Here is a 111,536-nt window from a genome sequence, read left to right as displayed (position 1 = left end):
TGTTGGTGTCGGCGATCCCGGTGGTGCCGCCATAATCCTGGAACTCGACGAAGCGGGTGCCGGTGAGGTTGCGCCCCTCGAGCTTGAGTTCCCACTCGCCGCCGAGCACGTTGAAGCCCTGCCGCAGCACGAAATCGAGGCGGACGCCAGGCCGCTCGACGATCGGCGGCAAGCCCCCGCCCGAGAGCAAGCCGCGCGCGACGATGCGGTCGCTGGCATAATTGAACAGGAAGGTCAGCTGCGAGAGCTTGGTGGTGTCCTCGATGCCGAGCTGCAGGTTCACCAGATGGTCCGACTGGCCGACCAGCGGCTGGCCCGAGACGAATATCTGATTGGCCGGGCGCGTCACCGACCCCGGGTTGATCGGATCGCGGATCAGCTCGTTGCCCGCGAACACTTCCGAATGCGTGTAGGTGTAGTTGGCGATCAGCACGAGCCGGCGATTCGTGAACAGGTCGTTGTTGATGAAATCGAGCGGCACATATTTCTGCAGCTCGATCTCGCCGCCGTAAAGCTGCGCCTCGGGCGCATTTGCGAAGTTGATCTGGGTGCTGTTGCTGCCGGCGACCTGGAAGCTCACCGTCTCGATCGGATCTTCGATCTTCTTGAAGAAGCCCGCCGCGGTGATCCGCTGATCCTTGCCGAAGAACCACTCGTAGCGCGCCTCGATGTTGGTCAGCTTGCTGTCGACGAGGAACGGGTTGCCGTAGAAGACGCGGTCCGAATCATAATCGAGATATTGCTGCGGCGCGAGTTCGCGGAACTGGGGCCGGGCGATCGTCTTCGATGCGTTGAGGCGCCACTGCATATCGGGCGCGAAGTTCCACGTCAGCGTTGCCGCAGGCAGCCAGTAATCGTTGCTGAGCACGGTCGCGGGCAGATTGTCGGTCGGCACCACCGTCTGGTCGGCGGTCTCGTAGCGCACGCCGGCGGTCACTCGCATCCCGTCGGCGATCTCGCCTTCGATCTGGGCATAGCCGGCATGGGTGGTCAGTTCGGCATCATAAGCGCGTGCGCCCTGGCTGGTCGTCGACGGCCGCAGCACGATGCCGTTGGTCTGAAGCGTATAGTCCGACAGCAGGAAATCGGGGCGCATCTGCGAATAGGGATCCGGCAGCGCGCTGCCGCCCGGCATCACATAATCGAAGGTATAGCGGTAGGAGGAGCGATCGGTATCCTGATAGGCATAGCCCGCCTGCAGGCTGAATGGCCGCCCGAGGTTCAGGTCATAAGCGAAGTCGATGCCGCCGGCCCACAGATTCTCGTTCAGGTCGCTGAACGCCACAGTGGCGTAGGAGCCGCCGTTGAGAGTGTTGCGATAATCGCCGATCCCGGCGTCGTAGAGATAACGGAACGCGCGCTCATAAGGCGATTTGCGCTTGGTATTGGCATAGGCGCCGCGCACGTCGACATCGAGCGCGCCGAAATCGAACTCGCCGACGACCTGGCTGGTGAACAGCTGCCGCTCGAACCAGTTGGTGTTCTGCTCCATCACCGGCGCCTTGCCGTCGATCGGCGATTCGAAATTCTCGGCAGTGCCCGCGCCGAGGCGGCCCTGCTTGAGCGTGTCGTGGATATAGAGATTGGTGAAACGGATGCGGTGCTCGCCGAACTCGGCGCCGAAGCCGAGCAGGCCGTTCACCAGCGCGCGGTGATCGGTGGTGACCCGGCGGAAGGTCGTGCTGGGAATGCTGCGCACCCCGGAGACCGCGTCGCGAGTGCGCCAGGTGTTATTGATCCCGCCGCCCGCGATCACCCCGAGCCGGACGCCGCCCATATCGGTCGACGCGCCGAGGCTCATCTCGCCGGAGAAATTGGGCGGGATGTGATAGTTCTCGAAGAGGACGGTCGTCTCTGCGTTGGTCAGATTGACTGCCTGGCTGGTCGGGATCGTCGCGCGATCGGCACCGGCCTGGAGGACGAAGCCGGGCGTCTTGCGCGTTCCGCTGTCATAGCCCAGCCAGTCGTGCTTGCCGCCGTCATAGGTGTAGCCGAGCTCACTGGTCGTCTCGAGGTCGAAGCCGACCGAAGCGCCCATCGAGATGAACGACTTTTCCGGGATCGCCTTGGTGGTGAGATTGATCACGCCGCCGCCGAACTCGCCGGGATAATTGGTCGAGAAGGTCTTCTGGACCAGCGACGACCCGATCACGCTGGTCGGGAAGATGTCGAGCGGCACCACGCGACGCAGCGGCTCGGGGCTCGGCAGCGGCAGGCCGTTGAGCAGCGACAGCGAGTAACGGTCGCCGAGGCCGCGGACATAGACATAGCCGGCGCCGACGACGCTGAGCCCGGTGACGCGCTGGAGCGCGCCGGCGATATCGCCTTCACCGGTCCGCGCAATGTCTTCGGCGGAAAGCACCGACACCACCTGCGGCGTGCTGCGCACGACATTGGGAATGTTGCGGCCGATGACGACGATGTCGCCATATTCTTCGCCGCCGGCGCCCGGTGCGGAGATCTCGACTTCCCGCTCCGGCGCCTGCTCCGCATCCTGCGGGGTCTCGGAAGGCGCCTGTGCCGCCGGCGGCGGGCTGGCAGTCTGGGGCGAGCCGTCAGCCGCCTGCGCGAACGCGGCCGGCGCAACGAGGCAGGTCGTGATGGCCAAAAGGCTGGCGAAGGCGAGCTGGTTCTTCATCGGGGTATCCGCTGTTGGGGTATGGGCGTCGGAAAAGGCTTGGGGACGGCGGCCAAGCCGCCGCCCCCGCTGCCCGCGTTCCGGTGCTTAGAAGCCAGTGCAGGCGCCACTGGTCGTGCCGAAGCTCGCCCGGTTGGAATTGCAGGTCCAACCCTGGAACCACGTGTCCGTCGGGCCGCTGACCGCACCGATATAGGTGGTGGTGGTCAGGAAGGCCGAGCCCGACGAATTGAGCGATGCGGCGTTGAACGGCGCCACTGCCAGCGTCGTCGCTGTCGGGAAATAGCCGTTCTGCAGCGCGTTTGCCGCAGTGCCGTCGGTGGTGTTGCCCGAGCTCGGCGCCGTCGTGAAGAACGCTGCCTGCTCGGCGTTGGTGATCAACTGGCCGTTGACGGTGTTCTCGCGGGTAAGCGCGGTGCCGCAGGCGAAGTAGATCGAGTTGAAGCGTGGCGGCCCCTGATCCTGCAATGCAGGGTTGGCGGCGCGGACAGTGCCGCGATCGGCCGTGCCGGCCTCGGTGACGAGGCAGTTGCCCGGCGTGACGAGGATCGAGTTGACCAAGGTCAGATCGGCGCTGCCGCGCAGGCGGATCGCCGCCAGCGGGTTGCTCGTGCTGGTATTAGTCTGGATCAGCGTCGCATTGGCGACCCGACCCCAGGTGCGCGGAAGTGCGTCCTCGGGATTGGCGCCGGTCGCGGGGGCGAAGCTCGAGTCGATCTCCATCGAATAGGTGTCGGTGGTGGTCAGGCCCGGCTTCTGCGCAGTGATCAGGAACTGGACGAGACCGCGCCAGCCCACATCGAAGTCCAGGCCGTCGTCGTCGGCGCCGGTGATCACGAGGTGGCGCGCCTGCGACGTACCGCCGAAGATCTCGATGCCGTCGTCCGAGCTGTTGTGAACCTGAACGTGATCGATCGTGGTGCCCGAGCCGACGCCGGCGAGGGTGAGGCCCTGAAGCTCGTTGTTCGGGCTGATGACGGTGCCCGAATAGCGGATCTGGACGTATTGGAACACGCCCGAGGTGTCGCCTGCGGCGTTGCCGCCGTAGAGCGCGTTGCCGGTGCCCTCGACGACGTTCTCGCAGGTCGTGCTGCTGCCGGCGGCGTCGTTCGCACCGGCGATGCAATTGGCGACCGGCGCGCGGCCAGCGATGATGACGCCGCCCCACAGACCCTGGCTGTCGTCATTGGTGGTGCCGGCGAGGTTCTGCTGCGCAGTGAAGATGATCGGCGCGGCAGCAGTGCCCTGCGCATTGATCGTCGAACCGCGATTGACGATCAGGAAGTCGTTGTCGGCATTGGTGGTGTTGGCGAACAGCACCGCGCCCGCACCGATGGTGAACGAGCCGGCCTGGCCGATCAGGCCCTGCGAACCACGATCGACGCCGACGTCGACGCGGCCGTTGATCTCATAGGCGACGCCCGGCGCAGCGGCCTTGCTCGGCAGCGTCAGATTGGTGATCAGCGTCGGCAGGCGGCAAATGCGGAACGCGCCGATGGTGCCGACGTCGGTGAGCGCTTGGCCGGTGCCGGTCGGGCACGCAGCGGCCGGCGTACCCGGCGTGGGCGTCGGAGTCGGGCTGGGAGCCGGGGTCGGGGCGGGGGCGGCCGGCGGGAAAGCGCCTTCGCCGGGGGAAGCGACGCTGCTCGCTCCATCGCAGGCCGCGAGGCTGAGCGCGGCGCAGCTCGACAAAAGGATAAGGCTGAGGCGTTGGAAGCGGGCCATAAAGTCTCCGTTCCGGCGTATGCCGGTTTGCGCGTGGGCGAGAATGGACGGGATCGACTCGGTTCCCCCTGCCGATCACGAACGCTGCGCTAGGAGGCTTGCGTGACTCGTCCGCGAGAGTTCAGAGACTCTTGCGAGACATTTGCATGACAATCCGGTTACGCCGTTGCAGATCCGCAACAATCCGGTGCCGGCGCGATCACAACCCCGCGGTGAGCGCCACCCCGATCGTCACGATCAGTACGCCGAGCATCTGGCGAAGAGTGAGGCCCTCGCGGAACAAGCGGTGACCGGCGAGCGCGGCGATCGGCATCTCGATCACGCCCAGCGCGCGGACCGCCGCCGCCGGAGCGAGATTGAGCGCGAAAAACCAGCCAGAGGAAGCCAGCGCGCCGAACAGCCCCGCTCCCAGCGATTCGCGCCAGCCGGTGATCACCGCGACGAGTGCGGGACGATCGCGCCAGAGCAGATAGAGGATCAGCACGCCGGCCTGCACCGCCTGGACGATCGCGACGCTCGCCACTGCTGCGAAGAAGGGGTGGTGCGGCTCGAGCCGCAGCCCGGCGTGGCGAAACGCATTGAGCGCGAACCCGAACAGCAGCCCCGATGCGACCCCGAGCGCGACGCCCAGCACCGGCTTCTCCTCGCCCCCGGTCCGGCGCGGCCATACGAGGATCGCGAGCCCCAGCGTGGTGAGCGCCACTCCGGACCAGCCGAGCGGGGAGAGATTGTCGCTGAACACGAGCAGCCCCGCGATCGCGGCGAGCGGCACCGAACTCTGCTGCAGCGCCGTCCCGATCGCGAAGCCGGCATAATGCATCGCGAGAAGCAGAGCCGCGGTCGCCAGCACTTGCGCCAGCGCCCCGGTGAGCGCCGGCCACCAGAAGGCGGCGCCGAAGCGGGGCGCGACGTCCGGCGTGAAGGCGAAGGCGACCGCCACGAAGACCAACGAGAACGGCAGCCCGAACAGAAAGCGGACCAAGGTCGCGCCCCAGGGTCCGGTACGCGACATCATTCCGCGCTGGAGCGCGTTGCGGCCGACCTGAAACGCCGCCGCCGCGATCGTCGCGCCTGCCCAGAGCATGATGTGTCCCTCCCCGCCTTGCAACCGGCGGCTTAGTTGCGCTGCGCTGCAGCATCAACCCTGCGGGATCCACGGCAAACGAGCCATGAGCCAGGCTAATGGCTCTTCCCAGAAATGGTGGTTTGCGCCGCGGCGCCTGTCGAGACCACTTCCCGATGGTCAACAAGGAGTATCCGTCATGAAGCCAGGTCGCGTCGCGCTCGCCGCCACTCTGTTCGCATTGTCACCGGCAACGGCCCAGGAGGCCGACGACCCGCTGCTCCGCCCGATCGCCCCGGAAAGCGCGGCGAAATGGCTGGGGCCGCAGGCACCGATCCGCGTGTTCGGCAATTTCCATCTCGTCGGCTTCGAAGGCCTCAATGTCGGGCTGATCGATACCGGCGCGGGGCTGATCCTGATCGACGGCGCCGTCCCGCAAGGGGTGCGGGCGATCGAGGCGAATATCCGCAAGCTCGGCTTTCGCGTGGAGGATGTGAAGTACATCCTCAGCACCGAGCCGCATTATGATCACGCCGGCGGCATCGCCGCCCTCGCGCGCGACAGCGGCGCGACGGTGGTGGCGGGCGCGGCCGCGGCCGCGGTGTTGCGCGGCGGCACCGATCCCCTCGACGCGCAGGCGCGCTGGCTGACACCCTTCCCCGCCGTCTCGCGGCTGCGGACCGTGCGCGACGGCGAGCGGATCCGGCTGGGCGCGGTGACGGTCACTGCGCGCGCCACGCCGGGGCACACCCGCGGGAGCACGAGCTGGACCTGGCGAAGCTGCGAAGGGCGCCAATGCCGCACGATCGTCTTCGCCGCGAGCTTCAACCCAGCGGCGCCGCAGGACTATCGCTTTTCCGATCCTGGCCATGCGTGGCTGGTCGCGTCGTTTCGCCGGACCTTCGCCATCATGCGCCGCATGCCCTGCGACATCCTGATCAGCGCCCATCCGAGCCAGTCGGGCGGCGACGAAAAGCGCCGGCGCTTCGACCAAGGGGCCAAGCCCAATCCGTTCATCGATCCGGGCGCCTGCCGCACTTATGCGGGCGATTTCGCGGCGGCGCTCGACGAACGGCTGGAGCAAGAGCGCGCGCCGCTGGCGAAATGACGCAATGAAAAAGCCCGCCGATCGAGTGACCGGCGGGCTTCTCTACATGGTGGGCGCGGCTGGGATTGAACCAGCGACCCCTGCGGTGTGAACACAGTGCAGACACCGCAACCCATGCAGAAAACCCTAGAAATTGCGTGCTCTAGCTCGACACTCCCACTCGCATTTTGAGGACAAATTGTGTCAGATGCAATGCCGTGCTGTGGCGTCCGAGTGTCAACGCCACAGTAGCCAAACGCCCCACCCGACGGAGCCTAAAACGATCATAACGAGCACAACGGTGCCAGTAAGAGGCATCTTATCTCGCCAGAAACTGAACTTCTTTTGCTCTTCAATCCAGTCAATTTGATGTTGCCAAAAGAACTTATAGTGAGCATACCAGTCACTAAACATAATCTGTTTAGTTATGGATAGGCTATAGTATTCATTCTCTAGCCTATGCAATTCAGCCTCTTCATTGACAAAAGCGCCCGCATTGCCAGATTGAACGTCACGATACAATTTTCGTAACTCGTTATATATCTTAGTTAGCTTAACACCTACTTCGTTGTATTTTTCGCGAGAATGGTCGTAAAAGGCGATGTAGAGCGCCACCACTCCAAGTATAACCATCAAAGCTGACGGTAGCTTTTTTGATAACTCATCAAACACTAAGGCAAGTGTACCAACCGACAACGATAGGAAGCCAATAAGACCGGGAACCTTGCCAACAATATCATAAGTCGCGAAATGCTTCTTAGCGCCAAACCCGACATTATATCCCGTTTCGGCTAAGCACTTTAAAAGAGCAGACTTATCCATCGTCATCATCCGAATTTGAACTAATTGGAACATGAATTCTGTCAGTCGCGACAACGACTCCGTACTGCACCGCGTAGCATTCTACTACATGATCCCCCTTGAACGTGGTGTACTCAACAATTTCTCTGTGACCCTTATCCGCGACAATCTGTCCCCGGATCATGTCACGTTTCTCCGCCTCAGGCCCGCGATTGAGAACCTTCCAAAACAGCCCAAATTGCCCCGGCACGTCGGTTGTTGTTACGGAAAAATGCAGACGCTTCCTAGGCTGTAAGAATACTCCCCTTGTAAGCATATCCCGCAACGATGCCGGTCTAAAGCCGTCTTGCGTAATATCACAATCGATAGTTATGTTATACCTAACATCAACTCTCAAAGAATTTTCTACAAACTCTTCCGTGTGTCGGAACCTAGCCTCGGATAGTGCCGCCTTCGCAACTTTAACTTGAGACGGGAACGGTCGGCCGAAAACTGCCTTCCATTTATCATTTTGTTTATCGGTGCCCTCAGCCGCTATCGCCTTAAGGCATAGATCATATGCCTTTGCAGCCTTCTTGCGGAAGTTCGCTTTAACTTTGACGCGCTGCCCGCTACCTAGGGCCATGAAATACTCTTGCTTAGGAAGATTAGATAAATATTGGAAGAAGTCCCTACTCATCAAATCATAGTACAAGTAGCTCTTATCGTCATACTGCGCCGTCGATTGTATGAATTTATGTGCCAGTGTGTCGATCAACAACCCACCCATTCCGACTCCATGCTTGTTTTTCCAAGCCCTCGCCATCTTACAGAGTCGGCGTAGGTTTTTATTCTTCTGCTGATCGAATTCCGACATAGCAGCCATTTCTTCCAAAGGCTTGGTTATTTTCCAATGTCCGCCCCGGTAGGTATCTGGGTACTTGAAACTTCCGTCTTCCATTTGGAAGACTGGCTGAGCCTCGACGTGAAAGTTTGAGTAGCGCACCCGAACAATCAACCTGTCCACCCCAATGTCGGTTTTGGGATAACGTCCCTTGATCGCGGCGGCGGCGTCGGAAAGCAGCTTTGCTTGCCCCCCCTCCTTATCGTAAGTCGCCCACTGCCCCTTGGGCATAATGTAAAGCATATCCAAATCAGAAATGCCGTGAATCGCGGTCCAGCGTCCATACGATCCGACTTGCAGCGTATTAGCTGTTTTAGACTCGGTGTCGCGAAACGCCTTGTTGAGCGCAGAGGTAATTTCACCATATCGGTCGGAAATGGATTGCGCATTGTCGACCGCAAGGTTGCCGATGAATTCTTTGAAAACCTCGCCGATGCCCAATTTACCCTCCCCACCGTTTGAGTCAGCCTAGGGCCGGTCGTACGATACTGCCACAGAGCATCTGGCGGTTATCAACAGCTATGAGCACTCGTCTCTAAATCGGACGATTTAGATACAGCCATCACGAGCATGACAAAATATAGCCTTTGAAATTTCGATACACATGATAGTATCGATACACCGAATCGATACAGGGGATGAGCTTTCGTGGGTAGAACCTTCGCCTATTGCCGGGTCAGCACCGCCGACCAAACTACAGATAATCAGGTGCGCGAGATTGAGAGCGCGGGGTTCGCAGTCGATCCGAAGCGCATCGTGGCAGAAACGATATCAGGCTCCGTGGCTGCGATGGAGCGCAAGGGCTTCTCCAAGCTCGTTGATCGCCTTGAGGCGAATGATGTGCTGATCGTTACCAAGCTAGACCGCCTCGGGCGCAACGCAATGGACGTGCGAGCTACCGTTGAGCGCTTGGCCACAAATGGGGTGCGAGTTCATTGCCTAGCTCTTGGCGGGGTCGATCTAACCAGCGCGGCGGGCAAGATGACTATGGGCGTCATTGCCGCCGTGGCGGAGTTCGAACGTGACCTTCTCATCGAACGAACCCAAGCGGGGCTTAGCCGAGCTAAGGCGGAAGGTAAGGCGCTAGGCCGGCCGCAAGCGCTGACCAAGGAGCAGCAGCAAGCCGTTCTCGCAGCACGTTCCAACGGACTATCCCTAGGAAGCTTAGCGAAGCAGTACGGCGTCTCAAGAGCCGCAATACAACGCGTCGAGAAGAGGATGACCTAGGCAGCCCGCCTCGGAAATCTCTGCACCAGCCATTGCTGGTCGGCGAGGGCCTCAGTATAATCTATCCGCACCATTGTTCAAACATGCACGCATTCGGCGTGGCGAGTGAAAGGAGTGCTAAATACTAAGGATAACTTATTTCTACGTTACGAAAAGACTTCGACCAACATTGCAAAGACTGCATATACGATCCCGATTCATCCGGCGGATGGCTACAGCAGATAGCTGTTTGCCCGTCAGCTAACTGTGCCAAGCACGCCAAGCGCCCCATGCCACGGAACTGCCGAAAAGATGGCAAAGAGGACCCGGATGCCATTGCTGCTTTGAGCCTAGAATTGGATCGCCGAGACCGCGAGAGACCGCAGCGGTAAGTCCGACCGATTTTGACAGCGTTTCGCCGTTAATATCCGCGCCATAGGGGTGATCGAAGGGGCGGGCTACTTAGTTAGCTAACCGCCCCTTTCGCTGCCCAGGCGCGTCGTTCGACACCATTCCGCTGCCTACCGCGCCTCATGCGTATAGAGGCATCAAAGCGGCATGCGGACTCGCTTAACGCTGCCTAAAACCCGCCCTCCCCCATCGATCATCGAACGCCCACGGAATACACGGGCTGTGGTCCGCGCCTTGACGATGGCTGCCGGTTGACCGAGATGGTTGTAATTAAGATAGGGAGAGCTGAATGGTAGCGAAGTCTCTGATTGACGCGCTTACTAATTTCGATGCGAGTGCAGTCATAACGAAAGCGCTGGTCGCATCCGGTCCGAAGGTTGTTGCTATAGCGGCAACCCAAGCGCGGAAGACCCCAGAGCGCATCTCTTCCGCGCTGGGTCTAGGATTTTCCCATCATCTACAAACGACGTTCGACAAATGCTATAAGATAAAGACACTCATATATCGAGACGAGCCCGTAGAGTTGCTCAGTCAGTACGTTTCCATTAAGTTGGGGTTAAAAAAGGCAAAACTCACTGATAATTATATAATCGAGAACCTCGAAGAATATAAGAACGTAATTGTTCAAGGGGGTGGCGGGTCTGGCAAGACTATGTTCATGAAGTACCTAGCCCTATGTCGATTTGAGAATCCACGGGGACGTATACCGATTTTTATAGAATTACGCACCTTGGACTACACAAAAGGTAAGCCCATAGAGCAGCTTATATTCGAGGACTCCACGTCCAAGAAAAGTAAAATGACATTTGATAATTTTGAAAAAGCTCTAACGGGTGGGCTTTTTTTGATCGTGCTTGACGGATTAGATGAAGTTGATCCGGAGTATAGGGAATCGATACATAAGCAAATTATAAAGATTCCAGCCAAATACCCTGATAATATATTGATCATATCATCCCGAGAGGATGCTAGTCTGAGTGGATGGGCGCGATTCTATTGCTTTAGGGTGCTCCCCTTGGACAAGCGCCAAGTTACATCTGTAATAAAGAAGATCAATTTCGATAAAACTATAAAAGAAAAGTTTCTCAAGGACCTCGCTGCTCACTTATATAAAAAACACGAGAGCTTCTTAACTAATCCTCTACTAGCTACCATTATGTTACTCAGGTACGATCAATTCGCTAATGCTGGCGATAAAATACATATATTCTATGATCAAGCCTTTGAGACCCTTTTCTTTAAACACGATCTATCTAAGGGCGTTTACGAAAGAAAGCGATACACAAACATAAGTGTCGATGATTTTAAGAGGTTTTTCTCGGCGTTTTGTTTTTCGAGCTACGCAAAGAATAAATACGCTTTCAGCAGATCGGAGCTGATCGCCTTTATAGAAAAGTCGTTAAAGTATTGCGGCATTTCGGCTCAACCGGCGGCTGTATTGAGAGATTTATTTGAAAGTGTATGCATTATTCAGGAGGACGGCCTTCTGTACACATTCGTGCATCGCTCTTTTCAAGAATATTTTGCCGCTCTCTTTGTCGCGACATATCGCGGCGAGAAGGACGCAGAATACACGAATATAATTATGTCTCGGAATAATACTGAGAGCGCGGGCACCTTGCTTAGGGAAATGAGCCCGATCTTGGTTGATAAGCTGTGGGCCCTACCTTTGCTGGAAGATACGGCAACTCAATTTGAGCGTTTTGACCCCGCAGTCGACCCGGGCGGTATGTTGAAATTTTTATCCGATAGGTATTACGTCGGAAAGGACGGTGCAGTACAGGGATTTGGTATCGATGGGATCGGAGATCGGCTTTTGACTATCAATCGATACTATAGATTTGGTTTGTCAAGTTGGCTGGATACTCATCTTTTTATGCGACCGAAGGAATTAATCAGTAGCTTGCGGGATAGAGTTCCGGTTGGTGACAGAGATAGATTCCGAGCTAGATGGTCGGAACTTACCGACTCCAAGAGTCAATTTGAGGCTGGTGTTATTACGTCAGACGATAACTACTGGGTTGTCCACACTAATGCCGTGAACGTTCTGGGAAATCTTGCGGATAAAGTCGTTGTGGCTCGTAATCTGCTGCGGGAGCAAGTGGCCCAGTTCAATTCGGCTGACGATGGTTTGCTATAGCCGTTAGTGGCTACGGCTAGGGCGAGTGATCAAAAGGGTATACACTACTGGTCACACGCGTAGACCGCCTGGCCCGCTCTGTAGCCGACTTGGAGAAGATCGTTGCGGAGTTGAAGGCCAAAGGTGCCTTCCTTCGGGCAACGGAACAGCCGATTGATACCAGCACCCCTGCGGGGATTGCCTTCCTCCAAATGCTAGGGGTGTTCGCGCAATTCGAAACAGCGATCCGTCGCGATCGGCAGATGGAAGGGATCGCCAAAGCGAAAGCAGCGGGGTCTACAAGGGCCGCAAGCCTTCGGTGCCTGTCGATCAGGTGCGCCAGCTAAGGGCGGAAGGTGTCTCGCCTACCGATATCGCCCGTCAGCTTAAAATCGGGCGTGGCAGCGTTTATAGGGCTCTAGCGGACGCCGCCTAACCATCCGGTACGCCCGCTCCGTAAGGCGCTACCCTTCGTCAGCCCGTCTGGGCGGAAGGGGAACAGAAGCGATCAGCACATCCGGCTCTAAGCCTAGCGCCCGGACGAAGTCGGCGAACTCAACGAAGTCGAGTCGGCGTTCGCCAAGCTCCACTCTCGATACGAATTGCTTATGCAGCCCCAACCGTTCCGCTAGGCTTTGCTGGCTTATGCCCAACTGCTTCCGCCGTTCCAGAAGCGTGACGATAACGGCCCTATAGCGGTCGTCATTGAATCCGGGGCTGGTCGTTCGCCTTACGGGCATGAACGAGCCTGTCCACCATCTTGCAAAAGTCACAAAAACTGTGACAACGCGTCCCTGTCGTTGGTGGGGGGGAGATAAAATGATGTGGGTGCTACTTGGCGCTGTGCTGGTCATTCTCGCGGCGATCGGGACGATGCTCGCAAGCTCCCTGTCAAAGGGTGTCGAAGAGGCTAGGGCGAGTGAAGCTAAAAAAGTAGCAAGCCTATCTCTGATCGAAGGCTTCAAACCGGCAATCGTCTACGAAGGCGCACCGGCCAACTACGGCGTCGCTATCGATCCTGGCTCTAGCAGGTTTGCCATCGCCATCCCCGGCGCGAAACCCCGCCTGTACCACTTTAGCCAGTTGGTAGCTGCGGAAGTGGACCGTGACGGGGAGACGATCACCACGACCAAGGGCAAGATCGACACGCAAGGTGCCGCCTTTGGAACCCTTCTAGCTGGCCCGGTAGGCGGTCTGCTCGCCGGGGCTAAAACAAGCTCCACGTCTCATTCGACAACGATCATCACGAAGCTGTCGCTCAAGCTCTTCGTGAACGACCTCCACTCTCCATGCTTCGAAATCCTGTTCGGCGGCGGGATCGCGGGCAGTGAGCCGGTCAACGATGCCATTCGCAATCTTGATGATTGGTACGGCCGGTTCCGCTCGATCATCGCCGATCAGCAGCGCCAAGGGCCAGTTGGTCAGAAGGCGGATGTCGTTCAGCACGATGCGCCAGCCCCTAAGCCCGTTCAGCTTGGTTGGGCAGCACGAACGTTCGGCGGCTAAGCCAAGCCGAAGACTCAGATAATTGCGCCCAACGTCGCAGGATTGCGTTTACAGCCGACGCTAAAAATATCGAGAAACGTCGCACTTGCAACTAGTTATAGCGCTAGCGGCAACTGGTCCGCAGCGTCCGCTGGTGCCGGGTTCAGTTGCTCCACAATGGATCGGGCAAGCTCCTGCGCGGCACGTTCCCTCATCCGTTCGTCAGCTACGGTTATTCCGACGCGCGCCCAACCGGGCGCAGCCAGGATCGCGGACGCCATAACGGCTGGATTGGGGGCGAATCGTTCCATGCCCCTAAATAGAACATAAAAGGAACGCTAGGTAGGGAGAAGTTTTAGACCTGCAAACCATCGCCGGTTGCAAACCGCATCGTCGGGTTCCAGACGGTTCATGCGTTGCGGAGGACAACGAAGGCACATGGCACGGATAAAGATACCCTCAGACGTTCAGGCTGATATCCTGACTGACTGCCGGCGAAGGTGCTGCATCTGCTTTGGACTTAATCGAGACACTCGTTTGAAAAGTGGGCAGATAGCTCATCTAGATCACGACAACAGCAACAACGTTGAAACCAATCTAGCATTTTTATGCCTAGATCACCATGATCAGTACGATAGTGTAACATCACAGTCCAAGAAAATTACGATTGCAGAGGTAAAAGCTTTTAAACTAGAACTCAGTACTAGCCTTGCTTCCGCATTCGCCCAGCGCGTCCACTTCGGAGAAATCCAGACTCCGCCACGCGATCCCTATGCAGGTCAATACCTGCGTCTCGGCGCCGGCACCGATAGCGCGGACCTGAGTCTAATACCGCTTCCCGATAGTGTAGAGGGGTACCCTAGGTATTTCGTCACCGGGATGGCCATTCGAACAGTGGCTGGTGGGCCAAACATGGGATTTCTAGATTTTGAAGGCATCATGTATGACACCGGCGTTATTATCTTTGAACGAAAAAGCAGTGGCTTTACCGAAGCCAAACTAGCGCGGACCTGCCTAGAACTTGATGGTAAAGGCAAGTTAATTGTAGATGAGGATAATACCCTTGGGCTTTATGGGTTCAACGTAAGCTTTATTGGTCAATATGCAAAGGCGGGGAGCGATAGATAGATTACGGGACATGGTGTCGTCAAAGTGCGCTCTCCTTAGGGATAGTCATGCCTTTCGATCCGTTGCCCGCTCGACACTAGGCCTTTCGAGCTAAGATAGGCGACCAGCGCGGGCCGTTTAAGCTGCCTGTGGAGCTCTTGCGCGGTCATGCGGGCCGCTTCACTGACGTTCTTTTTTCGAACCTCTTTGACGCCCTCTAGGAACAGAGCTTCTAGCGCCGCGATCACCGCCTTTGCGTGCGCCGGCAGCGGCTTATCATCAGCCTTTCCCCAATCGCTGATCGTGGCGCTCGGAAAGGTGTCCCGCAGGAGCGTTCTGGCATCGATCCGAGTGCTCGCGACGATGTAGACATTGCACTCGCCGGCCACCCCATTGAGACTGTTGCGGGCGTTTCCGCGTAGGATCGCTTGTAGCATGTTGTGCTTAAACTCCCCGGCCCGGAGCGTCTTCATATCGGACGACGGAGCGTCCTCCGCTGGCAGGCCGGCGGCAGCCATTCCAAGAGCCTCATACGCTTCGTTTGGGTAGAAATAGGTTCCGATCACGACCACGTTCTTGATACGATTATAGGTGTTGGTGCCGTAGTGCCGCCCCCAATGGAGGTACTCGAAAGGCACGGTGCCGCCGGTTGCATCATCAAGGGCGGTACGCACGTCCAGCCCCGCATTCGCCTTATGGGAAATGATAAGCCAATGCTCTCGGCTTCCTTCCATTTGCTTTGCGATTTTGCGGTAGATGGCTCTGCTCGCAGTGGCGTCCTCAAGGACCTCCTTTCCGCAAGCTGTCTGCCACAGGTGAATGTGCAGATTGCGGTAGTCGGTAACGCTCGAAGGTAGGTGCACGACATTGCCACGATTCGCATGCAAGACGGTGTAAGTCTCTCTGACGCGACCAGAAGCATCGGTAATTATCGCGGGGGCAAAGTCCTCGGGGATTGGACGTGTCGATCCTACGAGCGCGCGGTCAAAACTCCCGCCAGTAGGCCGGATCAGAAGGTCCCGGCCGGCAGCGGCATGTAGCTTCTCGATGACGCCCATCTCCGCGGCAGGAACGCTGACGCTGCCTTCCTTGGTGAGGGTCATGATCTTCGCAAGGCCGCCCCCTAGCGAGGCGGGGACGCGGATTACACCCTTAGAGTCGGCGGTGCGGACTCCATCGATCATCATGGAAATGCGATGAGCCATATCGGCAAATCGACGATTCAAGAGCCCCGGCAGTCGTTGCAATGCGTAAAGCGTCACGGAGACTGGCTCGGCGAGCGTGAAGGACTCATCCCAAATCCGCAGAGCCCGAGGTTGACCGAGGAAATGGAAATCCCGAGCAGCGGTAAAAGACCGGTCATTCGTCCGGCTGATAATCATCTGCTGCGTCGTTAGGAGGACGGGAGCATTCTCGGCGTCGGGGCGGCCCAAGGCGTTAACGGCGTCGTCCCGCGTGAAACAGGCGAAGTCCTCGGGCCCGATGCCAAGGCGGCGAACGAGTCCCGCGATTTCATCCTTGGTCTTCAAGCCGATCAGGATACCGCCTGAGGGTTGGAAGCCTTTGGATTTCCATACCCTTACGAAGGAGGAAATGGCTTGGGTTTTTCCTGAGCCGGGAGGAAGAGAATTCAGATAGAATTTTGAAGGAAGATCACCGGAAAGGGCATCAAAGAACGTCTCTAGAAGAGCTCTTAGAGAAGCTCCCTCTTCATGAGAAACTTCATTTCCAAATGAAATAAGATCAGCAATCAAAAGATCGAATGATTCTTGAGCAAACGAACTCTTACCAAAGACATACATACATTCACCATGAGAAAGAGAAAATCCACTCCCATGTTGAAACGTAAAGTATGCATTCGTTTACTCTATCTATAGAACGGGTGCCTACTTTTTGATAGGCCAGCAATGCGCGCCATTTGGCGCACACCGCTGACACTGTCAATCCGGTTTTTGAGAAAAGTTAAGGTAAGTTTGGTGTATGTTTAGGCGTTACAGCAATTGGAAGCATTCTATAAACTTAGCGTTGTTAATTTGCTTCCTAATATCAACCTATTCCCGATCTAAATGTCACCAAATATCGCGGATTTTCTACGCGAGGCACTGGTTGGAAGGGATGATTGAAGTGTGTTCCTGTCTTTCGTCACGAACCTCACAGGCTTCCTACCTCTCGTTCCCATGATCGCCCTGCAAGCTTCCTAGCTAAGTCGGCCGGTCGAAGATGGGCGTAGCGGAAGAGCATCCGAGGGTCCCGGTGCCCGCTAATCACTGATAGCTCGACGGTGCTAAGGCCCATTTCGGCAAAGCGGCTGATGGCTTCATGGCGAAGGTCGTGAAAGTGCAGGTCCGGCATTCCCGCTCTTACGCGGAGGCGGTTCCAAGCGAGCTTCAACGACATTGGCGTCATAGGAAACACCTTAGCCCCTGCGCGCTGCATAGCTCGCAACAACGCCACTGCGGAGTCGGTGAGCGGTACAGTACGAGCATAACCCGTCTTTGTGTGCGGGATATGCGCCGTGCGCCTATCTAGATCGATATCGGCCCAAGCGAGGCTCAGCAGTTCGCCACGCCTAAGGCCTGTCTCTATCGCCAGCATGATAGCCGGACGCACCAATGCGTTTCGGGTCTTCGAAAGCGCGGCTACGAGCCTATCCAACTCGCCGGGTTGGAGCCGCCTATCCCGAGCATTCTTAACCGGCATCCGACGCACCTGAGCAACCACATTGGTCGGTAGCCCAACGCCCCACTCCCGCCGCGCTACATCGATTACGCTGTGTAGTAGGGAAAGCTCGCGGGCGATGGTCCCTGACCTTACTTCCTTCGCTCTGGCATCCTGTAGGCCGCTACAGGAGCGGACGTCAGGTCTGCCAAGGAAATATCGCAAAGAGCAGCCCGAAGCATCTTAGTGAGCCTGAGTCGTTCGGTGTCGGCGCTCAGCTTGGTGGGTGTCACTTCAACGAGGTATCGGCGAATCAGGTCGCCTAAAGTTTGGCTCCGCAATTCGCGATGGCTAACTGGTTGCCGCCCTTGATCGATGAGAGCTTCTCGTTCGCGAGCCCATCGTTCCGCCGCATCCTTAGACCGAAAGGTTTGGTATTCCGGCTCATACCCCTTGCGACGCACCTGCACGGACCATCGGCCAGCCCGTTTTCTGATAGTTGCCACTCTATTCTCCTGTGACAAGTTCGTGTCAGGAGCGGCGAGAAGCGGTTCTCTAGGTATTTGCGCCAAAGGCGAAAAAACCCCGGAAATCCTGAGATTTCCGAGGCTTCTCTACATGGTGGGCGCGGCTGGGATTGAACCAGCGACCCCTGCGGTGTGAACACAGTGCTCTACCACTGAGCTACGCGCCCATTGGCCCGGAGGCCAAAATGGAAGCGGGCCTTTAGGCGGTGCGGGGCGCGCTTGTCCAGCCCCAAGGCCCGGTTTCCGGTCAGATCAGTTGACCGAGTCCTTGAGGCCCTTGCCGGCCTTAAACTTGGGTTGGTTCGACGCCTTGATCGTCATCTCCTCGCCGGTGCGGGGGTTGCGGCCGGTCGACGCCTTGCGCTTGCTGACCGAGAAAGTGCCGAAGCCGACCAGACGAACCTCGTCGCCCTTTTTGAGCGCAGTCGAGATCGCATCGAACACTGCTTCGACTGCCTTGGTGGCGTCGCCCTTGCCGAGGCCGGAGGTGTCGGCGACCGTCCCGATCAGCTCTTGCTTGTTCATGCTGGTGGATTCCCCCTGAGTGAGTGCGTCTAAAAATGAGTCGGCGGCAGGCCGAGTATGCCAGTCAGCACGCGACCGCCACCGCTGTCAAACCCTCCACGGCGGATTTCGCCGCAAAAGTTACGCCTCCTCAATGATGAACGGCCTCGCCGATCCCCGGCACGTGCACCGGCGGCTGCGCCGCCAGCTCGTCGGCATCGGTCCAGTCAATCGCCGTGAGCGGCTCGGTGAGCGCCAGCCGCAGCACTTCATCGACATGGCTGACCGGGATGATCTCGAGCCCCTCGCGGATGTTGGCGGGGATCTCGGCGAGATCCTTCTCATTCTCCTGGGGGATCAGCACCATCTTGATGCCGCCGCGCAGTGCCGCGAGCAATTTCTCCTTCAACCCGCCGATCGGCAGCACCCTGCCCCTGAGCGTGACTTCGCCGGTCATCGCGATGTCGCGGCGAATGGGCACCCCGGTCATCGTCGAGACGATCGCAGTCACCAGCCCGACGCCTGCCGACGGTCCGTCCTTGGGGACGGCGCCCTCGGGCAAATGGACATGCACGTCCTTGCGCTGGAACAGGCTCGGCTTGATGCCATAGGTCGGCGCGCGCGCCTTGACGAAGCTGAACGCGGTCTCGACCGATTCCTTCATCACGTCGCCGAGCTTGCCGGTGGTCTTGATCGCGCCCTTGCCCTGTACGGTGACGCTCTCGATCGTCAGCAGCTCGCCGCCGACTTCGGTCCAGGCGAGCCCGGTGACCGCACCGATCTGGTTTTCCTCCTCGCCCAGCCCGTGGCGATATTTCTGCACCCCGGCATATTCGTGGAGGTTGTCCGGCGTGATCGTGACGCTGGTCTCCTTGCCCTCGAGGATCTTGCGCAGCGCCTTGCGCGCAAGCTTGGCGATCTCGCGTTCGAGCGTGCGGACGCCGGCTTCGCGCGTATATTTCTGGATCAGCGCGCGCAGGCCCTCGGTGGTGAGGGTGAACTCGCCTTCCTTGAGGCCGTGCGCCTCGATCTGCTTCTCGATCAGATGGCGTTCGGCGATCTCGAGCTTCTCGTCCTCGGTATAGCCTTCGAGCCGGATGATCTCCATGCGATCGAGCAAGGGCTGCGGCAGGTTTAGCGAGTTGGCCGTGCACACGAACATCACGTCCGAAAGATCGATGTCGATCTCCAGATAATGGTCGTTGAACTTGTTGTTCTGCTCGGGGTCGAGCACCTCGAGCAAAGCCGAGGCGGGATCGCCGCGGAAATCCTGGCCGAGCTTGTCGATCTCGTCGAGCAGGAACAGCGGGTTCGATGCACCCGCCTTGCGCAGATTGGTCACGATCTTGCCGGGCAGCGAGCCGATATAGGTACGGCGGTGGCCGCGAATTTCAGCTTCATCGCGCACACCGCCGAGCGATTGGCGGATGAATTCGCGGCCGGTCGCCTTGGCGATCGACTTGCCGAGGCTGGTCTTGCCGACGCCGGGAGGGCCGACGAGGCACAGGATCGGCCCCTTCAACTTGTTGGTGCGCGCCTGCACCGCGAGATATTCGACGATCCGGTCCTTGACCTTCTCGAGCGCATAATGGTCTTCATCGAGCACGCCCTGCGCCTCGGCGATGTCCTTCTTGAGCTTGGACCTTTTGCCCCAGGGCAGGCCGAGCAGCACATCGAGATAATTGCGCACCACCGTGGCTTCGGCCGACATCGGCGCCATCGTCTTGAGCTTCTTGAGCTCCGACGTCGCCTTGGTGCGCGCCTCCTTGGAGAGCTTGAGCGTCGCGATCTTCTGGGTCAGTTCGGCGACTTCGTCGCCATCGCCCTCGTCGCCTTCATTGCCCAGCTCGCGCTGGATCGCCTTCAACTGCTCGTTGAGGTAATATTCGCGCTGGGTCTTCTCCATCTGGCGCTTGACGCGGCTGCGGATCTTCTTCTCGACCTGCAGCACACCGAGCTCGCCCTCCATGAAGGCGAACACCATCTCGAGACGCTTGCGCGGGTCGTTCTCGACCAGCAGCGACTGCTTGTCGGAAACCTTGACCGCGATGTTCGCGGCGACCGCGTCGGCGAGGCGCGAGGCTTCCTCGAGCTCGGCCAGCTGGACCGCGGTTTCGGCGGGCAACTTGCGGTTGAGCTTGGCGTAATTCTCGAACTGATCGATCACCGAACGCATCAGCGCCTGGATCTCGGCGCCCTCGACTGCGGTCTCCTCGACAGGCTTGACCGTCGCGGTGAGGAAGGCGCCCGATTCGTCGACCGTATCGAGCGCTCCGCGCTCCTTGCCGGCGACGAGCACGCGCACCGTGCCATCGGGCAGCTTGAGCAGCTGGAGCACTTCGGCCGAGACGCCGGTGTCGTACAGATCCTCGCGGCCGGGATCGTCCTCGGCGGGATCGAGCTGGGCGACGAGGAAGATTTCCTTGTCGTCCGCCATCGCGGCTTCGAGCGCGGCGACCGACTTGTCGCGGCCGACGAACAGCGGCACGATCATGTGTGGGAAGACGACGATGTCGCGAAGCGGCAGGACGGGATAGGACTGCTTCATGAATACTCCTGGGCCCGAGCGGCCCCTGTTCTCCACTATATATGGTGCGCGCGCCAGCCGCATCAATCGTCGTGGATTGATTGGCTGCGGACTGGCGCTGCCTACGAGATCGCGACATTGAGGATCGCTCGCCTGATGGAGGTTTCTATCACCACTCGTTTTCTGCTCGCCGCCTCGGCACTCGCACTCGCCACCGCACCCGCCCACGGCCAGATCCGGCCCGGCGAGCCGCCGATCACTGCGCTGACCGAGGCATCCGGCGGGCCGATCGATCCCGAACGCGCGGCGCTGCGGCTCGAGCATGTCGATCTGGCGATCGAAATATTCCCCGAGACGCAGAAGCTCCAGGGCATCGCCACGCTGACGCTGACCACCGCTGCCCCGCAGCGCCGTCTCCTGATCGATCTCGACAAGAATCTGCCAGTCACTGCGATCAGCCTCGACGGCACGCCTCTGCCCCATTCGAGTTGGTCGAACCCCGAGGGGCGACTGACGATCAACCTGCCGAAGCCGCTCGCCGCCGGCGACCAGGCGATCGTCCGGATCACCTATGGCGGCACGCCGCACGTTGCGGTGCGCGCACCATGGGACGACGGCATCGTCTGGAGCAAAACCCCCGAAGGCAAGCCGTGGATCGCGACCACCGCCGAAGGCTATGGCTGCGACCTGTTCTGGCCGTGCCTCGATTTCCCCGCGGGCGAGCCGGCCAAGGTCGATCTGCACATCACGGTGCCCAAGGGGCTCTCCGCGCCCTCCAACGGCGTGCTGCAGAAGGTCGACACGCTCGCCGACGGCCGCACGACCTGGCACTGGCGCGCGCGCAGCCCCAACCCCTATTCGGTGGCGCTCAACATAGCGCCCTATGTCGAAATGAAGGGCAGCTATCGCAGCCGGTTCGGCAACACGATCCCGCTTTATTACTGGCATTTGCCCGGCCGTGAGGCCGGGGCGGCGGGGCTGTTCACCGAATTTGCGCCGACGCTCGATTTCTTCGAGGCCAATGTCGGCCCCTATCCGTGGTCCGACGAGAAGCTCGGCGTGGTCGAGACGCCGCACATGGGCATGGAGCACCAGACGATCAACGCCTATGGCAACAATTATGCCAAGGATGCGACCGGGTTCGACTGGCTGTTCCAGCACGAGCTGGCCCACGAATGGTTCGGCAACCAGATGTCGGCCGCCAATTGGGACGATTACTGGCTCCACGAAGGCTATGGCCAGTATATGCAGCCGCTCTACGGCCGCTGGCGCGAGGGCGAGGCGCGCTATGCGGTGATGATGGAGAAATTCCGCAACCAGATCGAGAACAAGGCACCGATCGTCTCCGGCCGGATCCTGACCGAGGAAGAGGTCTATGAGGAGGAAAAAGGCGGCCCCGGCGGCGACATCTACGTCAAGGGCGCGTGGGTGCTCCACACGCTCCGGAACCTGATCGGCGACAAGGCCTTCTGGGACGTCACGCGTCGGCTGGTCTATGGTCGCCCCGATCCGAAGCCGGGCAATTTCCAGCCGCGCTTCGCGACCACCCCCGAATATGTCGGTATCGTCAATCAGGTGACCGGCAAGGATATGACCTGGTTCTTCGACGTGTATCTGCGCGAGGCGGCGCTGCCCGAATTGCTCCAGACGCGCGAGGGCGGGCGGCTGACGCTCCGCTGGAAGACGCCGAGGGACAAGCCCTTCCCGCTTCCGGTCGAAGTGCAGATCGACGGCAAGGTCGAGACGCTGGCGATGACCGGCGGAACCGGCAGCATCGCGGTGCCGGCCGATGCGCATGTCGTCATCGACCCCGCCTCGCGCATCCTCAAGCGCTCCGAAGCAGTCGAAGCTGCGCAGCGTAGCCCGCGCCGCGGGGAATGATGGCGCGGCTCTGGCCCCTTGCCGCGCTTGCCGCATTGGCGCTCCCCGGCGCCGCCTCGGCACAGCTCTACGAAGGCAAGGCCGGCACCGCGCCGATCATCGTCGAGCTCGACGAAGGCGACGGCGCGCCGAGTGGCCGCTATTTCTATCGCAGCACCCGCCTCGACATCGCGCTCGATGGCGAACGGGGCGCGGACGGACTCACGCTGCGCGCACGGTCTACCGGCGACCGCCTTGCCCTGAAGCCGGTGGGCACGGGCTGGGCGGGAACGCTGACCACTGCCAAAGGCAAGCGGCTCCCCGTCTCGCTCGCGCCCGCCACGCCGCCGCCAGCGCCGGCGGGCGCTCCCGCGGATCTCGGCGGCTATGATCGCCTGCAGCTCGCGGGTCTACGGCTCGAGGCTGGGCCGCCCGAGCGCATCGGCACGCGCACGATCCGCTGGTACACCGAGCGCCTGACCGGAACCCGCCTGTTCCGCATCGAAAGCGGCTACGCCGCCACGGCGCTGCACAAGATCAACGCCGCGCTGAACGTGACGCAGTGGCAGCATGTCCGCAACTGGTTCGGCTGCCCAGGCTATGACGGTGGCGCGGGGATCGATTCGGACGAGGCCGGGCCAGTCTATCTCGACGATTCCCGGGTCAGCTATGCATGGCGGACCAGCTGGGGCTGTGCGGGCGCGGCGCATCCCGATTTTGGAGCGCAGGGCATCATTTACGACGCGCGTACCGGTGCGGAGATCAAGCTCGACGATCTGCTCCGCTTCGGCGAGGCGCCACCTCCGCCCGAACGGGCGGACGGATGGTATGCCTATCGCGGCACGGTGTTCGCCCCGGGATTGGTGGCACTGCTCAAGCGCCATCATCCTGCGGAGATGGCGGCTTCGGAGGCGGACGGCTGCAATTACGACGATCCGGAAGTGTGGCGCTTTCCCGAAGCCTGGCTCACCCCGGACGGTCTCTTCGTCGCCGCCTATTTTGCGCGCATCGCGCGCGCCTGCGACGCTCCCGAATGGGCGGTGATCCCGTGGCGGGCACTGAACGGTCCGGCCGCGCGAGGCTCTCCCGCGCGAGCCGGATCGTAGCAGGTCAGCTCAGCGGGCGGAGCACTCTGGCCAGCACATAGGCGAAGACGATCTGCCACGGCGTGTAGATCTTGAGCGGCTGGACGACGTCGCTCGCGAACGAATCCCCGGTCGCCCCGGTGGTGAGGTACATATAGACGCAGAAGCTGCCGACCGCGCCGAGCAGAACCGTGCCGAACGCCTCGAACGTGAGGCTCGATCCTTTGCGCAGCAACCCGAAGATCGCGCAGAGCAACAGACAGCCGCCGCCCCCGATCGCACCCCCGACGAAACCGCGCAGGAAGCCGACGCCATCGTCGCTGATGCCGCTGACGGTCATCAGCGCGACATAGTGCATCAGCGCGAACCCGCCGAAGAACACCAGAGCCTTCACGGCGCCGCGGTGATGACGCTCGTGCCAGACGAACGGCAGCCCAAACAGCGGCGTAATCCACACCGCGCCATTGGGAACGTGGAAGTAGACCACCATCGCCAACCCGACCACGTACAAGACGTGACCAAGTACCAGCCATTTGAATGTCTCGAGTGCGGCAGGGTTGAGCGCCAGGTCGAACGGCGAATGATACTCTCGCTCGTCGTCGTCGAGGATGGCAATATCGGACATACGTCACCTCTCCATCTCGTCTTTACTGCGAGAGAGGGTGCGCCTCGCGGGCGAGTCGGTCAATCGGCGCACATGCAAAAACGGCCGGAAAGAAGACTTTCCGGCCGCTTGTGCAGTGTTTGGGCAACAATAAGGTCAGGCGGCGCTGCCGGTCTTTTCCTTCTTGGCATAGATGCGGACCGGGTCCTTGCGGCCCTCGACCACGTCCTTGTCGATCATCACTTCGTCGACGCCGTCCATGCCGGGCAGGTCGAACATCGTATCGAGCAGGATCGCCTCGAGGATCGAGCGGAGCCCGCGGGCGCCGGTCTTGCGCTCGATCGCCTTCTTCGAGATCGCGGTGAGCGCGTCGTCGTTGAAGCTGAGCTTGACCCCCTCCATGTCGAACAGCTTCTGATACTGCTTGACCAGGGCGTTCTTCGGCTCGGTGAGGATCTTGATCAGCGCATCGATATCGAGATCCTCGAGCGTCGCGATCACCGGCAAGCGGCCGACGAACTCGGGAATCAGGCCGAATTTGAGCAGATCCTCGGGCTCGGTCGAGCGCAGCACTTCGCCGGTACGGCGCTCGTCGGGCGCGGCGACATAGGCGCCGAAGCCGATCGACTTGCCCTGCAGGCGATCGCCGATGATCTTCTCGAGCCCCGAGAACGCGCCGCCGCAGATGAACAGGATGTTGGTCGTGTCGACCTGGAGGAATTCCTGCTGCGGATGCTTGCGCCCCCCCTGCGGAGGGACGCTGGCGGTGGTGCCTTCCATCAGCTTCAGCAGCGCCTGCTGGACGCCCTCGCCCGAAACGTCGCGGGTGATCGAAGGATTCTCGGCCTTGCGGCTGATCTTGTCGATCTCGTCGATATAGACGATCCCGCGCTGCGCCCGCTCGACATTATAGTCGGAGGCCTGGAGCAGCTTGAGGATGATGTTCTCGACGTCCTCGCCGACATAGCCGGCTTCGGTGAGCGTCGTCGCATCGGCCATCGTGAACGGCACGTCGAGGATGCGCGCCAGCGTCTGCGCGAGCAAAGTCTTGCCGCAACCGGTGGGGCCGACGAGAAGGATGTTCGACTTGGCGAGCTCGACATCGGCACCCTTGGCGCCGTGGTTGAGCCGCTTGTAATGGTTGTGCACCGCGACCGAGAGCACGCGCTTGGCCTTCTTCTGGCCGATCACGTAATCATCCAGCACGTCGCAGATTTCCTGCGGCGTGGGGACGCCGCCGTCCTTCTTGCTGACGAGTGCCGACTTGGTCTCTTCGCGGATGATGTCGTTGCAGAGCTCGACGCACTCGTCGCAGATGAACACGGTCGGTCCGGCGATGAGCTTGCGCACCTCGTGCTGCGACTTGCCGCAGAACGAGCAATAGAGCGTGCTCTTGGAGTCGCCGCCGCTGAGCTTGGTCATTCAATCCATCCTTTACGCGCCGGACGCGTAGCCACTACCCGCCATCCTACACGCGGGTTCTCGTCCGGCAATCCATAATCCGCGCCGCCAAGCGGTTTGGCGCCGTCCGGGGGACTTGCCCACGGGCGACTATAATCCAACAATCTTAAGCAGCTGCTGCGTCTTCGGTCGGCTGCGGCCGCTTGTCGTACACTTCGTCCACCACGCCGAACGCCTTGGCCTCATCGGCCTCGAAGAAGCTGTCGCGGTCCATGACCTGCTCGATCCGCTCGATCGGCTGCCCGGTATATTTGGCATAGAGCGAATTCATCCGCGCGCGAATACGGAGAATCTCCTTAGCCTGGATCTCGATGTCCGAGGCCATGCCCTGCGCCCCGCCCGAAGGCTGGTGCAGCATGATGCGGGCGTTGGTCAGCGCGACGCGGAGACCCGGCTCGCCCGAGGCAAGCAGGAAGCTGCCCATCGACGCGGCCTGACCGATGCACACCGTGCCGACGCGCGGACGGATATATTGCATCGTGTCGTGGATCGCCATGCCGGCGGTGACCACACCACCCGGCGAATTGATGTACATCCAGATATCCTTCTTCGGGTTTTCGGACTCGAGGAAGAGCAGCTGGGCGGTGATCACCGAGGCCATATGGTCCTCGACTCCGCCGGTCACGAAGATGATGCGCTCGCGCAGCAACCGCGAATAGATGTCGAAGCTGCGTTCGCCGCGGCTCGATTGTTCGATGACGATCGGAACGAGACCGCCGGTAACAGGATCAATGGTCATCTGACCGGAAAGCGGATGCATGCGGGATTTTCTCTTGGATGTTTGCCCAAGCGCCCAACATCGGCGCTCGGGCTGCGCGGCGCAAGGGGGGAACGCAGTGAACGCGCGGCATTGCACCTGCAGCATCGTGCACCCACATCGTTACGATGGCGACATATACGGTCCTCGTGACGGGTGGCTCGGGCTTCGTCGGAAGCCATGTGATCCTCAAGCTGATCGCGGCGGGGCACCAGGTACGCACCACCGTGCGCAACCTGACGCGCGAAGCCGAGGTGCGTTCGACGCTGGCCGCGGCGGGCGCGGATGCCGGCGACCGGCTCTCCTTCGTCGCCGCAGATCTGGAGAAGGACGCGGGCTGGGCCGAGGCTGCGGCGGGCTGCGACTATGTCCATCACGTCGCTTCCCCCTTCCCTCCCGCACAGCCGAAGGACGAGAACGAACTGATCCGTCCGGCCCGCGAAGGCACGCTGCGGGTGCTGCGCGCCGCGCGCGATGCCAGGGTGAAGCGAGTCGTGGTCACTTCGTCGTTCGCGGCGATCGGCTATGGCCACGGCCAGAGCGATACGCCCTATACCGAACAGGACTGGACCGATCCCGATGGGCCGGCGGTCCAGCCCTATATGAAGTCCAAGACGCTCGCCGAGCGCGCCGCCTGGGAGTTCGTCGGACGCGAAGGCAACGGCATGGAACTGGCCGTGGTCAATCCGGTCGCCATCTTCGGGCCGGCGCTGGGCGGCGATCTCTCGACCTCGGTGTTCCTCGTCCAGTCGATGCTCGAAGGCAAGATGCCGGGCACGCCGCGCCTCTATCTGGGGGTGGTCGACGTCCGTGACGTCGCCGATCTGCATTTGCGCGCGATGACCGATCCCGCCGCGGCAGGCGAACGCTTCCTCGCGGTGGCGGGCGAGGCGATGTCGCTCCACGAGATTGCGATGATATTGCGGACGCGTATGGGCGAAGCCGCGGCAAAGGCACCCCGGCGCGAACTTCCCGACTGGCTCGTCCGGCTGCTCGCCGTCTTTGTCCCGCTGGCGCGCGAGGCGGTGCCGCGGCTGGGCATCCGCGCGAGCGCCAGCAACGAAAAGGCGCGGCGCCTGCTCGACTGGCAACCACGGTCCCGCGAAGAAGCGATCCTCGCGTCGGGCGAGAGCCTGGTCGCGCTCGGCCTGATCGAACGTTAGGGACTTTTCCACGCGCGCGCGGCTAAGATCCGGGCGTGCCTGCGCCGACCGCCGCCTCCGAACGCCGTTTCCTGCTGCTGCTCGTCGGCGCCGGCCTGCTGCTGCGCCTCCTTCTGCTCGCGACGCGCGGCGACGGGCTGACGGGCTTTTACGGCGCGGGCGAGGCGACCCGCGTGGCGCTCGCCCTCGCGCATACCGGCAGCTTCGCCGACGCTTATTATCAGGGCTATGGCCCCACCGCGCATCTGCTGCCGATAAGTCCAGGCGTGGCCGGATCCCTGTTCTGGCTGTTCGGCGCAGGCAGCGTCGCCGCCAATCTCGCGCTCCTCGCCTGGTCGTTGGCACAAACCTTCACGGGGTATCTGCTGCTCCGGCGGCTGGCGATCGCGTTCGACATGGATCCCCTCGCCGTCCGCTGGGGGACGGCCTTGCTTTGCCTGCTCCCCGTTTTCACGCCGCAAGAAACGATCGACTTCCGCTATTGGGAAGGCGCGGCGGCGCTGGCGCTGGCCGCACTCAACCTGCTTCTGATCGCGCGCGTCAATTCCCGGCGCAGCGCAAGCTCTTCCCTGATGCTCGCCGCGGCAATGCTCTCCGCACTCACCTTCTTCATCAGCCCGGCCGCCGGACTCGGCATCTATGCCTGCTGGGCGCTGGTGGCCTTGTTCCGGCTCGACTGGAAGCGCACCGCCTGGCTCGGCGCGGCCTCAGCTGCGGCACTGGCACTGCTGGTCGCGCCATGGATGCTGCGCAACGCCGCGGTCATGGGCGATCCCATTCCGCTGCGCAGCAACTTCGGCCTCGAACTGGCGATCGGTAACCACCCCGCCGCGGTGAACAGTTCCCATCCCGACGAGACCTTCGCCGCTCGCCTGCTGCAGGTGCACCCGTTTCACAGCCCCGCCGCGCGCACGGCACTCCGCGCAGCGGGCGGCGAAAGCGCCTATTCGGCCGCGCTCGGGGCCGAGGCGCGCGCATGGATCGCCGCCCATCCGACCGAATTCGCCGGGCTGAGCATCGAGCATCTCACGCAGTTCTTCGTCCCGCGTCCCTGGCAATTCTATTTCAGCGGCTGGAATGAAGCGCGACACTTGCGCGCGCTGGTCATCGGGCTGGCGAGCATCGTCGGGCTTGCCGGGCTCGCCCACGGCCTCGTGCGCCGGCGGCGCGGCTATTGGCTGCTGGCGACCTATGTCGCGCTGGCGGCGCTGCCTTATGCCATCGTCCAGCCCATCCCGCGGTACAGCTATATCGTCTGGCCGCTGCTGGTCTTTCTGGCCGCCGAGGCGGTGGTTCGCGCCCGGCAGCGTTTCCGCGGAGTCGCGGCGGTCAGTCCCTGAACGGCCCCGGCTGGGCAAGATAGGCCAGCCGCCGCATCTCGCGCCGCCCGCGCACCACGGTATCGAGGATCAGCCCGGTGAACAGGTTGAGGAAGGCGAGGATCATCAGTCCGGTGGCGAGGACCGCGGTCGGGAAACGCGGCACCAGCCCGGTTTCGAGAAAGGTGATCGCCAGCGGCACGGCGAGCAGCACCGCCATCATCGCAAAGACCGTGGCGATGAACCCGAAGAACAGCATCGGCCGCTCGATCCGGTAGAGCACGGCGATGGTGCGCGCGATCCGGAAGCCGTCGCGATAGGTATTGAGCTTCGACGCCGATCCTTCGGGCCGCGCGAAATAGCGCGTCTCGACCTCGCCCACCGGCATCTTGAGCTCGAGCGCATGGACGCTGATCTCGGTCTCGATCTCGAAGCCCGCGGAAAGCACCGGAAAGCTCTTGACGAAGCGCCGCGAAAAGACGCGATAGCCCGAGAAGATATCGGTGAAGCTGCGCCCGAACAGCCCGGCGAGAATCCCGGTCATCGTGCGATTGCCGAGAACGTGGCCGCGACGATAGGCCTCGGCCGCCTCGTGCACGCGAGTCCCGACGATCATGTCGAGCCCCTCCTCGATCAGCCGCTCGACCATCGCCGGCGCGACACTGGCGTCATAGGTCGCGTCGCCATCGGCCATCACATAGATGTCGGCATCGACATCGGCGAACATCCGCCGGACGACATTGCCCTTGCCCTGCATCCGCTCGCTGCGAACCACCGCGCCGGCTGCGCGCGCGACCTCGATCGTGCGGTCCCCGCTGTTATTGTCGTAGACATAGATGGTCGCGCCCGGGAACGCCGCGTGGAAGCCCGCGATCGTCTGCGCGATGGCCGCCTCTTCATTGTAGCAGGGCAGAAGGACGGCGATTCTGGCGTTCATTGTCCCGCCATAGGGCTGCGTTCGGCACCGTTCGACATATTTGTTCTTTGACTTTTCCCCATCCCCGCGGCGATCATTCCGGCATCGCAAGGGGGAAAGCAATGGGAATACGCGATCTTCGGATCCTGACGCTGATCGTCGCCGCGATGGTGGCGCTCGAAGCGCTTTCAACGCCAATCATATTGCTGGCCGCGGCGCTGTTTCCCGAAGGCTATATGGAAAATGTGGTCCCAATCGCCTCCCAGGTCGATTTCGCAGTGTCGGTATTCACGCTGCTGACCTACGCCGTTTTCGGCCGCTGGATCTACGTGGCGGGCCGAAATCTGGTCGAAGCGGGATACCAGGATCTGGAATTCACTCCGGGATCGCGGATCTGGTGGTTCGCGGTGCCCATCGCCAACTTCGTGAAGCCGTATCAGGGCATGCGCGAGCTGTGGAACGCCAGCCACGGCGAAAGCGACTATACGATCGGCAATGGACTGGTCGGGGCGTGGTGGGCGCTCTGGCTCGGCCACGGCTTCCTTGCCACCATCCTGCGTATCGCCGCAGGGCCGGACGCCGGCACCGGACCGCTATGGTTTCAGTCCGCCGCCGACATTGCCGTCGCTGTCGTCGCGATCATCATGCTCTGCAGCATCGCCGAAGCGCAGCGGAAGCTCGGAACCGGGCAACTGGCCGAAGTCTTCGCCTGAGCTGAAAAGCAAGGCCCGCCGCTCCGGGGTGGAGCGGCGGGCCCGATACTTTTCTGGAGCCAGAAGGCTTAGTCGGCCTTCTTCTTCGCCGGCGCCTTCTTGGCGGGCTTGGCCGGAGCCTCTTCCGCGGCTTCGGCCTTCGCGGCGGGCGCCTTCTTGGTCGCCGCCTTCTTCACCGGCTCGGCCTCGACGAGTTCGTCGCCGGGCGCTGCGGGCTCGATATCGGCCTTCTCGACCTTCTTGGGCTTGGCGGCCTTCTTGGCCGGCTCCTCGGCCTTGGCTTCGTCAGCGGCAGCCTCGGCCTTGGCCGGCTTCTTGGCCGCAGCCTTTTTGGCCTTGGGCTTGTGATTGTCGTGATCGCGAGTGTGCGTGCCGGTGTCGAAGCCCTCGTCGCTCTCGATCGCGGCTTCGAGCTCCTCGCGAGTCACTTCGCGGTCGCTGATCTCGGCCTTGTCGAACAGATAGTCGACGACCTTGTCCTCGAACAACGGCGCGCGCAGCTGGGCGGCCGCCATCGGCTCCTGCTGGACATACTGGATGAAGCGCTGGCGATCCTCGGGGCCATATTGCTGGGCAGCCTGCGCAACCAGCCGGCTCATTTCCTGCTGCGAGACCTCGACGCCGTTGGCGGTGCCGATCTCGGAGAGGAGCAGGCCGAGGCGCACGCGGCGCTCGGCGATCTTGAAATAATCGTCGCGCTCGGATTCGAGCTCGGCGAGCGCCGCGGCCGGATCGGCCTCATGCTCGGTCTCGTGGACGAGCTGGTGCCAGATCTGCTGGAACTCGGCCTCGACCATCGACGGCGGCACCGGGAAGTCATGACCTGCGGCGAGCTGATCGAGCAACTTGCGCTTCATATAGGTGCGGGTGAGACCATTGAGCTGCTGCTCGATCTGCCCCTTCAAGAGCCCCTTGAGCTGCTCGAGATCCTGCAGGCCGAGCTGCTTGGCGAAATCGTCGTCGATCTTCGTCTCGCCGGCGGTCTTCACTGCGGTGATCTTGAGGTCGAAGGTCGCGGGCTTGCCGGCGAGATCCTTCGAGCCATAATCCTCGGGGAAAGTGACGTTGATCGTCTTCTCGTCGCCGGCCTTCACGCCGACCAGCTGGTCCTCGAAGCCCGGGATCAGACGGCCCGAGCCGATCTCGACTGCCATGCCCTCGCCGGTGCCGCCCTCGAACGCCACGCCGTCGGCGGTCTTGCCGACGAAATCCATCACGACCTGGTCGCCGGTCGCGGCCTTGTGCTTGGCCGGGGCGTCGTCCCAGCCCTTCTGGTTGCTGGCGAGCTGCTGGAGCTGCTCGTCGATTGCGGCATCGTCGGCGGGGACAGTCAGACGCTCGAGCTTGAGGCCGTCGATCGACGGAGTCGGCACGTCAGGGAGCACTTCGAGCTCGACCTTGATCTCGGCATCGGCGCCGGGTGCATAATCACCCTCGAGGCTGACCGACGGCTGCATCGCCGGGCGCAGCTTGTGCTCGACGAGCAGCTTCTGCACGCCTTCCTGGATCGAGTTGTTGAGCGCGTCCTGCGCGATCGCCTCGCCGTGCATCTTGCGCACGAGATTGGCGGGAACCTTGCCGGGGCGGAAGCCGGGCATGCGGATCTGCGGAGCGACCCGCTTCACTTCGGCATCGACCTTCTTGTCGATGTCCTTGGCGGTGATCTTGAGCGTGTAGGCCCGCTTCAGGCCTTCGTTCAACGTCTCGACAGTCTGCATTCTTCAGGCTTCCAACTAGAATGGGATCGCGGCGCCGGGACGCTGATCAAGAGCGGCGGTGCTGGTGCGGGCGAAGGGACTCGAACCCCCACACCTTTCGATACCAGAACCTAAATCTGGCGCGTCTACCAGTTCCGCCACGCCCGCAGGGGCACCGCCGGTCGGCGGGCTCTATAGCAGTCATGGGTGCCGGGGCAAGGCCGTGAAGCAACTTGCAGGCCCCGCGCGGCGTTCAGGAGCAAAGCAGGAGACCCTTGATGCCCGTCGAACCGCCGATTCCCGCCAATCCCGAGCCCACACCTTCGGAAAATCCCGGCACCCCGCAGCCCGCGCAGCCGACCACCCCGCCCCCCGAATATTCTCCGCCCGCCCCCGACGTGGACGTGCCTGACCCGCACCCCGGCGGCGATCCGGGTATCAGCCCCGGGCAACCGATGGCCTGAGACCGCGTTGTCGCGCGATCCGGAGGGCACATGATCGACAAGCACCTGATGAAACTGCGCGCGCGCGACGATATCAGCGCGGAGGAGGAACAGGCGCTGTACGACGCACTGGGCGAAGTGCTCCATTATCCCGCGGATCACACTTTCATCACGGCGGGCAAGGAGCTGGATCGTTCGACGCTGCTGCTCGAAGGCATTCTGTGCCGCTACAAGGATCTCAGTGACGGCGAACGCCAGATCACCGAGCTCCACGTAGCCGGCGACTTCGCCGATCTGCACAGCTTCACGCTCAAGCATCTCGATCACAACGTCATGACGCTGACACCGGCCAAAATCGTGCAAGTCCCGCACGAGCGGCTGAAGCGCATCACCGAACAGCACCCCCATCTCGCCCGGGTGCTTTGGTTCTCGACCAATCTCGACGCGGCGATTCACCGCGAATGGGAAGTCTCGCTGGGCCGGCGCAGCGCGCTCCAGCGCGCTGCGCATCTGTTCTGCGAGCTTCAGGTTCGGCTCGGCATCGTCGGCCTCGCGACCGAACACGAATTTGCCTTGCCGCTCACTCAGGTCGATCTCGCCGAATGCCTCGGGCTCACTTCGGTCCACGTCAACCGCGTGCTCAAGGAATTGCGCGAGCGAAAGCTCGTCGAGTTCCGCAGCAGCCGCGTGGCGATCGCCGATCTTGCCGGACTGCGCCGCGTCGCCGAATTCGACCCGGCGTTTCTCTATCTCGACAAGCGCGCGCGGTGAGCCCCGCCTCATGACATCTCGGGGATTGCTTCACTCGACCGGCCGGATATAGTCGCGGCGGGCAAGCCTTGGGGGAGGCAGACAGGGTGTTTCGACGTGCATTGTTGCTCGCGGCTGTTGTCGCGGGCTTTTCTGCGAACGCGGCGCGCGGGCACGAAGCGGCGCCTGGCGGATGCGAGCTTCATGTCTGGCCGAGCGGCGAGCTCAATTCGGTCTATCAAGGCTGGATTCACGGGGGCATCGTCAATGGCGCGGTGACGGGGCGCGACGGGTATCCGGAGGTGCCGCCCGACCCGCTGGGCGCCGCCTCGCAAACGGAATTGCTCGACCGCGCCCAGCCGCAGGGAATCATCGGTCTCCACAGCTACCGGCTGATCGTCCATCCCCAGCCGCTCACCAGCCGCGAGATCCGGACCACGCCCGGACGGCTCACCACCGACGGCGCGCCCTGCTATGCCGAACTGATCGTCGACGACGTGTTCCTGCAACAGGACGTCTTCTTCGGCAGCCAACTCAAAAGCTCGCTGCGCTACCGCGATTTCGGCGATGGTGTCGCGCCCGCCGTGACGCCGGTGCGGGTGTTCGGCACTTGGGTCAAGACGCCGCTCAAGCTTTTCCCGCCCAAGGAAGGCGTCGATCGCAAGGCGGCGAGCGACGATCTGAAAAGCGCCTATGTCGCCAATCTCACGCGCTTCGCCGAGGCGCTGAACAAACCCGCCAAGGGCAAGCGCGGCAAATAGGCGCACGCGCGCACACGATTTCTTCAACGGGGGACCCATCATGATCAAGCTTGCCTATCTCACGGCGATACTCGCCGGCGGCGTCGCGCTGCTCGCCTCGCCCGGCGCGGCCGCGCAGGATGCCGGCGCAGCGCCTTGCGAACTTCACCTCTGGCCGGCCGAGCGAATGAACTCCACGACCACCGGATTGCTCGGGGGCCTCGTCGGGGCGGCGCTGAACGCCAAGAAGGATGCCGGCAACAAGGCGCAGCTCGCCAGTGCGCTGGACAGCCCTTCGCAGCTCGACGCACTGCAGGCGCTGGATCTTCAGGCATTGATCAATCTGAAGCCCGGCACCGTCCTGGTCCGTCACGAAACGCCGATCGAGCGCAAGACGATGAACAAGGTGAAGACGCGTCGCTCGGATTCGACTGCAAATTGCTATTCCGAGCTGATCGTAGCCGACGTCTTCTACTCGAAGCACATCATGTATGGCCGCTCGCTGAAAACGCTGTTCATGCTCCGCGAGTTCGGCAACGATCAGAAGATCGATTATGAATATAAAGCGTGGGGCGGCAACGGCCTCAAGCTGTTCCCGCCCAAGGAGGGCGAGGATTCGATCGCGGCGCTCGACGAGCTGGTCGGCGTGTTCAAGCGCAATTTCGAGGAATATGCGCGCAACGCGCGCAAATCCATGACCACCAAAAAGCGCGCCTGAGGTGCGGCGGGGCGCTCGCCGCGAGCGCCCCGCAATCGACTAGCCGGTTACCCGCCGCGCGGTCAGCACCTTCACCGGCGTCTCCGGGATCTCGCCCTTGAAGCTACCCTGCAGCGTCTTGGTCGGCGAGGTCGGTGCGTCGAAGATCTTGAGGACCACGTCCATGCCCTCGATCACCCGGGCGAACGCGGCATAGCCGAGATTGTCCCCGGCTTTGGCTGGATCGGCGTCGAACGAAGGCTGATCGCCGAGCATGATCGTGAACTCGCCGCGCGCGCTGCCGGGCGCCAGCCGCGGCATCGAGAGGGTGCCGTCGAGATGCTTGATGCCGGTCTGGCTGGTCGGTTCGTGCTTGATCGGCGCGAGCATTTTCGCCGGCGCGTTCTGCACGCCGAACTGGACGAAGCCGAACCGGTCCTGCACCTTCACCGTGCGATAGAAACTGATCCCGTCGAGCCGCTTCTGATCGACATAGCGCAGGAAATTGCGCGCACTGATCGGCGCCTTGTCGGCATAGACCTCGACGACGAAGCGGCCGGCGGTCGTCTCGACTGCGACGCGGGGATTAGCCGGCGCCGCAACCGGCGTTTGCGCGAACGCCGGAAGCGCCAGCAGCGTCAGCAGAAATGCAGCGACCCAACGCATCCACATCCTCCACGTCATCCCGGCGAAGGCCGGGATCTCAGGCGGCTAGCGAACGGACCCTCGCTCGAGGTCCCGGCTTCCGCCGGGATGACGGTAGAAGGAAGGGCCGGTCGCTCGCAAGATCTCAACCCGCCAGCGCCTTCTTCAACAGCTCGTTGACCACCGCGGGATTGGCCTTGCCGGCCATCGCCTTCATCGTCTGGCCGACGAAGAAGCCGAACAAGGCTTCCTTGCCGCCGCGATATTGCTCGAGCTGGTTCGGGTTCTTGGCCAGCACGTCGGCGATCACTGCCTCGATCGCGCCGGTGTCGCTGGTCTGCTTGAGCCCGCGATCCTCGACGATCTTCGCGGCGCCGTCGCCGGTCTCGAGCATGATCTCGAACACCTGCTTGGCCAGCGGCCCCGAGATCGTCCCGTCGGCGACCAAAGCCAGCAATTCGGCGCCCTGTACCGGGCTGACCGGGCTGCCATCGAGATCCTTGCCGAGGCGATTGAGTGCGCCGTACAGGTCCGAGATCAGCCAGTTGGCCGCGGGACGCGCGACTTCCTGCTCGCCCTTGGCCTGCACCCGCGCCGACTCGGCCAGCAGCGCCTCGAACCAGCGCGCGGTATCGGCGTCGGCAGTGAGCACCGCGGCGTTGTACGCACTCAGCCCGAGATCGCTCTCGTAGCGGCGGCGCTTGGCGTCGGGCAATTCGGGCAGGCTCGCCTGACAGGCGTCGAGAAACGCATCGTCGAGCACCAAGGGCAGCAGGTCGGGATCGGGGAAATAGCGATAATCGTGCGCGTCTTCCTTCGAGCGCATCGACCGCGTCTCGCCGCGATCGGGATCGAACAGCCGCGTCTCCTGGACGATCCGCCCGCCGCTCTCGAGCACTTCCACCTGGCGGCGCGCCTCGTATTCGATCGCCGCCATCACGAAGCGCACCGAATTGACGTTCTTGGTCTCGGTCCGCGTGCCGAGCTCGTCGCCCGGCTTGCGCACGCTGACATTGACGTCGGCGCGCATCGAGCCTTCTTCCATATTGCCGTCGCACGAGCCGACATAGCGCAGAATCGAGCGCAGCTTCTTGACATAAGCCCCTGCTTCGGCGGGCGAAGCCATGTCCGGGCGACTGACGATCTCCATCAGCGCGACGCCGGCGCGATTGAGATCGACATAGCTGCGCGTCGGATGCTGATCGTGCATCAGCTTGCCGGCGTCCTGCTCGATATGGATGCGCTCGATCCCGATTTCCTTGGTGAAGGCTTCGGGGTCCTTCTCGTCGAGGCTGATCTCGATCCGGCCCTCGCCGACGATCGGGTGGTAGAGCTGGCTGATCTGATAGCCCTGCGGCAGATCGGCGTAGAAATAATTCTTCCGGTCGAACCGCGAATATTTGTTGATCACCGCACCCAGCGCCATGCCGGTGCGCACCGCCTGGCGGATGCACTCCTTGTTGGGCGTCGGCAGCATGCCGGGCATCGCGGCATCGATCAGCGACACCTGGCTGTTGGGCTCGGCGCCGAACTCGGTCGATGCGCCCGAGAAGAGCTTGGCGTTGGAGGTGACCTGCGCGTGGACCTCGAGGCCGATCACGACCTCCCACTCGCCGGTGTCGCCCTTGATGCGGTAGCTGGAAACTGCGGAATCACTCATGCGGCCCCCGCTAGCACGAGGCGGGCCTTCGCCGCCAGCACCCTTGCCACCGCTTTGTTAACTGCCTTTATGGCACGCCCGACCACGATGGACGCGCCGCCGACCGACCGCCTCGTCGCACTCGATCTCCTGCGCGGACTGGCGGCGCTGGCGATCGTGACGCGGCATTTTCCGTGGCCCGGCGACGTCGTCGCCTTCCTGCCGCGCGACTATCTGGCGGTCGACCTGTTCTTCGTGCTCAGCGGATTCGTGCTCGCGCGGGCGTGGTGGCCGCGCCTGTCGGAAGGACAGGGCAGAGGTCGCTTTCTGATCGATCGGCTGATCCGGCTCTATCCGCTTTATCTGCTGGCGACGCTTTTCGCCGCGGCGATCGCGCTTGTGAACGGCGCGCAGGCGGGCACGTGGGCAGTGACGCTCGGGGCGAACCTGCTGTTCCTCCCCGCCCCGCCCGATCCGGCAACAGGACCGAATCTCTTCCCCTTCGTCTATCCGGCGTGGTCGCTATTCTGGGAGCTGCTCGCAAATCTGCTCCTCGCGCTCGTCGCCTTCCGGCTGCGGGGGCCATTGCTTCCGGCCCTCCTGCTGACCGGCGCGCTGCTGCTGGCCTGCACGGTGCAGGAGCTCGGATCGCTCGATGCCGGGCCGCGGTGGAGCGATTTCGTCGGCGGCGGCTTTCGCGTGCTCTACGGCTTCTTCGCCGGCGTGGCGCTTGCCCTGCTACATCGCCGCCTGCCGGTCCGCGTCGCGTTGCCGGACTGGCTCATCGGCCTCGCCTTGCTCGCGGCGTTCGCGCCGGGGACAGCGCTCGCGTTCGGCGCGGCATATGATTTTCTCGCCGCTATCCTGCTCTTCCCCCTGCTCGTGCTGCTCGGCGCAAATGCACGCACCACGCCGCTGTCCCGCCGCATCGGCGCAGGGCTCGGAGGGGTGTCTTATGGAATCTACGTGCTCCACCAGCCGGTGATACAGCTGGCAGCGATGATCTTCTCCGCGGAGCGTATCGGCGCGTCGGGAGTCCCGGGCATGGTGGCGCTCGTCCTCGTCACGCTCGCTGCCGCATGGGCAGCGACGCGCTGGATCGACACGCCGCTACGCACATGGACCCGGCGACGGCTCCGCGTTCAGCGGGGCAGCGCCATGCCGATTCTCACCACCAGCTCTCCGGCCGCGCCGTAAAGCCTGCGCGCTCCTCGATCGCCAGCCCCGCGTCGAGCACGCCCTGTTCGTCGAGCGGCTTGCCGATGATCTGCAAACCCAGCGGCAGCCCACCCTTGTCGAGCCCGCCGGGCACCGACATCGCCGGCAGCCCCGCGAGGCTGCTCGGCACGGTGAAGACGTCGTTGAGATACATCGCCAGCGGATCGGCCGATTTGTCGCCGAGCGCGAACGCCGCGCTCGGCGCAGTCGGGGTCAGCAGCAGGTCGCAATAGGTCCAGGCATTTTCGAAATCGCGTGCAATCAGCGTCCGCACCTTCTGCGCCTGGGTGTAATAGGCGTCGTAAAAGCCCGCCGAGAGGACGTAGGTCCCGATCAGGATGCGGCGCTTGACCTCGTCGCCAAAGCCCGCGGCGCGCGTGGCGGCGTACATGTCCTGCAGATTCTGGCCCTCGGCCAGCTCGCGCAGACCGTAACGCACGCCGTCATAGCGCGCGAGGTTCGACGAAGCCTCGGCCGGCGCGATGATGTAATAAGCCGGCAGCGCATACTTCGTGTGCGGCAGGCTCACTTCGACGATCTCGGCCCCGGCATCCTTCAGCCAGTCGATGCCCTGCTGCCACAGGGCCTCGATCTCGGCGGGCATGCCGTCGACGCGATACTCCTTGGGAATGCCGATCTTCTTGCCGCGCAGATTCCCCGAAAGGTTCGCTTCCCATTTGGGCACCGGCAGCTCGAGCGAAGTCGAGTCCTTGGGGTCGAAGCCAGCCATATTCTCGAGCAGGATCGCGCAATCCTTGACCGAGCGCGCCATTGGCCCCGCCTGATCGAGCGACGAGGCGAACGCCACCACGCCCCAACGCGAGCAGCGGCCATAGGTCGGCTTGATGCCCGAAATGCCAGTGAACGCCGCGGGCTGGCGGATCGAGCCGCCGGTATCGGTGCCGGTTGCGCCGGGAACGACTCGCGCCGCGATCGCCGCCGAGGAACCGCCCGACGAACCGCCGGGTGCCAGCGGGGCATTGTCACCGCCGCCGCGCCGCCACGGCGAAATCACGTTGCCGAAATAGCTGGTCTCGTTGGACGAGCCCATCGCGAACTGGTCCATGTTGAGCTTGCCGAGCATCCCCGCGCCGGCATCCCACAGCCGCTGCGACACAGTCGATTCGTAGACCGGCTTGAAGCCTTCGAGGATATGGCTCGCCGCCGTGGTCTGCACCCCCTTGGTGGCGAACAGATCCTTCATCCCGATCGGCACGCCGGCGAGCGGCTTGAGCGTCTCGCCCGCGGCGCGCGCGGCATCGGCGTCCTTGGCCGCGGCGATGGCATGGTCGGGAGTTTCGACGATGAACGCATTGAGCGCCTTGGCGCGGCTCACCTTGACGACGAACGCATCGGCGACTTCGCGCGCCGAGAAGCTGCCGATGCGGATGCCGTCGCGCAGCTGCGCGATGCCGAGATCGGTAACGTCGGTCATTCGACCACCTTCGGCACGGTGAAGAAGCCATGCTCGCCCTGCGGTGCATTCTGGAGAACGGCGTCGCGCTGCTTGCCCTCGGTCACCACGTCTTCGCGCAGACGCAGCGTGTTGGGGATCACGGCAGTGGTCGGCTCGACATTCGCGGTGTCGACCTCGCTTAGCTGCTCGATCCAGCCGAGGATGTTGTTGAGCTCTGGCGCGAGGCGCTCGGCATCGGCATCGCTGATTGCGATCCGGGCGAGGCTGGCGACCTTCTTCACGGTTGCAGTATCTACGGACATGAAGGCGCGACTATCAGCCGCGCCCTCACCCTTCAAGCATTGCTATTCGAATGGATCGCCGACCGGCACGCCGCCGACATAGACCTGTCGGCGCGGCACGGTCCGGATCTCGACTTTGCCAGCTGCGTAGCCAGCCGAAATCGCCTGATCGTCCTCCGCGCCTGTCGCGCGCAGGGAGCTCCCCTGCTCCCACTTGCCATCTTCGAGGCGATAACGGATGCCGTCGCGGCAGGCGATGCGAACGGGCGGCGGGGGCGATGCCCTCGCGGGGGTTGGCTTCGGCGCAGCGAAGCAGCCGTCCTCGAACACCAGCGCCTCGCTTTCGCTGATCAGCAGCACGCCGCACTTCTGCTCGCGCGTACAGTTATGCCCCTGCGCCATCCTCTCGCGCAGCCCTTCGGGCAGTGTGGCACCCGGCTGCAGCATCCGCGTGTTGGCCGTAACTTCGGCGCGGTTCCTGGCCTGCTGGCCGGTATCTTTCACGTCCCAACGCATCTCGGCCCTGGCCACCTCGTTCGCCCGCGCCTTGATCACCGCATTCGTCGATGCCTGCAGCTTCTTGAGCGCAGTTCGCCCGGGCTGGCCGAAGTCGAACGCCAAGGCCCGCCAATCGAATTGCTCGGGCGTCACCTTGCCCGATTCTAGCCGGGCCAACTGATCGCGCGTCGAGATCGCGTTGAAGCTCACCAGCGGCGTCGCCAGCACCAGCGCCACGCCGCACACCACGAACGCGAGCGCGAGGTTCAGCGGCCGCACCCGTGCGGCCCAGTCGCGCCTGCCCCGCACCAGCGCGACCAGATAGGCCGCCGCCCACAGGCAGGCGATCGCCACGAACACCACTGCCCAGAGCCGCTCGGGGGTGAAGCCGTACTGCCCGGTACGCAGCGAGATCGCGACCGCGGCGAGCACCGCCAGCGGCAGCATCACCGCCGCCAGCGCCATTGCGCCATAGCGCAGCAGCGGGAAGCGCCGCTCCTGCCCCGGCGCGTTGCCGATCACCGCGTTGGCGAGAATCAGCGCGCCGACCACACAGAACAACAGGATCGGAGTGGTCGACTTGGTCGCCTCCCAGAGTGCGTTCAGCCCGGTGAAGGGCAATGCCAGCACGAACAGCACCAGCCCCACGGCAAGCACCGGCGCCAGCACCGCGAGCACCATCGCCACGACCCGCTGGAGCAGCCGCACCACGCCGTCATGCTCGCGCAGCAGACCCAAAGCCGCCCCGAAAGCGAGCCCGATCAGCGAACGCCAGAACCAGTCCTTCTCGAGCAGCTCCTTGAGAAAATCGATCTTGATCAGATCGAACAGCATCGCCAGCAGCCACGCCAGCGCGAACACGATGCCGACGAAGACCCAGCACGCGCCGAACAGCACCACGTTGGTCCAGGCATGATCGTGCACCACCGGATAGGGGAAACGGCGCGCTCCCTCGTCCCGCGCGGCCTGGAACAGCGGCGCCGCGATTGCGACGGCGAGCAGCAGGCTGACCATCCGCCAGCCTTCGCCGACGCTCCAGTCCTCGGGCGAGCCGCTCCACCCGACGATCAGCGCGCCGATCAGCGCGGTCGCCGCCGAGAACAGAATCGACGCCCACCACAAGCGGCGCTCCAGCGTGAAGCCGGCGAGCCCCGCGACCAGCACCACGCCGGTCAGCGTGGCGGCCTCGATCGTCGAAAGATGGCTGTGATAGCCGCTGCCGAGGATCAGATGCACGCAGAGCCCCGCGGCAAGCCCGATCGCGGCGAGGATCAGCGGCCGCGCCACCCATGTTCCTTCGGCAGGAGCCCCGTCCCCGGCAATGGCTTCGTCGGTCTGCACTGGCGATTCTCCGGTCGAGGAACAGATCAGGGGTCTGGCGCAAAAGTCGCCGCACGGCATGCGCAAAGGCTGCGCGTTTCGTGAGCTGTGCCGATCGGGCCGCCCTCCCCTTCGCGAGCATCCTTCGGCAGCGCCTTCCCGTCAATGCAGTTGCATCCTTCCCGACCCTGCGCCACGGGACTGCGATTGCAACGCTCCCGGCTTCTGTCGCGCGGCACATGGAGATTGGGCTTGGCCCGGAAGTTCCTCTATCTCATCGTCGTCCTGATCGTGCTCGTGCTCGCCGGGGCCTTTGCCTATCGCTTCTATGCCGTGCAGCTGATGCGCCAGTTCATGGTGCCCGGCGGCGAAGTGGCGGCGCTGCCCCCGCCCGATCGCGCCGCTTATGCCCGCGGCGACATGTGGATCGCGCGCCCCGACAAACCCGGCAACCCTGCATTGTGGACTCCGGCCGGCTATCAGCCCGCGGCAAAGCCCGCGGCAGCGGTGTTCTTCGTCCATCCCACCTCGTTCCTCGACACGCAGACGTGGAATGCACCGCTCGACAATCAGGATGCCAACAACCGCGCCGCCTTGTTCCTGCGCGGTCAGGCGAGCGCATTCAATTCGGTCGGCGAAATCTGGGCGCCCCGCTATCGCCAGGCGACCTTCGGCGCCTTCCTCACCAGCAAGGCGAGCGCCGGGAAGGCACTCGATTTCGCCTATCGCGACGTGCTCGCTGCCTTCGACCAGTTCGTGATCGAGGCGGGCGACCGCCCGATCCTCCTCGCCGGCCACAGCCAGGGCGCGCTCCATCTCTCGCGGCTGCTCGTCGATCGGGTCGCCGGAAAGCCGATCGCGAAGCGCATCGTCGCTGCTTATGTCGTCGGCTGGCCGGTCTCGGTTTCGGCCGATCTCCCGAAAATGGGGCTCCCCGCCTGCGCGGGTGCCGATGCGGCAGGGTGCATCCTGTCATGGCAGAGCTTCTCCGAGCCCGCCGATCCGGCGCTGATCGTCGACACCTTCGACGCGACCACCGGCTTCACCGGCCAGCCGCGCGCGGGGACGCCGATGGTCTGCACCAACCCGATCACCGGCAAGCCCGACGATTCGGCGCCGGCGGAGGCCAATCTCGGCACGCTGATCCCGGACACCAACTTCCAGTCCGCGCAGCTGGTGATCGGCCGCGTCCCGGCGCGTTGCGAAGGCCGCGGCTTTCTGACGATCGGCGCTAGTCCGCCCGATTTCGGCCAGTATGTCCTGCCGGGCAACAATTATCACGTGTTCGACTACAGCCTGTTCTGGGCGAATGTGCGCCGTGACGCCGAGCGCCGGCTGGCGGCGTACAAGAAGTGATCACCACCGCCCCCGCCGAGTTCCGCGTCGTGCTGCCCGCCGGCGGACGCCTGCTCGGGCTCGATGTGGGGACGAAGACGATCGGCACCGCGTTGTGCGACGCCGGCTGGAGCTTCGCCAGCCCGGCGTCGCTGATCCGCCGGACCAAGTTCACCAAAGACAAGGCAGCGCTCGCCGAGCTGATCGCGGCGCAGCAAGTGAAGGGCCTCGTCATCGGCCTGCCGCTCAATCTCGACGGCAGCGATAGTCCGCGCACCCAGTCCACCCGCGCCTTCGCCCGCAACCTCGACGATATGGGCCTGCCGATCCTGCTGTGGGACGAGCGCTGGTCGACCGTCGCGGTGGAACGCACCCTCATCGAACAGGATTTCAGCCGCGCCCGCCGCGCCGGGATGATCGACAACATGGCCGCTGCGCATATCCTTCAGGCCGCGGTGGACGCCCTCGTCAACGCCTGAACGACGCGGACAACTCGTTCAGGCCGCGTCCTGCTGTGCGAGCAGCCTCCGCGCGTGATCGGCCATGCGATATTGCTCGATGAGGTCGGCGAATGCCTGTGCGGTCATCTTGTTGCGGAGGCGCCTGGAAGCGATCTCGATCCCGTGTTTCTTGCGGTTGATCTTCGCGCGCCGCGCGCCCTTGCCACGGCCAGGCAGCGGCGCGTCGGGGTTCAGGAAGACACTGAACCGCAGCCCGTTGCTGTTGGCGCCGCCGGCCACCTGATAGCCGACCTGCTCGATTTCGCGCCAGAGTAGCGGACGATCCACCCCGTCGAGGACGATCCTGTCCGGATGGAGCGTCACGAACGGCTTCTCGCCACGGATCAGCAATGCGACTGCGATGACCAGGAAGACCAGTGCGATGCCTGCCGCGATCAGGGTCAGCGAACGGATGTCGCTAGGCAATTGCGACTCCTCGATCTTGATGCCGATCGCCATGGCGGCGAAGATCAGTCCGCCGACGAGAAGAGCCCAGCCTCCCGCCTTTGTGCTGTCCCGCACCTCCACTGCCTCCGTAGCCACCGCCCCCGCCGCGGTCTCGAGCGATTCACGATGCGCTCGATGAGTCTCGCGGGCACCGCCGGTGAAATCGGCGGTAAGGTCGCGGAAGAGCTGTTCCGGAGCGGCGAACAGCGCAGAAATCCGCGCCATCGCATCTTCGGCCGGCGGCGTGGTGACTTCGGCGAGGAGCGCCGGCCCGGGAGTCACGCCCAGCGCGGCGAGGCGCTGGTGCCGCGGCGGATGGGTGTCGGTCGGGTGCGGCTGCTGTTCCTCAATTCCGGAGGGATCGTCGAGACCGTGCGTGCGCGCTTGTTCGACGGTCGCTGCGATCAGGTCGGGCGGCGCGGTCTCGGGCTTCTGGAATGCGGCACCCAGCGTCTCGGCAATGCACCTCTCGACGGCGTCGGTGCGCAGCAGCGCACGCGCCTGCGCCTCGGGCGAAGTGATCCGGGCGCCGGCTTCGTCGGCCGCGAATTCGCGCACCCGGCTCCAGTGCATCACTGCGCGATCGAACCGCTCCATCACGAAGACGCCTAGTTCGACTGCCGGGCGGGTGATCAATCCGTCGGAGCCGTCGGCGCCGCGGCCCGCCAGCACCATCGCGGCGAGCGAACGATTCACCCCCGCATAGATCGGCAGGAAGCGCAGGCTGTATTCGGTGTCGCCGCCAGTGAAATGGCCGAGCTCGTGGCCGATGATCGCCTCGGTCTCGTCCTGGCGGAGCAGCGGCAGATAGGGCAGCGGCAAATAGAGCGTACGCCCCTCGAAGCGCTGGCCGTCCGGCAGCAATTTGGGCCCGGAAGTGACGAAGAAACCGCCGGTCAGGCCGACGACGATCTGGTCCGGGCGCAGTGCGCCGAGCCGTTGGGCCAGACCGTCCACCCATTGCCACAAGCCCGGCGCGTCGGCGCGCGACACATTCCGTCCGTCGATCTCGAGCGGATCCGGCTCGAACAGCGCAAGCGTGTGGCGCAGGTTGAACACCGCCTTGCCCGCGGTCCACAGCGAGAAGCCCATCACGACGACGGCGATCAGCATCAGCTTCATGTCGCGGGTGCCGGGATTTTCGAGTTCGGCCAGCGGCGCGGCTTCGAACGCGACTGCGGCGACGACCCCGAGGGCGGTGGCCACGACCTGCACCCCCAGCAGCGGCGGCAGCGCGCGACGGACGAAGCTGAAGCCGCGCTCCAGCGCGTCGCGCGACTGGCGCCCGGCCCAGCCCAATGCAGTGGAGCCGAGCAGCATCAGGACCGAAATCGCCAGCACGAGCGCGGCGCACACAATCACCACAGGGGGCAGACGCCCGCGAATGTCCTCAACGAAGATCGCCCGGTCCAGCCGCTCCAGTTCGTCGCGCAAAAGCCCGACGGATGCCTCGCCGACATAGACCCGGCCATCCATGCGTATTTCGGTATCGGAAGCGATTCTGCGGTCAGCGGTTGCCGCCCGCGTCTTCGCTTCGAAATCCGCGAGCAGTGGCCCCAATTCCTCGCGCGCGGCGATATTCTCGGCCTGATTCGCCGGTACGCGTTGCTGCTCCCAGATCCCGAGCGCCAACACCGCGAGCGGGAGGATCAAAGTGACCAGAACGAGAATGGACGCTGCGCGAACCCGGCTCGACACGATTTGCCCCTTTCGACGAACAAGTGGCTTTCGCGTAGCGGATGCAAAAGCATCCAGGCAACCGCTGACGTTGCGGCAGCGAAACTTCCCGGCGGATCGCTTGCGCGGGCCTTGCCCCCTCGTCCGCGCGTCGCTACCCCGCAGCTTTAATGCAAGCTTCCGATCACAGCCCCGCGGCGCAGCTTCCCGGCCGCGCCGCCTTCCCGCACCGGCATTTGACCGGGATCGCCGGGCTCCAGCCGCACGAGATCATGTTCCTGCTCGATGAGTCCGAACAATGGGTCGAGGTCAACCGCACCCGCGCCAAGAGCGACAAAAGGCTCGAAGGCCTCACCCAGATCAATGCCTTTTTCGAGAATTCGACGCGGACGTTGCTGTCGTTCGAGATCGCCGGCAAACGGCTCGGCGCGGACGTGGTCAACATGCACGCGGCGCAGTCGAGCGTGAAGAAGGGCGAGACGCTGATCGACACCGCGGTGACGCTCAACGCGATGCGTGCCGACGTGATCGTCATCCGCCATATGAGCTCGGGCGCAGTGGATCTGATCGCGCAGAAAGTCGATTGTCCGGTGCTCAACGCCGGCGACGGCTGGCACGAACATCCCACCCAGGCCCTGCTCGATGCGCTGACGATCCGGCGCCGCCGGGGCAGCATCGCCGGGCAGCGCGTGGTGATCTGCGGCGACATCCTCCACAGCCGGGTCGCGCGCTCGAACATGCTGGCACTTACTGCGCTCGCGGCGGAGGTCCGGGTCGTCGCGCCATCGACGCTGATGCCCGCCGCGATCGAGCGGATGTACGTCCAGCCCTTCACTGATTTCGACGCCGCGCTCGAGGGCGCGGACGTAGTGATGATGCTCCGCGTCCAGAACGAGCGGATGGCGGGCGGCTACATCCCCTCCACGCGCGAATTCCACATGCGCTACGGCCTCACGCCCGAGCGGCTCGCCCGCGCCAAGCCGGACGCGCTGGTGATGCACCCGGGGCCGATGAACCGCGGAGTCGAGATCGAATCCTCGGTCGCCGACCACCCGACCCGCAGCGCGATCACCGAACAGGTCGAGATGGGCGTCGCCGTCCGCATGGCCTGCCTCGACGTGCTCACCCGCGCCGAGCGCGGCGTGGAGGGCTGGGCATGAAGACCGTCTTCCTTGGCGCCCAGCTCGTCTGCCCGGTCCGCGGCGTCAGCAACGGCAATCTGCTGATCGACGGGGAGATCATCGTCGCGACCGGCGAGTTCGAAATTCCCGGCGACGCCCGGCGCATCGACCTCGCCGGCAAGACGCTCGCTCCCGCGCTGATCGATCTCGGGGTCTTCTCGGTCGACAAAGCCGCGTGCCGCGCCGGCGGCATCGCGCGTGTCGGGCTGATGCCCGATCAATCGCCGGTGCTCGACGATCCGGGCATCATTCGCCGCGCTGCTCTGTCGGGCAAGCCTGCGCTCTGGGTCCATCCGCTCGCCGCCGCCACCCGCGCGCTCGAAGGGCGCGACCTTGCCGAGATAGCGATCAACGCTTCGGCCGGCGCGCGCGCCGTCGCGACCGGGCGTGGCCGGATCGCGTCGTCGGGGACGATGCGCAAGCTGCTCGCTTATGCGCGCGATTGCGGGCTCGTCGTCGTCGCGCACGCCGAGGATTGCGGCCTGACCGACGGCGCAGTCGCCACCGAAGGCGAGACTGCGACGCGGCACGGCCTCCCCGCCGCTCCCGCGATCGCAGAGGCGCTGGCCGTCGCGCGCGATCTGATGCTGGCCGAGGAGACCGGCGCGCGCCTCCATTTCCGTCAGGTCACTACCGCCGCGGCATTCGAACTGGTCCGCGCCGCGAAACGCCGCGGTGTCGCAGTCACTTGCGGGATAACCCCCGCGCATCTGCTGCTCTCGGATATTGCGATAAGCGACTTCCGCACCTTTGCGCGCCTCTCGCCGCCACTGCGCGACGAAAGCGATCGTCAGGCCGCGCTGGCGGCGATCCGGGATGGGACCATCGACGTGATCGCATCGGGGCATGATCCCCGCGGCCCCGAAGCCAAGCGCCTGCCCTTTACCGATGCCGAGCCCGGCATGTCCGGCGCCGAAACGCTTCTGGCGCTATCGCTGGGGCTGGTGCGCGACGAACTGATTTCGATCGATCGGCTGTTCGGGCTGCTCGCCGCCAATCCGGCGAAAATCCTCGGCCTCGCAACCGGAACGCTCGAGCCCGGCAAGCCCGCCGACCTGATCGTCCTCGATCCGGGTGCACCGTGGCAGATCGAGGCCGAGCGCATGGCGGCACGCGCCGGCAACACGCCGTTCGATCGCCTACCGGTGCAGGGAAAGGTGCTCGCGCTCTACAAAGGCGGCACGCCGGTCGAATAAGCTCGCGGCGGGACCGGATCGGTTCCGGACGTCAATAGAATCTTGTGGGCCTGGCCATCAGGAAGTGGCCGGTCTGGGTCGTCCGCGCCGGACGCTGATATTTGGCGGGCCAGCGCACCTTGGCGAGCGCCACCTGCCACTGCTTACCAGTCATGCAGATCTCTCCGCCGATCTTGTTGCCGGCCTTGTCGCGCTTGGGGGCGCAGACGGTGCGGGCCTGATCGGTGGGTGAAAGCTCGGTCTGGGCTTGCGCCGCGACGGGCGAAGCCAGTGCAAGCGTAGTGGCGGCAAGAGATAGGCGAATCATGGCAGCTGCTCCCTCTAGACAGCGGAGAGCGTACATTAATTACGCCGAGATGAACCGCAAATGACGAAGCGGACTGGCCAGCAAAAAGGGCCGGAGCGTCAGCCCCGGCCCTCGATGTCTCGTGTGGTGTCCTGAATCAACGTGCGGCAACCTGCGTGCGACTGCCACCCTTGACCCAGGCTGCGACGTTGTCGCCGGCCGCCACACGCACGAAGCATGGGCTGCCGCTGGCGCGGACCTGGCTGCAAAGCGATACGGCATCGGTGCGCGCGAAGCCGCCGACCGACAGACGGTAGAAATTGCCCCCGCCGGTCGAGAATTTGGCGCCCTGCGGAGTCTCGGTGCGCAGCGCGGGAACGCGGCGGCTGTGCCGCGCCCATGCGTCGCGCGCCACCGCGGCGCTCTCATAGGCGCCGAGCTGGACATAATAAGTCCCCGGCCTTGCCTTCACTGCCACGGCCGGAGCTGCGACCACAGGCGCCGTGGCAACGCGGACCGGCGCCTTGGGCGTGGCGCGGGCCGAGGCCGTCTGCATCACCGGAACCTGCTGGACCACTTCAGCGCGCGGCCCGAACACGATTTGCGGCCCGGTGCCCGCGACCTGCTGCGGCTCAGGCTGCACTTCCGGCTGCGGCGCGGCAGCGACTTCGACGTCGACCTGCGCCGCCCCCTGTGGCACGCCAGGCATATAGGCATCGACCGGATCGGCGACCGGAACGACTGCGGCCACCGCAACATTGGGCTGCTGCGTCAGCGCGAGTGCGACCGGCTGGCCGCCATCCTCGACGGCGCGCACGCCCAGCAGCGAGGCGACCTGGTCATAGGCATTGGTGGGCCGCGCGAACCGCGCCCATTCGATCATCCGCGCCTGAAGCTGGTCGGGAGAGACGTCCATCGAAGCGATCTTGCCCGCTTCCGCCCAGCGCCCCGCGAGAGCGAGGCTGAGCGCGAGATTCTGACGGGTCTTGGCGGTCGCCGTCGCTTCGCGCGCGGCGGGGCCCAGGATCTCGATCGCAGTCACCGGATCGCCGGCGAGCGCGAAAGCGAGGCCGCGATCGCTCGCGGGAATGATATCGGCATGTGCCTGCAGCGTCGTGCGCGCGCCGGCCCAGTCGCCCTGCGCAACCTTGGCGAGCGCGAGATTGAGCGCCACGCGCCCGTCCTGCGGGCTGAGCGTCAGCGCATCGTTGAGCGCCTGTGCCGCGGACGTGAAGCGGCCCGCCAGCAGGTAAGCCTGGCCGAGCAGCGCGCGATATTCGGCATTGGCCGGATCGTTGGCCACTGCCGCTTCGGCATGCTGAACCGCCGGCTCGGCCTTGCGCTTTGCGATCGCCTTGCGCGCGTCCTTTGCTTCCGCCGCAGCTTTCTTGGCATTGGCGCCCGCGCTGGCAAAAGCGGCGCTGGTGAATCCCTGCGTCGCGACGCCGGTCACCGCGACGCCCCCCAGCACGAGTGCCGAGAGGCCGAACTTGATCATCTTGCGGCTGTTCATCGTCATATCCTTCACCCCCGAAGTATCGCGGGGTCGATCTGGCTGGCGAGTGTGTCGATCCCCTCGAGCGTTTCGAGAAATTGATCGAGTGCTTCGGTTACGAGCTGCTGGGCCGAACGCCCGGTAATGGCGGACGCCAGGCGCAACCGCAGATGCCGTTCCTGGTCGAGCCGCAGCGTGAACGCGGCCCTTGCCTTCTTGGTGGAAACCTCGCGCGCGACGCGCGCGAGCGTGCCCTGCGACACTGCCGGCGCGTGCTTGAGCACCGGCTCGCGCTTCATCGGGCGCGTCGCGATCAGCTGGATCTCGGGCGCCGCTGCCATCTCGGGCTCCGCTGCCATCTCGGGTTCTGCGGCGATCTCGGGCTCCACGGCGATCGCGGGTGCTGGCGCTGGCGCTGGCGCTGGCGCGGCGAGTTGCTCGTCGAGCGCCTCGATCTGGCGCAGCACCTCGGGCTTGGGCGCTTCATAGGCATGCTCGACCGGCGCGACATAAGGCGCCGGACGGAAATCCTCGCCCATGTCGTTCCAGCCGAGATCTTCCTGCTGGCCGGTGTTCATCTGCAGGAAGCCCTGCGGACGCATCGCCGGACGCGCCTGGCCCTTGCGGGCGAGGAGGCTGGAGGAGAGCGAAGCGGTCGGCTTGGGATTGCTGAACATCCCCACCTCCTCAGCTCACCACGCGGCGGCCGAAGCCACCGGCGGACCGCGCCTGGCCGAACTGGCTCGGCTGTGCCGGGGCCGCGAACACGGTGCGGCGGAAATTCTTCTCGAGCCGGTCGTAGATATAGGCCCAGAGCCCGGCGACTTCGCCGGCGGACTTGCCGCGCGGATCGGTCTCCATGACCGTGCGGCCGTCGATCATCGACGAAGCGAAATCGGTGCGGTGGTGAAGCGTGATCGGCGCGACGGTGCCGTGCTGCGACAGCGCGACCGCGGCTTCCGAAGTGATCCGCGCCTTGGGCGTCGCGGCATTGACCACGAAGATCAGCGGCTTGCCGGCGCGCTCGCACAGATCGACGGTGGCGCCGACGGCGCGCAGATCGTGGGGAGACGGACGCGTCGGGATGACGATCAGCTCGGCGACCTGGATCACGCTCTGGATCGCCATGGTGATGGCGGGAGGCGTGTCGATCACCGCAAGCCGGAAGCCTTGCTGACGCAGGACCTCGAGATCGGCCTGCAGCCGCGCGACCGTGGTCTGGGCGAACGCCGGATATTCGGTGTCGCGCTCGTTCCACCAGTCGGAGAGTGAACCCTGAGGGTCGATATCGATGAGAACGACGGGCCCGTGACCAGCCAGCTGTGCCTGCACCGCAAGGTGCCCGGACAGCGTGGTCTTTCCAGACCCACCCTTCTGCGATGCCATCGCCAGAACGCGCATGAACCCCCTCGAAATCTCGATAAGTGCAGGCTTGCTGATGCCATGGCGGTAGATAAGAAGGGGTTAACGGGTTTCGCTGCGGGACACGTTTTGGTTTCCGTGAAAGTAAGGATATGTTTGCCTCTTAAGCATTAAGTGGCATTCCTTTTTGGTCGCGGGGGCGATGGAGCGTGGTGGGAATGAAGTCTCTGTGGATGGTCAGCCTGGCGAGCGTGCTGCTCGCAGCGCCCGTTTCTGCCCAGCGCCGCCCCGCCGCCGCGCAGGAAGACCCGATCAAGGCCGGCGTCGATGCCTATGACCGCGGCGATTATCGCACGGCCCTGGAGAAATGGCGTCCCGAGGCGAACCGCGGCAATGCCGACGCGCAGTTCAACATGGGCCAGGCCTATAAGCTGGGCCGCGGCGTCACCGCCGATTCCAGCCAGGCCGAGGCCTGGTATGGCAAGGCGGCGCGGCAGGGCCACGAGCAGGCCGAAGGCTATTACGGTCTCACCTTGTTCGAGAACGGCAAGCGCGCCGATGCGGTGCCCTGGCTCCAGCGCGCGGTCAGCCGCGACGATGCCCGCGCGCAATATATTCTCGGCATCATGCTGTTCAACGCCGACGGCGTGCAGAAGGACTGGGTCCGCGCTTATGCCCTGATGGTCCGCGCCTCCTCGACCGGGCTCGATCCGGCGGTCAAGGCGCGCGCGCAGATGGACCAGTTCATGCCGCTCGACGATCGTCAAAAGGGCCTCGCTCTCTCGCGCAAATATGAGGACGAATATCGGGGCGGCGGCCGCCCGCTGCCGCCGGTGGAGGTCGCCGAAAATACCCGCCCCTCGCCGCCCGTGACCACGCGCCCCGATCGCCCCGCGGCAACGCGGCCCGACCGGCCGGTGACCACGCGCCCTGTCCCAGCCCGGCCCGCACCGGTAGCCGCGGCGCCCGTTCGTGACGGCGGCTGGCGCGTCCAGCTCGGAGCGTTCGGCGACCCGGGCAACGCGCGCAAGCTGTGGAGCCAGGTCGGCGGGCGGTTCCCCGGCCGGCAGCCTTATTTCGTCAAGACGGGCGGGCTGACCAGATTGCTCGTCGGTCCCTATGCCTCGCGCACTGCGGCGGCCGCCGCCTGCGGCGGGGTCAGACCCTGTGTGCCGGTTTCGCGCTGAAGCCTGCATCGATCGAGACGAACAAATCACTTCGCGGGTGCAACAAAAGCGATCAAGGCGCGTTCGGCGCCCATGATCAAGACCCTACTGGCCGTAGCTGCCATCCCCGCCCTGTTCCTCTCGACCGCTGCCGCCGCGCAGGATGAGGATCAGCCGCGCGAGCCACGCCGCTTCCGCGTAGCGCTCGGCCCGCAGGTGCTCCCCAGCTATCCGGGCTCCGACAAATTGCTCGTTGCGCCCTTCTGGGACATCTCCGTGAGCCGCGGCGATCGGCCATTTCTGTTCGAATCCGCTGACGAGAGCCCCGGAGTGCCGCTGATCAGAACCAGCAGCTTCGCGATCGGCCCGGCCTTCAATCTGGAAGGCAGCCGCCGCCGCAACGAAACCGACTTGCCGGTCGACGAAGTCGGCGTCTCGATCGAAGCGGGTGGTTTTGCCGAGCTCTGGCTTGGTTCCGCGGTCCGTGCGCGCGGCGAACTGCGCAAGGGTGTCACCGGCCACAAGGCGCTCATCGGCAATGTAAGCCTCGATTACGTCGCCCGCGACGGCGACAAGTGGTTGTTCGCGGTGGGGCCGCGCGTCGCATTGTCGGACCGCAAATACCAGGAAGCCTATTTCGGCGTGAACGCCGCGGCGAGCGCGCGCACCGGCCTCGCGCCCTATTCGCCCGGTGGCGGCGTGCACGCCGTCGGTGCCGCTGCGAGCGCCCTCTACCAGCTCGACGAGAGCTGGGGCATCTCCGGCTACGCCAAATATGATCGCCTCGTCTCCGACGCCGCCGACTCGCCGATCGTTCGCGCGATCGGTTCGCGCAATCAGTTATCGGGCGGCGCGGCGCTCACCTTCACTTTCGGGGGCGGCCGCTGAACGATCTTCAGCGCAGGTTCAGCCGGATCATGCTATACGCAGTCCCATGACCAGCCTCGTCAAAACCCTTCTCCTCGGCGCGAGCCTGATCGCCGCGCCCGCCGTCGCCGCGCCGCGCGACACGCCCGAAGTGAAGCTCCAGAAGCTGCTTGCCGGCCGAACCGCCGGCAAGCCGGTCGATTGCATCCCGCTCTCGTCGAACTCGAGCCAGATCATCGACGGCAAGGCGATCGTCTACCGCGTCGGCAGCAAGCTCTACGTCAATGAGCCGCGCTCGGGCGCCGAATCACTGAACGACGACGACGTCCTCGTAACCAAGGTGTTCGGCTCGCAGCTCTGCAGCATCGACACGGTCAATCTGGTCGATCGCACGAGTGGCTTCCAACGTGGCTTCGTGATCCTCGGCAAGTTCGTGCCGTGGACGAAGGTCAAGCAGGCCGCTCGCTAAGCCCGTGTCCAAGGCACGCAGCTGATCCGGCTGCTTGAACCATGCTGTTCCCCGGCGAAGGCCGGGGCCCCGTTGGATCAGTCTCTAGACAATAGTCCAGTCGCGTCGCGCCAGCCCTTGGGCATAGAGCAACGCGGTCAGATCGCCATGATCGATCCGCACGCCGGCCGCCGCAGCGACGATCGGCTTGGCGTGATAGGCGACGCCCAGCCCCGCCTGGCGGATCATCGCGAGGTCGTTGGCGCCGTCGCCCACCGCCATCGAAGCTTCGGCCGCCAGCCCCAGTTCGGCCAGTGCGTTCAGCAACGTGGTTTCCTTGGTAGCGCTGTCGACGATCGGTTTGGTGACGGTCCCCGTCAGCCGCGCATCCGCTATTTCGAGCCGGTTGGCGATCACCCGATCAAAGCCGATCTCGGCGCCCACCGGCTCGGCGAAGCGCGTGAAACCGCCCGAGACGAGGATGGTGGTCGCCCCCCGCGCGCGCATCGTCCGCACCAGCGCCTTCGCGCCCGGCATCAGCTTGACGCGCTCGGCGAGGCAGCGATCGATCGCGCTTTCCTCCAGATCCTTGAGCAACGCCACCCGCGCGTCGAGCGCCTCGGCGAAATCGAGCTCACCGCGCATCGCCCGCTCGGTCACTTCGGCGATTCTGCTCTTGATCCCGGCATAATCGGCGAGTTCGTCGATGCATTCGACGGTGATCATCGTCGAATCCATATCGGCGACCAGCAGCTTCTTGCTCCGGCCCGCTTGCGGCTGCACGATGATGTCGGTCGCGGGGAACGCGCCTTCCAGCGCCGCGCGCGCCGCGCCCGGGTGCGATACGAACAGCAGGTCCGCGGCCCTGCCCTCGTCGAGCCAATGCCACGCACCCGGCGCGCAATCGACACCCGCGAGCCGGTCGGCCGCTTCGGAAAGCTGCCCCGCAGCGAGACCGTCTGCTACAAGCGTCGCGATGAACATGGGATCCCCTGACCTGCCAACGGTGGCGCTCATCGCAGGGCCGACCGCGAGCGGCAAGTCCGCGCTCGCGCTGGCGCTCGCCGAAAAGCACCGCGGCACCGTGATCAACGCCGATTCGATGCAGGTCTATGCCGATCTGCGCATCCTCACTGCGCGCCCCACGCAGGAGGAGGAGACGCGTGTGCCGCACCGGCTGTTCGGCCATGTCGACGGCGCCGATTCCTATTCGGCGGCGCGCTGGGCGATCGAGGCACGCGCGGCGATCGCCGAAGCCCATGCCGCCGGCCGCCTGCCCATCCTCGTCGGCGGCACCGGCCTGTATCTGCGCACTCTGATCGAAGGGATCGCGCCAATCCCCGAGATCGACTCCGCGGTGCGCACTGAAGTCCGCGCGCTCGACGTAGCCGATGCGCATGCGCAACTCGCCACTGCCGATCCCGAAGGTGCCGCGCGGCTGCACCCCGGCGATACCAGCCGCGTCGCGCGCGCGCTCGAAGTCGTGCGCTCGACCGGCAAGCCGCTGGCGCATTGGCATCAGCAGCGTGTCGGCGGGATCGCGGACGAAATCCGCCTCGCGCCGTTGATCCTCTTGCCCGATCGCGACTGGCTCGGCGAACGCATCGACCGCCGCTTCGCCGAAATGCTGGAAGCCGGCCATGGCGAGGCGAAGGCGCTGTTCGCGCGTACCGATATTCCCGCCGACGCGCCGGTGCTTCGCGCGATCGGCGTGCCCGAATTGCGCGCATTATTTGCGGGCGAGACCGATGTCGTGCAAGCTGCCGCCGCGGGCGCGCTCGCGACGCGACAATATGCCAAACGGCAATACACCTGGTTCCGCCGGCAGCCGCCGGAGGACTGGGAACGATCGACAGAGTTAGAAACGAACGTCAGACTGGCTAGAATTGAAACTAAATTTCATCTATAGAGCTTGACGTGCCATTTTCTTGCCGTTAGCAGCGCCCTCCGGCGGTGTTACGGTGCATCGCAGCATAAGGAGGCCGACGTGACCGAGAAGAGCGGAGCAGACATCCTGATCGAGGCGCTGAGCGATCTCGGCGTGGAAGTCATCTTCGGCTATCCCGGCGGCGCGGTGCTTCCGATTTACGATGCGCTGTTCAAGCAAGACCGCATCAAGCACATCCTCGTCCGCCACGAGCAGGCCGCGACCCACGCTGCCGAGGGCTATGCGCGTTCCACCGGCAAGCCCGGCGTCGTGCTCGTCACTTCGGGCCCCGGCGCGACCAACGCGGTCACCGGGATCACCGATGCGCTGATGGATTCGATCCCGATGGTGGTGATCACCGGTCAGGTCCCGACCGCCCTGATCGGCACCGATGCGTTCCAGGAGGCCGATACCGTCGGCATCACGCGGCACTGCACCAAGCATAACTACCTCGTGAAGGAGCCCGAGACTCTCGGCAGCGTCATCCACGAGGCGTTCCACATCGCGACGTCGGGCCGCCCGGGGCCGGTGGTCGTCGACATCCCCAAGGACGTCCAGGTCGCCACTGCGCGCTACGAAACGCCGGGGCCGATCCAGCACAAGACCTATCGCCCGCAGACCCAGCCGGAAGCGGCGAAGATCCAGGAAGCGGTCGACATGCTCGCCGCCGCCGAGCGTCCGATCTTCTACACCGGCGGCGGAATCATCAATTCGGGTCCCGAAGCCTCGCGGCTGCTGCGCGAACTCGCCGCGATGACCGGCGCGCCGGTCACTTCGACCTTGATGGGACTCGGCGCGCTCCCCGCCTCGGACGAGAAGTGGCTCGGCATGCTCGGCATGCACGGCACCTGGGAAGCCAATTGGGCGATGAACAAGGCCGATCTGATCATCGCCTTCGGCGCGCGGTTCGATGATCGCGTCACCGGCCGGCTCGACGCCTTCGCGCCCAATTCGCGCAAAGTGCATATCGATATCGATCGGTCGAGCGTGAACAAGAATGTCCGCGTCGATCTGCCGATCATCGGCGATGTCGGCATTGCGCTGCGCGAAATGATCGATTGCTGGAAGGCACGTCAGCATCCCAAGCCCGATCTGGCCGAATGGTGGAACCGCATCAACGGCTGGCGGCAGGCCAAATGCCTCGACTTCGAGGAGAAAGGCGACGCGATCATGCCCCAGCGCGCGATCCGGGCGCTGTACGAGGCGACGAAGCACCGCGCGCCGATCATCGCCACCGAAGTCGGCCAGCACCAGATGTGGGCCGCGCAGCATTTCGGCTTCGAGGAGCCCAACAAGTGGCTGACGAGCGGAGGCCTTGGTACCATGGGCTATGGCTTGCCCGCCGCGATCGGCGCGCAGCTCGGCAACCCGGATGCGCTGGTAATCGACATCGCCGGCGACGCCTCGATCCAGATGAACATCCAGGAACTGGCGACCGCGACCCAATATCGCCTGCCGGTCAAGATCTTCATCCTCAACAACGAATATATGGGGATGGTCCGCCAGTGGCAGGAGCTGACCTATCAGTCGCGTTATTCGGAAAGCTATTCGGACACGCTCCCCGATTTCGTGAAGCTCGCCGAGGCTTATGGCTGGAAGGGCATCAAGATCGAGGGCCGGCAGGAGCTCGAACCCGGCATTAGCGAGATGCTCGCTTATGACGGCCCCGTGCTCGTCGATTGCCGGGTGGCCAAGCTCGCCAATTGCTTCCCGATGATCCCGTCGGGCGCCGCCCATACCGAAATGATGCTCCAGGCCGCCGAAGTCTCCGGCGAAATGGACGACGAAGCCAAGGCACTGGTCTGATCCCATGCACATCAAGGAAGAGCAAAAAGAGCGGCACACGCTCGCCGTTCTGGTCGATAACGAGCCCGGCATCCTCGCCCGGATCGCGGGGCTGTTCACTGCGCGCGGCTATAATATCGAAAGCCTGACCGTCTCGGAGATCACCGAGGACAATCGAATTAGTCGCATCACCATCGTGACGTCGTCCTCGGCCGCGGTGATGGAGCAGATCATCGCGCAGCTCGAGCGCCTCGTGCCGGTGCACAAGGTGACCGACCTCACTGCCTTCGGCCCGCATGTCGAGCGCGAGCTGGCGCTGGTGAAGGTCGCCGGCACCGGCGACCACCGGATCGAGGCGCTGCGCCTCGCCGAGGTCTACCGCGCGCGCGTCGTCGACGCGACGACGAGCAGCTTCGTGTTCGAGGTCACCGGCGGATCGGAGAAGATCGACAAATTCGTCGAGCTGATGCGCGAACTCGGACTCGTCGAGGTCGCCCGCACCGGCGTGGTTGCAATTTCACGAGGTCGCGAGGCGGCCTGAATCCATTCCGTGCTCCTGCGAAAGCAGGAGCCGAGGGCCAAGCAACCCTAGGCCCCTGCTTTCGCAGGGGCACAAGCAATACGAAAGGGAAGAACATGAAAGTCTATTACGATCGCGACGCCGATCTGAACCTGATCACCGGCAAGAAGATCGCCATCCTCGGCTACGGCTCGCAGGGCCATGCCCATGCACAGAATCTCCGCGATTCGGGCGTCAAGGAAGTCGCGATCGCCCTCCGCCCCGGCTCGCCCTCGGCGGTCAAGGCCGAGGATGCCGGCTTCAAGGTGATGAGCAACAAGGACGCGGCCGGCTGGGCCGACATCCTCATGATCCTCGCCCCCGACGAGCACCAGGCCGGCATCTGGGACCAGGACCTCAAGGGCAATATGAAGCCCGGCGCGGCGCTTGCCTTCGCGCACGGCCTCAACGTCCATTTCGGGCTGATCGAGCCGCCGACGGACATCGACGTGATCATGATCGCCCCCAAGGGCCCCGGCCACACCGTGCGCAGCGAATATAAGCGCGGCGGCGGCGTGCCCTGCCTGATCGCGATCCACCAGGACGCATCGGGCAACGCGCACGACGTCGCGCTGGCTTATGCCTCGGGCGTCGGCGGCGGCCGTTCGGGGATCATCGAGACCAATTTCCGCGAGGAATGCGAGACCGATCTGTTCGGCGAGCAGGCGGTGCTCTGCGGCGGCATCACCCATCTGATCCAGGCGGGCTTCGAGACGCTGACCGAGGCCGGCTATGCGCCGGAGATGGCCTATTTCGAGTGCCTTCACGAGACCAAGCTGATCGTCGATCTGCTCTATGAGGGCGGCATCGCCAACATGCGCTATTCGATCTCGAACACCGCCGAATATGGCGACATCAAAACCGGCCCGCGGATCATCACCGACGAGACCAAGGCCGAGATGAAGCGCGTCCTCGCCGACATCCAGTCGGGCCGCTTCGTCAAGGACTTCGTCCTCGACAACCGCGCCGGCCAGCCCGAACTCAAGGCCAGCCGCAAGGCAGCCGCGGCGCATCCGATCGAGCAGGTCGGCGCCGAGCTGCGCGCGATGATGCCGTGGATCAGCGCCAACAAGCTGGTCGACAAAGACAAGAACTGATCCATCGGATCAGGCGAATGGGCCGCGGGGCATCGTCCTTCGCGGCCCTTTTCGTTTGCGGAAAACATCGGTTTCCATCTTGTTGTTTGACGCTTCTCACGAAACGTCGGACATGCGCAGGCTCCAACAGGAGGCTTCCCCCATGCGCATCCGCACCATCGCCCTCGCCGCCACGCTTCTCGTCGCCACGCCGCTCGTCGCGCAGCAGGCGATGCAGGTTCCCGGCTCGAAGAACCCCGCACTCGTCACTGCGGGCACCTGGACGATCGATCCCGGCCACACCCTCGTCGAATGGACCGTCGATCACCTCGGCTTCTCGCCCTATTTCGGACTCTTCGGCGAGCCGACCGGCACGCTGACGCTCGATCCGAAGAACCCCGGCGCTGCCAAAGTCGAGGTGACGATCCCGGTCTCCAAGGTGCTCACCGCGAGCTCAGGCCTGACCGGGCATCTGCTGCGCGCGCCCAAGGAAGCCGGCGGCAAGCCCGATTTCTTCGGCCCCACCCCCGCCGACGCGCGCTTCGTCTCGACTGCGGTGGTCGCCAAGGGACAGACCGCCGAGGTCACCGGCAATCTGACGCTAAACGGCATCACCAAACCGGTGACGCTGCACGTGTCCTTCTACGGCGCCGGCAAGAGCCCGGCGCAGATGGGCGGCAAGGAGAATCTCGGCTTCGAGGCGCTCGGTACGATCAAGCGCAGCGAGTTCGGCATCGGCTTCGGCGTGCCGATGGTCTCGGATGAAGTGAAGCTCAAGATCGCCGCCGCCTTCACCAAAAACTGACCGACGGGAAAAATCCTCCCTCGCGCAGCGGGGGAGGATTTTTGACTTTCCCGCTCCCCTTCGGTCAAAGCTCAGCCGAAAGGGGGACCCACATGCCAGAAGAAACCGAAGGCCGCGCCGGCGTAACCCGGGTCGAGGCCTATTCCGACGCGGTCATCGCGATCGTTGTCACGATCATGGTGCTCGAGATGCACGCGCCGGAGGAGCCCGGCTGGGGCCATCTCCTCCATCTCTGGCCGATCTTCACGGCCTATGCCCTCAGCTTCGCCTATGTCTCGATCTACTGGGTCAACCACCACCGGCTGTTTCATCACGCCACCCGGGTGACCAACGGCCTGCTCTGGTCGAACATCGCCTTGATCTTCACGCTGTCGCTGATCCCGTTCGGCACGGCCTATCTGGGCGAGCAGATCTTCAGCCGCGACGCGACGCTCGTTTATATGGGCATCATGCTGCTGCCCTCGGTCGCCTATATGTGGCTGCAGCGGACCGTGCGGCGCACCGGCAGCCAGTCGGAAGAATCGCAAGCCTATCACCGCCTCGCGCTGCGCAAGGGCGCGGCGGCGAGCATCGTCTACGCAAGCGGCATCGCGCTTACGTTCGTCTCGCCCGCGCTCGGCCTCGCCTGCGCGGCTTTGGTCGCGCTCTTCTGGTGCCTGCCGGCGAGCGCGCTCGATCACCTGTTCGAACGCTGACCCGACGAAAACGGCCTGGGCTTCCGCTCCGGCCGTCTCGTCAAGTCAACCTACCGTCAGAAGCCGACGCGAACCCGCCCGCCGAAGAAGCGCGGCATGCCCGGATAGCCGGCATAATTGCCGGTCTGCTCGGGAACCGCGAAGCCGGTCACATAATAGAATTGGTTGGTCAGGTTCTCGACGAAGAACTCGGCCTTCCATTTGCCGTTCGCCGATTGCACGCCGATCGCCGCGCTGACCAGAGGATAGCCTTCGTTGTTGATCGGGGTGCGGCCCGTCACCGGGTTGGGGTTGCCCGAAGGAATGGTCACTTCGCTGTTGTAGCGCATGTCGACATGGAACAGCCCGTTGACCGTGCTGGTGAGCGGCGGAGTCCAGGTCGCCGCCGCGGTGACGGTGTGCTCGGGCTGGTTGTTGAACTGCCGGCCCTCCTGCCCCGCAAGCGGGGTTCCGGTGAAGTCGTTGCCCTCGTCATATTTGGCGCTGATCCAGCTGTAACCGAGCTGGAAGGTGAGTGCCTGGGTCGGGCGGATCGTCGATTCGATCTCGACGCCCTTGCTGACGCTCTTCGGCACGTTCTGGACGACGAAATTGTTGCCCGAGAACACCAGCGACTGGAGATTGTAGAAGTTCATGTAGAACGCCGCGACGTTCAGCGAGAATTCGCGGCTCGGGCTCGCCTTGAAGCCGATTTCATAGGCGTCGTTGGTCTCTGCACCGAATTGCAGGTCGGAACCCTGCGCGCCGTTGCCGCCGAGCAGCACCGAATCGAACGTCGCCTGGTCGAGATTATAGCCGCCCGATTTATAGCCGTGATCGAAGCTGGCATAAGCGAGCAGCCGATCCGAGACCTTGAACGCCAGCTTGGCGGTGCCGGTGATCTCGTTGTCGCTGAAATCGTCCTGGTAATTGCCGTTGAACTCGGTGTTCACCGCCGGGTTGCAGCTCAGCAGGAACAGATTGTTGAACAGCCCCGGAACCTGACGCAGCACGTTGGCATAAGCGGTGGCGGCGGGATCGCCCGCGCGGACCCGGTTGAAGAAAGTGCAGCTGCCCAGATTGTTGTTGATCGAGGCAGTCATGTCCTTGGTCTCGTGGTTCCAGCGCGCACCCAGCGTCACCGACAGCTTGTCGGTCACGTTGATGATGTTGTGCGTGAACAAGGCAAAGGCGTTGGTCTTGACCCGGAAATCGTCGGGGCTGTTGCCCTGCCCCGCCACTGCGCCCGGAAGCGGGCTCGCCGCAAGCGCGGCAAGGCCGGGGATCGGCGTCCGCGGATAATTGGGGATCACGCAGGCGGCCGCCGGCGCGGTGCCCGCCTGTGCCCGGAAACAGCCGACCAGCGGGGCGAGCGCGCCATAGGCGGCGGTCAGCGCGGGCAGCGTGTTGGGCACCGCGGGGTTGAGCAACGCCGCGCCGAGCGTCGGCACCGTGGGCCCAAGCGAGCCGTAGAATTGCAGCGGCGTTCCGAATCCGGCGCGGAGCTGGCCGGCGAACACCGTATCGACATAGCGATTGCCGTCATTACCGATCTGCACCACGTCGCGCAGCTTGTTGGTCTCGTTCAAATAGAAGCCGCCGATCAGCCAGTCGAGCTTGTCGCCGAACGCCGAGCCCTGGAGCCGCAGCTCCTGAGTGAAGTCGTTGAGTTCGTTGCGATAGCCGTTGCGATAGGCGCGATCCACGCCCGAAAAGTCGATGTCCTGGTTCCGGACCACGCGCCAGTTGCGATAGGCAGTGATCGAAGTCAGCTTGATGTCGCCGAGGTCCCAGTTGAGCTCGCCCGAGATCCCCCAATCCTTGATCTTCTCGGCATAGTCGCGGTTGGGCGACATCGCCTGTGTGCGATCGCTGCCCGGGCCGGTGTAGAGGCCGACCAGCCCCTGCGCCGCAGCGATGCTCTGGAGCGCCGGCGCGAGCGGCCCGCGCAGCACCGAGACGGCGCCGCAGCATTGCTCGTCGGTCTGGTAATAATCGCCGATCAGCCGGAAGGTGATGTCGCCGCTGTCAAGCAAAGCCTGGCCGCGCACGTTCCAGCGATCCACGTCGTTGATCGCGCGATCGCTATTGGCGTCGTTGATATAGCCGTCGCGCTTGCGATAGCCTGCGTCGAGGCGCAGCGCGAGCGACTGGCTCACCGGACCGGTGATCGCGCCCTTGACCCCGTACGCGTTGTAATTGCCGACCATCCCTTCGACATAGCCCTGGGTCTCGAACTGCGGCTGCGCGGTATAGATGCTGAGCGCACCCGCCGAGGTGTTGCGGCCGAACAGGGTGCCCTGCGGGCCACGGAGGACTTCGACGCGCTCGAGCTGGGGAAGCTCGGAGATCGCGACGCCGGCGCGGGCGCGGAACACCCCGTCGATGAACACGCCCACGGCGGGCTCGAAGCCGGGATTGTCGCCGCCGGTGGTGATGCCGCGCAGATAGATGGTGGTGCCCGTGGCCGAGGACTGCCCGGTCGAGCTCTGCAGCGACGGCGCCAGCTGCTCGAGGTCGCGGACATTGTCGACGCCGGCATTCTCCAGCAGTTCGGGTCCGATTGCAGTGATCGCGATCGGCACGTCCTGCACGGTCTCGTTGCGTCGGGTCGCCGTGACGACGATGTCGTTGGCGCTCTGATATTCCTGCGTCTGGCTATCGTCGCCGGTGGTGGCGGCGTCCTGCGCATAGGCAGGCGCGGCAAACAACAGGCTCAGCGCAGTCGCCGCGAGCAAATCGAGCTTCTTCATCGGATCGTCCCCCTCTCCTGTCGCCGCCCGATGCTTAGCCGGTGGCGGCGTTGCTTTTATTACGCATGCAACTAACGCTGCATTTTGGAAGCCGTCAACGGGATGCGGCGCGGAACCCCGCGGTTTCCGGCCGTTTTTCACCGAGCGGTACGGATGAGCAACAGGTGCGCCGCGGTGGAAATACGCATGCCGTAGCGTAAAGCGGATCAAGGTCAGGAAGGACGAGTAGATGGCGGAAATTCACGATCCTGCGGAAGATGGCGATCTGGTCGCCTCGCCCGCCAAGATCGCCGTCCCCGATGACGTCGCCGAAGCGATCCGCACGCTGATCCGCTGGTCCGGCGACGATCCCCGCCGCGAAGGGCTGATCGACACGCCGCACCGGGTCGCCCGCGCCTGGAAGGAATATTGCCAGGGCTATGGCGAAGACCCCGCGCACCATCTCAGCCGCGTGTTCGAGGAAGTCGGCGGTTACGACGAGATCGTGCTGCTCAAGGACATCCCGTTCCAGTCGCATTGCGAGCATCACATGGCGCCGATCATCGGCAAGGCGTCGATTGCCTATCTGCCCAGGGATCATGTCGTCGGCATCTCAAAGCTGGCCCGCGTACTTCATGCCTTCGCCCGCCGGCTGCAGGTCCAGGAGCGCCTGACTGCCGAGGTCGCCGACTGCATCTGGGATCAATTGAAGCCCGTCGGGGTCGCAGTGGTGATCGAGGCGACGCATGCCTGCATGACCGCGCGCGGTGTCCGCACCCCCGGGGTCGGCATGGTCACCAGCCGGATGATGGGCGTGTTCCGCGAAGACGAGCGCAGCCGCCGCGAGGTGCTCGCGCTGATGGGCTATTGATGCGGATACTCGTCACCGGCGGGGCGCGGCGGATCGGCGCGGGGATCGCCCGCCGGCTTGCGTTGCGCGGCCATTCCGTGGCGATCCACCACCATCATGCCCCTGAAGATGCCGAGGCGCTGCGCGAGGCGATCACGGCAGCCGGCGGACGCGCCTGCGTGGTTTCGGGTGAGCTTGCCGACGCCGCCACCGCGCCGGCGTTGATCGCCGCGGCGCGTGCAGGGCTCGGCGGCCCGCTCGACGGGCTGGTCAACAACGCCTCGCAATTTACTTTCGACGCCCTCCCGCTCACCGATTTCGCGTTGCTCGACCAGCATATGCGGGTGAACCTCGGCGCGCCGGTCGCATTGGCCTCGGCGCTGGCGGAGCAGGACGATCTCGAATCCGGCGCGGTGGTCAATCTGCTCGACCAGAAGGTGGCGAACCTCAATCCCGATTTCTTCACCTACACCTGCAGCAAGGCAGCGCTCGCCGCCGCGACCGAGATGATGGCCCGCGCGCTCGCCCCGCGTATTCGCGTCAACGCGGTCTCCCCCGGCCTCACCCTCCAGAGCCTCGACCAGTCCGCGGAGGAATTCTCCGAACATGCCCGGCAGAATCTGCTCCAGCAGCCGGTCGCGCTCGACGATATCGCCGCGACGGTCGAGCATCTGCTCACTGCCCGCAGCATCACCGGACAAAATATCTTCGTCGATTGCGGCCAGCGCTTCCTGCCGCGCGACGGCGACGTGATGTTCGAAGGCCGGACGCGCCCCGATGCCTGACTATACGATCCTGCTCGACGCACTCGAGGTGCAGATGGGCCTCGGCATCCACCCGCACGAACAGGCGCCGCAACGCGTGGTGCTCCATGTTGCGATGACCTGCCGCTACGACGCGGCGCCCGAGGACAGGATCGACGCGGTGGTCGATTACGATTTCCTGCGCCGCGAAATCCACGCACTCGCCACGTCGCGCCATTTCGCGCTGCAGGAGGTTCTGTGCGATGCAGTCGCCGCCCTCGCACTGCGCGACGCCCGCGTGCGCGAAGTGCGCGTCCGCTCGATGAAGCTCGACGTCTATCCCGACGCCCGCATCGGCTGCGAGATCACCCGCCGCCGCGACTGACAGGAGAGTGCCATGCCCGACTCGTTGACCGGCCTCGAATTGCGCTCGACCGTTTCGAGCGACGGCAAGCTCACGCTGAGCCTCGAACCCGTCACGCTGACGCCCCCTGGTCCGGACGAAGTCGTGGTCCGTGTCGAGGCCGCGCCGATCAACCCCTCCGATCTCGGCCTGCTCCTCGGCCCCGCCGACATGGCGACGCTCGAGCCCGGCGGCACTGCGGATCGCCCGACGCTCACCGCCGCGATCCCGCAGGCGCGGCTCGGAATGATGAAGGCGCGCCTCGATCAGTCGCTGCCGGTCGGCAACGAAGGCGCCGGCACCGTCGTTCAGGCCGGCGAGAATGTCGCGGGCCTGCTCGGCAAGAAGGTCGGGATGATCGGCGGCGCGATGTACGCGCAATATCGGAAGATCGCCGCGCGCGACTGCATCCCGCTCCCCGAAGGCGCCAGCGCCGCCGACGGCGCCTCGATGTTCGTCAATCCGCTGACGGCGCTGTCGATGGTCGAGACGCTGCGGATGGAAGGGCATAAAGCCCTGGTCCACACCGCCGCCGCATCCAATCTCGGCCAGATGCTCAACCGGATCTGCATCGCCGACGGCGTACCGCTCGTGAACATCGTCCGCAGCGAGGCGCAGGCCGCGATCCTGCGCGACATCGGTGCGCAGTACATCATCGACAGCAGCGCGGAGGATTTCCGCGAGAAGCTCACCGATGCCATCGCCGAAACCGGAGCGACCCTCGCCTTCGACGCGATCGGCGGCGGCCGGCTGGTCAATGCGATCCTCCACGCGATGGAAGCCGCGGCGAATCGCAATGCTACCGAATATAGCCGCTACGGCTCGTCGACCTTCAAGCAGGTCTATATCTACGGCGCGCTCGATCTGGGCCCGACCGAGCTCGACCGCGGCTATGGCTTCGCGTGGAGCGTCAGCGGCTTCCTGCTCACGCCGTTCCTGATCAAGCTCGGCATGGAAGGCGCGCTGCGGCTGCGCGCGCGCGTCGCCGCCGAGCTGACCACGACCTTCGCCAGCCACTACACCGCGACGATCTCGCTCGCGGACGTGCTCGATCCGGCGGTGGCGGCCGCTTATGCGAAGAAGGCCACCGGCGAGAAATATCTGATCGATCCCAACCGCTGAGCGTTGTCATCGCAGCGTCACCGCCCAGGCGCATTTTGGTTGCGCCGGCGGGGGCTGAGTCGAGGAGACGAGCTATGACCGATACGGAAATCGCCAACGATGCCGAAATCGCGACCGACGAGACCACCAGCCTGATCGCGTCGAACAAGGTCGAAGGCACCGCCGTCTATGGCGAGGACGGCGAGAAGCTCGGATCGATCTACAATTTCATGGTCGACAAGATTTCGGGCCAGGTCGAATATGCCGTGCTCCAGTTCGGCGGCATATTCGGAGTCGGCAGCGACTATTATCCGCTGCCTTGGGACAAGCTCACCTACGACGTCGAGCAGGGCGGCTATGTCGTCGACGTCGACAAGGAAACCCTCGAAGCCGCGCCGCGCTACGGCGCCGACGCGCAGCCTGCCTATGACGAGGCCTATGGCGAGCGCGTCTACGGCTATTACGGGCTGCACTATAACTGATGGACAAATCCTCCCTCGCTTCAGCGGGGGAGGATCCCATCTGTCACCCCGACCTTGTGCCGGGGTCCACCGAGCCGCGCAGTCCACAGAAAGAGGCGAGAGCGGCTGGTCTAGCCGCCGCCTAGGCCGCCCGGTTCGCCGCGCTCAGCACCGCCCGCACCGAAGCCGTGGCGATATCCGCGTCGATCCCGACCCCGAACACCGTCCGCCCGTCCGCGGTCCGGCACTCGACATAGGCAGCCGCCTGCGCATCGGCGCCATGCCCGATCGCATGCTCGCTATAATCGACCACATCGAGCGACGGCCCCGTCGTCCCGGCAAGCGCGTCGATCACCCCCGAGATCAGCCCGTTGCCGCGCCCCGAGATCGACTGCTCGACACCGTCCACCGCGATCCGGCCGACGAACACCCGCTGCCCCGCCGCGCCGGTTTCCTCATAGTCGACCAGGGCGATGCGATCGCCCTCGCCCGGCAGATACACCGCCTCGAACTTCTGCCGGATGTCCGCCGCGTTGAGCTCGCGGCTGGTCTCGTCGGCCAGCGCCTGGACGTGGCGGCTGAAATCGGCCTGCATCCGCTTCGGCAGCTTGAGCCCGCGATCCTGCTCGAGCACCCAGGCGACGCCGCCCTTGCCCGATTGCGAATTGACCCGGATCACCGCTTCGTAATCGCGACCGAGATCCTTGGGATCGATCGGCAGATACGGCACGTCCCAAAATTCGTCGTTGCGCGCTTCCTGCGCGACGAAGCCCTTTTTGATCGCGTCCTGATGGCTTCCCGAAAAGGCAGTGAACACCAGTTCGCCGGCATAGGGATGCCGCGGATGCACCGGCAGCCGGTTGCAATATTCGACCGTCTGGATGACCTCGTCGATGTTCGAGAAGTCGAGCCCCGGGTCGACGCCCTGGGTGTAGAGGTTGAGCGCCAGCGTCACCAGATCGACATTGCCGGTCCGTTCGCCATTACCGAACAGGCAGCCCTCGACCCGGTCCGCGCCGGCGAGCAATCCCAGCTCCGACGCCGCGACGCCGGTGCCGCGATCGTTATGCGTGTGCAGGCTGATCACGATCGACTCGCGGTTGCGGATATTGCGCCCGAACCATTCGATCTGATCGGCATAGATGTTGGGCGTCGCCGCCTCGACCGTCGCGGGCAGATTGAGGATCAGCGGCTTTTCGGGCGTCGGCCGCAGGATCTCCATCACCGCCTCGCAAACCTCGACCGAGAAATCGAGCTCGGCGGTCGAGAAGGTCTCGGGGCTATATTCGAAATGCCAGTCGGTATCGGGCTGCTTGGCCGCCTCGTCGCGCAGCACCTTGGCGCCCGCGACTGCGATCTCGCGGATCTCGTCGCGGCTCATCCCGAACACGATCCGCCGCCACGCCGGCGACACCGCATTATAGAGATGGACGATCGCCTTCTTCGCGCCCTTGAGCGACTGGAAGCTCGTCTCGATCAGATCCTGCCGCGATTGGGTGAGCACCTGGACGATCACGTCGTCGGGGATGCGGCCCTCGCGCACCAGCCCCGAGATGAAGTCGAACTCGGTCGCGCCGGCGCTGGGGAAGCCGACTTCGATCTCCTTGACGCCGACCTTGACCAGCAGGTCGAAGAAGCGCTGCTTCTTCTCGCCGTCCATCGGATCGATCAGCGCCTGATTGCCATCCCGCATGTCGGTGGAGAGCCAGCGCGGCGGCTGGGTGATCGTCCGGCTCGGCCATTGCCGGTCGGGCAGATCGACTTGCGGGAAGGGACGGTATTTTACGCTCGGGTCGCGCAACATGGGACTTCGCCTCTCGAGGGTCGCGGCCGCGCCGTAGCGCGTGCCAGGTCGTGCTGGAAGGTCTGGTTTGCCCTTAGGCCAATTGCCCTTAGAGACGTGCGCGCGTGCGGCGGTCCGGCCCCTAAGGGCGGATAAGTCGCAGAAGGTGCAGCGCGTCGGTCACGGGCACAATAATGCCGCGCGGCGCCGCGATTGTCCACCGTCGCCGGCAATCTTGAGAAAATGCTCTTATTATATTGGCATAGCGATCCATCGCTGCACGAACACCAAGGAAAGCCGGATGCTTCAACTCGTCTATGTGAGCAGTGTCAGCCCGAATGCGGCGCCCGCCGATCCGGCGGCCATCCTCGCTGCCTCGCGCACCAACAATCGCCGCGATGCCATCACCGGGCTGCTCTATTCGGACGGCACCCGTTTCCTCCAGGCGCTCGAAGGCCCCGAAGACAAGGTCGAGGCCGCGTTCGAACGGATCCGCCAGGACGCGCGCCACCGCGCGATCGTGATATTGTCGCGTCGCGTCATCGAGGAACGCGAATTCGGCGAATGGGCGATGGCGCACCGTACCTCCGGCGCCGACGCCGATCGCTTCATCGAGCGCGTGAAAGCGCTGGCCGCGAACGCCGCGCCCGATGTCCGCGCCACTTTCGAAGGTTTCGCCAAGGTCCGCCGCGCCGCCTGACCGCTTATTCGACGGCGTTGTCCGGCGCTTCGACCAATTCTGCGGCATTCTCCACTGCGGTCTGGTTCTCGACGGCAGCCGCCTCCGGCGTGGGCGAGGCGCTCGCTTTGGGCGTCGGCGTCGCGACGATATCCGCCATGGGGGGCGGATCCGAGTAATTGGTGCCGGTGGTTCCACCACCGCCGCATCCGGCCAGCACCAGCAATCCACCCAAAACCAGCAACCGCATTCCGTCCCTCCCGCGCGATCGCCGGCTGATAGCATGGCATCGCGGCCGCGGCCATCATCCCCGCCGCGCGCGTTTCCGCCGAGCCGAACCTGCGGCGAGACGAAGCGCCCGTCGCATGCAACCGCGCCCGTTCCCCAGCGCTTAACCTGTGAGAAGGGGAGCAATGGCGGTGGCGGAGCATCTGAAGAAGGGCGATCGGGTCGGCTGGAAATCGCCCGGAGGCACCGCGCAAGGCAAACTGCTCTCTAGACAGACGCACGATACCCATATCAAAGGGGGTCAGGTGCGTGCATCCCGGCACGAACCACAGTACATCGTCGAGAGCGACAACGGCGGGAAGGCTTCGCACAAGCCCGCGGCGCTGACGAAGGAATAGCCCGGAAACGGGTGCGAACAGGAGAAGAGAGAATGGCCGAAACTAAAGCAGCTGGCGGAGCACGTGGTGGCATCGCAAAGCCGGTGACGCCCTCGCCGGAGCTGGCCGCGATCGTCGGCACCGCCGACCTGCCCCGCAGCGAGATCGTCAGCAAGATGTGGGATCACATCAAGAAGAACAACCTCCAAAACCCTGAAAACAAGCGGGAAATTTTGGCGGACGACAAGCTCGAGAAAATCTTCGGCACCAAGAAGGTGACGATGTTCGAAATGAACAAGCACATCTCGAAGCACGTCAAGTAAGGCTGCCGCCGGCCAGGGCCGGCGCGCCGGACGAACACAATGCGGGGCGGGTCTCGAAAAGAGCCCCGCCCCGTTTCTTTGCGCCGGCGTCAGGCGACCAAACCGGGTCCCGGCCGGGCACAAACGCGGCAAGCCCGGGCGAGTGACAGTGCCGGCGCGCCGACTCGCCGAGCCCGGCCACCTGCCCGATCCGCATGCCGCGGGCCGCTCCCGGCCCCTCGTCGCCCGTCTTTTCCACAGAAATCTTCATGGTCAGAGCCTCGCCGGGCTGGCATTGCGCGAACCGAACAGGAGACGAAAATGTCCGAGCGTTTCGAACGTCACCGCCAGCCGTGGCGGACCGACGAGATCCAGAAGCTGCACACCCTCGCCAAGAAGGGCATGCCGCTGCGCGCGATCGCCAAGGCGCTGACCCGCAGCGAGGAATCGGTCAAGGAACGCGCCAAGCTCGACGGACTGAGCATCGCCAAGCTGCACTAGTTTCGTTCGTTCGCGCGTCGGAAGGCCGTCGGCCCTGGACAAATCGCCGTCAGGGTGTGGCGTTGCTCAAAGCCTGAACCCGCAATCGGGGGAAAACCGCTTCCAGCGGCCTCGTGTCGGGCAACACGTAAACATAGCCACCCTTTTTCTGGAAAAGCGGACGCACGGTCTTGCTGTAAAAGGCGCCGGGCACGTTGATGCAGCCAAAGGTGATGCGGTTGTCGTCCGGGGTCGGCGACAGCATCCGCTGGCGGCGACGCTCCTTCGCGCTGGCGCTACCGGGGATCGGGTGAAGCGCCACGGACGTGGCATAATCGACCCAGAGGACCCGCTTGCGCCCGGCGGCGAGGCCATATTTGGCCAGGAAGCGCCCGGCCGGCGTCGTCTTTTCCGCCGGGCCGATCTCGGCGAGATTCTTGCTGCCCACGCCGGGGCTGGCATCATCCCCGGTGGCGACGCCGATCAGCACCGGCACCTTGCCCAGCGGCTTGCCCTTGCGGTCGAACAGAAACAGCGAAGCATTCGCCTTGTCGACGATGATATAGGGCAGCGCGCGGTTATCCCCCGACGCGGCGATCCAGTCGGCAACCCGGACAGCCGCCTCCGAAGGCGTGATTTCAGCCGCGGGCTGCGCCGCCGCGGATGGCCGGACCTCCGCGGCCGGCGAAACGCTCGCAAGCCCGGCAAGCGCCAGAAACAGGTTGATCATTGATTCAAGCGCTCGACCGGCAGTGGCGCTCGCCCCCAGGAGCGAGCGCCGGGAATATCAGCATTCAGGCTTGCGGCCTCAATTGCGCGGCGACTTTCCGCGCTTCTCCTGCGCCTGCAACCGCTGCTCGACACCATCCACACGGCCATTGAGCTGGTCGAGCCGCTGGCCATGCTGCTGCGCCAGGCCGGATGCAGCCTGCGCCTCTGCCAGTGCCGCCTTGGCGGTGCCGTCGGTCTCCTGCAGCCGTGACTCGAGCGCATCGACGCGCTGGCTGACCGGCGCGATCTGCTCCCGGACGAAGGACTTGGACGCGCAGCCACCGAGGCCGACCGCACCAATCAAAAGCACTGCGGGAACGAGCTTACTCACTGAATGCGACATGTTTTTTCTTTCAACTATTAACCAAGCCCACCGATCCAAGCTCACCTCTCGGGTTCCAACAATCCGGATTCTGTCCGGCTGTGCATCTTCTCGGGTCAATGGATGCCGGCAGGACTGCTGCCGGCGCCCGGGGGGCGTGAACTTGTACAACGACGCGGCCGCTTTCGCTCCGATGTCAGCCGTTCCAGCGCAAAAACGGCCTGTCCCCAAAACGGACATCTTCCGGGTGGGGTGGGCAGCGGAACAAGGGTGGTGAAAATCTCTATCCCGCCGCTCTCTTTCTCTAGTCTTTGAAGAGGGCGACGGGATCGCGAATGAAGCCTGGGCGGAAAGCCTCAGCCGAGGGGCGGGTAGTCTGTGTAGCCTTGCTCGTCGCCCACGTAGTAGCTGGATGGCTCGGACGGCGCCAAGGCGGCGCTGCGACGGAAGCGTTCGGGGAGATCAGGGTTGCTGATGAAGAGCGTTCCGAAGGTCACTGCGTCAGCTAGATCCGTCATGACCGCCCGTTCGCCACTCTCTCTGTCATATCCGACGTTCACGATGAACAGGCCGGAGAACCGCTTTCTCGCTTCGGGCGCCAGCCGCTTGAGACCATCGGGAAGCTGGGCCGGTTCCATGAAGTGAAGCAATCCCACCTTCTTGGCCTCGAGAGCCTCGACGGCAAACATGTACGTGCCTTCCAGGTTGCTATCGCCCATGTCGTTATAAGGAATCCGGGGCGAAAGCCTGACCGATACGCGGGACGGGCCAAAGACCCGGATGGCAGCGTCGGTCGCTTCGAGCAGGAAACGGGCGCGGTTTTCGATAGGCCCGCCATAGGCGTCGGTTCTCTTGTTGGGTCCGTCTTCGAGGAACTGGGCCGGCAGATAGCCATTGGCACCATGCACCTCCACGCCGTCGAAACCGGCGGCCTTCGCTGCGCGCGCGGCGGCCTCATAGTCCAGGATCGTGCTGTGGATCTCTTCAAGGGTCATGGCCCGGGGGGTGACGGCCGGCTTCGGCCCCTCGGGTGTGAAGGCTTGGCTGTTGAAGGGCACCGCCGACGGCGCGACAGGCAGGCCTCCGCCATGGAAGTCCGGATGAGACGCGCGCCCCGTGTGCCAAAGTTGAGCGAAGATCAGGCCGCCGGCGTCGTGCACGGCCCGGGTGACCTTTCGCCATCCGTCGATCTGTTCGGCGGTGTGGATCCCGGGTGTATTCATCCAGCCGATCGCTTGCTCGCTGATCTGCGTGCCTTCCGAGATGATAAGGCCCGCTGTGGCGCGTTGGGCGTAGTAGCGCACGGTGAGATCGTTCGCCAAGCGGTCGGGCGACCTGCCCCTCGTCATGGGAGCCATGAAGACGCGATTTCTGAATTCGAACGTGTCGGTCTTCAGCGGGGTCAGCAGTTTCAGATCGCTCATTTGACACTCCAGTAAGTCTGGATGCCTAGGTATATATTGTAGACCTAGCGTCAATTAGGCACCGCTGGTCGCCTTGGTAGGGTTGAGGAAACCTGCCACTCGACTTGCCGAGGCTTAATCCGAGCGTTTCCCCAGCTGAACGCCACCGAAGGCGTCGTCCGATTGTCGAGCGTCGAAGGCTTCGCGTGCCGCATTGACGTCCGAGAGATTATCCAGCGTCCACTGGTGCAACTCGCCGAGCGGCTTTTGCAGAGTACGGCCCAGCGCGGTGATCTCGTACTCTACGGCTACCGGTGACAGGGAAACGACGCGACGGGTGATCAACCCGTTGCGCTCAAGCCTGCGCAGACATTGTGTCAGCGCCTTCTGGCTAACGCCCTCCAGTCGCCTGCGAATCAGGTTAAACCGATGCGGCTTGCCGGACAGAACCACCAGCACCATCGCCGACCATTTGTCGGCGATCTGATCGAAGAGGCCCCGGCTCGGGCAGTCCGACGAGAAGCAGGTCGGATCCAATTCAATGACGGCGTGCATCTGATATCTCATCCAAAGTTAGCGCCTGAGGCATGCTAGTGTAACATGTAAACTTAGTTCCTCAGAGCTCCATGCACGCCTGGAAAGTCGAACTTTGTGTCAAGGCGCGCACTTGAAGTATGATATCCGCAGACTTCCGGATGATGCCCGAAGCATCACTCTGCCTGCGCCGGTGCGGCACCCCACCGCCGATGCCGTGGCAGCAGCTCTTCGATCATTTGCGCGGGATGCTGGGCGATGCGGGCCGGCACGCCGGCGAACCAGGCCTGCGAATTAACACCTCCACCTGTCACGTCGATGCCGTCGGGGAGCGTCCTTCCAACGCATTTCAAAGGAGCGTTGGAGCGCCTGAACATCGGAAAGTTGGGGCCTGGCTGCCCAGGCCGTTGTTTGTCCCAGAGTCTGCTTTTTGCGGTTCGTCGCCCAAAAGCCGACTGTCGTAAACCCACCCACGTCGGCCATTCCTCGTTCGCCAGTCTACGGCCTATTCCCCTGACCGGCGCCGGGCGTCGGGTGCAAACGGGTCCCTCGGGATCCGGTCGGACCGCTCCTTCCCGCGTACGCCGGTCGCGGGTGTCGCCGCGTGCATGCCGACGCAGCGGCGCAGCTCGGCGATCGCCGCGCCACTCCCGTCGAGAGTCAGCTGCTCGACCGGCACCTTGCCGCGATAGATGTGCATCGCCTTCGACCCGGCGAAATGGGAAGGGAATTTCGCATCGAAGGTGGTGACGAACCCCTTCTTCCCGTCCGACGCCATTCCGACGACCGGGTGGTCGGAATAGCCGCCACTGGTGAGCTTGAAGGTCAGCTTCCACCGCGCCTTCGGCTTGATCGACCAATTGTCGTTCAGCACCGAGACGCGGTTGCCGCCATCCACGTCGAGGCCGAGAAGCAGCGTCGTTTCCCCGGTTCCCGCGTAGGTTCTCGTCAGGAAACAGCCCCGTGCGTCCTTGCTTGCCGCCACCGTCCAGCCGCCCACATTCCGCGCGGGATAGTCCTGAGCGGACGCAGGCGCGCTCGCCGACAGCCCGGCGAAAAGCGCGGCCGGCAAGAAGGCCGGGAGGACGGTCGCCCGAAACCAGGCAGGGACTAGTTCACGCATTCGGCACCCATTCTCCATGGCGCGTTTTCTTGTGATGCGCCGTCGCCACGAACGCAGTGCGAAGGCGGACGCTCCCAAGCCGATTGGACGAAGGACCGCTTCGGGTCGAGTCCGCGCGGCCTTCCACGGGGGTGACGAATCCCTCCCCCGCGTCTAACGCCCGATCATGCCCCAATATGACGCGATCATCCTCGGCGCCGGCGCCGCCGGCCTGATGTGCGCCGCGGTCGCCGGCCAACGCGGCCGCCGGGTGCTGCTGCTCGATCACGCGAGCGAGGTCGGCAAGAAGATCCTGATCTCGGGCGGCGGGCGCTGCAACTTCACCAATATCCACACCGCGCCCGACCGCTATCTCTCGGCCAACCCGCATTTCGCCAAGTCGGCGCTCGGCCGCTACACCGCGCAGGATTTCCTCGCTCTGGTCGAGCGCCACGGCATCGCATGGCACGAAAAGACGCTCGGCCAGCTCTTCTGCGACGGCCCGGCGCGCCAGATCGTCGACCTGCTCCTCTACGAATGCGCGCAGGGCCAGGTCGAGATCCGCACCGGGCGCAGCGTGGGCGCGATCGATCACGCCGACGGCCGCTACACGGTCGGCGCGGATGCAGCGCCCGCTTTGGTGATCGCCACCGGCGGCCCTTCGATCCCCAAAATGGGCGCCACCGGCTTCGCTTATGACCTCGCCCGCCGCTTCGGGCTCAAGGTGGTCGAGCCCCGCCCCGCGCTCGTCCCGCTCACTTTGCCGCCCGATCAGGCGCTGTTCCGCGAACTCTCCGGCGTCGCGACCGACGTGATCGCCCGCGCCGGCAAGGCCGCCTTCCCCGAAGCCGCGCTCTTCACCCATCGCGGCCTCTCGGGTCCGGCGATCCTCCAGATCTCGAGCTATTGGCGCCACGGCGAGCCGATCCAGATCGATTTCCTCCCCGGCCGGCCCGCGAACTGGCTGGCCGAGGCGAAACGCGCCAACCCCCGCACGACCCTGCGCAAAACCCTTGCCGACGCGCTTCCCGGCCGCCTCGCCGAGACGCTGGCCGAGCAGCTCGCCCTCCCCGGCGAGCTCGCCAACCTGCCCGACCGCAAGCTGCAGGAGGCCGAACGCCGCCTCGCCGGCTGGCCGTTCCTCCCCAACGGCAGCGAAGGCTTCGCCAAGGCCGAAGTCACGATCGGCGGGATCAGCACCGCCGAGCTCTCGTCGCAGACGATGGAAGCGCGCAAGGTCCCCGGGCTCTACGCGATCGGCGAGGCAGTCGACGTCACCGGCTGGCTCGGCGGCTATAATTTCCAATGGGCATGGGCGAGCGGCTGGGCCGCCGCGCAGGTGCTCTGAGGGTCAATTGCCCGACAGTCCCTGACTGCGCTTCGCCACCACTGCGCTGCGTAGCGCCTCGGTCCGGCTCCGCAGCAGCGCAACCTCGGCTTCGGTGTAGCCGCCCTGGGAATAGCGCGCGCGCATCGATTCGATCCGATGGCCCTCCCGCCGCAGCGCCCGCGCTTCGCTTCGGCTGAGCTGGCCCGCTTTCCGGCCGGCCTCGATGTCGCTGCGAATATCGCGAACCTCACGCGCCACCGAAGTGCTGTGTACCAGTCCCGGCCCGGCGGGCTTGGGCAAGCGGATGTCCCCGCGGATCGACGGACTTCCCGAAAGCCCGCGCATCGATCCCGCGATCTGCGCCGAAGCCGGCACCCCCACCACCAAGGCGAAACTTGCGATCACGAGCAGACGCATGCGACAATTCCCCCTTCCAAGCCGATGCGCGAACTTCTTCCTCCACGACTGAACGCCTCATTAATGCGACAATGTGCAGGAACCGCCCACGCGTGCTGCAAGTTTTCGCAGTCATGGAAGCGATGCAACTCCACCGCGGCCGCCTGATCGACCATATCCAGCTGGTCGTCGCCGACCTCCCCGCCAGTCGCGCTTTTTACGAGGCGGTGTTCGAAGTGCTCGACATTCCCTTGGGCGGCAGTGCCGACAGCCATTTCTGGTATGACGAATTGTTCGTCTCGACGAAAGACGGCCCCGAAGCCGCCGGCAAGCTCACCGGTCGCCACCATCTCGCCTTCCAGGCCGAGGACGAGGCCATGGTCGACGCCTTCCACAAGGCGGGGCTCGCCGCGGGGGGCAAGGACAATGGCCCCCCTGGCAAGCGCCCCAATTACCATCCCGGTTACTACGCCGCCTTCCTGCTCGATCCCGACGGCAACAATATCGAGGCGGTCTATCACGGTGCGCACGAGCGCTCCGCCGCCAGCGTCCGGATCGACTTCGAGATGTAGTCGCTTCCCGACTTGTCCCGGTAACCGCGAATTTCCTTGCCCTTCGCGTCCCGCACCCCCATGTGCGCGGTTCCATGGAATTCCAGAACCTCCCCGCGCTTCTCAGCGAAGCGCTCGCCACGCGTGGCTATGCCGCGCCCACTCCCGTCCAGGCCGCCGTGCTCGAGCCCGAAGCCCTGGGCCGCGACCTCGTCGTCTCGGCACAGACCGGCTCGGGCAAGACCGTCGCCTTCGGCCTCGCAATGGCCGGCGACTTGCTCGGCGAGGATGGCCGCGTCGTCCCCGCCCGTGCCCCGCTTGCTTTGATCATCGCCCCCACGCGCGAGCTCGCGCTCCAGGTCAGCCGCGAGCTGATGTGGCTGTTCGGCCAGACCGGCGCGCGCATCGCCACCTGCGTCGGCGGGATGGACGCCTCCAAAGAGCGCCGCCAGCTCAGCCACGGCGCGCACATCGTCGTCGGCACCCCCGGGCGTCTGCGCGACCATCTCGAGCGCGGCGCGCTCGACCTCTCGGACCTCCGCGCCGCCGTCCTCGACGAAGCCGACGAGATGCTCGACATGGGCTTCCGCGACGATCTCGAGCACATCCTCGACGCCACCCCGGCCGGCCGCCGCACCCTGCTCTTCTCGGCGACGATGCCCAAGCCGATCGTCGCACTCGCCCGCCGCTACCAGAAGGATGCGCTGCGCATCTCGACCGTCGGCGAGGATCGCGGCCATGGCGACATCGCCTATCAGGCCGTGACGATCTCCCCCTCGGACATCGAGCATGCCTGCATCAACCTGCTCCGCTTCCACGAGGCCGAGACCGCGATGCTGTTCTGCGCGACGCGCGACAATGTCCGCCATCTCCACGCCACCCTCGTCGAGCGCGGCTTCTCCGCGGTCGCGCTCTCCGGCGAGCACAGCCAGTCCGAGCGCAACCACGCGCTGCAAGCCCTGCGCGATCGCCGTGCCCGCGTCTGCGTCGCCACCGACGTCGCCGCGCGCGGCATCGATCTCCCCACGCTGAGCCTCGTCATCCATGTCGAGCTGCCGCGCGACGCCGAGGCGCTCCAGCACCGTTCGGGCCGCACCGGCCGCGCCGGCAAAAAGGGCACCGCGGTCCTCCTGGTCCCCTACCCCCGCCGCCGCCGCGTCGAGATGATGCTGCGCGGCGCGCGCATCGAGGCCGAATGGATCGACGCGCCGACCCCCGAGGCGATCCGCGCCAATGATCGCGAGCGCCTGCTCGCCGCCCTGCTCGCCCCCGTCGAGACCGACGAGGAAGACGCCGCCCTCGCCGAGCGCCTGCTCGCCGAGAAGTCGCCGCAGGAAATCGCCGCCGCGCTCGTCCACGCCCACCGCGCCGCGATGCCGCAGCCCGAGGAAATGATCGAGCAATCGTCCGACGGCCGCCGCGCCGCGCAGCAGGAGCGTCACCGCCCCGGCTTCGACGATATCGCGTGGTTCCACATGGACATCGGCCGCCGCCAGAACGCCGATCCGCGCTGGGTGCTCCCGCTGATCTGCCGCCGCGGCCACATCACCAAGAACGAGATCGGTGCGATCCGCATCGGCCCGAACGAGACCTTCTTCCAGGTCCCCAGCGCGATCGCCGCCAAGTTCGCCGCCGCCGTCGCGCGCACCACCGAAGGCGACGAGGATGTCCGCATCGAGCCTTCGCGCGATGGCCCGCCGCCGCAAGGCGAGCGCGCCCCGCGCGGCCCGGCGCCGGGTGGCGGTGGCCGTCCGTCGCACCATAGCGGCCCGCGTCCGCCGCAGGGCGAAGGCCGCCCGACCCTGCGCCGCCAGGACCCCAGCCGGCCGCCGTCGGGGCCGCACAAGGCCAAGCCCTATCAGCGCAAGGGCCCGCCGCAGCGGTGAGCGTACGAATTCTCGTCGACGGCGACGCCTGCCCGGTGAAGGAGGAGATCTACAAGGTCGCCTGGCGCCACGAAGTCGCCGTCGTGGTGGTGAGCAACCAGCATCTGCGCATCCCGGCGCACCCCTTGCTGAGCCGGGTGGTGGTCAGCGACGGCTTCGACGCCGCCGACGACTGGATCGCCGAGCAATCGGCCCCCGGCGCGATCGTGATCACCGCCGACATCTTGCTGGCCGACCGCGCGCTCAAGGCCGGCGCGCGGGTCCTCTCCCCCACCGGCAAGCCCTTCACCACCAGCTCGATCGGCGGCGCCATCGCCACCCGCGCGATCATGGCCGATCTGCGCGCGGGCGGCGACCAGCTCGGCGGCCCGAAGCCCTTCGCGGCGACGGATCGCTCGCGGTTCCTGCAGGCGCTCGATACGGCGGTGGTGGCGGTGAAGCGGGGTCAGCAGGCGTAGCTGCAGTCGCTCGTGCGCGACTGCGCGATATTAGCCCGCAAAGTCTCGACAACCATCACGCTCCCCCGGGCACTGCCGGTTAACATATCGTGCTTAATCAGGCGGTCACTGTGTTGCAGATGGAACGGAGCGCCGTGAACCGCGAGGAATCTGTGTCGGCCGGGCACATACCGGAGATCGACGGAATCCGCGCCCTCGCAGTCGGGACGGTGATCGTCTTCCACCTTTGGCCGGGCGCCCTGCCCGGGGGCTTCACCGGCGTCGACATGTTCTTCGTCGTGTCCGGATTCGTGGTCACCCGATCGCTGCTGACCCGCGACTTCGCCAGCTTCCGGGCGCTGGCTCTCGACTTCTACGCGCGGCGTGCGGTCCGCATCCTGCCGGCATTGATCGTCATGCTGTTGGCGACCTTGCTGGCGGCGCAGCTCTTCGTGCCGCAAGGCTGGCTCGCCCGCGACCCGTCCCATGTCGGCCTCGCTGCCTTGTTCGGTGTCAGCAATCTGGTGCTCGTCAACGGAGCGGACGGCTATTTCGAGCCGCTGGCCACGCTCAATCCGTTCACTCACACCTGGTCGCTCGGCGTCGAGGAGCAATTCTATCTCGCCTTCCCGCTTCTGCTGTACTGGAGCAGGCGTGGGCCGCCCGCACGCATGCTGTGGGTGATCGGCGGACTTTCCCTCCTCTCGCTCACCCTCGCCGCCTGGTTCGGGGCGACACAGCCAAGGCTCGCTTTCTATTCGATCGTCTGCCGCTTCTGGGAATTGGGCGCGGGCGTATTGCTGTGCACGGCGCACGCCACCTGGCGCGCCCGGCTCGGCGCATCGAGCCGTCCCTTCCGCGCCGTCTTTGCCGCCGTGAGCGTGGCAGCGATCGCCGCCGGGCTGGGCTTCGCCGCTCCCGGCTTCTTCCCCTTTCCCCTTGCTTTGCTGCCGGTGCTCGGAACCGCCGGACTGATCGCAACGGTCTGTTCCTGCCCCGAACTCGCCATCGCCAGGCTGCTCCGCAGCGGACCCGCGACCTTCACCGGGCGGCTGTCCTACTCGCTCTATCTGTGGCACTGGCCCGTCCTCGTCCTTTTCCGCTGGACCGTCGGGCTGGACAGCCTCGCGCTGCAGCTCGCCGCGCTCGCCGTTTCGGTCGTGCTGGCGCACTTGTCCTATCGGCTGGTCGAGCGCCCGCTCCGCACCCGCGCCCGGCACGGCAAGACCGCCCGCGGGGGCATTCTCCGCATCGCGCTCGGGTCGGTCATGCTGGCATTCCTCACCGGAACGGTCCTCCTGGGCAACCGCCAGCATTTGTCGCTGAGCGTGACTCGCGATCGGGCAAGCTGGTACGCAGAGCCCGATCGTCCGCTCGACCCCGGCCCGGCCAATTGCGCCCTCCGTCAGGAGGAAGCAAGCATCGCCGGCGGCTCGAGGATTGGCTGGTCGCCCGAAAACTGTCGGCGCGCGGGACCGGCGTCGAAGATCATCGTCCTGGGGGACTCGCACGGCGTCGCCTACACCCCCAATCTCCGCCAATTCGCCGCGGAGAGCGGCGCCAGGATCGTGGTCTATTTCCGCGCCCACTGCCCGTTCCTCGAGCTCCTCCAGACCATGGCGAGCCGGCCCGGCTGCCGATCCTTCTACAAGACCGCACTCGACGAAGTGCGCGCCTCCGCATCCGCGGGCGATGTGATCTTCTTCCCCGGATTGCGCCTCCACCACGCCCCCGCAGCGCCGGCGGCCGGCCGCGATCCGCTCCGCCCCGCGGAGGCGGTTCCGCCCGAAGCGATCGACGAGGCTCTCGCACTCCTGCGGCTGCTCGGCCGCAAGGGCGCGGCGATGCTGTTCGAGGCACCCAAGCCGCTCTTCCAGAGCCCGGCCTATCGCTGTGCCGACTGGTTCAACCGGAACAACCCGGTCTGCCGTGCAGGGCTGGCGGCCGGACGGAACGAATTGCTGGCCCGCCGCCGGAGCGTGGTCGCGGCAATGCGAACGCTGGCAGATGCGGCCCCCGCCATTTCCGTGTGGGACCCGTTCGCCGACCTGTGTCCCGAGGACCCCTGCCGCGCCATGCGCGGCGACAAGCCCTTATTCTTCGACGGCGATCATCTCAGCGGATATGGCAATTCCCTGCTGTACCCGGCGTTCCGACGGGCCTTGCTGTCGGCGCACCGGTCAGTCGGCTGACAGGCGCTACGGTGCGCTACGCCCGATCCTGCAGGGCCGCTGCATGCGGCGGTGGTTGCGGTCAGGCGGGCGGCTGCCCCACCGCCCTCGATACGTCCGCGCCTTCTAGCCCTCTCCCGCCTTCGCGAGAGAGGGTTGGGTGAGAGCCTTCTACTTCTCTCCTCCGAGCCCTCTCTCTGCCACCTCTTCCTTCTATTCCCCCACCATGCGCACGCCCGTCCGCCGCAGCGGTGAGCGTAGGGATCCTCGTCGACGGCGACGCCTGCCCGGTGAAGGAGGAGGTCTACAAGGTCGCCTGGCGCCACGACGTTGCCGTCGTGGTGGTGAGCAACCAGCATCTGCGCATCCCCGCGCACCCTTTGCTCAGCCGGGTGGTGGTCAGCGACGGCTTCGACGCCGCCGACGACTGGATCGCGGAAGCATCGGCCCCCGGCGCCATCGTGATCACCGCCGACATCTTGCTGGCCGACCGCGCGCTCAAGGCCGGCGCGCGTGCCTTGCTCCCAAGCTGAGCGGCAGCGCTAGAGAGCTTCTCGTCCCGCTTACCGTCCGCCCGCATTGACGAAGCGATTAGTCCGACTATTCTACGCCCAAACAATCCGGAGAGCGATGGTGGGCAAGGGTATCAGCGACAAGGCTTTCGCAGCGCTATTTATGATAGCGCTAACATGCCCGGTCGGTACCGCGGCGCAACAGGCCCCCGATGCTCCGCAGGCCAATCCCCTCATCCGCGACAAGTTCACCGCCGACCCGGCGCCGCTGGTCGTGGGTGATCGGCTCTATCTCTATGTCGGGCATGACGAAGCGCAGCGCGACGAGATGTTCAACATGCGCGAATGGCTCGTCTACTCGACCACCGACATGAAGCGCTGGACCGATCACGGTCCGATCCTGAAGGCGACCGACTTCAAATGGGCGAAGAAGGACGCCTGGGCATCGCAGGCGATCCAGAAGAACGGCAAATTCTGGTTCTACGCCGCGGTCGAGCATGACGATACGCACCCCGGCAAGGCGATCGCGGTCGCGGTCTCCGACACGCCCACCGGCCCATTCGTCGACGCGAAGGGCGCCGCGCTGATCACCAACCAGATGACGCCGAAGGGCACCCATAGCTGGGAGGATATCGACCCCACAGTGTTCACCGACGAGGACGGGACGACGTGGATCGCGTGGGGCAACCGCCAATGCTATATCGCCAAGCTCAAGCCCAACATGATCGAGATCGACGGCCCGATCACCGAGATCACGCCGCCGCATTTCGAGGAAGGGCCGTGGCTGCACAAACGCGGCCCGCTTTACTACCTGACCTATGCCTCGCTCGACCGGTCGAAACACCGCGACGAGAAGATATCCTACGCCACCGCGCCGTCGATCCGGGGGCCCTGGACGTGGCGCGGCGAACTCACCGGATCGGGCAAATACAGCTTCACGATCCACCCGGGGATCGCCCGGTTCAAGGGCGACTGGTACCTGTTTCTCCATAACGCCGCGCTCACGATCGGCGACCAGAACGGATCGATCGGGCGCCGCGCGGTCACCGTGGAGCATCTCCAATATAATGCCGACGGCACGCTGAAGCCCGTCGTCCAGACCGACGCCGGCATCTCGGCGCCGCGTCCACGCTAGGCCGGAAACGACACGTCGAGCCGAAAATCGGCCGGCACAATGAGGAGGGGAACGATGCGCACCACCAATCAGAGGCACTGGATGAGCACGGGCATGGCGGCGATTGCCTTGATCGCCACCTGCGCGCTCGCCCCCCGCGCCCACGCCCAGAACGACCGGATGACGCCGATCGCGGCTCCGGCCCAGCCGGGCGCGATCGAACTGAAAACCGGCGCGCTGCCGGGCGTCACCGCGCCGGAGGCATGGCATAGCCAATATGGCAGCGTCTTCGCGCGCAACGTCACCGTCGCGACGCTCACCCCCTTCCTGCCCGATCCGGCGAAGGCCACCGGCGCCGCCATCGTCGTCGCGCCGGGCGGCGGCTTCCGGACCTTGTCGATGCAGAATGAAGGCTGGGATGTCGCCAGGGCGCTCGCCGACCGCGGCGTCGCGGCATTCGTGCTCAAATATCGCCTGAACCAGACCCCGCAGGATATGGCTGCGTTCGAGCGCTCGATGCGCGAGATGTTCAGCGGCGCGGCGCGACCGCCGCGGCCCGCGCCCGATGCGGCGATCACCGGTCTCGCCCCGCAGATCGCCGATGCGCGCGCGGCCTTCGCGTTGATCCGCCGGCGGGCGAAGGAATGGCGGATCGATCCCGAACGGATCGGCATGATTGGTTTCTCGGCGGGCGCGATGCTGACGATGGCCACCACGCTCGCCGGTGAGGAGGCGAAGCCCGCGTTCATCGGCAACATCTATGGTCCGCTGGCGTCGATGACAGTGCCTGCCGCCGCGCCGCCGATGTTCGCCGCGCTCGCTGCCGACGATCCGCTCTTCGGCAATAGTGGCTTCGGCCTGATCGAGAACTGGCGGGCGGCGAAGCGGCCGGTCGAGTTCCACCTCTACGAGCAGGGCGGGCACGGTTTCGGCATGTACAAAAAGGACACCACGAGCACCGGCTGGTTCGGCGCGTTCGCGGACTGGCTGCGGATGCATGGCTTCCTGCAGGCTGCGCGCCCCTAGCCTGCAGGCTCTGACAGCCATCGGCCCCTCGCAAAGCAGGATTTCGTCTGCTTGCCTCGGGCGGGAGCGGCCTTGCCGCCGCCACGTAGCAACCGCGGATCGCCTCACGTCCTATGGCCCGGTCAACCCGCCTGACGCTTCGCTGTGACCCTCGCGGCGCGAAGCGGGCAAGTGTCCCGCGCCGGCAACGCGCCTCTCACGCCCAACTACGCCGGCAAAACCGCCCCACTCTCCCCGCCACCGTCCAACCGAAAATGAAACAGCCGGCTGGGGCCATCTTCCGGAACGACATAGAGTTCGCGGCCCTCGATCGCCATGCCTTCGCCGGTATAGGGTCCGCCGCGGCCCAGCGGCCTGACCGGTCCGATCGCGCCGGAGCGCAATGTCCGCCGAAGCTTCATCGACGGCCAGTCGATCCAGTCGACCGCGCCGCTCCACAGCGTCAGCGATCCGCCCGCCACCAATTGTCCGTCGACGAACTTCATGTCCTGATGGTGCGTCGGCGAAGGGTTCGGCACGGTGCGGACCCGGCCATTGTCGGCCAGATCGAAGATGTAGAGCAATTCGCTGTCCCAATTGCCCGCGACAAGCGTGCGGCCCGATGCCGCGACACACCCCAGATGGTCCGCGACGCGGATCTTGCGGCGGACCCGCAGGCTGTCGGCATCGAGTTCGAGCAGTATCGCCGAGCTGTTCGGCTTCAATTCCGCGACCGGAACCCAGATCGAGCGCCCCGAAATCGAGATCCCGCCTGGATGATAGCGCGCCCCGTCGGTCAGCTCGCGTCGCCGCAGGAGCTTGCCCGTGCGCCGGTCGAACTCGTGGATATAGCCCTTGCGGTTTTCCTGATCGACCGACGTGACCCAGATCCGCCGGCGATCGAGCTCGAGCCCCTGAACGTGAAACAATTCCCCTTCGAGCCTGAGCGAACCCACCAGACGCGCTTGCTCGATCCCGTCGGTGAACTGGTCCGGCGCGGCGGACACCGACAGGCTCGGCAACAGCAGGAAAAGCGCAGTCAAACTCGATCGGATGGTCTTGCGGATCATCTGACTTGCCCCCGGATTTTGCGTGTCCACGCTCCATGGCAAAGTCGTGTGTCAGAAAAGCTGCATTGCCTCAGGGTCGGCCGCCCGGGGCCGCTTGCAATGTAGGATTTCGTCTGCTTGCCTCGGGCGGTCGGCCTTGCCGCCGTCGCCGGTAAAAACTCAGATCGCCGCACGTCCCATGCCTTGGTCAACTCGCCCGACGCTCCCCCGCGACCTTCGCGTCGCGCAGCAGGCGCCTGCATGGCGCGGGTGTAGCGCTCGGTGTCGCGCACCCTGCGAGCGAGTCAAGCACGCCACAAAAATTATCGTGATATTTCAATATTCTAATGAGTCAACTTCGCCGACAAAACCCGCTTTCGAGTCAAGCAGTCGAGTCAAGCAGTCAACCAAATCGGGCCTTGCCGCCCGCGCCCCGTTGCCCTCCGCTCCGCCGCTTCCTAAGCTCGGCGCGAATTCCAACCACCGGGGCATCATGCACAGACTGAAGACCATCCTCCTCGCCGGCGCGCTGGCGACGGGGCTCACCGCGCCCGCTCTGGCCCAACGCGCGCCTGCGACGATCACCCCCGATCATGTCCGCGCCCATGTCGACCTGCTCGCCGGCCCGGCGCTGCGCGGCCGCGGCAGCGCGACGCCCGACGAGGCCGCGGCGGCCGCTTATGTCGCAGCGATGTTCCGCGGCTATGGGCTCGCAATGGCGCCGGGGATGACCGGCTACACCCAACCGATCGACATCGTCACCCTGCGGCTCGATCGCCCGCCCGTCCTTACTGCCAACGGGGTGCCGGTCGATGCCCCCTTGCTGTTCTCCTCCACCGGCCAGCCGGTCCGCGGCAAGCTAGCGGTCTTTGCCGGCACCGATCCGAAGCAGGCCCCCGCCGCCGACGCGCTGATCGTCACCGGCGCGGGGGTAAACGGGCTCCAGTTCGCCGGCGGCGTCGATCCGGCCAAGGTCAAACTGGTGATCATCCGCGCCACCGATCAGACCCGCTCCTATTACGAGCGGATCGGCGGCCGCCCCCGCCTCCCCCGCACCATCAAGGGCGAAGCGCCCCGCCCCCGCCCGACCGTCGTCGCGCTGAACGACGCCGCATTCGACAAGCTCGCCGCGCAGGACGGCACCGATGTAGCGCTCGAATTGCCCGGGCTGGTCGAGCAGGCGCAGGTCACCACCAACGCGCTCGGCTATCTCCCCGGCAGTGATCCGGCCGCGGGCGTCCTGCTCGTCACTGCGCATCTCGACCATCTCGGCGTCCGCCCCGACGGCAAGGTGATGTACGGCGCCAATGACGACGCCTCGGGCACCGCCGCGGTGCTCGAGCTGGCGCGGACGCTGGCGGGCAGGAAGCATCGCCGCGGCATCCTGTTCGTCGCTTATGGCAGCGAGGAAGCCGGCGGCTTCGGCGCGCGCTGGTTCGCCGAACATCCGCCGGTGCCGCTCAGCGACATCGTCGCCAATCTCGAGATCGAGATGATCGGCCAGCAGGACGCCAAGCTCCCCGCCGGCACGATGATGATGACGGGCTATGAACGCTCGACCTTCGGCGAGACCTTGAAGGCGCACGGCGCTTTGATCACCACCGATCCATACCCTGAGCAGAACTTCTTCCAGCGCTCGGACAATTATGCCTTGGCACTGAAGGGCGTGGTCGCGCACACCGTCTCGGGCTGGGCGACGGTGCCGACCTATCACACGCCCGAGGACACGGTGGACAAGCTCGACATTCCGTTCATGGCGCGGGCGATCCAGTCGCTGGTCGCGCCGCTGCGCAGCCTGGCGGACAGCAAGGCCAAGCCCGAATGGAAGCCGGGCGGGCGCCCGAGCGAATGACGGTCGTGGAACTGCAGGACCTGCTGCTGACCGCATTGGTGCGTCAGGCCGGCGGCAGCAAGCGCGACTGGCGCGCGGCGTTGGGCAAGATCCGCGTCTACAGTCCCGAGACCCATCCGCATTGCAACTGGATGGTCGCCCCCTCGGGGAGCAACGGCGAGAACGCCATCATCGAACGCCTCCTCGACGATTTCCGCGGGCGGCATCCGCTGGTGACGGCGGACTAACAAATTCCCCTCCCTGAAAGGGAGGGGTTAGGGGTGGGTGGCGTCGGGCAGGGCTCGGTGCCCTGCCCGACGCTCCGGTGCTAGGCGGAGACCCGCAACGTCCGCGCCGCGGCGACCATCGCCTCGATCGCCGGCTTCACTTCGGCCCATTTCCGGGTCTTGAGTCCGCAATCGGGGTTCACCCACAGCTGCTCGGGCCGCAGATGCTGCTGCGCCAGCCGGATCAGCGCGACCATCTCCTCCTCGCCCGGCACGCGCGGCGCATGGATGTCGTACACCCCCGGCCCGATCGCTCCGGGGTAGCGATAGGCGGCAAAGCCCTCGAGCAATTCCATCTGCGAGCGGGCGGTCTCGATCGAGATGACGTCGGCGTCCATCGCGCCGATCGACGGCAGGATGTCGTTGAACTCCGAATAGCACATATGGGTGTGGATCTGGGTCGCATCGCCGACCCCCGCCGCGGAGAGCCGGAAGCTGCCCACCGCCCAGTCGAGATAGGTCTGCCAGTCCCGCTGGCGCAGCGGCAGCCCTTCCCGCAGTGCCGCCTCGTCGATCTGGATCGCCTTGCACCCCGCCGCCTCGAGGTCGATCACTTCGTCGCGGATCGCCAGGGCGATCTGCTTGCAGGAGTCGGCGCGCGGCTGGTCGTCCCGGACGAACGACCAGTTGAGGATCGTCACCGGCCCGGTCAGCATGCCCTTGACCGGCCGCGTCGTCAGGCTCTGGGCATAGCGCCACCATTCCACCGTCATCGGCGCAGGCCGCGAGACGTCACCATAGAGGATCGGCGGCCGCACGCAGCGCGAGCCATAGGACTGGACCCAGCCATTGACGGTGAACGCGAAGCCCGAGAGCTGCTCGCCGAAATACTGGACCATGTCGTTGCGCTCGAACTCGCCATGGACGAGCATGTCGAGCCCGACTTCCTCCTGCCACCGGATGGTGCGCTCGGTCTCCTCGCGGAGGAAAGTGTCATAGGCCGCCGCGTCGAGCTCGCCGCGATTGAACCGCGCCCGGGCATTGCGGACTTCGCTGGTCTGCGGAAACGAACCGATCGTCGTCGTCGGAAAAGCCGGCATGCCCAGCACCGCCGCCTGCGCGGCGCCGCGCACCGCGATGTCCGCCGCGCGCTGGTACATCGCATCGCTCACCCCGGCCACACGGTCGCGGACGGCGGGGTTGTGCACGCGGGGCGAGGTCTTGCGGTTGGCCGCGGCCTGCGATGCCTTTGCCAGCTCTCCCGCAACGCTGTCGCGCCCTTCGTTGAGCGCGCACTTGAGCAGCGCCAGTTCCTCGACCTTCTGGACGGCAAAGGCGAGCCACTGCGCCACGTCACCGAGCTTCTTTTCGAGCGCGAGATCCATGGGGACGTGGAGCAGCGAACAGGACGGCGCGAGCACCAGATCGCGCGTCGCCGCAATGGCTTCGAGCCGGTCGAGCAGCGCCTCGAGATCGGCGCGCCAGACGTTGCGCCCGTCGATCACGCCGAGCGACAGCAGCAACGACTTCGGCGCCGCCTTGAGCAGCGGATCGAGCTGTTCCGGCGCGCGAACCAGATCGACGTGCAGCCCTGCTACCGGCAGGGATGCGGCGAAGGAGAGGTTGTCGCCGAGCCCGCCGAAATAGGTAGTGAGCATCAGCTTCGGCCCCGAGCGCGACAGCCGGGCATAAGCCCGGGTCAGTGCCCGGCGCTGCTTCTCGTCCAGATCGAGCACCAGCAGCGGCTCGTCGATCTGCACCCATTCTGCGCCCGCATGAGCAAGCTGGCCGAGGATCGCGGCATAGAGCCCCAGCACTTCATCGAGCATCTCGAACGGATCGACCCCGCGGCCCTTGGCAAGGCTCAGCCACGTCACCGGCCCGAGCAGCACCGGCCGCGTTTCATAGCCCTGCGCCCTGGCCTCGCGATATTCGTCGACCACCTTGAGCCGGTTGAGCGCCAGCTTCTGGCCGGCGGCCAGTTCGGGCACCAGATAGTGATAATTGGTGTCGAACCATTTGGTCATCTCGCAAGCGGTGACGCTGCCGTGCCCGCACGCGTCATGACCGCCGGTCGTCCCCCGGGCCATTGCGAAATAGGTCGCGAGATCGGCTTCGCCGTCGGCGCTGCGATACCGCTCGGGGATCGCGCCCAGCATCACGCTGGTGTCGAGCACGTGATCGTAGAGCGAGAAATCGTTCGAGGGCAGCCAGTCCGCGCCCAGCGCCTTTTGCCGCGCCCAGCCGGCGGTGCGCAGCCCCGAGGCAGCGTCGAGCAGTTCCGCCTCGCTCGTCTTGCCGGCCCAATAGGCCTCGAGTGCATGCTTCAGCTCGCGCCGCGGCCCGATGCGCGGAAATCCCAAGGTAGCAACGGTGATAGTCATGTCTTCAACCCCGAAGAGGGGCGAGGAACGCGGAGCAGACGCGGGCATGCGCGGCCATAGCCCGGCCGACACGCAAGCGACCGATCCGGGCACCCCGCCGGTGGACGTACTCGCGTCGAAGGCAGGTCTCCTGGCTCACGGGTCAGCGCGATGGTCCGTCTTCCCGGAGCGAACCCCAGTGACATGGTTGGACCACAGCTCGCCGCTTACAGTTGCGGGGGCAGCGCCGGTTTTTCACCGGCTTCCCGTCTTAGCTCCGACGCAGGGCACGCCCCGGACGAAGAACCTTGACCCTCTCCAGATCGCACTCCCGTGCGGGGCCGTCAAGCATCATATAAAGAAATCTTTATATGATGCTTCAGCCGAGCATCATCAGGCTGGCATTGCCCCCCGCGGCGGTGGTGTTGATCGAGACCGACACCTCCTCGACCAGCAGGTCGAGATTATAGGCATCCGCTCCGCTCAATGCCGCGGTCGATGCCGCCTGTGCGGAGACGACCCCGCCCTCGCGCTTGGCCAGCATGCGCAGCAAGCGCGTCACTTGCTCCGCGTCTCCCTCCATCAACGCCCCCGAGACCTGACCCGCGTCGCTGCGGATCCGCGTTCGCACACTGACCGGCAAGCCCGCCAGCGCTGTGGAATCCCCCTCCACCACCACATCGTTGCCCGTCGCAAGACACGCGGCGAGCTGATGGAAAAGCCCTACCCGTGTCGTTGGCGCAAGCAGGATCGTCCCGCGCGGATGCAATGCATACAGATTGCGCTCGCCGACCGGGCCGGGAAGCTCGACTTCATGGCCCAGAGGTGAAGCAGCCCCCAACTCCCGCGCGAGAGCTGCGGCCTGCGGCTCGCCCATTCCCTCCAGCCATTCGGCAAGATCGGCGAGTGCCGGATCCGCCGGGCCAGCGCCGCGCGATTCCGGCACCGCCCCATCCCGAACCAGCCGGGGCAGGTAGAGCGGCCCACCTGCCTTGGGTCCGGTGCCCGAAAGCCCGCGCCCGCCGAAAGGCTGGACCCCGACGATCGCGCCGATGACGTTGCGGTTGATGTAGAGATTGCCCGCCTTGATGCGCGAGGTGACCTGCGCGATCGTCTCGTCGAGCCTCGTGTGCAGTCCGAAAGTGAGCCCGTAGCCCGTGGCGTTGATCGCATCGATCAGCGCGTCGAGATCGTCACGAGCATAGCGGATCACGTGGAGCACCGGCCCGAACACCTCGCGTGTCAGATCGGCGATCCTGTCCAGCTCGATGATCGTCGGCGGCACGAAGGTGCCGTGAGCCGTCTCGTCCGACAGCGCCTGCTGCTCGACGCGACGCCCACGCGCGCGCATCGCAGCGATGTGCTTCTCGATATTGGCCCTGGCTTCGACGGTAATCACGGGGCCGATATCGACCGCCAGCCGATCGGTATTGCCGATGCGAAGCTCGGCCAGCGCGCCCTTGAGCATCGCCAGGGTGCGATCGGCGACTTCTTCCTGCAGGCACAGTATCCGCAGCGCCGAACAACGCTGGCCCGCGCTGTCGAACGCCGAAGCGATGACGTCGGCCACTACCTGTTCGGCGAGCGCCGAGGAATCGACGATCATCGCATTCTGCCCGCCGGTCTCGGCGATCAGCGGGATCGGCTTGCCGTCGCTCGATAGCCGCTCGGCCAGTTGTTTCTGGATCAACCGCGCCACTTCCGTCGAGCCCGTGAACATCACGCCCGCAGTCTCGGGCGCACTGACCAGGGCCGCCCCGATCGCGCCGTCGCCGGGCACCAGCTGGAGCGCATCGGCGGGCACGCCCGCTTCGTGCAGCAGGCGCACCGATTCGCTCGCAATCAACGGCGTCTCCTCCGCAGGCTTGGCGAGCACCGGATTGCCGGCGACCAAGGCCGCGGCGACCTGTCCGGTGAAGATCGCCAGCGGGAAGTTCCATGGGCTGATGCACACCACCGGACCGAGCGGCGCGGCTGTCGGAGCCAGCGTCGCGCGCGCCTGCACGGCATAGTAGCGCAGGAAGTCCACCGCCTCGCGCACTTCGGCGACCGCATTGGGAACCGACTTGCCAGCCTCGCGCACGATGAGCCCGATTAGAACCGGCATCCGCGACTCCATCGCCTCTGCCGCGCGATCAAGCATCGCGGCGCGCTCGCCGAGCGGTACCGAGGGCCAGGTGGACGCTGCAGCGCGCGTCGCCGCGGCGCAAGCTGCCTCCGGCGCAATCTCGACCACGCTACCGACGACGTCGCGATGATCGGCGGGATTGCGCACCGGCCGTTCGGTGCCTGCACCCGCCTCCGCGCGCCACGCGATCGCGGCACTCGCCTGAAGTTCGCCGGTCAGCGCAGCGAGCGCGATCTCGTTCGACAGATCGATACCCGCCGAGTTGCGGCGGTCGGGATAGAGGTCCGCGGGCAGCGCAATGGCGTCATGCTTTGCCCCGGGCTGCGGCGCGTTCCGCACCAGTTCGACCGGATCGACGACGAGTTCGTCGATCGACACCGCCGGATCGGCGACCCGGTTGACGAACGAGGAGTTCGCACCGTTCTCGAGCAGCCGGCGGACCAGATAGGCGAGCAATTTCTCGTGCGTCCCTACCGGCGCATAGATGCGGCAAGGCCGGCCGAGCCCCTCCTCGCCCACCACTTGCCGATACAGCGGCTCGCCCATGCCGTGGAGGCACTGGAACTCGTAGTCGCCCACCGCGAACGCCGGGCCGGCCATCTGGTAGATCGTCGCGAGCGTCAGCGCATTGTGGGTCGCGAATTGCGGGAAGATCACGTCCTTCGCCGCCAGCAGCTTGCGCGCGCAGGCGACATACGCGGCGTCGGTGTGGAGCTTGCGCGTATAGACCGGGAAATCGGCAAGCCCGTCGACCTGCGCGCGCTTGATCTCGGCATCCCAATAGGCGCCCTTGACCAGCCGCACCATGATCCGGCGGCCGGCTCGCCGCGCGAGATCGACGATCCAGTCGATCACGAACGGGCAGCGCTTGCCATAGGCCTGCACCACGAAGCCCAGCCCGTTCCACCCCGCAAGCTTCGGATCGAGCGCCAGCGATTCGAGCAGGTCGAGCGAGAGCTCGAGCCGGTCGGCTTCTTCGGCGTCAATGTTGAAGCCGATGTCGTAGGACCTGGCGAGCACCGCCAGCGCCTGCACCCGTGGCAATAGTTCTCCCATCACGCGATCCGCCTGCGCCCGCGCATAACGCGGGTGCAGCGCCGAGAGCTTGATCGAGATGCCGGGGCCTTCGTAGATCCCGCGCTTGCCCGCCGCCTTGCCGATGGCGTGGATCGCGCGGGTATAATCTTCGAAGTAGCTCGCCGCGTCGGCCGCCGTGGCCGCGGCTTCGCCGAGCATGTCGTAACTGTAGCCGAAACCGCGCGCTTCTTCCTTGCGCGCGCGCCTGAGCGCCTCGTCGATCGTCTCGCCGGTGATGAACTGCTCGCCCATCATCCGCATCGCGAGATCGACCCCGCGGCGGATCACCGGCTCGCCGGCACGCGCGATCAGCCGGGTGAGCGCGGCGCCCAGCCCCTTGTCGTCGGCGCTGTCGACCAGCTTGCCGGTGACCACCAGCCCCCAGGTCGCGGCGTTGACGAACAGCGAGCGACTACCACCGAGATGCGCGCGCCAGTCGCCGTCGGCGATCTTGTCACGGATCAGCGCATCGCGAGTGGCGTCGTCGGGGATGCGCAGCAAGGCCTCGGCGAGGCACATCAAGGCGACGCCTTCCTCGCTCGACAGCGTATATTCCTGCACCAGCGCCTCGACACCGCTCCTCGTCCCCTGCTTGCGCAAGGATGCGATCAGGTCGCGCGCAGTCTGCTCGGCAGCGGCGCGCACCGCCGGGGCGAGCGTCGCCGCTTCGAGCAGCTGCGCGATGCATTCGGGTTCGGGTTGCCGATACGCCTCGGTGATCGTCCGGCGAAGCGGAGTCTGGGGGAGGTTCGGCGGGGCGAAGGCGGCAAAGGCGGGGCTGGTGGACATGCCTCACATATAGCGCGAGCCACGAAGTCGATCTGCCTTACTTTGCGCCAATAATCTGTATTAAACGCCCAATATCCCGGCCTGAAAAGATGAAATGCATGGAAAACTCCATCAAACCAGCCGATCTGGACGAATATGACCGCAGGATCCTCGCTGCCCTGCGCGAGGACGGCCGGATCACCGTCACCGACCTCGCCCAGCGCATCGGTCTGTCCAAAACGCCGTGCCAGCAGCGGCTCAAACGGCTGATCGAATCTCGCGTCATCCTGGGCTTCACCGCGTTGATCGACCCCGCCAAGCTCGCGCTCGACCATGTCGCGTTCACCGAAGTGAAGCTCTCCGACACTCGCGAAAAGGCGCTGGAGGAGTTCAACGCCGCGGTCCGGCGCATCCCCGAGGTGGAGGAATGCCATATGATCGCCAGCAGCTTCGATTATCTGCTCAAGGTCCGCACCGCCGACATCCGCAAATACCGGATCGTCCTCGGCGAGCGCATTTCGAGCCTGCCGCACGTCGCCAGCACCTCGACCTATATCTCGATGGAGACGATCCGCGAGACGGTTCGCAGCTGATTGTCGCTTTGCTGTTTCGAACGCCCGGCAAAGCCTCTATCCTGCCGCGAACGGAGGGGCTCATGGGTATTTTCGATTTTCTTTCGAAGCAATTCGTCGACGTCATCGATTGGGTGGACGAGCCGGGCACGCTGGCGATCCGCTATCCGATGGAGGATCGCGAGATCCAGAACGGCGCACAATTGACCGTGCGCGCGGGCCAAAAGGCGCTGTTCTACGATGAGGGCAAGCTCGCCGACGCGTTCCTGCCCGGGCTCTACACGCTCGAGACCGGCAACCTGCCGTTGCTCACGTCGCTGCTCAATTGGGACAAGGGCTTCGCCTCGCCCTTCAAAGCCGATGTCTATTATTTCAGCCAGAAGGAGCAGACCGGGCTGAAATGGGGCACGCAGCAGCCGATCACGGTGCGCGACAAGGAATTCGGCCCGTTGCGCATCCGCACATTCGGCTCTTATTCCTTCCGCATCGAGAGCGTGCCGACCTTCGCGGTCAAGATGATGGGCTCGCTGGAAAAGCTGACTGTCACCGATCTGGAGCCGCAGCTGCGCGGCGTGATCGCTACGGCGATCGCCTCGGCGCTCGGCAACGGCGAAATCGCTTTTCTCGATCTCGCCGCGAACCAGACGGCGTTGTCTGAAAAGCTCAAGGCCGCGGTCGAGCCCGCTTTCGCAGGGTGGGGCTTGAGCTGCACCAGCTTCTTCATCGAAAGCCTGTCATTGCCCGAGGAAGTCCAGGCGCATCTCGACAAGGCCAGCTCGATGCGGGTGGTGGGCGATCTCGACCGTTTCGTCCGCTTCCAGAGCGCCCAGGCGATCGAGACCGCTGCCGGCCAGTCGGGCGGCGTCGCGGGCGCCGGCGCGGGCATGGCTGCAGGCATGGCGATCGGCCAGAGCATGGCCGGCGGCATCGGCGGCGCGACGGCGCCCGCGGCCCCCGCCGCGGCGCCGGGCGAAGATGCCTATGCCCAGATCGAGAAGCTGCACAAATTGCAGACGATCGGCGCGATCACGCAGGAGGAGTTCGACGCCAAGAAGGCGGAGCTATTGAGCCGCATCCGCTGAACGCATGAGCCTGCACCTCCCCTGCCCCAATTGCGGCGCCGATGTGGTGTTCCGCTCGCCCGCGCTGCCCAACCGCGTCTGCGACTATTGCCGCTCGATGCTGGTGCGCAGCGATGCCGGCGTGGCCAGGGTCGGCGAGGTCGCGGCGTTGCCGTTCGACGTGAGCCCGGTGCAGATCGGCATGCACGGCCGCGTCGAGGACAAGGGCTTCGAAGTGATCGGCCGCGTCCGCTGGGCGTGGACCGACGGCGCGTGGAACGAATGGCTGCTGCTATTCGAGGATGGCACCAATGCCTGGCTGGGCGAGGCGATGGGGCAGTTTATGCTGCTCTGGGAGCGGCCGTTCGCACAGGTTCGGACCCGGACCTTGCGCGAGATCGCCGATGGCAACGAAGCGATACCGGGCGCCGAGGTCCAGCTCGACAACGAGAAGCTGGTCATCGCCGATGCGCGCGAAGTGATCTGCGTCGCTGCCGAAGGCGAATTGCCCTTCACTGCCGGAACGGGCTGGAAGCTCTACAGCGTCGATCTGCGCGGACGACACGGCGAATGCGCGACGCTCCAGCGCGACGATCAGGAAGTGACTTTCTACCAGGGCCGATACGTGACGCTGCCAGAACTGGCGCCGCGCGGGCTGCGCGCGATCGAAGGCTGGGCGCTCCCTTCTTATGCAGCCTGATTTCGCGCTCCAGGCCGAGCCCGCCCCCGCGGCACGCGCGCTGACCTGCCCCTCGTGCGGCGGCGGCGTCGAGCTGCGCGCGGCAGGCTATACCGTCCATGTCGCCTGCCAATATTGCGGCTCGATCCTCGACGTCACCGATCCGCAGGTGAAGCTGGTCACTGCCTATAATCAGCAGTCAGCGGAGCTCGAGATCCCGCTCGGCACGCGGGGCACGCTGCGCGGCGTGGAATGGGAAGCGATCGGCTATCTCCAGCGCTCCGAAAACGGTGCTTATGGCTGGGAAGAATATCTGCTGTTCAATCCCTATCACGGCTATCGCTGGCTGGTGAAGGTTCGCGGCGGCTGGAGCCTCGGCGAGGCGCTGACCGTCACGCCCGACTGGCTGTCTTATGACCAGCTCGGCGTCGGCGAAGAAGCGTTCGACCATTTCTTCGCCGATGGCGAAGCGCGGGTCGATTACGTGCTCGGCGAATTCTATTGGCGCGTGGCGCTGGGCGAAAGGGTCGCCACTGCCGACTGGGTCCGCGCCGGAGCGATGCTCTCACGCGAGGCGAACGGGCACGAAGTCAGCTGGACTCGAAACGCCTGGTTGCCGCCAAAGGAGCTGCAAAAGGCGTTCGGCATCCAGCCCGAAGCCGGGATCTGGCCGCCCTTGCCGCACCAGCCTTCGCCCTGGGGCGGATGGATCAAGACCGGCCTGAAGCTTGGCGCGGTGGCATTCGCCTTCCTGCTGCTCTTTGCAATCTTCTTCGGCGGCAGCCAGTGGTCGGCCGCCGGCAGCTTCGCGATCACCGCCGACGGACGCGAGCAGACCGCGACGCTCGGCCCGATCACCCTGCCCCGGCGCTACCAGAGCGTCCATCTGCGCGCCGAGGTGCCGCGGCTCGAAAATGGCTGGGTCGATCTCGACTACAGCCTCGTCGATCGCAGGACCCAGCAAGTCTACGAAGCCTATGGCGCGGCCGAACGCTATTCGGGGAGCGATTCCGACGGGCCGTGGAGCGAGGGCAGCGGCAGCGCCGAAGTGTCGATCGCCAGCGTGCCGGCAGGAATTTACGATCTCGTGGTCGAATATAAGGGCAATCGCTGGACCGGCACCGGAAGCTACTCGGCCGACGGCGCCGGCTGGCTGGACCCCGCCAACGTGCCCGAGGTGAAGGTCGAGATGCGCCAGGGCGTCCTCTACGCCTCCAACCTGCTGATTGCGCTGTTCCTGATCGCAATTCCTTTGTTGTTCGCGCTCGTCCGGCACATCGCCTTCGAAACGGCACGCAAGAGCGAGAGCGACTTCGCCACCTCCGCAGAGGATGACGACGAATGAGCAACCGCACCTTTTTCTACGCACTCTGGTGCCTCGGCGTAATGGGGCTGTTCATCCTGTGCACCACCTACGCCTGGTCGCCCTTCGCACAAGGGAGCCGGGCGCGCACCCATGCCGGCTTCTACGGCCCCACCCACAAATAGGGAGATCGATATGGTCACCACCTTGCCCGCCGTGCTGAGCACCCTGCTCTATTCCGTGATCGGGATGATCGTGTTCGTCATCGGCTTCGTCATCCTCGATCTGCTGACCCCCGGCAAATTGTGGCAGGAGATCGAGCAGAAGCAGAATATCGCGGTGGCGATCTTCGCGGGCGCGGTCGCGATCGGGCTCGCGATCATCGTCGCCGCCGCCATCCATGGCTGAAGCCGATCCCGCGCACCCCAAAGTAAGAGCGTCCGGATCCACCGCGGCGCTGCTCGCCTCCGCCTTCGTCGTCTCCACCTGCGGACTGATTTACGAGCTGCTGGCGAGCACGCTGGCGAGCTATCTGCTCGGCGACAGCGTCACCCAATTCTCCACCGTCATCGGCAGCTATCTGTTCGCGATGGGCGTGGGCAGCTGGTGCTCGCGCTATGTGAAGCGTGGCGAATTGCGGCTGTTCGTCCGAATCGAATTGCTGATCGCCTTATTGGGCGGGTGCTCGGCGGCGGCCCTGTTCCTGCTCTTCCCTTTGGTCGATCACTTCCGGGTCGCCTTGTACGGGCTGGTGGTGGCGATCGGCTTCCTCGTCGGGCTCGAGATACCGTTGCTGATCCGCATCCTGCGCGGGTTCGATTTCCGCGAGACCGTGTCGAACGTGCTGACGTTCGACTATGTCGGCGCGCTGGTCGCCAGCCTGCTCTTCCCGCTGCTGCTGATGCCGCATCTGGGCATGATCCGCACCGGCTTCCTGTTCGGGATCTTCAATGCCGGCGTCGCGCTGGCTTTGCTGTTCACCTTGCCGCGCGCGGGATACCGCACCGAGAAGGTCGCGTCGGTGCTCGTGCTGCTCGCGCTGATCGCCGGCTTCGTCGCGTCGGACCGGCTCCAGCGCTGGGCCGAGGTGGCGAGCTATGGCGAGCCGGTGATCTATGCGACGAGCACCAAATTCCAGCGGATCGTGCTCACCCGCCGCGACGACGACGTCCGGCTCTATCTCAACGGCAATCTGCAATTCTCGTCGCGCGACGAATATCGCTATCACGAGGCGCTGGTGCACCCCGCGCTGGGGCGGGTCGCCAATCCCCGCAACGTGCTAATCCTCGGCGGCGGCGATGGCCTCGCCGCGCGCGAAGTGTTCAAACACCCCGAGGTGCGGCACCTCACCCTGGTCGATCTCGATGGCGAGATGACCAGCCTGTTTGCGCGCACCGCGATGCTCTCCCGCCTCAACGGCGGTTCGCTGACCGACAAGCGGATGACGGTGATCAACGCCGACGGCTTCCGCTGGGCGCGCGAAGCCAGGGCGCAGTATGATGCGATCATCGTCGATTTCCCCGATCCGGTCGATTATTCGGTGGGCAAGCTCTACACCGACACCTTCTACCGCGCGGCGCGCAAGCTGCTCGCGCCGGGCGGGATGATGGTCGTCCAGAGCACTTCGCCGCTCATCGCGCCCAACGCCTTCTGGACCGTCGCCTCGACGCTCGAGGCAGCCGGACTGCAGACGCGCGGCTATCACGTCTATGTGCCGAGCTTCGGCGAATGGGGGTTCATCCTCGCCGCGGCCGGACCGATCCCGGCGCAGGGCAAGATCCCCACGGGACGCTTCCTCACGCCGACGATCGACCAGAGGCTGTTCGATTTCCCGCCGGACATGGCGCGGCGGCCGACTCCAGTAAACCGGCTCGACAACCAGGTGCTGGTTCGCGAGTTCGCCGACGCCTGGGACAAATATGAAGGCTGATCGCCGCTTCGTGCTCGGTCTCGGCGCCGCCACGGTCGCCGCGGCGGGCGGCGGGCTCGCTTATGCGCTGAGGCAAGAGGCGCCGCTGCCCGGGGGCACGCTGGCCGGCGCCGACATGGCGCGCGGGCATCGCCTCAGGACCGGTGACTTCCCGGCGCCGAGCCGGTTCGAGCAAGTCGATCTCGTCATCGCCGGCGGCGGCGTAGCGGGCCTGTCGGCCGGCTGGCGGCTGAGCGACGCGGGCTTCGACCGGTTCAAGCTGCTCGAGCTCGAGGACCATGTCGGCGGCAATGCCCGCAGCGGCCGCAACCATGTCTCGGCCTATCCGCTCGGCGCGCACTACCTGCCTGTGCCGAACAAGGAAGCGAAGGCGCTCCGGCATCTGCTGCGCCAGCTCGGCATGATCACCGGCGATAGCGACGGGGCGCCGGTCTACGACCCTGAACAGCTCTGCGCCGACATGCAGGAGCGGTTGTTCTGGCAGGGACGCTGGCAGGAGGGGCTGATCCCGCGCACCGGCATCACGGCGCAGGACCGCAGCGATCTCGCCGCATTCGAAGCAGCGATGGCTGGATACTCGAAGCGCGTCGGCACCGACGGCAAGCCCGCCTTCGCCGTGCCGATGGCATACAGTTCGCACGACGCCGATCTGGTCGCGCTCGACGCGATGAGCTTCGCCGCGTGGCTCGACCGGCAAGGCTGGCACTCGCCGGTGCTGCGCGCGCATGTCCGCTATGCGATGCGCGACGATTACGGCACCGAGCCCGATCAGGTTTCGGCTTGGGCCGGGGTGCATTATTTCGCCGGGCGCCGCGGCTGGGCAGCGAACGGCAGCGGCGACAACGAACTCACCTGGCCCGAGGGAAATGGCCGGCTGACCGGGCGGCTCGCCGGCTTCTTCCCGCAGCGGATCGCCGCCGGGCAGATCGTCCACCGCGTTTCGCGCGAGGGTCCGCTCCTTCACGTCGACAGCTTCGATGTCGCGGCCAACGCCACCGTCCGGACCAGCGCGCGCGCCGCGATCCTCGCGATGCCGCACTTCATCGCGACGCGCTTGTGCAGCGAAGTGGGCGATGCCGCCGGGCTCAGCTATGCGCCGTGGCTGGTCGCCAACGTCACCGTCGACCGTCTGCCCGGCGGGCGCGGCGTGCCGCTGGCGTGGGACAATGTCTCGAGCACCAGCGATTCGCTCGGCTATGTCGTCGCGACGCATCAGGGACCCGACGCAATACCTTCGGGCACGGTGCTCACCTGGTATCTGCCTTTGTCGAACCTGCCCCCCGCCGAGGCGCGGCGCCTGCTCGTCCAGCGCCCCGCCGAGGAGTGGAAGCGCATCGTCCGCGATGATCTGCTCGCGATGCATCCGGATCTCGAAGGCGCGATCGCGCGGATCGAATTGTGGCGCTGGGGCCATGCCATGATTCGCCCTACCCCCGGTTTTCTGTGGCGCGGCGAGGCAGTCGAACCCGGGCCGCCGCTCTTCCTCGCGCATTCCGATCTCAGCGGGCTGTCGCTGTTCGAGGAGGCGCAGTATCACGGCGTCCGCGCCGCGGAGGGGGCGATGACATTGCTCGGCCATTCGCATGAAAGCCTGTTGTGACCACGGCATATGACGGCCAGCATCTGATCGCGGACCTGCACGATGCGGCGCATCTTGCGGACGTCGCCCATATCGAAGCTTGCCTGATCGCGGCCGCCGCTGCCGCCGGGGCGACCTTGCTCGAAGTGCGGCTGCACAGCTTTGGACCCGGCCAGGGCGTCACCGGCGTCGCGATGCTCGCCGAATCGCATATCTCGATCCACACCTGGCCCGAATATGGCAGCGCCTGCGTCGACCTGTTCATGTGCGGACGCAGCCACGATCTCGACGCCGCGCTCGACACGATCGTGCAGCGCCTCGCCGCGCAGGTGACACGCCGCACGTTGCTCACCCGGAGCATCGGCAGTGGACCGTCTGGCGATCAGGTAGCGGACCCCGCACGATGATCATGAATGAGCACTACGCCTGCACTGTAGCGCTACGCTTGCGCGGCTGATTTAGGGCCGCGCGCAGGCGAGGAGGGAAAGCGGCGGGAGCATCCTCATTGGCGACCTTCCGCCAGATGCCGGGTGAAGAATGACGTCAGCTTGTCGAACGGGATTACGTCCACCCGGTCGTACAGGTCCGTGTGGCTGGCGCCGGGAATGATCATCAGCTCCCTGGGCTCCGCCGCAGCCGCGTACGCCGTTTCGCTGAAGTAGCGCGAATGCGCCTTTTCGCCATGGATCAACAGGACCGGCCGCGGCGATATTTCCTTGATATAGGTCAGGAGCGGCATGTTCATGAACGACAGCGGGGTCGTGACCGACCACGAAGCATTCGAGTTGACGGCCCTCGGGTGAAAGCCGCGAGGCGTCTTGTAATAGTCGTGGTAATCGACCAAAAATTTCGGTTCCCCGCCCTTCAGCTCATTGGTCGGCGGGCCATATGCCGGGGTTCCCTTCTCCGCGTCTTCCCAACGCTGCCGGTTCAGCTGCTCCAGCGTTTGGGTGCGTTGCTCGAGGGTGACGCTGTCGTTGTAGCCTTTGGACATGAGGCGCGACATGTCATACATCGTGCTGACTGCGACCGCCTTGACGCGCTTGTCCACGGCAACGGCGTTCAAGGCCATTCCGCCCCAGCCGCAAATCCCGATGACGCCGATCCGCTCGCGATCGACGGCAGTGTGCCGGCCAATATAGTCGACGACTGCGCTAAAATCCTCGGTGTTGATGTCGGGCGACGCGATATTACGCGGCTTCCCGCCGCTTTCTCCGGTGTAAGACGGATCGAAGGCCAGCGTGACGAAGCCGCGCTCAGCCATGGTTTGCGCGTAAAGACCTGACGACTGCTCTTTGACGGCGCCGAAGGGACCGCCGACAGCTAGCGCCGGCAGGCGTCTGCTGGCTCGATCCTTCGGCAGATAGAGATCGCCGACCAGCGCAATGCCATATCGGTTCTTGAAAGTGACCTTTTGATGGTCGACCCGGTCGCTCTTCGGGAAGACTTTGTCCCAGGCTCCGCCGTCCTGTGAGAACGCCGGTGCCAACGGCGCAGCCAGGGTCGCTGCGGCGACGCTCGCTCCGGTGAGCTGCAACGCGCGGCGCCGGCTGATCGGGCTTTGATTATGGCTCTGAACTTCAACGTTCATCGAATTCTCCATTAGTGGTGATCAAGAGAGCGAAGCTGACGGATCGATGGCCTTGCGCGCGCTGACCAGGCCCAGCAGCGCGGAGGCGCCGAGGAGAACTGCACTCGCGAAGAAGGTCGCCCGGGGGCCGGCCGCGTCGAATAGAAGGCCGCCGCCGGCAGCACCGAGTGTGATTGCCAGCTGGATCACGGCCACCATCAGGCCGCCGCCTGCTTCCGCGTCATCGGGCAACGTTCGGCTCAGCCACGTCCACCAGGCGACCGGGAGCGCGGTCCCGATCAGACCCCAGCCGGCGAGCAGCGCGGTCGTGGGCACCGGCATCGCGCCCATTATCCCGAGGCCGATGGCAATCGCGGCCATGGCCAGCGGCGCGAGGATCAGCGTGGCCGAAAGGCTTTTCGCAACGGCGCGGCCGATCAGCCAGGTTCCGACCAATCCCGCCGCGCCCATGACCAGGAGGACCAGCGACAACAGCGAGACGCTGAGCTGCGTCACGTTCTCCAGGAACGGGCGAAGATAAGTGAACAGGGCGAACTGGCCCATAAACAGCAACGCCACTGCGGCCATGCCAATACGGACCTGGGGTCGCTTCAGGACGCGGAGAGCATTGGCGCTCCGGCCGGCACGGTCGGAAGGCATCGCGGGCAAGGTCCGCCACAGCCAGGCAAACGTGATGGCCGCAAGCGGCACCACCGCAAAGAACGCACCGCGCCAGCCAATATATTGGCCGAGAAAGCTCCCAAGCGGTGCGGCGATCGTGGTCGCCAGGGCATTGCCGCCGTTGAGCAAGGCAAGGCCCCTGGTCACCTGATCCTCCGGCAGCAGACGCATGATCGTTGCCGCCGACATCGACCAGAAACCGCCGATGACGATGCCGAGCAGCGCGCGACCGATCATCAGGACGGCGAAGCTCGGCGCGAACGCCACCAGCAAGCCCGACACCAGCATCAGGACGGAAAGGCCGAGCAAAAGGACACGACGGTCCATTCCCGCCGTCCATGAGGAGAGAGTGAGGCTCGTCAGAAGCGCGAAGATGCCGGAGATCGAGATGGCCTGCCCGGCGGTGCCCTCAGATAGGCCGAGGTCGGACGCAATCGGCGTGAGGATGCTGATCGGCATGAACTCGGAAGCGATCAGCGTAGCCACGCAGAGCGTCAGCGCGAAGACCGCGCTCCAGCTGCCTGTGCGTGAAGTTGCCGATGAATCAGCGGAGATGAGCTGCGTTGCCATGCCGCCTATCTATTCGCGCCAGCTTGCTTCGATTATACCGCAAGATCGGCAAGCAGCATTGAGCAGGATTCAACGATGCGGCGTGAAACAATGGCCGACCTGGTGGCGTTTCTGGCAGTCGCGCGGGAGCGCAGCTTCACGCGCGCGGCGGCCCAGATAGGCGTGTCGCCTTCGGCGCTGAGCCACACCATCCGGAAACTGGAGGAGCGGTTGGGCGTACGCCTCCTCACGCGTACGAGCCGCAGCGTATCGCCTACGCAGGCGGGCCAGCGCTTGCTGGAGCGTGTGGGACCGCACTTCGACGAAGTCGGGATCGAGCTGGACGGGTTGAGCGAGCTTCGTGACAAGCCAGCTGGCACCATCCGGATCACCGCAGGTGATCATCCCGCCGAAACCATCCTGACGCCGCAACTCGCGAGGCTTTTACCTCTCTATCCCAGCCTCGGGATCGAGATCAGTGTGAATAACGGGTTTGTCGACATCGCCGCGGACGGGTTCGATGCAGGCATCCGCCTCGGCGAGACACTGGCCCAGGACATGCTCGCTGTGCGGATCGGACCAGAGCTGCGCATGGCGGTGGTTGGATCCCCTGCCTATCTTTCCGGCAAAGACGTGCCTCGCGAGCCCGGCGACCTGTCCGCGCACGCCTGCATCGGCCTGCGTTTCCCGACGCATGGTGGCGTAGCCGTGTGGGACCTCGAAAAGGATAGTCGTTCCGTGAATGTGCGGGTGGAGCCCAGGTTCATTGTAAACGACATGCGACTGCAGCGCCTCGCGGCTCTCGAGGGCGCCGGCCTGACCTATATCATGGAGGATTATGTCCTGTCAGACCTAGCCTCCGGAAGCCTCGTACGGGTGCTCGGCGACTGGTGCCCGCCCTTTCCGGGCTATCATCTTTATTACCCCAGCAGGCGCCAGCGATCCCCTGCGCTCGCGGCCGTCATCGACATACTGCGCTATCGCGATTGAGCCTGCCTGCTCGTCCTGCTCCTTCCCGCCGCATCCCGCACGCAGACCGGGCAAAACCACGGGTTCAGATCGGACGGCGATCTCGGGCACCCTGCAGGAACTGGCGGCGTATCGCCACTCGATAGGTCGCCACGCCTGCAATTACCTCGCCGGAATCGCTCTCGCCGCCGCCGTTGCCGAGGGGATCAAACGAGGTTTGACCCTAGGCAATTTTTTCCCACCGACGTCCATCGCAAGCAGTTCAGGCTCTATAATGTCTGTGTAGCGATGCTCTTCGGATCGTTGCGGATGGTCGATGGCGTTGCAGAGGACGCGTTCGCGCAAGCGGGCACCGAGAACAACAAAGATGCTCAAATTCCAGGCTGGGACGCTGCGTGAAGATCCTCTTTTACCTGCCGGTCGTCACCCCCTGGTGGTTCGATAATATCGTCGAACCCCTAATTCGCCGCCTGGCTCCGGAACACGAGACCCACGTCCTTGCTCCGGTTCCCTGGAAGGGGACCGGCATCGGGGCACGCGAGCTCGCCGCGGCGACGCACTTGCCCCAGGTCCACTGGCACATCTTCGACGGCGACAGCCACCCGTCGATGCGGACCGCGACCACCGAGCGCGCCGGCATCGTCGATTTCGCCAGGTCGCTGGCGCCGGACTATGTGCTTTGCCGGTCCGCAGACTATGAGACGGTGCGCGAATTTCCGGGAATCGTGCGCCACCTCATGGAAGGCGGCGCGGCGCCTCTACCCTTGCCGCAGGACTGGGTGATCCTGCAGGAAGATCCATTCGATCACGGGCTGCTGCCCGAGCTCGACGATGCTGCCCGGGCTGCGCTCGACCGCCTGATCGCGCCGGTCTGGAGCGCGTTAAAGGGGCCTGCGACACCGACGCGACAGATGTGCAAGACGTTCCATAAATGGGCCGAACTACCCTCCGACCGTCCGGTTCTCGCGCTCCCGCTCGAGTATGAGCATGAGGAAAACTTCTTCCCCATCCACCGTGTGGGCGCGGCGCCGAACCACCGTCTGATTGCGGAACTCGCCGAAAGCATCGACGAGTCGTTCTTTCTTGCGATCACCAATCATCCGCTGAACGAGAAGCATGTCGACAATAGCGCGCTCGAGGCCGAGATCGCGTCGCACGGCTCGCGGATGCGGTTGCTCCCGGGCGTAGGGCCGGACGGCGAGAACACCACCGCGCTGCTCGCGTGCCATGCGGACGGCATGCTCGTCGGCGATTCGAAGGTCTATGCGATGGCTGGCTTCTTCGGCACGCCGATGCTGCGCCGGACAAAATTCAAGACCGGCGAATGGCTCCACGCTTATTCGGATACGCAAGAATTCCTGGCCGCCGTCGCCGCGGGGAATGCGCGCCGGCCCGATGAGGACGCTGCGCGGACCTGGTTTGCCTTCCACATCGCAAACAATGTGCTCGATCCGAACGATCCGGAGCTGACAGCGGCGGACATCCTCGCGCGGCTCGACCGGCCGGTCGACCCGGCGCGTTGGGAACGCAGCTTCGCACACTTCACCTCCATGGCGGCACGGGACAGCCAATGAACGCATTGACCGCAATTTCCCCGGCCTCGTCCGACCTCGCGACCGCATGGTTTCGCGACGTGATCGCCGCGGAGCGGAACGCCCTGTCGGATTTCCTGCGCCACCCCTTGCCCGGCATATCCGAGACAGTTGCGCTGATCGCGCGGCAGACGCGGCCCATCATCCTGCTCGGGGTCGGCAAATCGGGGCACGTCGCCGCCAAGCTCGCAGCGACGTTTTCGAGCTTGGGGACCGCGGCATTGTTCGTCAACGCGGCGGAAGCGGCGCATGGCGATCTTGGCGCCGTAGAATCGCACAGCGTCGTGGTGATCTTGTCGAACAGCGGCGCGACCGAGGAAATCATCCGGATCATGCCGCTGCTGAAGGCGCGCGGCTGCTTGTTGGTAGGAATTCTCGGCCGCGCGGACTCGCCGCTCGCCCGTGCGGTCGACCATCTCATTCCCGCCGAGGTCGAGCGTGAGGCCGACCATATCGGCATGGCGCCGACGTCGAGCACCACGTTGCATCTCGCCGTGGGGGATGCGCTGGCCGTGGCGGTGAGCCGCATGCGCGGATTCACTCGCGAAGATTTCCTGCGACATCACCCCGCCGGCCTGCTCGGCCGGCAGATGATCCCCGTGTCCACCTTGATGCATCAGGGCGACGACTTGCCCAAGGTGGAGCGATCCACGTCGCTTGTCGATCTTCTTGCGGTGATGTCGAGCAAGCGCCTCGGCGCCGCCGGTGTCGTCGATGGTGACGATCGCCTTGTCGGTCTGGTCGTCGACGGCGATGTGCGTCGACACTTTCAGTCCGGCTGCGACATTCAGACGGCGACCGCCGGAGCGATCATGCAAACCAGCCCGCAGGTTGTCGGAAGCGGTGCCAATGTCGGTGACGTCCTGCTGATGCGCAGTGCGACCTCGGCGGCATGGCTCGTCCTTCCCGTCGTCGATGCCGGGGGGGTGCTCGTCGGCATGCTGCACACCAATGATCTGATGCAAGGCTGAACCATGAAGATCGTCGCTTTCGTACCCGCCAAAGGCCATAGCGAGCGGGTTCCCGACAAGAATCTCGCCGTGCTCGACGGCGATTATCTGTTCAAGCGCAAGCTGCGACAGGCGCTGGATTGTGCGGCAATCACCGAGGTCTGCCTCGACACCGAATCCGATACGCTCGCCGACCTGGCGACCGACCTGCCGGTAACCCGGCTGGCCCGTCCTGCAGCGCTCGCCAGCAACGCCACCGACGGCCACGAGATGTTTGCCTGGGAGTGCAGCCAGCGCCCCGATGCGGATATCTGGGTCCAGATCCTGTGCACCGCACCCTTCGTGTCCGCCGCGACGATCGCCCGCGCGATCGAGGCCTTGCTTGCCGATCCGGAAGCGGACAGCCTGGTCGCAGTGACGCGCGCCAAGCAATATTGCTGGGATGGCGACACCCCGGCTTATGGCACCGGCCGTATCCCGAACAGCGTCGATCTCCCGGCCACGGTAATCGAGGCGATGAGCCTCTACATCGTCCGCAAACCGGCGTCCGGCACCGTCCCGACCCGCCGTTTCGGCACGCGCGCCCTCCTGTTCGAGCTCGATCCAATCGAGCAGATCGACATCAACCGGGGTTCGGACCTGATGATCGCAGAGACGATCGCCGCCGGGCAGCGGGCCGCGGAAGTGACGCGCTTCCGTGCGATGATCTCGCATTTGTCGTCGACGGTGCTAGCCGACATCTGCAAAGACAAGAAGATCCCGGCGATCCTGCCGCCCAATTTGCGCCCGACGAGCGGCGGAAAGCTGCTGGGCCGGGCCAAGACGATCGAGCTGGGCGGCCTTGGCGCCGACGATCCTGTGGATGGCTGGAAAGGCATCTACGGCGCACTCGATTCCTATCGGTTCGTGCGGCCCGGCGATGTCATCATGGTCGCCACCGATGTGCCGGACCGTGCCTATTTCGGCGATCTCAACGCGAATCTGGCGATCCGCTCCGGCGCAGTCGGCGCGGTTGTCGACGGGACCACGCGGGACACTGCCGACGTGCGCGCGCTCGGCTTTCCGGTCTATGCGCGCGTCACGCACTGCAACGACATCAAATATGAGGGCACGCTGCGCTCGATGAACCGCCCGATCAAGATGGGCGGCGTCGAGGTATGCAACGACGACGTTGTGTTCGCCGACGAGGACGGCGTCATCGTCGTGCCACGTGCGCGGTGGAACGAAGTCGAAGCCGCCGCCTGGGACGTGATGGGCAACGAGGCACGCATTCGCATGTACGCCGCGCGCGGGCGCGATGTCGGCGAGATTCTGGCCGAGTGCGGAGCATTTTGAGGATGAACACCATGAAGACGGTCGAGGTCGGAAAACTCGAGATCGCCAACGACAAGCCCTTCGTGCTGATCGCCGGCCCCTGTGCAATGGAAAGCCGCGAGCACGCGCTCGAAATGGCGGCGGCGCTGACCGAAATCTGTAACGGGCTTGGCCTTGGCCTCATCTACAAATCATCGTTCGACAAGGGCAACCGGACGTCGATCGGTTCGGCACGCGGCATTGGACTTGCAAAGGCGCTCGACGTCTTCGCCGAAATTCGCGACCGCTTCGAATGCCCCGTCATCACCGACGTGCACGACGCGAGCCAGTGTGCCCCGGTGGCCGAAGTGGTCGACGTCCTGCAGATTCCGGCATTCCTCTGCCGCCAGACCGACTTGCTGGTCGCCGCCGCCGAGACCGGCCGCGCGATCAACGTCAAGAAGGGCCAGTTCCTCGCACCCTGGGATATGAAGAATGTCGTGGCCAAGCTCGTCGCGAGCGGAAACGAACGCGTGATGCTGTGCGAGCGGGGCGCCAGCTTCGGCTACAACACGCTGGTCACCGACATCCGCTCGCTGCCGATAATGGCCGAGACCGGCTTTCCGGTGGTGTTCGACGCGACGCATTCGGTGCAGCAGCCCGGTGGCCAGGGCGAGACCTCGGGCGGCCAGCGCGAGTTCGTGCCGGTGCTGGCGCGGGCCGCCGTTGCGGCGGGCGTCGCCGCGGTCTTCATCGAAACGCATGAAAATCCCGATGTCGCTCCGAGCGATGGGCCTAACATGATCCCGTTGAAGGAGATGCCCGCGCTTCTGGCGCGGCTGCAGGCGTTCGATCGCCTGGCAAAGAGCTGATCTCAGCCGCGCAGGACCTCCGCGACCTGTTCCCAGATCGCGGGCGTCTGCGCGAGCAGGATGGCCTCGGTTGCATCGGCGGCGCGATAGGGACGGCCATCCAGCCGGGCCGCGACGCCGCCGGCCTCCTGGAGAAACAGCACGCCGGGTGCGTGATCCCAGACGAGGGTTCGCCAATAGAGCGCGAAGTGTCGCGCTCCGGTCGCGACCAGCGGATATTCGTCCCCGGCGCAGCGACGCGTCGGCACGGCTTCGGCAACTTGCGCCGCGAGCGCCGCAACGCGCGACACCATTGCCGGCGGGCGTGAAAAGTCGCTGACGATCCCGGTCATCGCACGCAATTCGGGCGAGGCGCTTGCCGGCGCGATGCGCGCGCCATCCAGCCAAGCGCCGCAATTGCGTTCTGCCGCAGCGAGCCGGTCTTCGATCGGATCGAGGATGCACGAAGCCACAGTCTCACCGTCCTCGATCAAGGCGGCCATCAAGGCGAACGGCGGGCGGCCCGCCGCATAATTGCCGGTCCCGTCGATCGGGTCGACGATCCATGCCGATCCGCTCGCGAGATTGTCCAGTAAGGAAGGATCGCGGCTGCATGCCTCCTCGCCGATGAAGCGTGCAGCCGGACGTATCGCTTTCAGACCCTGCGCGATAATCCGTTCGGCTTCCTGATCGGCAATCGTCACGAGGTCGCCAGGGGATTTCTCCTCGACTTCCCCCACCGCCAGCCGCCGGTACCGAGGCATCACTGCAATCGCCGCAGCCTCACGCAGGACTGTTGCGATCGCGTCGGGCAGAGACGTCACACCAGGACGCAGGGAAGAGCCGGGTTCATGCATGGGCTCTCCTAGCATGCGGCGCGCAACTTCGCGATCTGCCCATGGAGCGTCGCGGATATGGGCGCCGAACCCCGCCGGACCCGACGCCTGTGTCTAACGATCTTCCGCGAGGGACGGTCAGGCCTCGACCGGACTGCCAATTGCCTGCTTTGAGACGGCGGACAGATTTGCGGGAGCTCCGAAGCGCCCTGGCCTTCCGATCGCCGGGAGGTCGCGGAAAGCCGTCACCTTGGACACTATTGCAATCGGTGAAGGTAGATAGGACCGTCAGGAGAAGGAAGTGGCGGAGAGGGTGGAACACAGAGCATCTGGGGCTGGATAGTAAAGCGTGTGAGCGGTGGCCTGAAGAAGGTCGCGCCAATCCAGGACAAGAAAGAAGCCGTGCGCGCGCTCAGACGCGGAGAAGATGTGCAAGTTACAACCAGGCAAGCATCTATTGCGGCCCAACGGGCTGCCTCCGGAACCAAGCGCGTGCCGATCGACAAAAAGGGACACGACCTAACAGATGGCTCCGGCGCGCGGGGAAAGCCGCATGCGCATTCCGCACCTCAAAATGGTTCTCATTCCTTCTGGGATCTGTCCCCTCTGATCGCCGGAGGAATATATGTTTTGGACAAGGTGGGTGAGGTTCTGGATGCGGCCGACCCCTTCAACCATGGTGGGCTTAGCGTGTGCCAAGAGCTATATCGTTGCGATGGTTCGGGAAGGGAACGGTCTCGGGAGGAGCGGGCGGCTACTCGGCTCGAAGCGGAGCAAGAGGCTCGCGAGGAAGCCCGCAAGCGTAGACGAAGCGGCGCCCATTAAGAGAGGATTTCGGTGCTATTCAGGGTCATCATAGATTGTTCACTCAAGATCGACGACAGCGAGGGGTTTATTAACGCCCAATTTGTCGATGTGCCAAATGAAAAGGATGCAGAGCGTAAAGCAATTTTGGCAGTTATGTCATTAATGTTGGTCAAGAATTTCTCAGAACAAGACATAGGTAGGGCTGAGTTCAGGGTGGATAGCGTGGAGCCTTTTGATGGCGTTCCGGAAGGAGACTATCAAAAGGCATTTGCATACTATCGAACGTAGCTGGTGTGGATACCTATCGAACGTAGCTGGTGTGGATACACTTGATCCTGCGGCGCTTGCACTGCGGGCTGGCTATGAGTTGGTTGCTTGACACCGGATTGCCCTCGCTAACGCCAATACCTTAACTGACTCTGGCGGTGCTGACCGGACTGTCAGTGAG

106 protein-coding genes, 3 tRNA genes, 1 pseudogene and 1 riboswitch (1 of these 111 cut by a window edge) are annotated in these 111,536 nt (G+C 64.7%); of the genes and pseudogenes, 64 read left to right on the top strand and 46 right to left on the bottom strand.

The genetic code is table 11. From position 1 onward, the window contains the following. The 3 genes from CVN68_RS01310 to CVN68_RS01300 all read right to left on the bottom strand — a co-directional run. Window positions 1-2,638, bottom strand: partial view of a TonB-dependent receptor domain-containing protein gene (locus CVN68_RS01310; RefSeq protein ID WP_100280608.1) — the 5' portion only. Its footprint begins 50 nt before the window's first position; only the first 2,638 of its 2,688 coding nucleotides appear in the window; its start codon is at window positions 2,636-2,638; its stop codon lies beyond the left edge, outside the window. 87 nt (window positions 2,639-2,725) lie between these two features. After that, the gene (locus tag CVN68_RS01305; RefSeq protein ID WP_100280607.1) at window positions 2,726-4,363 is read right to left on the bottom strand and encodes a hypothetical protein; all 1,638 of its coding nucleotides are present in this window, start codon (window positions 4,361-4,363) and stop codon (window positions 2,726-2,728) included. A 199-nt stretch (window positions 4,364-4,562) separates the two neighbouring features. After that, window positions 4,563-5,447 (bottom strand): DMT family transporter, encoded by an 885-nt coding sequence (locus CVN68_RS01300; protein WP_100280606.1) that lies wholly within the window; start codon window positions 5,445-5,447, stop codon window positions 4,563-4,565. A 178-nt stretch (window positions 5,448-5,625) separates the two neighbouring features. Between CVN68_RS01300 and bla the strand changes: the two genes are divergently transcribed. Then, the gene (gene bla / locus CVN68_RS01295) at window positions 5,626-6,534 is read left to right on the top strand and encodes a subclass B3 metallo-beta-lactamase (protein WP_100280605.1); all 909 of its coding nucleotides are present in this window, start codon (window positions 5,626-5,628) and stop codon (window positions 6,532-6,534) included. 47 nt (window positions 6,535-6,581) lie between these two features. Here bla and CVN68_RS01290 read toward each other — a convergent pair. The 3 genes from CVN68_RS01290 to CVN68_RS01280 all read right to left on the bottom strand — a co-directional run bounded on the left by CVN68_RS01290 (window position 6,582) and on the right by CVN68_RS01280 (window position 8,638). Further along, a tRNA-Val gene (locus tag CVN68_RS01290) sits at window positions 6,582-6,648 on the bottom strand. Window positions 6,649-6,750: 102 nt separating this feature from the next. After that, window positions 6,751-7,344, bottom strand: coding sequence for an SLATT domain-containing protein (locus CVN68_RS01285; protein ID WP_233503505.1), 594 nt, complete (start codon window positions 7,342-7,344; stop codon window positions 6,751-6,753). Beyond that, on the bottom strand, window positions 7,328-8,638 hold the full coding sequence (locus tag CVN68_RS01280) for a nucleotide-binding domain-containing protein (protein WP_100280604.1): 1,311 nt from the start codon (window positions 8,636-8,638) through the stop codon (window positions 7,328-7,330). Before CVN68_RS01280 ends, CVN68_RS01285 begins: the two co-directional genes overlap by 17 nt. Before the next feature lie 207 nt (window positions 8,639-8,845). On the opposite strand from CVN68_RS01280, the gene CVN68_RS01275 reads away from it, so the two are divergent. The 4 genes from CVN68_RS01275 to CVN68_RS24250 all read left to right on the top strand — a co-directional run bounded on the left by CVN68_RS01275 (window position 8,846) and on the right by CVN68_RS24250 (window position 12,369). Further along, on the top strand, window positions 8,846-9,424 hold the full coding sequence (locus CVN68_RS01275; protein WP_100280603.1) for a recombinase family protein: 579 nt from the start codon (window positions 8,846-8,848) through the stop codon (window positions 9,422-9,424). 679 nt (window positions 9,425-10,103) lie between these two features. Beyond that, a complete protein-coding gene (locus CVN68_RS01270; RefSeq protein WP_100280602.1) occupies window positions 10,104-11,954 on the top strand; it encodes an NACHT domain-containing protein in 1,851 nt (616 codons plus the stop codon). Between the two features lie 89 nt (window positions 11,955-12,043). Continuing rightward, window positions 12,044-12,280, top strand: a complete 237-nt coding sequence (locus CVN68_RS24255) for a recombinase family protein (protein WP_324870877.1) — start codon at window positions 12,044-12,046, stop codon at window positions 12,278-12,280. Beyond that, complete coding sequence (locus CVN68_RS24250) at window positions 12,253-12,369, top strand: helix-turn-helix domain-containing protein (protein ID WP_324870875.1); 117 nt, start codon at window positions 12,253-12,255, stop codon at window positions 12,367-12,369. The genes CVN68_RS24255 and CVN68_RS24250 overlap by 28 nt, the downstream gene beginning before the upstream one ends. 28 nt (window positions 12,370-12,397) lie before the next feature. Here the strand turns inward: CVN68_RS24250 and CVN68_RS24370 are convergent, their stop codons facing one another. Then, window positions 12,398-12,673 (bottom strand): helix-turn-helix domain-containing protein, encoded by a 276-nt coding sequence (locus CVN68_RS24370; RefSeq protein ID WP_100280601.1) that lies wholly within the window; start codon window positions 12,671-12,673, stop codon window positions 12,398-12,400. A 79-nt stretch (window positions 12,674-12,752) separates the two neighbouring features. On the opposite strand from CVN68_RS24370, the gene CVN68_RS01255 reads away from it, so the two are divergent. Then, window positions 12,753-13,439 carry a hypothetical protein gene (locus CVN68_RS01255; protein ID WP_100280600.1) on the top strand — a complete coding sequence of 229 codons (687 nt, stop codon included), beginning with the start codon at window positions 12,753-12,755 and terminating at the stop codon, window positions 13,437-13,439. Window positions 13,440-13,534: 95 nt separating this feature from the next. Here CVN68_RS01255 and CVN68_RS23760 read toward each other — a convergent pair whose 3' ends face one another. Further along, window positions 13,535-13,699, bottom strand: a complete 165-nt coding sequence (locus CVN68_RS23760) for a DUF6771 family protein (protein ID WP_324871791.1) — start codon at window positions 13,697-13,699, stop codon at window positions 13,535-13,537. A gap of 256 nt (window positions 13,700-13,955) precedes the next feature. On the opposite strand from CVN68_RS23760, the gene CVN68_RS22925 reads away from it, so the two are divergent. Beyond that, window positions 13,956-14,546, top strand: coding sequence for a hypothetical protein (locus CVN68_RS22925; RefSeq protein WP_233503504.1), 591 nt, complete (start codon window positions 13,956-13,958; stop codon window positions 14,544-14,546). Between the two features lie 35 nt (window positions 14,547-14,581). Here the strand turns inward: CVN68_RS22925 and CVN68_RS01245 are convergent, their stop codons facing one another. The 5 genes from CVN68_RS01245 to lon form a co-directional block, all read right to left on the bottom strand. Continuing rightward, complete coding sequence (locus CVN68_RS01245; protein WP_158298647.1) at window positions 14,582-16,327, bottom strand: hypothetical protein; 1,746 nt, start codon at window positions 16,325-16,327, stop codon at window positions 14,582-14,584. 349 nt (window positions 16,328-16,676) lie between these two features. Then, window positions 16,677-17,225, bottom strand: a complete 549-nt coding sequence (locus CVN68_RS24365) for a site-specific integrase (RefSeq protein ID WP_407695526.1) — start codon at window positions 17,223-17,225, stop codon at window positions 16,677-16,679. A gap of 577 nt (window positions 17,226-17,802) precedes the next feature. Continuing rightward, window positions 17,803-17,877 (bottom strand) — tRNA-Val (locus CVN68_RS01235). A gap of 85 nt (window positions 17,878-17,962) precedes the next feature. Next, entirely contained in the window at window positions 17,963-18,235 is a 273-nt protein-coding gene (locus tag CVN68_RS01230; protein ID WP_077511876.1) for an HU family DNA-binding protein, read from the bottom strand. A gap of 130 nt (window positions 18,236-18,365) precedes the next feature. After that, window positions 18,366-20,762, bottom strand: a complete 2,397-nt coding sequence (gene lon / locus CVN68_RS01225; RefSeq protein WP_100280597.1) for an endopeptidase La — start codon at window positions 20,760-20,762, stop codon at window positions 18,366-18,368. Between the two features lie 135 nt (window positions 20,763-20,897). Between lon and CVN68_RS01220 the strand changes: the two genes are divergently transcribed. Together CVN68_RS01220 and CVN68_RS01215 are read left to right on the top strand one after the other, a co-directional pair. Beyond that, window positions 20,898-22,622, top strand: coding sequence for a M1 family metallopeptidase (locus CVN68_RS01220; protein ID WP_100280596.1), 1,725 nt, complete (start codon window positions 20,898-20,900; stop codon window positions 22,620-22,622). Beyond that, window positions 22,622-23,707 carry a hypothetical protein gene (locus tag CVN68_RS01215; protein WP_100280595.1) on the top strand — a complete coding sequence of 362 codons (1,086 nt, stop codon included), beginning with the start codon at window positions 22,622-22,624 and terminating at the stop codon, window positions 23,705-23,707. Before CVN68_RS01220 ends, CVN68_RS01215 begins: the two co-directional genes overlap by 1 nt. A 4-nt stretch (window positions 23,708-23,711) precedes the next feature. On the opposite strand, the gene CVN68_RS01210 is transcribed toward CVN68_RS01215, so the two are convergent. From CVN68_RS01210 to CVN68_RS01200, 3 genes are all read right to left on the bottom strand, one after another. After that, window positions 23,712-24,311 carry a hypothetical protein gene (locus CVN68_RS01210; RefSeq protein WP_100280594.1) on the bottom strand — a complete coding sequence of 200 codons (600 nt, stop codon included), beginning with the start codon at window positions 24,309-24,311 and terminating at the stop codon, window positions 23,712-23,714. Window positions 24,312-24,446: 135 nt separating this feature from the next. After that, window positions 24,447-25,712 (bottom strand): ATP-dependent Clp protease ATP-binding subunit ClpX, encoded by a 1,266-nt coding sequence (gene clpX, locus CVN68_RS01205; protein WP_100280593.1) that lies wholly within the window; start codon window positions 25,710-25,712, stop codon window positions 24,447-24,449. A gap of 145 nt (window positions 25,713-25,857) precedes the next feature. Beyond that, entirely contained in the window at window positions 25,858-26,490 is a 633-nt protein-coding gene (locus tag CVN68_RS01200) for an ATP-dependent Clp protease proteolytic subunit (RefSeq protein ID WP_199560172.1), read from the bottom strand. Window positions 26,491-26,636: 146 nt separating this feature from the next. On the opposite strand from CVN68_RS01200, the gene CVN68_RS01195 reads away from it, so the two are divergent. Together CVN68_RS01195 and CVN68_RS22920 are read left to right on the top strand one after the other, a co-directional pair. Continuing rightward, window positions 26,637-27,671 carry an SDR family oxidoreductase gene (locus CVN68_RS01195; protein WP_100280591.1) on the top strand — a complete coding sequence of 345 codons (1,035 nt, stop codon included), beginning with the start codon at window positions 26,637-26,639 and terminating at the stop codon, window positions 27,669-27,671. 35 nt (window positions 27,672-27,706) lie between these two features. Next, window positions 27,707-29,011, top strand: a complete 1,305-nt coding sequence (locus tag CVN68_RS22920; RefSeq protein WP_158298646.1) for a hypothetical protein — start codon at window positions 27,707-27,709, stop codon at window positions 29,009-29,011. Here CVN68_RS22920 and CVN68_RS01185 read toward each other — a convergent pair. Further along, window positions 29,001-29,927, bottom strand: a complete 927-nt coding sequence (locus CVN68_RS01185; protein WP_100280590.1) for a glycosyltransferase family 2 protein — start codon at window positions 29,925-29,927, stop codon at window positions 29,001-29,003. The genes CVN68_RS22920 and CVN68_RS01185 overlap by 11 nt on opposite strands. A gap of 101 nt (window positions 29,928-30,028) precedes the next feature. Here CVN68_RS01185 and CVN68_RS01180 point away from each other — a divergent pair, with 101 nt between their 5' ends. Continuing rightward, entirely contained in the window at window positions 30,029-30,619 is a 591-nt protein-coding gene (locus CVN68_RS01180) for a DUF4328 domain-containing protein (protein ID WP_100280589.1), read from the top strand. 68 nt (window positions 30,620-30,687) lie between these two features. On the opposite strand, the gene tig is transcribed toward CVN68_RS01180, so the two are convergent. After that, the gene (gene tig / locus CVN68_RS01175; RefSeq protein ID WP_100280588.1) at window positions 30,688-32,337 is read right to left on the bottom strand and encodes a trigger factor; all 1,650 of its coding nucleotides are present in this window, start codon (window positions 32,335-32,337) and stop codon (window positions 30,688-30,690) included. Window positions 32,338-32,399: 62 nt separating this feature from the next. Continuing rightward, window positions 32,400-32,484 (bottom strand) — tRNA-Leu (locus tag CVN68_RS01170). A gap of 110 nt (window positions 32,485-32,594) precedes the next feature. Here CVN68_RS01170 and CVN68_RS01165 point away from each other — a divergent pair. The 4 genes from CVN68_RS01165 (at window position 32,595) to CVN68_RS01150 (ending at window position 34,967) form a co-directional block, all read left to right on the top strand. Then, complete coding sequence (locus CVN68_RS01165) at window positions 32,595-32,780, top strand: hypothetical protein (RefSeq protein ID WP_100280587.1); 186 nt, start codon at window positions 32,595-32,597, stop codon at window positions 32,778-32,780. Between the two features lie 30 nt (window positions 32,781-32,810). Beyond that, complete coding sequence (locus tag CVN68_RS01160; RefSeq protein WP_100280586.1) at window positions 32,811-33,530, top strand: Crp/Fnr family transcriptional regulator; 720 nt, start codon at window positions 32,811-32,813, stop codon at window positions 33,528-33,530. A gap of 104 nt (window positions 33,531-33,634) precedes the next feature. Next, complete coding sequence (locus CVN68_RS01155) at window positions 33,635-34,270, top strand: hypothetical protein (protein ID WP_100280585.1); 636 nt, start codon at window positions 33,635-33,637, stop codon at window positions 34,268-34,270. Between the two features lie 40 nt (window positions 34,271-34,310). Continuing rightward, window positions 34,311-34,967, top strand: coding sequence for a hypothetical protein (locus tag CVN68_RS01150; RefSeq protein ID WP_100280584.1), 657 nt, complete (start codon window positions 34,311-34,313; stop codon window positions 34,965-34,967). A gap of 39 nt (window positions 34,968-35,006) precedes the next feature. Here CVN68_RS01150 and CVN68_RS01145 read toward each other — a convergent pair whose 3' ends face one another. Further along, complete coding sequence (locus CVN68_RS01145) at window positions 35,007-35,618, bottom strand: peptidylprolyl isomerase (protein ID WP_100280583.1); 612 nt, start codon at window positions 35,616-35,618, stop codon at window positions 35,007-35,009. 118 nt (window positions 35,619-35,736) lie between these two features. Next, entirely contained in the window at window positions 35,737-37,251 is a 1,515-nt protein-coding gene (gatB, locus tag CVN68_RS01140) for an Asp-tRNA(Asn)/Glu-tRNA(Gln) amidotransferase subunit GatB (RefSeq protein ID WP_100280582.1), read from the bottom strand. A 69-nt stretch (window positions 37,252-37,320) separates the two neighbouring features. Here gatB and CVN68_RS01135 point away from each other — a divergent pair, with 69 nt between their 5' ends. Then, window positions 37,321-38,427: an acyltransferase family protein gene (locus CVN68_RS01135; protein ID WP_100280581.1), complete on the top strand. Its 1,107-nt coding sequence runs from the start codon at window positions 37,321-37,323 to the stop codon at window positions 38,425-38,427. Here the strand turns inward: CVN68_RS01135 and gatA are convergent. From gatA to CVN68_RS01120, 3 genes are read right to left on the bottom strand one after another with little or no spacing between them, the layout of a single operon-like run. Continuing rightward, window positions 38,399-39,883, bottom strand: a complete 1,485-nt coding sequence (gene gatA / locus CVN68_RS01130) for an Asp-tRNA(Asn)/Glu-tRNA(Gln) amidotransferase subunit GatA (protein WP_100280580.1) — start codon at window positions 39,881-39,883, stop codon at window positions 38,399-38,401. The two genes, CVN68_RS01135 and gatA, sit on opposite strands and share 29 nt — an antisense overlap. Continuing rightward, a complete protein-coding gene (gatC, locus tag CVN68_RS01125; protein ID WP_100280579.1) occupies window positions 39,880-40,167 on the bottom strand; it encodes an Asp-tRNA(Asn)/Glu-tRNA(Gln) amidotransferase subunit GatC in 288 nt (95 codons plus the stop codon). Before gatC ends, gatA begins: the two co-directional genes overlap by 4 nt. Window positions 40,168-40,209: 42 nt before the next feature. Then, the gene (locus tag CVN68_RS01120; protein ID WP_233503503.1) at window positions 40,210-41,985 is read right to left on the bottom strand and encodes a DUF4153 domain-containing protein; all 1,776 of its coding nucleotides are present in this window, start codon (window positions 41,983-41,985) and stop codon (window positions 40,210-40,212) included. Between the two features lie 231 nt (window positions 41,986-42,216). On the opposite strand from CVN68_RS01120, the gene CVN68_RS01115 reads away from it, so the two are divergent. Together CVN68_RS01115 and ruvX are read left to right on the top strand one after the other, a co-directional pair. After that, on the top strand, window positions 42,217-43,320 hold the full coding sequence (locus tag CVN68_RS01115; protein WP_100280577.1) for a DUF3089 domain-containing protein: 1,104 nt from the start codon (window positions 42,217-42,219) through the stop codon (window positions 43,318-43,320). Further along, a complete protein-coding gene (gene ruvX, locus CVN68_RS01110; protein WP_100280576.1) occupies window positions 43,317-43,778 on the top strand; it encodes a Holliday junction resolvase RuvX in 462 nt (153 codons plus the stop codon). Before CVN68_RS01115 ends, ruvX begins: the two co-directional genes overlap by 4 nt. A gap of 18 nt (window positions 43,779-43,796) precedes the next feature. On the opposite strand, the gene CVN68_RS01105 is transcribed toward ruvX, so the two are convergent. Then, window positions 43,797-45,944, bottom strand: a complete 2,148-nt coding sequence (locus tag CVN68_RS01105; protein ID WP_158298644.1) for a M48 family metallopeptidase — start codon at window positions 45,942-45,944, stop codon at window positions 43,797-43,799. A 149-nt stretch (window positions 45,945-46,093) separates the two neighbouring features. Between CVN68_RS01105 and CVN68_RS01100 the strand changes: the two genes are divergently transcribed. After that, window positions 46,094-47,083, top strand: a complete 990-nt coding sequence (locus tag CVN68_RS01100; protein ID WP_100280574.1) for an aspartate carbamoyltransferase catalytic subunit — start codon at window positions 46,094-46,096, stop codon at window positions 47,081-47,083. Continuing rightward, complete coding sequence (locus CVN68_RS01095; protein WP_100280573.1) at window positions 47,080-48,300, top strand: dihydroorotase; 1,221 nt, start codon at window positions 47,080-47,082, stop codon at window positions 48,298-48,300. The genes CVN68_RS01100 and CVN68_RS01095 overlap by 4 nt, the downstream gene beginning before the upstream one ends. A gap of 31 nt (window positions 48,301-48,331) precedes the next feature. Here CVN68_RS01095 and CVN68_RS01090 read toward each other — a convergent pair whose 3' ends face one another. The 4 genes from CVN68_RS01090 to CVN68_RS01075 all read right to left on the bottom strand — a co-directional run bounded on the left by CVN68_RS01090 (window position 48,332) and on the right by CVN68_RS01075 (window position 51,482). Further along, on the bottom strand, window positions 48,332-48,607 hold the full coding sequence (locus CVN68_RS01090; RefSeq protein WP_100280572.1) for a hypothetical protein: 276 nt from the start codon (window positions 48,605-48,607) through the stop codon (window positions 48,332-48,334). A gap of 136 nt (window positions 48,608-48,743) precedes the next feature. After that, window positions 48,744-50,099: an SPOR domain-containing protein gene (locus CVN68_RS01085; RefSeq protein ID WP_100284137.1), complete on the bottom strand. Its 1,356-nt coding sequence runs from the start codon at window positions 50,097-50,099 to the stop codon at window positions 48,744-48,746. Window positions 50,100-50,110: 11 nt separating this feature from the next. Further along, window positions 50,111-50,758: a hypothetical protein gene (locus CVN68_RS01080; RefSeq protein WP_100280571.1), complete on the bottom strand. Its 648-nt coding sequence runs from the start codon at window positions 50,756-50,758 to the stop codon at window positions 50,111-50,113. Between the two features lie 10 nt (window positions 50,759-50,768). After that, window positions 50,769-51,482, bottom strand: coding sequence for a ParA family protein (locus CVN68_RS01075; protein ID WP_100280570.1), 714 nt, complete (start codon window positions 51,480-51,482; stop codon window positions 50,769-50,771). A gap of 179 nt (window positions 51,483-51,661) precedes the next feature. On the opposite strand from CVN68_RS01075, the gene CVN68_RS01070 reads away from it, so the two are divergent. From CVN68_RS01070 to CVN68_RS01060, 3 genes are all read left to right on the top strand, one after another. After that, window positions 51,662-52,630, top strand: coding sequence for an SPOR domain-containing protein (locus CVN68_RS01070; protein WP_100280569.1), 969 nt, complete (start codon window positions 51,662-51,664; stop codon window positions 52,628-52,630). Window positions 52,631-52,702: 72 nt separating this feature from the next. Further along, window positions 52,703-53,497, top strand: a complete 795-nt coding sequence (locus tag CVN68_RS01065; RefSeq protein WP_100280568.1) for a MipA/OmpV family protein — start codon at window positions 52,703-52,705, stop codon at window positions 53,495-53,497. Window positions 53,498-53,543: 46 nt separating this feature from the next. Beyond that, a complete protein-coding gene (locus CVN68_RS01060; RefSeq protein ID WP_100280567.1) occupies window positions 53,544-53,945 on the top strand; it encodes a hypothetical protein in 402 nt (133 codons plus the stop codon). Window positions 53,946-54,029: 84 nt separating this feature from the next. Here CVN68_RS01060 and serB read toward each other — a convergent pair whose 3' ends face one another. Continuing rightward, window positions 54,030-54,908 (bottom strand): phosphoserine phosphatase SerB, encoded by an 879-nt coding sequence (gene serB, locus CVN68_RS01055; protein WP_100280566.1) that lies wholly within the window; start codon window positions 54,906-54,908, stop codon window positions 54,030-54,032. Between serB and miaA the strand changes: the two genes are divergently transcribed. The 6 genes from miaA to CVN68_RS01025 all read left to right on the top strand — a co-directional run bounded on the left by miaA (window position 54,907) and on the right by CVN68_RS01025 (window position 60,771). After that, window positions 54,907-55,833, top strand: coding sequence for a tRNA (adenosine(37)-N6)-dimethylallyltransferase MiaA (miaA, locus tag CVN68_RS01050; RefSeq protein WP_199560269.1), 927 nt, complete (start codon window positions 54,907-54,909; stop codon window positions 55,831-55,833). The genes serB and miaA overlap by 2 nt on opposite strands. Before the next feature lie 78 nt (window positions 55,834-55,911). Further along, window positions 55,912-57,657, top strand: a complete 1,746-nt coding sequence (locus CVN68_RS01045) for an acetolactate synthase 3 large subunit (RefSeq protein WP_100280564.1) — start codon at window positions 55,912-55,914, stop codon at window positions 57,655-57,657. Window positions 57,658-57,661: 4 nt separating this feature from the next. Next, on the top strand, window positions 57,662-58,177 hold the full coding sequence (gene ilvN, locus CVN68_RS01040; RefSeq protein ID WP_100280563.1) for an acetolactate synthase small subunit: 516 nt from the start codon (window positions 57,662-57,664) through the stop codon (window positions 58,175-58,177). Between the two features lie 95 nt (window positions 58,178-58,272). Then, on the top strand, window positions 58,273-59,292 hold the full coding sequence (ilvC, locus tag CVN68_RS01035; RefSeq protein WP_100280562.1) for a ketol-acid reductoisomerase: 1,020 nt from the start codon (window positions 58,273-58,275) through the stop codon (window positions 59,290-59,292). Between the two features lie 142 nt (window positions 59,293-59,434). Continuing rightward, window positions 59,435-60,076, top strand: a complete 642-nt coding sequence (locus CVN68_RS01030) for a YceI family protein (protein ID WP_100280561.1) — start codon at window positions 59,435-59,437, stop codon at window positions 60,074-60,076. A gap of 92 nt (window positions 60,077-60,168) precedes the next feature. Next, on the top strand, window positions 60,169-60,771 hold the full coding sequence (locus tag CVN68_RS01025) for a TMEM175 family protein (protein WP_100280560.1): 603 nt from the start codon (window positions 60,169-60,171) through the stop codon (window positions 60,769-60,771). A 56-nt stretch (window positions 60,772-60,827) separates the two neighbouring features. Here the strand turns inward: CVN68_RS01025 and CVN68_RS01020 are convergent, their stop codons facing one another. Continuing rightward, window positions 60,828-63,503, bottom strand: coding sequence for a TonB-dependent receptor (locus tag CVN68_RS01020; RefSeq protein ID WP_100280559.1), 2,676 nt, complete (start codon window positions 63,501-63,503; stop codon window positions 60,828-60,830). Between the two features lie 229 nt (window positions 63,504-63,732). Here CVN68_RS01020 and folE point away from each other — a divergent pair, with 229 nt between their 5' ends. The 5 genes from folE (at window position 63,733) to CVN68_RS00995 (ending at window position 67,061) form a co-directional block, all read left to right on the top strand. Continuing rightward, window positions 63,733-64,353: a GTP cyclohydrolase I FolE gene (folE, locus tag CVN68_RS01015; protein ID WP_100280558.1), complete on the top strand. Its 621-nt coding sequence runs from the start codon at window positions 63,733-63,735 to the stop codon at window positions 64,351-64,353. Next, complete coding sequence (locus CVN68_RS01010; protein ID WP_100280557.1) at window positions 64,353-65,117, top strand: SDR family oxidoreductase; 765 nt, start codon at window positions 64,353-64,355, stop codon at window positions 65,115-65,117. Before folE ends, CVN68_RS01010 begins: the two co-directional genes overlap by 1 nt. After that, window positions 65,110-65,460 (top strand): dihydroneopterin aldolase, encoded by a 351-nt coding sequence (locus CVN68_RS01005; protein WP_100280556.1) that lies wholly within the window; start codon window positions 65,110-65,112, stop codon window positions 65,458-65,460. The genes CVN68_RS01010 and CVN68_RS01005 overlap by 8 nt, the downstream gene beginning before the upstream one ends. A 12-nt stretch (window positions 65,461-65,472) precedes the next feature. Further along, window positions 65,473-66,600, top strand: coding sequence for a zinc-binding dehydrogenase (locus CVN68_RS01000; RefSeq protein ID WP_100280555.1), 1,128 nt, complete (start codon window positions 65,473-65,475; stop codon window positions 66,598-66,600). A gap of 74 nt (window positions 66,601-66,674) precedes the next feature. Further along, a complete protein-coding gene (locus tag CVN68_RS00995; protein ID WP_100280554.1) occupies window positions 66,675-67,061 on the top strand; it encodes a PRC-barrel domain-containing protein in 387 nt (128 codons plus the stop codon). A 121-nt stretch (window positions 67,062-67,182) separates the two neighbouring features. Here CVN68_RS00995 and leuA read toward each other — a convergent pair whose 3' ends face one another. Continuing rightward, entirely contained in the window at window positions 67,183-68,844 is a 1,662-nt protein-coding gene (leuA, locus tag CVN68_RS00990) for a 2-isopropylmalate synthase (protein WP_100280553.1), read from the bottom strand. Between the two features lie 280 nt (window positions 68,845-69,124). On the opposite strand from leuA, the gene CVN68_RS00985 reads away from it, so the two are divergent. Further along, on the top strand, window positions 69,125-69,523 hold the full coding sequence (locus tag CVN68_RS00985; protein WP_100280552.1) for a BLUF domain-containing protein: 399 nt from the start codon (window positions 69,125-69,127) through the stop codon (window positions 69,521-69,523). Window positions 69,524-69,527: 4 nt separating this feature from the next. Here CVN68_RS00985 and CVN68_RS00980 read toward each other — a convergent pair whose 3' ends face one another. Continuing rightward, complete coding sequence (locus CVN68_RS00980; protein ID WP_100280551.1) at window positions 69,528-69,752, bottom strand: hypothetical protein; 225 nt, start codon at window positions 69,750-69,752, stop codon at window positions 69,528-69,530. 163 nt (window positions 69,753-69,915) lie between these two features. On the opposite strand from CVN68_RS00980, the gene CVN68_RS00975 reads away from it, so the two are divergent. Continuing rightward, window positions 69,916-70,128 carry a hypervirulence associated TUDOR domain-containing protein gene (locus tag CVN68_RS00975; RefSeq protein ID WP_100280550.1) on the top strand — a complete coding sequence of 71 codons (213 nt, stop codon included), beginning with the start codon at window positions 69,916-69,918 and terminating at the stop codon, window positions 70,126-70,128. A 32-nt stretch (window positions 70,129-70,160) separates the two neighbouring features. Continuing rightward, window positions 70,161-70,430, top strand: a complete 270-nt coding sequence (locus tag CVN68_RS00970; RefSeq protein WP_077507897.1) for an SWIB/MDM2 domain-containing protein — start codon at window positions 70,161-70,163, stop codon at window positions 70,428-70,430. Here the strand turns inward: CVN68_RS00970 and CVN68_RS22915 are convergent. Beyond that, window positions 70,423-70,680, bottom strand: coding sequence for a hypothetical protein (locus CVN68_RS22915; RefSeq protein WP_158298643.1), 258 nt, complete (start codon window positions 70,678-70,680; stop codon window positions 70,423-70,425). The genes CVN68_RS00970 and CVN68_RS22915 overlap by 8 nt on opposite strands. A 50-nt stretch (window positions 70,681-70,730) precedes the next feature. Between CVN68_RS22915 and CVN68_RS00965 the strand changes: the two genes are divergently transcribed. Further along, on the top strand, window positions 70,731-70,910 hold the full coding sequence (locus tag CVN68_RS00965; RefSeq protein WP_025494730.1) for a hypothetical protein: 180 nt from the start codon (window positions 70,731-70,733) through the stop codon (window positions 70,908-70,910). 49 nt (window positions 70,911-70,959) lie between these two features. On the opposite strand, the gene CVN68_RS00960 is transcribed toward CVN68_RS00965, so the two are convergent. The 5 genes from CVN68_RS00960 to CVN68_RS00940 form a co-directional block, all read right to left on the bottom strand. Next, window positions 70,960-71,619 carry an alpha/beta hydrolase family protein gene (locus tag CVN68_RS00960; protein ID WP_100280549.1) on the bottom strand — a complete coding sequence of 220 codons (660 nt, stop codon included), beginning with the start codon at window positions 71,617-71,619 and terminating at the stop codon, window positions 70,960-70,962. 78 nt (window positions 71,620-71,697) lie between these two features. After that, entirely contained in the window at window positions 71,698-72,003 is a 306-nt protein-coding gene (locus CVN68_RS00955) for a hypothetical protein (RefSeq protein WP_100280548.1), read from the bottom strand. Between the two features lie 335 nt (window positions 72,004-72,338). Then, the gene (locus CVN68_RS00950; protein WP_100280547.1) at window positions 72,339-73,406 is read right to left on the bottom strand and encodes an alkene reductase; all 1,068 of its coding nucleotides are present in this window, start codon (window positions 73,404-73,406) and stop codon (window positions 72,339-72,341) included. 114 nt (window positions 73,407-73,520) lie between these two features. After that, window positions 73,521-73,940, bottom strand: coding sequence for a winged helix-turn-helix transcriptional regulator (locus CVN68_RS00945; RefSeq protein WP_100280546.1), 420 nt, complete (start codon window positions 73,938-73,940; stop codon window positions 73,521-73,523). Between the two features lie 484 nt (window positions 73,941-74,424). Then, entirely contained in the window at window positions 74,425-75,042 is a 618-nt protein-coding gene (locus CVN68_RS00940) for a hypothetical protein (protein WP_100280545.1), read from the bottom strand. Window positions 75,043-75,208: 166 nt separating this feature from the next. Between CVN68_RS00940 and CVN68_RS00935 the strand changes: the two genes are divergently transcribed. Further along, on the top strand, window positions 75,209-76,369 hold the full coding sequence (locus tag CVN68_RS00935; RefSeq protein WP_100280544.1) for a BaiN/RdsA family NAD(P)/FAD-dependent oxidoreductase: 1,161 nt from the start codon (window positions 75,209-75,211) through the stop codon (window positions 76,367-76,369). Window positions 76,370-76,372: 3 nt separating this feature from the next. On the opposite strand, the gene CVN68_RS00930 is transcribed toward CVN68_RS00935, so the two are convergent. Then, complete coding sequence (locus tag CVN68_RS00930) at window positions 76,373-76,768, bottom strand: hypothetical protein (RefSeq protein WP_100280543.1); 396 nt, start codon at window positions 76,766-76,768, stop codon at window positions 76,373-76,375. Between the two features lie 92 nt (window positions 76,769-76,860). Between CVN68_RS00930 and CVN68_RS00925 the strand changes: the two genes are divergently transcribed. From CVN68_RS00925 to CVN68_RS00895, 7 genes and pseudogenes are all read left to right on the top strand, one after another. Then, window positions 76,861-77,319 carry a VOC family protein gene (locus CVN68_RS00925; protein ID WP_233503502.1) on the top strand — a complete coding sequence of 153 codons (459 nt, stop codon included), beginning with the start codon at window positions 76,861-76,863 and terminating at the stop codon, window positions 77,317-77,319. Between the two features lie 74 nt (window positions 77,320-77,393). Then, window positions 77,394-79,184, top strand: coding sequence for a DEAD/DEAH box helicase (locus tag CVN68_RS00920; RefSeq protein ID WP_100280541.1), 1,791 nt, complete (start codon window positions 77,394-77,396; stop codon window positions 79,182-79,184). Continuing rightward, window positions 79,181-79,642: a YaiI/YqxD family protein gene (locus CVN68_RS00915; protein WP_100280540.1), complete on the top strand. Its 462-nt coding sequence runs from the start codon at window positions 79,181-79,183 to the stop codon at window positions 79,640-79,642. Before CVN68_RS00920 ends, CVN68_RS00915 begins: the two co-directional genes overlap by 4 nt. 134 nt (window positions 79,643-79,776) lie before the next feature. After that, window positions 79,777-81,813, top strand: a complete 2,037-nt coding sequence (locus CVN68_RS00910; RefSeq protein ID WP_158298642.1) for an acyltransferase family protein — start codon at window positions 79,777-79,779, stop codon at window positions 81,811-81,813. Window positions 81,814-82,007: 194 nt separating this feature from the next. Continuing rightward, window positions 82,008-82,322 (top strand): annotated as a pseudogene (locus CVN68_RS00905) (DUF188 domain-containing protein); the annotation flags it as partial. Between the two features lie 145 nt (window positions 82,323-82,467). Further along, window positions 82,468-83,439, top strand: coding sequence for a glycoside hydrolase family 43 protein (locus tag CVN68_RS00900; RefSeq protein ID WP_100284136.1), 972 nt, complete (start codon window positions 82,468-82,470; stop codon window positions 83,437-83,439). A gap of 54 nt (window positions 83,440-83,493) precedes the next feature. Further along, window positions 83,494-84,444, top strand: coding sequence for an alpha/beta hydrolase (locus CVN68_RS00895; RefSeq protein WP_407695525.1), 951 nt, complete (start codon window positions 83,494-83,496; stop codon window positions 84,442-84,444). 206 nt (window positions 84,445-84,650) lie between these two features. Here the strand turns inward: CVN68_RS00895 and CVN68_RS00890 are convergent, their stop codons facing one another. Next, window positions 84,651-85,493, bottom strand: coding sequence for a DUF6454 family protein (locus CVN68_RS00890; RefSeq protein ID WP_100280536.1), 843 nt, complete (start codon window positions 85,491-85,493; stop codon window positions 84,651-84,653). Between the two features lie 472 nt (window positions 85,494-85,965). On the opposite strand from CVN68_RS00890, the gene CVN68_RS00885 reads away from it, so the two are divergent. Both CVN68_RS00885 and CVN68_RS00880 read left to right on the top strand, forming a co-directional pair. Then, entirely contained in the window at window positions 85,966-87,324 is a 1,359-nt protein-coding gene (locus CVN68_RS00885) for a M28 family metallopeptidase (protein WP_100280535.1), read from the top strand. Next, complete coding sequence (locus CVN68_RS00880; RefSeq protein ID WP_100280534.1) at window positions 87,321-87,551, top strand: hypothetical protein; 231 nt, start codon at window positions 87,321-87,323, stop codon at window positions 87,549-87,551. The genes CVN68_RS00885 and CVN68_RS00880 overlap by 4 nt, the downstream gene beginning before the upstream one ends. 80 nt (window positions 87,552-87,631) lie before the next feature. Here CVN68_RS00880 and metE read toward each other — a convergent pair whose 3' ends face one another. Both metE and putA read right to left on the bottom strand, forming a co-directional pair. Continuing rightward, a complete protein-coding gene (metE, locus tag CVN68_RS00875; protein WP_100280533.1) occupies window positions 87,632-89,914 on the bottom strand; it encodes a 5-methyltetrahydropteroyltriglutamate--homocysteine S-methyltransferase in 2,283 nt (760 codons plus the stop codon). A 103-nt stretch (window positions 89,915-90,017) separates the two neighbouring features. After that, window positions 90,018-90,219, bottom strand: a riboswitch (cobalamin riboswitch). Between the two features lie 53 nt (window positions 90,220-90,272). Continuing rightward, window positions 90,273-93,887 (bottom strand): trifunctional transcriptional regulator/proline dehydrogenase/L-glutamate gamma-semialdehyde dehydrogenase, encoded by a 3,615-nt coding sequence (putA, locus tag CVN68_RS00870; protein ID WP_100280532.1) that lies wholly within the window; start codon window positions 93,885-93,887, stop codon window positions 90,273-90,275. Window positions 93,888-93,985: 98 nt separating this feature from the next. Here putA and CVN68_RS00865 point away from each other — a divergent pair, with 98 nt between their 5' ends. The 9 genes from CVN68_RS00865 (at window position 93,986) to speD (ending at window position 101,397) form a co-directional block, all read left to right on the top strand. Further along, window positions 93,986-94,459: an Lrp/AsnC family transcriptional regulator gene (locus CVN68_RS00865; protein WP_100280531.1), complete on the top strand. Its 474-nt coding sequence runs from the start codon at window positions 93,986-93,988 to the stop codon at window positions 94,457-94,459. 62 nt (window positions 94,460-94,521) lie between these two features. Next, on the top strand, window positions 94,522-95,520 hold the full coding sequence (locus CVN68_RS00860; RefSeq protein WP_100280530.1) for an SPFH domain-containing protein: 999 nt from the start codon (window positions 94,522-94,524) through the stop codon (window positions 95,518-95,520). 4 nt (window positions 95,521-95,524) lie between these two features. After that, window positions 95,525-96,199 (top strand): DUF4178 domain-containing protein, encoded by a 675-nt coding sequence (locus CVN68_RS00855; protein ID WP_100280529.1) that lies wholly within the window; start codon window positions 95,525-95,527, stop codon window positions 96,197-96,199. Further along, on the top strand, window positions 96,189-97,523 hold the full coding sequence (locus CVN68_RS00850) for a DUF4178 domain-containing protein (RefSeq protein WP_100280528.1): 1,335 nt from the start codon (window positions 96,189-96,191) through the stop codon (window positions 97,521-97,523). The genes CVN68_RS00855 and CVN68_RS00850 overlap by 11 nt, the downstream gene beginning before the upstream one ends. After that, window positions 97,520-97,666 (top strand): hypothetical protein, encoded by a 147-nt coding sequence (locus CVN68_RS23550; protein ID WP_199560171.1) that lies wholly within the window; start codon window positions 97,520-97,522, stop codon window positions 97,664-97,666. Before CVN68_RS00850 ends, CVN68_RS23550 begins: the two co-directional genes overlap by 4 nt. Before the next feature lie 10 nt (window positions 97,667-97,676). Continuing rightward, a complete protein-coding gene (locus tag CVN68_RS00845) occupies window positions 97,677-97,889 on the top strand; it encodes a DUF350 domain-containing protein (RefSeq protein ID WP_100280527.1) in 213 nt (70 codons plus the stop codon). After that, on the top strand, window positions 97,882-99,411 hold the full coding sequence (locus tag CVN68_RS00840) for a polyamine aminopropyltransferase (protein ID WP_100280526.1): 1,530 nt from the start codon (window positions 97,882-97,884) through the stop codon (window positions 99,409-99,411). Before CVN68_RS00845 ends, CVN68_RS00840 begins: the two co-directional genes overlap by 8 nt. Then, window positions 99,401-101,011, top strand: a complete 1,611-nt coding sequence (locus CVN68_RS00835) for an FAD-dependent oxidoreductase (protein WP_100280525.1) — start codon at window positions 99,401-99,403, stop codon at window positions 101,009-101,011. The genes CVN68_RS00840 and CVN68_RS00835 overlap by 11 nt, the downstream gene beginning before the upstream one ends. After that, entirely contained in the window at window positions 101,008-101,397 is a 390-nt protein-coding gene (gene speD / locus CVN68_RS00830) for an adenosylmethionine decarboxylase (protein ID WP_100280524.1), read from the top strand. Before CVN68_RS00835 ends, speD begins: the two co-directional genes overlap by 4 nt. Window positions 101,398-101,492: 95 nt before the next feature. Here the strand turns inward: speD and CVN68_RS00825 are convergent, their stop codons facing one another. Next, a complete protein-coding gene (locus tag CVN68_RS00825) occupies window positions 101,493-102,581 on the bottom strand; it encodes an alpha/beta hydrolase (protein WP_100284135.1) in 1,089 nt (362 codons plus the stop codon). Between the two features lie 21 nt (window positions 102,582-102,602). Beyond that, window positions 102,603-103,811 carry an MFS transporter gene (locus tag CVN68_RS00820; protein WP_100280523.1) on the bottom strand — a complete coding sequence of 403 codons (1,209 nt, stop codon included), beginning with the start codon at window positions 103,809-103,811 and terminating at the stop codon, window positions 102,603-102,605. Window positions 103,812-103,886: 75 nt separating this feature from the next. Here CVN68_RS00820 and CVN68_RS00815 point away from each other — a divergent pair, with 75 nt between their 5' ends. From CVN68_RS00815 to kdsA, 5 genes are all read left to right on the top strand, one after another. After that, complete coding sequence (locus CVN68_RS00815) at window positions 103,887-104,780, top strand: LysR family transcriptional regulator (protein WP_100280522.1); 894 nt, start codon at window positions 103,887-103,889, stop codon at window positions 104,778-104,780. 374 nt (window positions 104,781-105,154) lie between these two features. Further along, the gene (locus CVN68_RS00810) at window positions 105,155-106,333 is read left to right on the top strand and encodes a hypothetical protein (RefSeq protein ID WP_233503501.1); all 1,179 of its coding nucleotides are present in this window, start codon (window positions 105,155-105,157) and stop codon (window positions 106,331-106,333) included. Next, window positions 106,330-107,322, top strand: a complete 993-nt coding sequence (locus tag CVN68_RS00805) for a KpsF/GutQ family sugar-phosphate isomerase (RefSeq protein ID WP_100280520.1) — start codon at window positions 106,330-106,332, stop codon at window positions 107,320-107,322. Before CVN68_RS00810 ends, CVN68_RS00805 begins: the two co-directional genes overlap by 4 nt. Window positions 107,323-107,325: 3 nt before the next feature. After that, entirely contained in the window at window positions 107,326-108,636 is a 1,311-nt protein-coding gene (locus CVN68_RS00800; protein WP_100280519.1) for an RraA family protein, read from the top strand. Window positions 108,637-108,647: 11 nt separating this feature from the next. Continuing rightward, on the top strand, window positions 108,648-109,466 hold the full coding sequence (kdsA, locus tag CVN68_RS00795; protein ID WP_199560170.1) for a 3-deoxy-8-phosphooctulonate synthase: 819 nt from the start codon (window positions 108,648-108,650) through the stop codon (window positions 109,464-109,466). 2 nt (window positions 109,467-109,468) lie between these two features. Here kdsA and CVN68_RS00790 read toward each other — a convergent pair whose 3' ends face one another. Further along, the gene (locus CVN68_RS00790; RefSeq protein ID WP_158298641.1) at window positions 109,469-110,209 is read right to left on the bottom strand and encodes an inositol monophosphatase family protein; all 741 of its coding nucleotides are present in this window, start codon (window positions 110,207-110,209) and stop codon (window positions 109,469-109,471) included. 909 nt (window positions 110,210-111,118) lie between these two features. Here CVN68_RS00790 and CVN68_RS00785 point away from each other — a divergent pair. Beyond that, entirely contained in the window at window positions 111,119-111,376 is a 258-nt protein-coding gene (locus tag CVN68_RS00785; protein ID WP_100280516.1) for a hypothetical protein, read from the top strand. Window positions 111,377-111,536 lie beyond the last annotated feature (160 nt).

This window comes from Sphingomonas psychrotolerans, assembly GCF_002796605.1.
Lineage (GTDB): Bacteria > Pseudomonadota > Alphaproteobacteria > Sphingomonadales > Sphingomonadaceae > Sphingomonas > Sphingomonas psychrotolerans.
Note: the sequence above shows the minus strand (reverse complement) of the source record. Positions and strands in the feature narration are given on the sequence as shown.

What these genes read in the sequence shown, in the direction of transcription:
- CVN68_RS01305 (WP_100280607.1), bottom strand. Translation starts at nt 4,363, where the DNA reads ATGGCCCGCTTCCAACGCCTCAGCCTTATCCTTTTGTCGAGCTGCGCC.
- CVN68_RS01300 (WP_100280606.1), bottom strand. Translation starts at nt 5,447, where the DNA reads ATGCTCTGGGCAGGCGCGACGATCGCGGCGGCGGCGTTTCAGGTCGGC.
- bla (WP_100280605.1), top strand. Translation starts at nt 5,626, where the DNA reads ATGAAGCCAGGTCGCGTCGCGCTCGCCGCCACTCTGTTCGCATTGTCA.
- CVN68_RS01285 (WP_233503505.1), bottom strand. Translation starts at nt 7,344, where the DNA reads ATGATGACGATGGATAAGTCTGCTCTTTTAAAGTGCTTAGCCGAAACG.
- CVN68_RS01270 (WP_100280602.1), top strand. Translation starts at nt 10,104, where the DNA reads ATGGTAGCGAAGTCTCTGATTGACGCGCTTACTAATTTCGATGCGAGT.
- CVN68_RS24370 (WP_100280601.1), bottom strand. Translation starts at nt 12,673, where the DNA reads ATGCCCGTAAGGCGAACGACCAGCCCCGGATTCAATGACGACCGCTAT.
- CVN68_RS01255 (WP_100280600.1), top strand. Translation starts at nt 12,753, where the DNA reads ATGATGTGGGTGCTACTTGGCGCTGTGCTGGTCATTCTCGCGGCGATC.
- CVN68_RS23760 (WP_324871791.1), bottom strand. Translation starts at nt 13,699, where the DNA reads ATGGCGTCCGCGATCCTGGCTGCGCCCGGTTGGGCGCGCGTCGGAATA.
- CVN68_RS01245 (WP_158298647.1), bottom strand. Translation starts at nt 16,327, where the DNA reads ATGTATGTCTTTGGTAAGAGTTCGTTTGCTCAAGAATCATTCGATCTT.
- CVN68_RS24365 (WP_407695526.1), bottom strand. Translation starts at nt 17,225, where the DNA reads ATGCCGGTTAAGAATGCTCGGGATAGGCGGCTCCAACCCGGCGAGTTG.
- CVN68_RS01230 (WP_077511876.1), bottom strand. Translation starts at nt 18,235, where the DNA reads ATGAACAAGCAAGAGCTGATCGGGACGGTCGCCGACACCTCCGGCCTC.
- lon (WP_100280597.1), bottom strand. Translation starts at nt 20,762, where the DNA reads ATGAAGCAGTCCTATCCCGTCCTGCCGCTTCGCGACATCGTCGTCTTC.
- CVN68_RS01220 (WP_100280596.1), top strand. Translation starts at nt 20,898, where the DNA reads ATGGAGGTTTCTATCACCACTCGTTTTCTGCTCGCCGCCTCGGCACTC.
- CVN68_RS01215 (WP_100280595.1), top strand. Translation starts at nt 22,622, where the DNA reads ATGGCGCGGCTCTGGCCCCTTGCCGCGCTTGCCGCATTGGCGCTCCCC.
- CVN68_RS01210 (WP_100280594.1), bottom strand. Translation starts at nt 24,311, where the DNA reads ATGTCCGATATTGCCATCCTCGACGACGACGAGCGAGAGTATCATTCG.
- clpX (WP_100280593.1), bottom strand. Translation starts at nt 25,712, where the DNA reads ATGACCAAGCTCAGCGGCGGCGACTCCAAGAGCACGCTCTATTGCTCG.
- CVN68_RS01200 (WP_199560172.1), bottom strand. Translation starts at nt 26,490, where the DNA reads ATGACCATTGATCCTGTTACCGGCGGTCTCGTTCCGATCGTCATCGAA.
- CVN68_RS01195 (WP_100280591.1), top strand. Translation starts at nt 26,637, where the DNA reads ATGGCGACATATACGGTCCTCGTGACGGGTGGCTCGGGCTTCGTCGGA.
- CVN68_RS01185 (WP_100280590.1), bottom strand. Translation starts at nt 29,927, where the DNA reads ATGAACGCCAGAATCGCCGTCCTTCTGCCCTGCTACAATGAAGAGGCG.
- CVN68_RS01180 (WP_100280589.1), top strand. Translation starts at nt 30,029, where the DNA reads ATGGGAATACGCGATCTTCGGATCCTGACGCTGATCGTCGCCGCGATG.
- tig (WP_100280588.1), bottom strand. Translation starts at nt 32,337, where the DNA reads ATGCAGACTGTCGAGACGTTGAACGAAGGCCTGAAGCGGGCCTACACG.
- CVN68_RS01165 (WP_100280587.1), top strand. Translation starts at nt 32,595, where the DNA reads ATGCCCGTCGAACCGCCGATTCCCGCCAATCCCGAGCCCACACCTTCG.
- CVN68_RS01160 (WP_100280586.1), top strand. Translation starts at nt 32,811, where the DNA reads ATGATCGACAAGCACCTGATGAAACTGCGCGCGCGCGACGATATCAGC.
- CVN68_RS01150 (WP_100280584.1), top strand. Translation starts at nt 34,311, where the DNA reads ATGATCAAGCTTGCCTATCTCACGGCGATACTCGCCGGCGGCGTCGCG.
- CVN68_RS01145 (WP_100280583.1), bottom strand. Translation starts at nt 35,618, where the DNA reads ATGTGGATGCGTTGGGTCGCTGCATTTCTGCTGACGCTGCTGGCGCTT.
- gatB (WP_100280582.1), bottom strand. Translation starts at nt 37,251, where the DNA reads ATGAGTGATTCCGCAGTTTCCAGCTACCGCATCAAGGGCGACACCGGC.
- CVN68_RS01135 (WP_100280581.1), top strand. Translation starts at nt 37,321, where the DNA reads ATGGCACGCCCGACCACGATGGACGCGCCGCCGACCGACCGCCTCGTC.
- gatA (WP_100280580.1), bottom strand. Translation starts at nt 39,883, where the DNA reads ATGACCGACGTTACCGATCTCGGCATCGCGCAGCTGCGCGACGGCATC.
- gatC (WP_100280579.1), bottom strand. Translation starts at nt 40,167, where the DNA reads ATGTCCGTAGATACTGCAACCGTGAAGAAGGTCGCCAGCCTCGCCCGG.
- CVN68_RS01100 (WP_100280574.1), top strand. Translation starts at nt 46,094, where the DNA reads ATGCAAGCTTCCGATCACAGCCCCGCGGCGCAGCTTCCCGGCCGCGCC.
- CVN68_RS01095 (WP_100280573.1), top strand. Translation starts at nt 47,080, where the DNA reads ATGAAGACCGTCTTCCTTGGCGCCCAGCTCGTCTGCCCGGTCCGCGGC.
- CVN68_RS01090 (WP_100280572.1), bottom strand. Translation starts at nt 48,607, where the DNA reads ATGATTCGCCTATCTCTTGCCGCCACTACGCTTGCACTGGCTTCGCCC.
- CVN68_RS01085 (WP_100284137.1), bottom strand. Translation starts at nt 50,099, where the DNA reads ATGAACAGCCGCAAGATGATCAAGTTCGGCCTCTCGGCACTCGTGCTG.
- CVN68_RS01080 (WP_100280571.1), bottom strand. Translation starts at nt 50,758, where the DNA reads ATGTTCAGCAATCCCAAGCCGACCGCTTCGCTCTCCTCCAGCCTCCTC.
- CVN68_RS01075 (WP_100280570.1), bottom strand. Translation starts at nt 51,482, where the DNA reads ATGCGCGTTCTGGCGATGGCATCGCAGAAGGGTGGGTCTGGAAAGACC.
- CVN68_RS01070 (WP_100280569.1), top strand. Translation starts at nt 51,662, where the DNA reads ATGAAGTCTCTGTGGATGGTCAGCCTGGCGAGCGTGCTGCTCGCAGCG.
- CVN68_RS01065 (WP_100280568.1), top strand. Translation starts at nt 52,703, where the DNA reads ATGATCAAGACCCTACTGGCCGTAGCTGCCATCCCCGCCCTGTTCCTC.
- CVN68_RS01060 (WP_100280567.1), top strand. Translation starts at nt 53,544, where the DNA reads ATGACCAGCCTCGTCAAAACCCTTCTCCTCGGCGCGAGCCTGATCGCC.
- miaA (WP_199560269.1), top strand. Translation starts at nt 54,907, where the DNA reads ATGGGATCCCCTGACCTGCCAACGGTGGCGCTCATCGCAGGGCCGACC.
- serB (WP_100280566.1), bottom strand. Translation starts at nt 54,908, where the DNA reads ATGTTCATCGCGACGCTTGTAGCAGACGGTCTCGCTGCGGGGCAGCTT.
- ilvN (WP_100280563.1), top strand. Translation starts at nt 57,662, where the DNA reads ATGCACATCAAGGAAGAGCAAAAAGAGCGGCACACGCTCGCCGTTCTG.
- ilvC (WP_100280562.1), top strand. Translation starts at nt 58,273, where the DNA reads ATGAAAGTCTATTACGATCGCGACGCCGATCTGAACCTGATCACCGGC.
- CVN68_RS01030 (WP_100280561.1), top strand. Translation starts at nt 59,435, where the DNA reads ATGCGCATCCGCACCATCGCCCTCGCCGCCACGCTTCTCGTCGCCACG.
- CVN68_RS01025 (WP_100280560.1), top strand. Translation starts at nt 60,169, where the DNA reads ATGCCAGAAGAAACCGAAGGCCGCGCCGGCGTAACCCGGGTCGAGGCC.
- CVN68_RS01020 (WP_100280559.1), bottom strand. Translation starts at nt 63,503, where the DNA reads ATGAAGAAGCTCGATTTGCTCGCGGCGACTGCGCTGAGCCTGTTGTTT.
- folE (WP_100280558.1), top strand. Translation starts at nt 63,733, where the DNA reads ATGGCGGAAATTCACGATCCTGCGGAAGATGGCGATCTGGTCGCCTCG.
- CVN68_RS01010 (WP_100280557.1), top strand. Translation starts at nt 64,353, where the DNA reads ATGCGGATACTCGTCACCGGCGGGGCGCGGCGGATCGGCGCGGGGATC.
- CVN68_RS01005 (WP_100280556.1), top strand. Translation starts at nt 65,110, where the DNA reads ATGCCTGACTATACGATCCTGCTCGACGCACTCGAGGTGCAGATGGGC.
- CVN68_RS01000 (WP_100280555.1), top strand. Translation starts at nt 65,473, where the DNA reads ATGCCCGACTCGTTGACCGGCCTCGAATTGCGCTCGACCGTTTCGAGC.
- CVN68_RS00995 (WP_100280554.1), top strand. Translation starts at nt 66,675, where the DNA reads ATGACCGATACGGAAATCGCCAACGATGCCGAAATCGCGACCGACGAG.
- leuA (WP_100280553.1), bottom strand. Translation starts at nt 68,844, where the DNA reads ATGTTGCGCGACCCGAGCGTAAAATACCGTCCCTTCCCGCAAGTCGAT.
- CVN68_RS00985 (WP_100280552.1), top strand. Translation starts at nt 69,125, where the DNA reads ATGCTTCAACTCGTCTATGTGAGCAGTGTCAGCCCGAATGCGGCGCCC.
- CVN68_RS00980 (WP_100280551.1), bottom strand. Translation starts at nt 69,752, where the DNA reads ATGCGGTTGCTGGTTTTGGGTGGATTGCTGGTGCTGGCCGGATGCGGC.
- CVN68_RS00975 (WP_100280550.1), top strand. Translation starts at nt 69,916, where the DNA reads ATGGCGGTGGCGGAGCATCTGAAGAAGGGCGATCGGGTCGGCTGGAAA.
- CVN68_RS00970 (WP_077507897.1), top strand. Translation starts at nt 70,161, where the DNA reads ATGGCCGAAACTAAAGCAGCTGGCGGAGCACGTGGTGGCATCGCAAAG.
- CVN68_RS22915 (WP_158298643.1), bottom strand. Translation starts at nt 70,680, where the DNA reads ATGAAGATTTCTGTGGAAAAGACGGGCGACGAGGGGCCGGGAGCGGCC.
- CVN68_RS00965 (WP_025494730.1), top strand. Translation starts at nt 70,731, where the DNA reads ATGTCCGAGCGTTTCGAACGTCACCGCCAGCCGTGGCGGACCGACGAG.
- CVN68_RS00960 (WP_100280549.1), bottom strand. Translation starts at nt 71,619, where the DNA reads ATGATCAACCTGTTTCTGGCGCTTGCCGGGCTTGCGAGCGTTTCGCCG.
- CVN68_RS00955 (WP_100280548.1), bottom strand. Translation starts at nt 72,003, where the DNA reads ATGTCGCATTCAGTGAGTAAGCTCGTTCCCGCAGTGCTTTTGATTGGT.
- CVN68_RS00950 (WP_100280547.1), bottom strand. Translation starts at nt 73,406, where the DNA reads ATGAGCGATCTGAAACTGCTGACCCCGCTGAAGACCGACACGTTCGAA.
- CVN68_RS00945 (WP_100280546.1), bottom strand. Translation starts at nt 73,940, where the DNA reads ATGCACGCCGTCATTGAATTGGATCCGACCTGCTTCTCGTCGGACTGC.
- CVN68_RS00940 (WP_100280545.1), bottom strand. Translation starts at nt 75,042, where the DNA reads ATGCGTGAACTAGTCCCTGCCTGGTTTCGGGCGACCGTCCTCCCGGCC.
- CVN68_RS00935 (WP_100280544.1), top strand. Translation starts at nt 75,209, where the DNA reads ATGCCCCAATATGACGCGATCATCCTCGGCGCCGGCGCCGCCGGCCTG.
- CVN68_RS00930 (WP_100280543.1), bottom strand. Translation starts at nt 76,768, where the DNA reads ATGCGTCTGCTCGTGATCGCAAGTTTCGCCTTGGTGGTGGGGGTGCCG.
- CVN68_RS00920 (WP_100280541.1), top strand. Translation starts at nt 77,394, where the DNA reads ATGGAATTCCAGAACCTCCCCGCGCTTCTCAGCGAAGCGCTCGCCACG.
- CVN68_RS00900 (WP_100284136.1), top strand. Translation starts at nt 82,468, where the DNA reads ATGATAGCGCTAACATGCCCGGTCGGTACCGCGGCGCAACAGGCCCCC.
- CVN68_RS00895 (WP_407695525.1), top strand. Translation starts at nt 83,494, where the DNA reads ATGCGCACCACCAATCAGAGGCACTGGATGAGCACGGGCATGGCGGCG.
- CVN68_RS00890 (WP_100280536.1), bottom strand. Translation starts at nt 85,493, where the DNA reads ATGATCCGCAAGACCATCCGATCGAGTTTGACTGCGCTTTTCCTGCTG.
- CVN68_RS00885 (WP_100280535.1), top strand. Translation starts at nt 85,966, where the DNA reads ATGCACAGACTGAAGACCATCCTCCTCGCCGGCGCGCTGGCGACGGGG.
- CVN68_RS00880 (WP_100280534.1), top strand. Translation starts at nt 87,321, where the DNA reads ATGACGGTCGTGGAACTGCAGGACCTGCTGCTGACCGCATTGGTGCGT.
- metE (WP_100280533.1), bottom strand. Translation starts at nt 89,914, where the DNA reads ATGACTATCACCGTTGCTACCTTGGGATTTCCGCGCATCGGGCCGCGG.
- putA (WP_100280532.1), bottom strand. Translation starts at nt 93,887, where the DNA reads ATGTCCACCAGCCCCGCCTTTGCCGCCTTCGCCCCGCCGAACCTCCCC.
- CVN68_RS00865 (WP_100280531.1), top strand. Translation starts at nt 93,986, where the DNA reads ATGGAAAACTCCATCAAACCAGCCGATCTGGACGAATATGACCGCAGG.
- CVN68_RS00860 (WP_100280530.1), top strand. Translation starts at nt 94,522, where the DNA reads ATGGGTATTTTCGATTTTCTTTCGAAGCAATTCGTCGACGTCATCGAT.
- CVN68_RS00855 (WP_100280529.1), top strand. Translation starts at nt 95,525, where the DNA reads ATGAGCCTGCACCTCCCCTGCCCCAATTGCGGCGCCGATGTGGTGTTC.
- CVN68_RS00850 (WP_100280528.1), top strand. Translation starts at nt 96,189, where the DNA reads ATGCAGCCTGATTTCGCGCTCCAGGCCGAGCCCGCCCCCGCGGCACGC.
- CVN68_RS23550 (WP_199560171.1), top strand. Translation starts at nt 97,520, where the DNA reads ATGAGCAACCGCACCTTTTTCTACGCACTCTGGTGCCTCGGCGTAATG.
- CVN68_RS00845 (WP_100280527.1), top strand. Translation starts at nt 97,677, where the DNA reads ATGGTCACCACCTTGCCCGCCGTGCTGAGCACCCTGCTCTATTCCGTG.
- CVN68_RS00840 (WP_100280526.1), top strand. Translation starts at nt 97,882, where the DNA reads ATGGCTGAAGCCGATCCCGCGCACCCCAAAGTAAGAGCGTCCGGATCC.
- CVN68_RS00835 (WP_100280525.1), top strand. Translation starts at nt 99,401, where the DNA reads ATGAAGGCTGATCGCCGCTTCGTGCTCGGTCTCGGCGCCGCCACGGTC.
- CVN68_RS00825 (WP_100284135.1), bottom strand. Translation starts at nt 102,581, where the DNA reads ATGAACGTTGAAGTTCAGAGCCATAATCAAAGCCCGATCAGCCGGCGC.
- CVN68_RS00820 (WP_100280523.1), bottom strand. Translation starts at nt 103,811, where the DNA reads ATGGCAACGCAGCTCATCTCCGCTGATTCATCGGCAACTTCACGCACA.
- CVN68_RS00815 (WP_100280522.1), top strand. Translation starts at nt 103,887, where the DNA reads ATGCGGCGTGAAACAATGGCCGACCTGGTGGCGTTTCTGGCAGTCGCG.
- CVN68_RS00805 (WP_100280520.1), top strand. Translation starts at nt 106,330, where the DNA reads ATGAACGCATTGACCGCAATTTCCCCGGCCTCGTCCGACCTCGCGACC.
- CVN68_RS00800 (WP_100280519.1), top strand. Translation starts at nt 107,326, where the DNA reads ATGAAGATCGTCGCTTTCGTACCCGCCAAAGGCCATAGCGAGCGGGTT.
- kdsA (WP_199560170.1), top strand. Translation starts at nt 108,648, where the DNA reads ATGAAGACGGTCGAGGTCGGAAAACTCGAGATCGCCAACGACAAGCCC.
- CVN68_RS00790 (WP_158298641.1), bottom strand. Translation starts at nt 110,209, where the DNA reads ATGCCTCGGTACCGGCGGCTGGCGGTGGGGGAAGTCGAGGAGAAATCC.